Origin of the sequence: Streptomyces flaveolus, from assembly GCF_044765825.1 — a bacterium.
Classification (GTDB): domain Bacteria; phylum Actinomycetota; class Actinomycetes; order Streptomycetales; family Streptomycetaceae; genus Streptomyces; species Streptomyces flaveolus.
Window position 1 is genome coordinate 537,130 of the sequence record NZ_JBIWKU010000004.1, and the last position, 111,265, is coordinate 648,394.

A 111,265-nucleotide genomic window follows, 5' to 3' on the forward strand; every position below is an offset into this window, starting at 1 on the left:
GAAGCCGGGCAGTACGGCCCGGCCGCGGCAGTCGAGCACGGTGGGGGCCCGCCAGTCGGCCATGTCCCGCTCGGAGCCCACCGCGACGATCCGGTTGCCGGTGACGGCCACGGCGCCGGTCGGGTGGATCGTGTGGTGTTCGTCGACGGTGACGACCGCTCCGCCGGTGAGCAGCAGATCGCAGTGCCGGTCGTTCGCGGGGGATGACGCAGGAGACATGCCGCTCCCTTTCCTGGGCGGCGGGGGCCGCCCCGTGCCGTGGGCGAACGGGGTCCTCTCCGGCCGGGAGGCGGGCTCGCGGCCGGAGACGCCGAACGGTTGCCCTTGACGGGAGGTCACCGGCGGGTGCGGCGGGGGCCCTGGGCCGTCCGCCTGCCCAAAACATGTAACGCAGCACGGATGATCGGTGTCAAGAGCCCCGTCGCCGCTCGCGGCCCGCACCGCCCTTGATTTCCCGGCCTGTTGAACAGCCCGCCCCGATGGCCCTGAACAGGCAAGCAGTGACGATCGCGCGGCTGCGGCAGCAAGCGGCCGCCGTGCGCGACGTATTGACAGCCCCCGGAGCGAGCCTAGGTTGCATGCAATATTCATCGTGCGGGCGCAGGGATTCCGTCGCGGCTGCGGCGGAGGAGGGAGAACGCACATGTTCCGTTTCCGCGCAGGCGGTCAGGACCGGCCACGGCCGGTGCCGGGGGACCCGCGGGATCCCGTGGACGAAGTGCCGCGCGTGTGGCGGCTGGCCGTCTACGGCTTCCAGCACGTACTCGCGTTCTACGCCGGAGCCGTGGTCATGCCGCTGCTGGTGGCGGAGGGCATCGGACTGGAGGGCGAGGAGGTCGGCACGCTGATCAACGCCTCGCTGATCGCCTGCGGGATCTCCACGATCCTCCAGGCGGTGGGGCTGCCGGGCATCGGGATCCGGCTGCCGATCGTGCAGGGCACGTCGACCACCGCGGTGCCGTCGCTGGTCTCGGTCGGGCTGGCGGCCGGCGGCGCGCGGGCCGGGCTGCCCACCGTCTTCGGGGCCGTGATCGCGGCGGGCCTGGCGCTGTTCCTGATAGCACCCCTGTTCAGCAGGCTGGTGCGGTTCTTCCCTCCCGTGGTCACCGGCACCATCCTGGCGGTGGTCGGCATCACGCTGCTGGCCGTCGCGGCCCGGCAGGTGGGCGGAGGGGACACGGGCGCCGCCGACTTCGGCAGCCCGGGGCACCTGGGGCTGGCCGCCGTGACACTGGCCGTCATCGTGCTGCTGCACAAGTTCTCGCGCGGCTTCCTGGCGACGGTCGCGGTCCTCGCGGGGCTGGGGGTGGGGACCGTGGTCGCGGCGTTCGCGGGCCGGACCGACTTCTCGAAGATCTCCGACGCGGACTGGGTGGGCGTGGCCGCGCCGCTGCACTACGGGACGCCCCGCTGGGACTCGATGGCGGTACTGTCCCTCCTGCTCGTCATGATCATCATCACGGTCGAGAGCATCGGGCAGTTCTTCGCCGTCGGGCGGATCGTCGACCGGAAGGTGGACGGCGGGGACGTCGTCCGGGCGCTGCGCGCGGACGGCCTGGCCACGGCCGTCGCGGGCGTGCTCAATTCCTTTCCCACCACGGTCTATTCGCAGAACATCGGCCTGATCCGGCTCACCCGGGTCAAGAGCCGCTGGGTGGTCGCCGCGTCCGGCGTCATCATGCTGCTCCTCGGGCTGGTGCCCAAGGTCGGGGCGGCGATCGCCGCGATGCCCGCCTCGGTGCTGGGCGGCGCGACCGTCGTACTGTTCAGCACGATCGCGGTGGTGGGTGTGCAGATCCTCCTCCAGGCGGACCTGACCGACCAGCGGAACACCCTCCTGGTCGCCGCCAGCGTGGGCATCGGCTTCCTGCCCACCGCGTATCCGCAGTTCGCCGAGCAGATGCCCGGACGGCAACTGCATGCACTCTTCGAGAGCGGGATCATCCTCGGCACGCTCTCCGCCGTGCTCCTCAACCTGTTCTTCCATCATCTGCGGCTCCCTCGGCGAAAAGCCAGGACACCAGGGCCCGTTGACGATCCCCCGGATTACATGCAACATGAAGCACACGTCGCGGAGACACCATGACAAGGGGGATGGCGATCATGCCGACCGAACGGGCCGTCAATCCCGTCGCAGGGGGAAACCTGCTGGCGGACCAGGCGTACGAGGAGTTGAAGGGCGCCGTGCTGGCGAACCGCCTGCAGCCCGGGGACTCCCTGTCCGTGCCGGCCCTGGCGGCCCAGATGGGCATCAGCCGCAGCCCCGTGCGGGAGGCCGTGCAGCGCCTCATCCACGACGGCCTGGCCACCCACGTGGCGCACCGCGGCGCCGTGGTCGCCACGGTCGACGTGGAGGACGTCCGGCAGCTGTACGTCGTCCGTGAGGTGATGGAGGGGCTGGCGGCCCGGCTCGCGACCGAGCGGCTCGACGCCACCAAGGTGGCCGAGCTGCGGGCGCTGCTGGAGGACCACGAGCGGGTCGTCGCCTCGGGTGAGAACGAGAAGCTGCACATCGAGATGGACATGGCGTACCACCGCCTGATCCGCGAGGTCGCGGGCAACGTCCATCTCACGGCCGCTCTCGACACCATCCAGGGCAAGGCGCACCTGGCACTGCACTCCCTGTGGCGCAGCCCGGACGCACCGCGGCTCGCGCTGGAGGAGCACCGCCGGATCTTCGAGGCGATGACCGCGGGCGACACGGACGCGGCCGAGCGGGCGGCCCGCGAGCACGTACGCCGTCTGCGGATCCGTCTGTCGCAGGCCATCGCGTCGGGCCCGGAGCCCGGCAGCGGATCCGCGCCGGTCCGGGCCGTCCCCTAGGGCCCGTCCCGCTTCGCCGAGTGGTTTCGGTCCCGGCCCCGAGGGGCCGCGGCCGAAGCCCCCGGCTCGCGGCGCACCGTCCCGCACCACTGTCAGTGAGAAGGGAAGTGATCGTCCGTGAGCACCGCCACCGGCACCCGGCAGCGGCGCGACGCCGGCCACGGGGTGGGCACCGACGCCCTCCGCCCGGACGGCACGCTGAAGGTGCGGGGTGCCTTCGCCTACGCCTCCGACCTGCGCTGGGACGGCATGGTGTGGGGAGCCACGCTGCGCAGCCCCCACCCCTCGGCACGGATCGTGCGCCTCGGCACCGCCCGTGCCCTCGCGCTGCCCGGCGTGGTGGCGGTCCTCACCCACCGGGACGTGCCCGGCAGCCCGCGCTACGGCATGAAGGTCGCCGACCAGCCCGTCCTCGCGGCGGACCGGGTGCGCTACCAGGGCGAGCCGGTGGCGCTGGTGGCCGCCGACCACCCCGAGACCGCGCGCCGGGCCCTGCGACTCATCGACGTGGAGTACGAGGAGCTGCCCGCCCTCACCGACCCGGAGGACGCCGTCCGGGGGCTGGGTCCGCTGGTCCACGAGGAGCGCGTCGACGGCGGACGCGGCAACGTCGTACGCCATGTCCGCATCCGCCACGGCGACATGGCCGGGGCACGGCGGCTCGCCGACGTGGTCGCCCGCGGCGTCTACGAGGTCGGCATGCAGGACCAGGCCTTCCTGGGCCCCGAGGCCGGGCTGGCGATCCCCGCGGAGGACGGCGGCGTCGACGTCCTCGTCTCCACACAGTGGCTGCACGACGACCGGCACCAGATGTGCGCGGCGCTCGGACTGCCCCCGGAGAAGGTGCGGTTGACGCTCTCGGGCGTCGGCGGGGCGTTCGGCGGCCGGGAGGACGTGTCCGTGCAGATCCACGCGGCGATGCTCGCCCTGCACACCGGCCGGCCCGTGAAGATGAGCTACCACCGCGAGGAGTCCTTCTTCGGCCATGTCCACCGCCACCCGGCGAAGATGTGGTTCGAGCACGGCGCCACCCGCGACGGGAAGATCCTCTACGTCAGGGCGAAGCTGCTCTTCGACGGCGGCGCGTACACCTCCACCTCGCAGGTCGTCATCGCCAACGGCTGCTATTTCGCGGCCGGCGCCTACGAGGTGCCGCACGCGGAGATCGACGGGTTCTCCGTCTTCACCAACAACCCGCCGTGCGGGGCCATGCGGGGCTTCGGCGCCGTGCAGTCCTGCTACGGCGTGGAGTCCAACCTCGACCGGCTCGCCCGCGAGCTCCGCATGGATCCGCTGGAGCTGCGGCTGCGCAACGCCATGACGACGGGCACGGTGCTGCCCACCGGCCAGGCCGTGGACGGGCCCGCGCCCGCCGCGGAGCTGCTGCGCCGGCTGCGCGACCGTCCGCTGCCGCCCGCCCCCGATCAGCGGACGTCCGCGTTCGCCCTGCCGGGCGGCCTGAACAACACCACGCACGGCGAGTCCGTCCGGCGCGGCGTCGGCTACGCGATCGGGGTGAAGGCGATCGGCTTCTCCGGCGGCGTGGACGACCGGTCGGTGGCCCGGGTCCGGCTGTCCCTGGCGGGCGGCGAGCCGGTCGCCGAGATCCACACCGCGGCCGCCGAGTGCGGCCAGGGCATCGTCACCGTGCAGACGCAGATAGCCCGCACCGAACTGGGCGTGGAGCGCGTGGTGGTGCTGCCCGCGGACACCGCGGTCGGTGACGCCGGCTCGTCCTCCGCCTCCCGCATCACATGGATGAGCGGCGGCGCGGTCCAGGGCGCGTGCAGGGCCCTGCGGGAGCGACTGGCCGCCCTGGGCACCGGTCCGCTGACCGAACTCCTCGCCGCGCACGGGCCGTTGGAGGAGGAGTACGAGTACGCCCACCGCCGCACGTACCCCGTCGATCCCGAACGCGGTCAGGGCGACGCGCACATCGCCTTCGCCTTCGCCGCCCACCGCGCCGTGGTCGAGGTCGACACCGAGCTCGGTCTGGTCAAGGTGGTCGAGCTGGCCACCGCGCAGGACGTGGGCAAGGCGATCAACCCGCTGGCGGTGGAGGGGCAGATCGAGGGCGGCAGCGCCCAGGGGCTCGGCCTCGCGGTCATGGAGGAGCTGCAGGTCTCCGGGGGCCGGGTGCGCAATCCCTCCTTCACCGACTACCTCATCCCGACCATCGCCGACATGCCGACGGTCCCCATCGACCTCCTCGAACTGCCGCATCCCGATGCGCCGTACGGGCTGAACGGGGTGGGCGAGCCGCCGACCCTGTCCTCCACGCCGGCCATCGCCAACGCCCTGCGCGACGCGACGGGGCTGGAGCTGGCCAGGGTGCCGGTGCGACCCGACGACATCGCCGGAAGGGGGTGAGGCGGGCCCGACGGGTTCCCTCCAGACGGTTCTGCACGGCTCGACACGGCGGGGAGGCGACTTCGCGCCGCAGCGACAGGCCAGACCCAGGAAGGACAGCACGTGATCATCGACACCCACATGCATCCGACGAACATCGTCGACCAGGCGTGGCGGCACGACGGCGAACCGTTCACCGGTGAGCGCATGCTCGAGATGATGGACCGGCCGTACATGATCAACGGCAAACCGCGTCGCATCGACTACGGCTGCATCATGCCCCCGCCCGGCAACAGCGTCTGGCAGGAGGGGATGCGCACCGGCCGCGAGGGCATCCGCGACTACATGGCGTACATCACCCATCTGGTGACGGCGTACCCCGACCGCTTCATCGGGAACTTCATGTACAACCCGCGCTTCGGGCCGGAGAACGGCGCGAAGGAGCTGGAGTTCCACGTCAAGGAGTACGGCTACAAGATGGTCAAGCTCCACGCCAACATGCACGCCTACCGCCTCGACCGGGCGCTGGACTGGCTGCGGCCGGTGCTGCGCGTCTGCGACGAGCTGGGCGTCGTGGTGCTCATCCACACCGGCGACGGCCCGTACTCCATCCCGACGCAGTTCTACCCGATCATCCGGGAGTTCCGGGACGTCAACTTCATCCTGGCGCACTTCGGCGTGCAGACGGGCGGCGTGTACTGCTTCGAGGCCCTGTACATGATCCTCGACAGCCCGAACGTCTACGGCGAGTCGGGGTGGCTGCTGCAGTCCCGCATCGTGGAGTTCGCGCAGCAGATGGAACGGCACCAGATGGTCTTCGGCACCGACTCCCCGCCCAACGAGCCCGGCATGTGGGCCCGTGAGCTGGAGGTGCTCTGCGGCCCGCCGCCCCAGGGCATGAACCTCTCGGAGGAGGACCTCGAGGGCTACCTCGGCAACAACATGGCCAAGCTCCTCGGCCTGAAGCCGACGCCGCCACCGCGCGACGCCGAGGAGGCGCAGCTGCGGCTGAAGGACACCTACGCCACGCTCGGCTCGGCGGCCGCCGGCCGCGCCTGACGCGCGGGGCGCCGTTCCGTCCGGGGCCCGGCCGGGGCCCCGGACACCCTTCCCGTTCCCGTGGACACGCAGAGGACTGGATGCCGCCATGCAGCCGACCCGCCGGACGAGGACGCAGGACCTGCGGGTCTTCCTCGCCGACTACACGGAACACCACCCGGAGGACGTCCTGACGCTCGACGACAGGATCACCGGGGAGGACGTGGCGGCGCTGGCCGTCGAGCTGGCGGCCCGCGGCCGTGAGGACATGCTGGTGTGCCGGGACGTCGAGGGCCTCGACGGCACGCCGCTCGTCACCAACGTCTTCGCCTCCCGCCACCGCGTCGCCCGTCTGCTCGGCACCGACACGGCCGGGCTGCACCGCGCCTACCAGGCGGCGGCCGCGCGCCGCACCGAGCCGCGGGTCGTCACGGACGGACCCGTGCTGGAGTGCGTCACGCAGGGCGACGCGGTGGACCTGGCCGCCCTGCCGATCGTCCGGCACTTCGCGTCCGACCGCGCCCCGTACGTCACCAGCGGTGTCATCGCCGTGGAGGCGCCGCAGCACGCCGAGGGCCGGGCGGGCAACCTCAGCTACCACCGGTCCATGGTGCACTCCCGCAACCAGCTGGCGACCAGCCTGCACTCGCGCGGACATCTGTGGCAGCTGCTGCGGCTCGCCGCCGACCGCGGCGAGAAGCTGCCCGTGGCGATGGTGATCGGCGGGCACCCGCTGTTCATGCTGGCCGCCTCCGCCCGGGTCGGGCCGGGGACCGACGAGCGGGACATCGCCGGCGGCCTGCTGGGCGAGCCGCTGGAGGTCGTGCGCACGCCCCGGCACGGCATCGGGGTCCCGGCGAGCGCCGAGATCGTGCTGGAGGGCGTCATCGACCCCGAGCTGCGGGCCGACGAGGGACCGTTCGGCGAGTTCTCCGGCTACTCCTCCGACCGCTCCACCCACAACGTCCTCACCGTCGAGACGGTGCTGCGCCGCCGCGACACCCTGCTGCTCGACGTCGTCGGCGGCAACACCGCCGAGCACCTCAACCTCGCCCGCATCCCCCGCGAGTCGGAGATGGCGGAGAAGCTGCGGGAGCGCTTCCCCGAGGTGACCGCCCTGCACTACCCCACCTCCGGCACCCACTTCCACGCGTACGTCGCGCTGCGCCCGAGCCGCCCCGGCCAGGCACGGCAGGTCATGCTGGGCCTGCTGGGCTGGGACCCGTACCTGAAGACGGTCGTGGCCGTCGACGACGACGTGGACGTCACCCGGGACGAACAGGTGCTCTGGGCGCTGGCGACCCACCTGCAACCGCACCGCGACGTGTTCGTCGTGGACGGGCTGCCGGGCAGCCCCCTCGATCCGTCCTCGACGGCCGACGGCACGACCTCCCGCATGGCGCTGGACGCCACCCGGGGGCCCGGGTTCGACGGGGTCCGGATCACCGTGGCCGAGGACAGCCTCCGGACCGCCCGCCGACTGCTGGGCGACGGGGCCGGATGACCGGGGGGGACCCGCCGGGGAACACCGCCGTCCTGGCCGCTGTTGCCTCCCATGGGCGGAAACGGAGGCGGAACGGTGCACGGTGAGTACAAGATCCCCGGCGGCAAGCTGGTCGTCGTGGACGTGGAGGCCGAGGACGGTGTGCTGCGGCAGGTGCGCGTGGCGGGCGACTTCTTCCTCGAGCCGGACGAGGCGCTCGACGCCGTGAACCGTGCGCTGGAGGGCGCCCCAGCCGACACCGACGCCGCGGGACTGGCCGCGCGGATCGACGCGGCCCTGCCCGAGGGCACCGTGATGTACGGGCTGACCTCGGAGGGCGTGGGCGTCGCCGTGCGCCGGGCCCTCGCGCACGCCACGGACTGGACGGACTACGACTGGCAGCTGATCCACGAGGCGCCGCAGTCCCCGGCCCTGCACATGGCCCTGGACGAGGTGCTGACCGCCGAGGTCGCGGCCGGCCGCCGCCCGCCGACGCTGCGGGTGTGGGAGTGGGGCTCCCCCGCGGTGATCATCGGCAGCTTCCAGTCGCTGCGCAACGAGGTCGACGCCGAGGCCGCCGAGCGCCACGGTGTGGAGGTGGTGCGCCGGATCTCCGGCGGCGGCGCCATGTTCGTGGAGCCCGGCAACACGATCACCTACTCGCTGTCCGTGCCGGAGGCGCTGGTGCAGGGCCTGTCCTTCCAGGACAGCTACGCCTACCTCGACGACTGGGTGCTCGGCGCCCTCGGCGACATGGGCATCCGCGCCTGGTACCAGCCGCTGAACGACATCGCCACCGACCAGGGCAAGATCGCGGGCGCCGCGCAGAAGCGGATCGTGGGACACGGCGGCAGCCCCGGCGCGGTGCTGCACCACGTGACCATGTCCTACGACATCGACGCCGACAAGATGCTCGAGGTGCTGCGCATCGGGCGGGAGAAGCTCAGCGACAAGGGCATCAAGAGCGCGAAGAAACGGGTGGACCCGCTGCGCCGCCAGACCGGCCTGCCGCGCGAGACCGTGATCGAGCGGATGATCGCCTCCTTCGGTGCCCGGTACGGACTCAGCCAGGGCAAGGTGACCGACGAGGAACTGGCCCGCGCCGAGGAACTGGCCCGCACGAAGTTCTCCTCACCGCGGTGGACGGCCCGGGTGCCCTGACGGATCCGTCTGCGTCACCGGCCGGGCACGCAGCGAGTTCGCCCTTCCGCCCCACAGGTACTCGTGTGACACTGGCGTCCCCGTCCGCAGTGCGGACCCCCTCCGCACCGTCCCCCACGAGAAGTGCGCCGTGCGTTCTCTTCCCCTGCCGCTCGCCCTGACCGCGCGCCTGGCCCCGGTCGCCGTGCTCGCCACGGCGGGCTGGGTGCTGTCGTCCGGGCCGGACACGACACCGGCCGCCGAGGACGGCACGCCGCCCGACGGCGGGCGCCCGTCCGCCTCGGCCCCGGCGACGCAGGCGGTCACGAAGACGTACGCCGCCGCCCCGGCGCCCTGCGGGAGCCTGGCCCGGAAGACGATCACGTCGCTCGTCCCGGGAGCCGAGGCGGAGGGCAAGGAGATCCCGTCGACGGACACGAAGGTGCGCCGCACCTGCTCGTGGAACGCGCTCAAGGGGTACGACTACCGCTGGCTGGACGTCTCCTACGAGGTGCTGGCCACGGACGAGGCGGCGCGGAAGTCGTACAGGGAGCGGGTCGCCGACCGCAGCGGCGGAGGCGACGTCCCGGGGCTCGGCGACCAGGCGTACTCCGTCGTCAACCTCACGACCGAGGACAAGCAGCAGACCCGGGAGGGCACCGTGCTGGTCCGCGCGGCCAACGCCCTGGTGACGATCACGTTCAACGGCAGTGACTTCGAGACCAAGAAGGCCCCCGGCACGGAAGAGATCAACAAGGGGGCCATCAAGGCGGCCAAGGAGGCGGTGGCCGCCCTGCAGGGCGGCCAGGCCGGCTGACCGCCCCGACGGCGTCTCAGCCGGCGGCCCGGTTCCGGGCGCCGGGCAGCATCAGCAGCAGGTAGAGCAGCATCGAGGTGCCGAGGCCCACCGCCCAGCCGTAGTCGGCCAGCGGTTCGAGGAACGGCACGGGCCGGCCGTCGATCAGGGGGTGGAAGTCGGCGCCGCCGATGGCCAGGACACCGCCGGTGACGAAGGCGGCGACCGCCCGCCAGTTCCAGCCGCCGGTGTACCAGTACCGTCCGCCCGTGCGGTACAGGTCGACGAGGTCGAGGCGGGCGCGGCGCAGGATCCAGTAGTCGGCGATGAGGATGCCGGCGACCGTGCCGAGCAGCCCGCCGACCAGGCCGAGCCAGGTGAAGATGTAGCCCTGCGGGTCGGAGTACAGCTTCCACGGGAAGATCAGCACGGCGAGGACGCAGGTGACGAGCGCGCCGGCCCGGAAACTCACCTTGCGGGGCGCGACGTTGGAGAAGTCGAAGGCCGGTGAGACCAGGTTGGCGGCGATGTTCACGGACAGGGTCGCCACCAGGACGGTGACGAGGGCGAAGAGCAGGCCCACCGCGTTGTCCGTCTTCGCGGCGAGCTGCACCGGGTCCCAGATCGGTTCCCCGTAGACCGCCTGCGAGCCGGAGGTCACCATGACGGACAGGAAGGCGAACAGGGTCATGGTGGTCGGCAGGCCGAGGGCCTGGCCGCGGGTCTGGGCCTTCTGGCTCTTGCCGTAACGGGTGAAGTCGGGGATGTTCAGGGAGAGCGTGGACCAGAAGCCGATCATGCCCATGAGGGAGGGCCAGAACAGCTTCCAGAAGTCGCCGCCCCAGCCCAGTTCCGACGGCTGGTCGAAGAGCGGGCCGAAGCCGCCCGCCTGGTCGGTCATCCACCACAGCATCACGAACGCGCCGACCAGGACGAAGGGCGCCGCCCAGTTCTCGAAGCGGCGGATGGTCTCCATGCCCCGGTAGATGACGGCGACCTGGATCGCCCAGAAGATCGCGAACGACAGCCACATGGTCCAGGCGTAGCCGCCGACCGTACCGGCGTCCGTCCAGCCGTCGCCGATCAGCTTGCCGGCCAGGAAGTAGATGGCCTCGCCGCCGATCCAGGTCTGGATGCCGAACCAGCCGCACGCGACCAGCGCCCGCACGACGGCGGGCAGGTTGGCGCCCCGGATACCGAAGGAGGCGCGGGCGAAGACGGGGAAGGGGATGCCGTACTTGGGTCCCGCGTGCCCGGTGAGCAGCATCGGGACGAGCACGATCAGGTTGGCCAGGGCGATGGTGAACACCGCCTGCTTCCAGTCCATGCCGACGGCGATCAGACCGGACGCGAGCGTCCAGGAGGCCGTGTTGTGGGCCATGCCGACCCACAGCGCGGAGAAGTTGTACGTGGTCCAGGTGCGCTTGCCGACGGGGACCGGCAGCAGGTCGTCGTTGGCGTACGGGCCGCTCGGCGGCGGGGAGCCCGGGGCGAGCTCCACGCGCCCGTCGGGGAGGGTGACTTGGGCGGACGGCGGTATGGCGGTGGGCGCGGTGTCGGTCATGGGCAGGCCAATCATGCGGTGGGTCGGGAGAGGCCGTGCGGGCGGTGCCGAGGGGGGTGCGCGGGTGCGCCCTGGACCCCCTGCCCCCGAGGGGGGAGGGGGCGTACCGGGGAGTCAGCCGTTGACGGCCGGGATGACCTGGGTGCCGTACGCGTCGATGACGGCTTCCTGTGCGTCGTGCATGTCGTACACGGCGAACTGGTCCACGCCGAGGGCGCGCAGGGCGGTCAGCTTCTCGATGTGCTTCTCGACCGGCCCGATCAGGCAGAACCGGTCGACGATCTCGTCCGGCACGAACTGTGTGTCCGGGTTGCCGCTGCGTCCGTGGTGGGCGTAGTCGTAGCCCTGGCGGGCCTTGATGTAGTCGGTGAGTTCGTCGGGGACGGCGGCGGAGTGCTCGCCGTACTTGGCGACCAGGTCGGCGACGTGGTTGCCGACCATGCCGCCGAACCAGCGGCACTGCTCACGGGCGTGGGCGAGTGCCGCGGGCGAGTCGTCGGCGGTGACGTAGGCGGGGGCGGCGACGCAGATCGTCACCTCGGACGGGTCGCGGCCGGCCGCCGTCGCGGCGTCCTTGACGGCCCGGACCATGTACTCGGTGAGGTAGGGGTCGGCGAGCTGGAGGATGAAGCCGTCGGCCTCCTCACCGGTCATCTTCAGGGCCTTGGGTCCGTACGCGGCCATCCACACGGGGAGTTCGGCGTCCGGCTTGATCCAGGGGAACCTGACGACGGTTCCGCCGCCGAGGTCGGCCTCCTCTCCCCTGCCCAGCGCCCGGATGACCTTCATGGCCTCGCTGATGCGGGCCAGGGTGTTGGGCTTGCGGCCGGCGACGCGCATCGCGGAGTCGCCGCGGCCGATGCCGCAGACGGTGCGGTTGCCGTACATGTCGTTGAGGGTGGCGAAGGTGGACGCGGTCACCTCCCAGGTGCGGGTGCCCGGGTTGGTGACCATCGTGCCGACCCTCAGCTTCGTGGTGTGGGCCAGGATCTGGCTGTAGATGACGAACGGCTCCTGCCACAGCACGGCGGAGTCGAAGGTCCAGCCGTGCGTGAACCCGTTGCGTTCGGCCCGTTGCATCAGGCTGACGACACGGGAGGCCGGCGGGTCGGTCTGCAGGACGAGTCCGAAGTCCATGGGCACCGCTCCTAGTTCAGGTACTGGCAGGTGGAGCGCGGGGTGTAGACACCGTGGCCCTTGCGGCCGGTGTACTCCCGCTCGGTGACGACCGGCTCGCCGCGCGAGAGCACGGTCTCCACGCGGCCGGTGATCCGCTTGCCCTCGTAGGCCGAGTAGTCGACGTTCATGTGGTGGGTCTCGGCGGACAGGACCTGCTCGGCGTGCGGGTCGTAGACGACGATGTCGGCGTCGGCGCCGGGGGCGATGGTGCCCTTCTTCGGGTACAGGCCGAACATACGGGCCGGGGTGGCGCAGGCGATCTCGATCCAGCGGCGCCGGCTGATGTGCCCGTCGACGACGGCCTGGTGGAGCAGGTCCATGCGGTTCTCGACGCCCGGCATGCCGTTGGGGATCTTGGAGAAGTCGCCGCGGCCCAGCTCCTTCTGGCCCGTGAAGCAGAAGGGGCAGTGGTCGGTGGAGACCACCTGGAGGTCGTTGGTCCGCAGGCCCTTCCACAGCGCCGCCTGGTGCTCGCGCGGGCGCAGCGGCGTGCTGCACACGTACTTGGCGCCCTCGAAGTCCCGCTCGGCAAGGTTGTCGGTGGACAGGAACAGGTACTGCGGGCAGGTCTCGCCGAAGACGTTCAGGCCGTCGTCGCGGGCCCGGGTCAGCTCGGCGACCGCCTCCTGCGCCGACACGTGCACGACGTAGAGCGGCGCGCCGGCGACCTGGGCGAGCCGGATGGCGCGGTGGGTGGCCTCGGCCTCCAGCAGGGCCTTGCGGACCTCGCCGTGGTAGCGGGGGTCGGTCTCGCCGCGGGCGAGCGCCTGCTCGACGAGGACGTCGATCGCGATGCCGTTCTCGGCGTGCATCATGATCAGTCCGCCGTTGCCGGCGGCGCGCTGCATGGCCCGCAGGATCTGGCCGTCGTCCGAGTAGAAGACGCCGGGGTAGGCCATGAACTGCTTAAAGGAGGTGACGCCCTCCTCCACCAGCAGGTCCATCTCCTTGAGCGTCTTCTCGTTCACGTCGGAGACGATCATGTGGAAGCCGTAGTCGATCGCGCAGTTGCCCTCGGCCTTGGCATGCCAGGCGTCGAGGCCCTCGCGCAGGGAGTGCCCGACGCTCTGGATGGCGAAGTCGACGATGGTGGTCGTACCGCCCCAGGCGGCGGCCCGGGTGCCCGTCTCGAAGGTGTCCGCGGCGTAGGTGCCGCCGAAGGGCATCTCCATGTGGGTGTGGCCGTCGACGCCGCCCGGGATCACGTACTTCCCGGTGGCGTCCAGGGTCCGCTCGGCCGTGAGGCCCTCGGCGGCCGGGGTGCCCGACGCGGCGAGGGCGGCGACGCGGCCGTCCTCGATCAGCACGTCGGCGTGGATCTCGTCGGACGCGGTGATGACGAGACCACCGCGGATGACGGTACGACTGCTGGTCATGCTGGTCCCTCCTGTCGGGAGCGGTCGGTCAGGGCGCGGTCAGCGGCGCGTACGCGCCCGGCGCCCGGTCTCGGTAGAACTGCCAGCGGTCGCGGACCTCGCGCAGCTTGCCCATGTCGAGGTCCCGGACGAGGAGTTCGCTCTCCTTGTCGCTCGCGACCTCGCCGACGAACTGCGCCTCGGGGTCGACGAAGTACGAGGTGCCGTAGAAGTCGTTGTCGCCGTACTCCTCGACGCCGACGCGGTTGATGGCGCCGACGAAGTACTCGTTGGCGACGGCCGCCGCCGGCTGCTCCAGCTGCCACAGGTAGCCGGACAGGCCCCGTGAGGTGGCCGACGGGTTGAAGACGACCTCGGCGCCCTGGAGGCCGAGCGCCCGCCAGCCCTCCGGGAAGTGCCGGTCGTAGCAGATGTAGACGCCGACCTTGCCGACGGCCGTGTCGAAGACGGGCCAGCCGGAGTTGCCGGGCCGGAAGTAGAACTTCTCCCAGAAGCCCTTGACCTGCGGGATGTGGGTCTTGCGGTACTTGCCGAGGTAGGACCCGTCGGCGTCGATGACGGCGGCGGTGTTGTAGAGGACGCCGGGCTGCTCCTCCTCGTACATGGGGAGCACCAGGACGATGCCGTGCTCGCGGGCGAGCCGCCTGAAGCGCTCGACGATCGGGCCGTCGGGGATGCGTTCGGCGTAGGCGTAGAACTCGGGGTCCTGGACCTGGCAGAAGTAGGGCCCGTAGAACAGCTCCTGGAAGCACAGGACCTGGGCTCCCTGGGCGGCGGCGTCGGTGACCGCCTGCTCGTGGACCTGGATCATCGATTCCTTGTCGCCCGTCCACGCGGTCTGGAAGAGCGCGGCACGGATCACTCGGCTCATCTTCGGCCTCCACTCGCTCGGTGTGCTGCGAGCGTAGGGACGGCGGCGGGCCCGTTCGACGGGCACGGTGTCACGTCTGCGGGCATCGGGCATTGCACGGTGTCACCCCTGTTGTGCGTCGTGGGCGAGGAGCGCGATGTGCACGGACGCGGCCTGTTCGAAGTCGTCGAGGTCCACGCCGAGCCTGGCCTGTATGGCCTCCAGGCGGCGGTAGAGGGCGGGACGCGAGACGTGGTGGAGCTGGGCGGTGCGGGACTTGTTGCGGCCGGTGGCGAGGTAGGTGCGCAGGACGGGGAGCAGGTCCTCGTCGGGGCCGCGCAGCAGCCCGTCCAGCTCCCTTTCGGCGAAGGACTGCACGTGCGGGTCGTCGCGCAGCAGCCGTACCAGGCCGCGCAGGTGGATGTCCCGCAGGCGGACGACGGGCGGCAGGTCGAGGGCCGCCGCGGAGTCGGTGACGGCGTCGGCGACGTGCTGCGCCTCGCGCAGGCCGGCCGGTACGTCGTCCCAGAGGGTGCGGGCGTCTGCCGCGGCGACCACGGTGCCGGTGGCGCCGGGCTCCGTGCGCAGCCGGGCCGCGAAGTGGTCGGTCAGTGCCCTGGCGTCCTGGTCCCGGGCGAGGCTGAGCAGTACGGCGGTCGTGTCGTCGGTGAGCCGGGCGGCGAGGCCCGGCAGGCCCAGCAGCCGCAGCACGCGGTCGAGGCGGGCCGGGTCCCCGTCGCGGACGGCCAGCGGGACGAAGACGCGCCGGTTGACCGGCAGTCCGGCCGCCCGTGCCCTCGGCAGCAGTTGCCGCGCGGGCACGGCCCCGCCGGCCAGGTCGGTGAGCAGGCTCCGTGCGGACTGCTCCTCCCAGGAGGGCATCGCGGGGCCGCCGAGCATGCGGTGCAGGACGAGGGCCTCGGCGGCGCGGTCGGCGAGCAGCCGTCCGGCGGCCCGGTCGCCGCGGTGGCCGCACAGCACCAGCCGCCCCCAGCGCTCCCCGCGGCAGGTCAGCTCGGCGCGGATCCAGCCGTCGGCGGCGCCGGCGCCGGCCTGCCGGGCGATGCGCTCCCAGTCGCGCAGCACGTCGTCGACGGCCGCCCGCGCCCCGGCCGTGGCGAGGACGCGGTGCGCGAGGTTGGTGACCACGACCGGGCAGCCGGCGTGCCGGGCCACCTCGTCGAGCAGGCGCTGCACGGGGGCGCCCGCGGTGATCAGGCCGGTCAGTTCGGTGCGGACCGCCTCGGAGAGGCTGACGGCGGCGTACTTGCGTCGCAGCAGCCGGGACTGGACCTCCTCGGTCAGTTCGGCGAAGGGGGAGGGACGGTGCAGGACGACCATGGGCAGCCCGCACCGCTCGGCCGTCCGGCGCATCACGTCCGGCGGGGCGGGGAAGGCGCGGCCGAGCCCGAGGACGACGGCCGCGGCCTCCGCGCGGTGCAGGGAGCGGATGTACTCGGTCTGCCGGTCCTCGTCCCCGGCGAGCAGCACCCCGGTGGTGAGGACCATCTCGCCGCCGCTGAGCATCACCCCGACGTCGGCGGCCTCGGCCACGTGCACCCAGCGCACCGGCCGGTCGAGCAGGCCGGCGCCGGCCACCACCTCGGGCTGCCCGGCGAGCACCCGCTCCAGGGCGAGGACCTGACGGACCGACAGGGCGGGTTCCCAGGATTCCCGGGTGGTGGTCATGGCGGCGGTACCTCCGCTCGGTGCACGGCTCAGCGCACGGCCGTCACAGGCTCCGCAGGGCGCGTTCCAGGATCGCGGCGCCCTCCTCGGCCTCCGCGACGGTGAGGGACATCGGCGGGGCGACGCGCAGGGCGCTGGTGTCGTGGCCGCCGCCCTTGCCGATGAGCAGGCCGCCCGCGCGGGCCTCCTCCAGCACGGCGGAGGCGGCCAGGGGGTCGGCCTCGTCGGTGCCGGGCCGGGTCAGCTCGATGCCGAGCATCAGTCCGCGTCCGCGCACCTCCCGGACGTGCGGCACCTGGGCGGCGACGCCCCGCAGCCGTTCGAGGAGCAGTCCGCCGACGCGCCGGGCGTTTCCCTGGAGGTCGTGTTCCAGGAGGTAGGTGAGGTTGGCGAGGCCGGCCGCCATGGTGACCTGGGTGCCGCCGAAGGTGGAGATGCTGTTGGCGTCCAGGCAGTTCATGATCTCGGCGCGGGCGATGACGCCGCCGATCGACATGCCGTTGCCGATGCCCTTGGCGAAGGTCACGATGTCGGGCGGACCGCTGCGCCCGTGGGCCTGCCAGCCCCAGAAGTGCTCGCCGGTGCGGCCCCAGCCGGTCTGCACCTCGTCGGCGATCCACAGGATGCCGCGCTCGTGCAGCACCTCGCGGAAGGCGGCGTACAGGCCGTCCGGCGGGGAGGTGAAGCCGCCGACGCCCTGCACGGGTTCGGCGATCAGCGCGGCGGGTGGGCGGGTGTGGCCGAGGAGGTCCTTCAGGTCGGCGACGCAGGCGTCGATGAAGTCGCGGTCGTCCAGGTGGGCGTAGGGCCCGCGGGTGCGTACGCCGCCGTGCACGTACAGCGTCTGGAGCGGGGACAGCGAGGTCGGGGACCAGCCGCGGTTGCCGGTGATGCCGACGGCGCTGAAGGAACGGCCGTGGTAGCTGTTGCGCATCGCCAGGATGGTGTTGCTGCGCCGGTACGCGGTGGCGAGGAGCAGGGCGGTGTCGTTGGCCTCGGTGCCGGAGGTGGTGAAGAAGACGCGCGCGTCGGGGATGCCGGACAGCTGGGCGATGCGCTCGGCGAGTTCGACCATCGGCCGGTTGAGGTAGAGCGTCGAGGAGTGGATGATCCGCCCGGCCTGCTCGCTCACCGCCTTGGTCACCTCGGGCAGGGCGTGCGCGGTCATCGTGGTGAGGATGCCGCCGAAGAAGTCGAGGTACTTGTTGCCGGAGGAGTCCCAGACGTGCCGGCCCTCGCCGTGCGTGATCTCCAGCGGGTCCTCGTAGTAGAGCGCGAGCCAGTCGGGCAGCACGGCGCGGTGACGGGCGAACAGGTCCTTGGTCACGGCTGCACCAGCCCTTCGTAGGCGTCGGGGCGGCGGTCGCGGTAGAAGGCCCACTGCTGCCGCACCTGCTCGATGAGGTCGAAGTCCAGGTCGCGGACGACAAGTTCCTCCTTGGTGTCGCTGGCGACGTCGCCGACGAACTGGCCGCGCGGGTCGACGAAGTACGACGTCCCGTAGAAGTCGTTGTCGCCGTACTCCTCCTGCCCGACCCGGTTGATCGCGGCGACGAAGTACTCGTTGGCGACGGCCGCCGCGGGCTGCTCCAGCCGCCACAGGTGGGCGGACAGGCCCCGGTGGGTGGCGGACGGGTTGTAGACCAGCTGGGCGCCGCCGAGGCCGAGCTGCCGCCAGCCCTCCGGGAAGTGCCGGTCGTAGCAGATGTAGACGCCGACCTTGCCGACGGCCGTGTCGAAGACGGGCCAGCCGAGGTTGCCGGGCCGGAAGTAGAACTTCTCCCAGAAGCCCTTGACCTGCGGGATGTGGTGCTTGCGGTAGGTGCCGAGGACGGTGCCGTCGGCGTCGATCACGGCCGCGGTGTTGTAGTAGAAGCCGGACTGCTCGACCTCGAAGACCGGGACGACGATCACCATGCCGGTCTCGCGCGCGAGTGCCTGCATGCGCCGGGTGGTCGGCCCGTCTGGCACGGGCTCGGCCCAGCGGTAGTGCTCGGGGTCCTGGACCTGGCAGAAGTACGGGGCGTTGAAGACTTCCTGGAAGCCGATGACCCGGGCGCCCTGCCGGGCCGCCTCGCGGGCGTGCTCCTCGTGTTTCGCCACCATGGACTCGGTGTCGCCGGTCCAGGTGGCCTGGACCAGAGCGGCACGTACGACGTTGGCCATGAGCTGCTCCTTCGACACGACGTCAGAGCCTCTACGCCCGTAGAGCAGGCCGTAGAGGGACGAACGTAAGCCTCTCGGACGGGCTTGCCAAGACCATCGTCGCCAAGCCGGGGTGTCGATCGCGATTCGCACCCCTGCGGGTGAGTGGTGGGGCTTACGAGGCTGGTGTGGCACGCTCACCCGGCCAGTCCGGCGACGCGCAGGGCGTGGACGAGATCCCAGTGGCGTTCCTCGGAGACCCCTCGTGCCGCGTCCAGCAGCAGCGGTACGAGCACGGCCGGGTCGGGCTCGGCGACGCGGGCGGCCTGCTGCGGGGTGCGGGCGCGGACGCAGGCGTCGAGGAGCGCGCGGGCCTCGCGGTGGCGGCCCTCGGCGGCGAGTCCGAGTACGCCGTGTCCGATCTCCGCGGCGGGCCGTACGACGCCCTGCCGCAGGACCTGCTCCCCGTCGGCCCTCCGCCCGGCGGCGGCCAGCGCGTCGGCGGCGGCGACCAGCCGGGCGGCGGGCAGCGAGGCGGTCTCCCACAGCAGGGTCGTCCAGTCGGCGCCGAGCCCGGCGCGGTCCAGCCGCTCGGCGAGCAGCGGGAAGCGGACGGCGGGCCCGTGCGCGGCCTCGGCCAGCAGCGCGTGCGCCTCCCCGCTGCGCCCCTCGGCCCGCAGCCGCGCCAGCGCCTCGACGACCCGGGCGACCTCGGCCCGGTCGTCGTGAGCCGCCGGCGCGGTCGGCGTCCGCACGGGTTCGGCGGCCACCGCGGCCCCGGCGAAACGGGCGCCGCCCGGGGTGCGTGCGGCGGGGGCGGCGGCCGGGTCCGGCACGGGGGCCGGTGCTACGGCGACGGGGGCCTCGTCCTCGTCCGGGAGGCCGGCGAAACGGGCGCCGCCCCGGCGGCGTCCGGGCTTCCTGGACGCGGGGTGCGCGGGCTCGGCCGGCACGGGCACGGGACTGTCCGTGCCGGCCGCGGATCCGGCCGCCCCGCTGTACGCCGGGGACCCGGCGTCGGCCACACCCCTCCCCCGCCGGTCCTGTGCGGCGGCGCGGTCCAGTTCCGCCGTCCGGGCCCGGATCTCGGCGCACCGGGCGGTGGCCCGGGCGTGGTCGTCGCGGGCCCACGCCAGGTCGAGGCGGAGGGCGTCGGCCGCCTCGGGCGTGACGGCCTCGGCGAGCAGGCGGCCGAGTTCCGCCTGCCGTTCGGCGGCGTACCGCTGCTCGCGGAGCATCACGTCGAGCCGGTCCCCGAGGGCGTCCCGGGCGCCGGGCAGCGCGTCGTACGCGGTGAGCGCGGCCGTGTACAGGGCGCGGGCGGTGTCCGTCTCCGTCTCGGCGGCGGCGGCGCCGTACCGCCCGGCGAGGTCCTGGAGCAGGGCCTCCACCACGTCCCAGGGCGGCACCTCGCGCCCGTCGAGGCAGGCCCGCATGCCGTCGGGGTCGCGCTGCCGGAACACCGCGCACCAGCCGGTGTCCGGGTCGAGGCGGGCCAGCAGTCCCGTCAGGTAGTGCGCGAACTCCCGTACGCGCCCCGGCAGCTGTTCCACGGCCATCGTTCGACTCCCGCCCGCCTGGACTCCGCTCCGGCTGTAGGGAACACCAGCCGTGTTACGGGTCGGCTACGGGGAGTTTTCGGGAGCGGACGTCAGACGCCCACGAGCGCGCACTGTCCCACGAGCTCGTCCATGGACACCCCCAGGGCGGCGGCCAGCGCGGCCACCGTGAAGAACGCCGGTGTCGGCGCCCGCCCGGTCTCGATCTTGCGCAGGGTCTCGGCGGAGATGCCGGCCTGCGCGGCGACCTCCGTCATGGTGCGGTCGCCGCGGGCCGAGCGGAGCAGCCGCCCGAGCCGCTCGCCGCGTTCGCGTTCTTCCGGGGTCAAAGGGGTGCGCACCATGCCGTCATTCTAATACCGGCCTCGCGTGAGTGACCCAATTAAAATACCGGTATAGTTATTGGAATGGTGGAACTGAAGACCCGGGGCCGCCCAGGAATCCTGGCCCCGGGGCAGCCGCCTTCGCAGTGCGGGCGCCCGTGACACCCCGCTCTTCCGGGCTCCGGCCCCCGCCTCGACCTGCCGGGACGGCTCCGCTGTCGTCCGCCCGGCCGGGGTGCCGGACATGCCCGTCGCAACAGAACGTGTCATGTTGGGCATGACCGCGCCCCGGCCGGGTTACCCGGCCCCGGCACGTCGATCAGCGATGCAGCGGAGGTCCGTACACGATGAGCAGCGGCTTCATGGGCCCGGAGGGCGACCCGTTCGCGGAATTCCTGGCGCGCTTCTTCGGCGGGCCCAGGCCGAGGCAGATCGACATCGGGCGGCTGCTCAGCCAGCCCGCCCGGGAGCTGGTGCGCGGCGCCGCGCAGTACGCCGCCGAGCACGGCAGCCGGGATCTGGACACCGAGCACCTGCTGCGGGCCGCGCTCGCCACCGAACCGACCCGCGGCCTGCTCAGCCGGGCCGGCGCCGACCCCGACGCGCTGGCGTCGCAGATCGACGAGCGGACCGGCCCGGTGCAGCACCCGCCGGGCGAGGTCCCGCCACCCACGTCGCTCTCCCTGACCCCGGCCGTCAAGCGCGCCCTGCTGGACGCGCACGAGCTGGCCCGCTCCACCGGCACCGGGTACATCGGCCCGGAGCACGTGCTCAGCGCCCTGGCCGCCAACCCGGACTCGGCGGCCGGGCACATCCTGAACGCGGCCCGCTTCGCTCCCTCGGGCCTGCCCACGGAGACACCGGACGCCGCCAAGGCCCGCGCGGAGGGCCCCCGGTCCACGAACACGCCGACGCTGGACAAGTACGGCCGCGACCTCACCGACCTGGCCCAGCAGGGCCGGATCGACCCGGTGATCGGGCGCGAGCAGGAGATCGAGCAGACCGTCGAGGTGCTCTCCCGCCGCGGCAAGAACAACCCGGTGCTGATCGGTGACGCGGGCGTCGGCAAGACCGCCATCGTGGAGGGGCTCGCGCAGCGCATCACCGACGGTGACGTGCCCGACGTGCTGATCGGGCGCCGGGTGGTCTCACTGGACCTGACGGGCGTGGTCGCGGGCACCCGCTACCGGGGCGACTTCGAGGAGCGGCTGAACAACATCGTGGGCGAGATCCGCGCCCACTCGGAGCAGTTGATCATCTTCATCGACGAGCTGCACACGGTCGTCGGCGCCGGTGGCGGCGGCGAGAGCGGCTCGATGGACGCCGGCAACATCCTCAAGCCGGCCCTGGCCCGCGGCGAACTGCACATCGTGGGCGCCACCACCCTGGAGGAGTACCGCCGGATCGAGAAGGACGCGGCCCTCGCCCGCCGCTTCCAGCCCATCCTGGTCCCCGAGCCCACCACCGCGGACGCCATCGAGATCCTGCGCGGACTGCGCGACCGCTACGAGGCCCACCACCAGGTCCGCTACACCGACGAAGCACTGGTCGCGGCCGTGGAGATGTCCGACCGCTACCTCACCGACCGGCGCCTGCCGGACAAGGCGATCGACCTGATCGACCAGGCCGGTGCCCGGGTGCGGCTGCGGGCGCGCACCAAGGGCACGGACGTACGGACCATGGAGCGCGAGGTCGACCAGCTGGTCCGGGACAAGGACCAGGCCGTCGCGGACGAGCAGTACGAGCAGGCGATGCAGCTGCGCGACCGGATCACCGAGCTGAAGCAGCGGATCACCGAGGCCGACGGCGGCGACGAGGCCGACGAGGGCCTGAACCTGGTGGTCGGCACCGAGTCCATCGCCGAGGTGGTGTCCCGGCAGACCGGCATCCCGGTCAGCAGCCTCACCCAGGAGGAGAAGGACCGCCTGCTGGGCCTGGAGTCGCACCTGCACGAGCGGGTGGTCGGCCAGGACGAGGCCGTACGGGTCGTCTCCGACGCCGTGCTGCGCTCCCGCGCCGGACTCGCCAGCCCCGACCGGCCCATCGGGTCCTTCCTCTTCCTCGGCCCGACCGGCGTCGGCAAGACCGAGCTGGCCCGGGCCCTGGCGGAGGCCCTGTTCGGCAGCGAGGACCGCATGGTGCGCCTCGACATGAGCGAGTACCAGGAACGGCACACCGTCAGCCGCCTGGTCGGCGCCCCGCCCGGCTACGTCGGGCACGAGGAGGCCGGCCAGCTCACCGAGGTGGTGCGCCGGCACCCGTACTCGCTGCTGCTGCTGGACGAGGTGGAGAAGGCGCACCCGGACGTCTTCAACATCCTGCTCCAGGTCCTGGACGACGGCCGCCTGACCGACTCGCAGGGCCGGACGGTGGACTTCACGAACACGGTCGTCGTGATGACCAGCAACCTGGGCTCCGACGTGATCACCCGGCGCGGTGCCGGCATCGGCTTCGGGTCCGGTGGTTCCGAGGCGGACGAGGAGGCTCGGCGCGAGCAGGTGCTGCGTCCGCTGCGCGAGCACTTCCGTCCGGAGTTCCTCAACCGCATCGACGAGATCGTCGTCTTCCGCCAGCTCAGTGGCGAGCAGCTGCGGCAGATCACCAGCCTGCTGCTGGATCAGACCCGGCGCATGGTGCGGGCGCAGGACATCACCGTCGACTTCACCGACGCGGCCGTGGACTGGATCGCCGAGCGCGGCTACCAGCCCGAGTACGGCGCCCGGCCGCTGCGCCGGACCATCCAGCGCGAGGTGGACAACCAGCTCTCCCGGCTGCTGCTGGACGGCCGCATCCGCGAGGGCGGCCGGGTCACGGTCGACGTCGAGGACGGGCGGCTGGCGTTCCGCACGCCGGAGCGGCCCGTCCCCGAACTGTGACGCGGGCTACCGCCGCGCGGGCCTGACCACCATGGCCGAGCCGCCGCCGCGCCGTTCCTTCTCGGCGGCGGCCAGCCACCTGCCGTCCGGGAGCCGCTGCACACCGGTCGCCGCGCCGATCTCCGGGTTGCGCTTGAACGAGTGCCCGAGGGCTTCCAGCTCCGCCCGCAACCCGCTGTCGTACAGGCCGGGTTCGAGCTCGGTCTGGGCGGCGTTGCGCTGGCTGGCGCGCGGCGCGGCGATCGCGTCGACCAGCGGCAGGCCGCGGTCGAGGAAGCCGGTCAGGGTCTGGAGCACGGTGGTGATGATGGTCGCGCCGCCGGGTGAACCGACCGCCACGACCGGCTTGTGGTGCTGGTCCAGCACGATCGTCGGTGCGATCGACGAGCGCGGCCGCTTGCCGGGGCCGGGCAGGTTCGGGTCGTGGACGGCCGGGTTGGCGGGGGCGAAGGAGAAGTCGGTCAGCTCGTTGTTGAGCAGGAAGCCCCGGCCGGGCACGGTGATGCCGCTGCCGCCGGTCTGCTCGATGGTGAGCGTGTAGGCGACGACGTTGCCCCACTTGTCGGCGACCGTGAGGTGGGTGGTGTTCTCGCCCTCGTACGTCGTCGGTGCCGCCGTGCCGCCGCCCGCGCAGGAGGCCGGGTGCCTCGGGTCGCCGGGCGCGAGGGGGCTGGTGAGCACCGCGTCGTCCTTGATCAGGCACTCGCGCGAGTCGGCGTACCGCTGCGACAGCAGCTCCTTCGCCGGTACGTCCTCGAAGGCGGGGTCGCCGACCCAGCGCCCGCGGTCGGCGAAGCCGATGCGGCTCGCCTCGATGAAGCGGTGCAGGTAGCGCGCCTTGCTCGCCTTCGACAGGTCGGTGCGCTCCAGGATGTTGAGTGCCTCGCCGACCGTGGTGCCGCCGGAGGAGGACGGGGCGATGGAGTAGACGTCCAGGCCGCGGTACGTGGTCCTGGTGGGGGCCTGGAGCTTGGCCTCGTAGGCCGCGAGGTCCTTGGCGGACAGGTCGCCCGGGCGGGCGTTCCAGCCGGAGTCCGGGTCGACGGGCGGCTTGTCGACGGTGGCGACGATGTCCTCGCCCAGCTCGCCGTGGTAGATCGCGCCGACGCCCTTGCGGCCCAGCTCCTTGTACGTGCGGGCCAGGTCGGGGTTCTTGAAGGTGGAGCCGACGGCGGGGAGTCGGCCGCCGGGCAGGAACAGCTCGGCGGTGTCCGGGAAGTAGCGGAACCGCTGTTCGTTGGCGGCGGTCTGGGAGCGGAAGGTGTCGTCGACGGTGAAGCCGTCGCGGGCCAGGCGTTCGGCGGGCTCCAGCACGGACGCGAGCTTCCGGCTGCCCCACTTGTCCAGGGCCGTCTGCCAGGTCGCGGGCGTGCCGGGGGTGCCGACGGCGAGGCCGCTGGTGACGGCGTCGGCGAAGGCGAGCGGCTTGCCGTTCTCGGTGAACAGGGTCTCGTCGGCGGTCAGCGGCGCGGTCTCGCGGCCGTCGATGGTGCGCACCGTACGGGACTTGGCGTCGTAGTAGACGAAGTAACCGCCGCCGCCGATGCCGGCGGAGTAGGGCTCGGTGACCCCGAGCGCGGCGGCGGTGGCGACGGCCGCGTCGACGGCGTTCCCGCCCTTGCGCAGCACCTCGATGCCGGCGGCGGAGGCGTCCTGGTCGACGCTGGCGACCGCCCCTCCGTAGCCGACGGCGACCGGGGTCTTCGGGGCGGCGGGTCTGTGCTGCGCGGCGGGTGGCGCCGCCGCCCCCACCGACACCACGGCGGCCGAGACCGCCAGGACCGTCAGATTCCGTGCGACAGGGCGACGCATCCGCACCTCCAGTGAAAGCCGTTCGGGCAGCTTAAGTCATCGTCATGGCCGCGTCAGGGGCCCGTCGGACACCAGTACCCCGACGACCGCCGGCATGCGCGCCCATGACTGACGACGTCCGCAACATCGTCCTGGGGGTGACAGCGGCGGACATCAGCGCCGCGCTGGTCCGGCTCGCCCGTACGTATCTCTGGAAGCGGAAACTCTCGTAACGTCGCGCGCAGGACCATCGAAGGATGGATCTACCGTGACGCGCAGCGATGCCTCAGGCGGGCGATCTACCGCCAGATCTTCAAGATCGTTGGGCGCTCCGACGCACCGACTCGGCAACGTCGAAGAACTGGCTCAGGCAGCTTGACACGACACAGCAGCCTCGGGGCATGTGCACCGCCTCAGCGAGCAGGCGAAGACGCGTCAGCCCTTCAGGTTCCGGTGGTCGCGGCCAGGGCTTGCCTGGCTGCCCGCTCCACCACTGAGATGCCGTCACTCATCGACACGCTGCCGTCCGACAGCACGGCGACGAGGTAGCGGTGTCCGTCCACGGTGACCCGGCCGACGCTGTTGACATCCCAAAGCCCGGAGGCCGTGCGCTGCAGCCAGCCGTTCTTCAACGCGGAATCCGATCCGGAAACCGCCGAGACACCCCACGCCTGGTCGCTCGCCACATGGGTCATGAGAGTCCGGATGTAGGCCCGGGAGTCCTTGTTCAGCGGAGAGTCGGTCTTCAACGTCGCAGCGCCGTCGAACACGGAGAGCAAGAGTCTGATCTGGTCACTTGCTGTTGTCTGTGTCAGCCCCCACTTAGGGCCGGGTCCGCCCTTGGTCGCGGTCAAACCCATGCGCTTGTTGGCCGCCTCCAGGCCCGGCGCGCCGCCGATCTCACGCCACAGGACGTTCGTCGCCGCGTTGTCGCTGTTTCGGATCATCGGTTCGGCCAGTGCGCGTTCTTGGGCAGTAAGGTCCCTGCCCGCGTCCTGAGCCTGCAGCAGCAGTGTTGCGAGAATGTCGACCTTGACGATGCTGGCCGTGTCGTACGGGGCATCCTCACCGTCCAGCAGCGGCTTCCCGCTTCCGCCGTCGAGACGGAGCACCGCCGCTGTCACACGTGTCTTGCTCGGGCGCTGCACCGCGGCGTTTCCGCCCACCGCAGCATGGGCCTGCTCCGACGGCGACGGTGCAGCCATTGCCGGTACCGCGTGCAGCCCGCCCAGGGAACCGAGAGCCGTCACCGAGGCCAGAATCACACCAGCGCAGGCGGCGGCACGGCTGCTACGTCTTGGTGTGCTCTTCACATGCAACATGCGGCGCAGATAAGACATGACCAGCAGACCTCAATAACGGGGTTGCCAAAAGGGATCAGGCGCCGAGAATAGAAGAAATTAATGCCATGAGAGGTGACCCCCGTCACTACAATCCCGCCGCATACCGCTTTGTGAGAAAACCCATAAGTCTTGCCCGGCGCACCCGTCTCGTCATGGGTCAGGCGAATCGCCACTGCCGCAGAACGCGCAACAGCAGCACCGGGTAGACGCCGGAGCCCCAGCCGGTCTCCACGGCACGGACAGCGCCTGAGCCGGCCACATGCAGGGGGAGGGCGGCTTGGACGGGAATCGTGATGCGAGTGTGAACGATGCCGTGCTCGTGGGCGGCCCTTGCTTCTTGGAGAGCACCGGGCACAGGTGGCACGAGGCCCATAGCACTCCGGCTGGACGGGTCGGCAAGGGCCGACACAGCCGACCCCCTTCGCGCTCGGCCCGAACTGATCAGGGCAGCCGCACCAGCTCGAAAGATGCCGGGCGACGTAATGTGCGCTTACATGGTGGAAGGCCCGGTCAGGAACGATGGGCCCGCCGGAGTGGTGCGTATTCCCCAACCGGCGTGCGGAGCCCTCATCGGTGGCTCTCGCAGTAGATCAGTCGAACCCACCCAGGCCCAAGCCCTCCTCCACAGGGAACGAGGAATTGGTATGAAGTCCGTCCGCGTCCGTACCGCCGCAGTCACAGTGGCAGCAGCGCTCAGCCTCCCTCTGTCGCTGGGCGTGCTGGCGTCCCAGGCATCGGCCTCCGGCTTCTCGCCGAGTGCCACCGACACAGCGTCGCCGTCACCGTCCCCGAGCGAGCAGCCCTTCGGTCCAGGCTGCTCCATGCTGCCGCAGAGCGGCAACGGAAGTGCCGCACAGATGGCACGCGAGAACATCACGACCGCAGTGGACAACAACCCGAACCTGTCCATGCTGGCCGATGCCATCAAGAAGACCGACCTGGCGAACACCCTGAACGGTCTCAAGGACAGCACCGTCTTCGTGCCCACCAATGACGCGTTCAACAAACTCGGTGCCGCCAAGAGGGACGCGCTCCTCAACGACAGCGCGCAGCTCAAGAAGGTACTCACCTACCACGTGGTCGAGCACAAGAAGATCACCAAGGCAGAGCTGCCTCACGGCACGTTCACCACGCTCGAGGGAAGCACCGTCACCACCTCTGGCTCGGGTGACTCCTTCAAGGTCAACGGCAGCGTACCGATCGCCTGCGGCAACATCCCCACGAAGAACGCCACGGTATACATCGTCGACGGTGTTCTCGTCCCGCCGACCGCTACGCCGTCGTCACCGTCACCCTCCTAGGAGCTGATGACGCAGAGACAAGGAAGACGCGCCACCGTGGGATTGTGCCGGCGGTGGCGCGACCAATTGGGCGCTTGTTTCCACCTGCCGACGGCGGAGCCGAGGAAGAAACGTCACGCAACTCGCACCGGGCCTGAGCCCCCGCGGGCCCGGGAACCGCGCCGGCGGGGGCCGGCCGCTAACCCGCCACCAGCTTGCGCACGTTCTCCACGCTGCCGCAGTCGGACTCCAGGTACCTCGCGCGGGCTTCGTGGAACGCCTTCCCCAGGTCGGCCCGGCGCTCGTCGGCGACGTTCTCGCGGGCGTCGTTGAGCAGGGTCCGCTCTTCCTCGTCCGCGTGGTGATTGACCGCCGTGACCAGCTCCTCGAGCTTGTCCTCCCACTCCTGCGAAGCGGTGTCCTCCACCTCCAGCAGCGCGAGCAGTGCCTCGTTGCCCTCCTGGTGCTCGTGCACGCTGTGGTCGACGTCGTCGTCGTCCACGTTCTTGTAGCGCCGCAGGGCCGGGTAGACCTTGTCCTCCTCGGCCGAGGCGTGTGCGATCAGGAGGTTCGCGAATTCCGCGAGAGCGGCGGCACGGTCGGCCTCCGCGTTGCGCATCGTGCGGAAGAGGTCTTCCATGCGGCGGTGGTCGCGAAGGATGAGCTCGACGACGTCGTGGGACGGCACGGTGACTCCTCATGTTCATCTGTGAGCGGTGGACGTTCCGGTCTCGCGATTACCCCCGTTCGCGCAGGTGAGACCTTGCTGTTTCCGTCCGCCGTGCGACGGTGCGCCTGTCAGCCTCGTCCGAACGGCAGGCCCCGGGGCTCGTCCAGCGCGATACGCGCGGTCACCCGCTTGCCGGTCTCCTCCTGTTGCACCTCGATGTCCTGGCTCAACGCCGCGACGATCTCCAGACCGTGCTGGCCGACCCGTCGCGGGTCCGCGGGGCGGCGGCTCGGCAGCGTCGTTTCCCCGTCCCGGACGGTGACGGACAACGTGTCCTCGGCCAGGGCCACGGACAGCCCTATGGGCCCGGAACCGTACTTGACCGCGTTGGTGACCAGCTCGCTCACCACCAGCTGCGCCGCTTCCAGCACACGTGCCGACAGCGTCGGTTCACCGGGGGCCTGCGCCTCGGCAAGGAACCGGAGCGCGAAGTTCCGCGCGTCGGCGACGCGGAAGGCATGCCGCTCGAAGGTCACGGACGACATCCGCGGACCGCCGCCGGCAGGTACCTGCCGGAACCGTGAACCGTTCAGCTCGAACTCACCATCCCGCACGACCGTCGCGTGACTCCCCCGTGGAGCGCAGAGCGCCGGCCCATCGCTGTGCCACAGAACCGACGGGACCGTCACTGGGTGCTGAGCATGCCTTCCCGCAGCCGGGCGAGCAGGCGGGAGATCAGCCGGGACACGTGCATCTGGGAGACGCCGAGGCGTTCGCCGATCTCCTTCTGGGTGAGCTCCTCCACGAACCGCCAGTGGATGATCTGCCGGTCGCGGTCGTCGAGCTCGGCGATCATCGGGGCCAGGGCGTGGAAGTCGTCGACGAGCGCGAGCGCGGCGTCGTCGGCGCCGATGAAGTCCGCCAGGACCGACTCGCCGTCCTCGCTGCCGCCGATGGCCGCGTCCAGGGACGACGAGTTGTAGCCGTTGGCCGCCAGACGGGCCTCGACGACCTCGTCCTCCGGCAGGCTCATCAGCTCGGACAGCTCCCTGGTGGTGGGATTGCGGCCCAGCCGGCTGCGCAGCTCCTCGGTGGCGCGGGCCAGCTGCACACGCGCCTCCTGCAAGCGCCGGGGCACGTGCACGGCCCACGACGTGTCACGGAAGAACCGCTTGATCTCCCCCACGATGTACGGCACGGCGAACGAGGTGAACTCCACCTCGCGCGTCAGCTCGAACCGGTCGATGGCCTTGATCAGACCGATCATGCCGACCTGGACGATGTCCTCCATCTCCTCCGGCCCCCGGCTGCGGAACCGGCCGGCCGCGAAGCGGACCAGGGACATGTTCATCTCGATCAGCGTGTTGCGCGCGTACTGGTACTCGGCGGTGCCCTCTTCGAGGACCGTCAGCCGGTCGAAGAAGAGCTTCGACAACTCCCGCGCGTCCCTGGGCGCCACCTTGGACGGGTCCGCAATCTCCGGCACGCCGGTGAGGTGCTGCTCGGTAGCCTGCGCGGTCGTCGTCGCCATGATGTGCCCTCCCTGTCGGTCGGCCCTGTCACTGTCCCTTATCGGCCGACGAGAGGGCGTATACCCCGAACATGGGTGCGCATGCTGTGATCTTCTGGATGAGTTTTCGCCCCCCGCGGGTCCGTGCCTGACGCCGGTTCCAGCCCTCTGCGTCACGGTTCCGAGACCTCGGCGTACAGCTGCGACAGTTCGGGGACACCGTCCGCGGCCCAGGCGCAGCCGGACGCCACCACGTCGAACTCGCGGCCCGAGCCGAGCCGGACGACCGGCTGGCCGTCGGCCCGGATGACCCAGGCGGCACCGGGCACGGTGCGCACGATCACGGTCCCCAGGTACAGACCCGCGTCGTTGCCGAGCCAGACCATGATCTCCTCGTCGGCGCGCCAGCGCGGCAGCATCTGGTCGAGCCGCGCCAACGAAGCCTCGGAGTCGTCGAGTCCGATCCCCTCCCGCGACGCCTGCGAGCGGAGCAGATCACAGTCGGCGAGCAGTTCGGCGATGCCCTCCGGGTCGTGGACCCGGTCGGGCTCGCGCCGCTTGCCCAGGAAGGGGATGTTCATCCCCTCAGACTGACATTCGTACCGCCGTGCGCACCACAGGGCACGCGGAGCCGGCGTCGCCGGGCGTAGGGGACGCGGAGGGGACCTACACGTCCAGGTCGACCACGACCGGCGCGTGGTCCGAGGCGCCCTTGCCCTTGCGCTCCTCGCGGTCGACGTAGGCGTCGGTGACGGCCTTGGCGAACGGCTCGTTGCCGTAGACCAGGTCGATGCGCATGCCGCGGTTCTTGGGGAAGCAGAGCTGGCGGTAGTCCCAGTAGGTGAAGGGTTGGTCGTACTTCAGCGGGCGCGGCACCACGTCGGACAGCCCGGCCTGCTGCAAGGAGGCGAGGGCGGCGCGCTCGGCGGGGGTGACGTGGGTGGAGCCCTCGAAGGCGGCGCGGTCGTAGACGTCGTCGTCGGTCGGTGCCACGTTGTAGTCGCCCATCACGGCGAACGGCCGGCTGCCGGTCGCGTCGCCCTCGACGGCCGCGCGCAGTGCCTCGAACCACTGGAGCTTGTAGGCGTAGTGGGCGTGCTCGACCTCGCGGCCGTTGGGCACGTACACCGACCAGACGCGGACCGGGCCGCAGGTCGCCGAGATGGCCCGGGGCTCCTGCACACCCTCGTAGCCCGGGTCGCCGGGCAGGCCCTTGACGACGTCCGCCAGGCCGACACGGGAGAGCACCGCCACGCCGTTCCACCGGCCGGTGGCGTGCACGGCGGCCTCGTAGCCCTTCTCACGCAGCTCGTCGAACGGGAACTGCTCCTCGGCGACCTTGGCCTCCTGGAGGCACAGCACGTCGGTGCCGCTGCTCTCCAGCCAGGCGAGCAGCCTCGGCAGGCGGGCGGTGATCGAGTTCACGTTCCAGGTGGCGATGCGCATGTCCCCCAACCTACCGGGCGGGTCTGACAACAGGGGTTCCGCCCGGTAAGGGCGCGGGGCGCCCGGCCGCTCACACCCGGACGGACTCCCCCGGGGTCAGCCGCAGGTGCTCGGAGCCGCCCAGCTGCCCGATCTGGCGGTCGTAGATGGGGCGGGCGAGGTCGGTGAGGAGGGCGTCGTGGATGTCGTAGGCGCGCTGCGGCTTCACCTCGCGGACGTAGTCGATGACCTCGGAGATCTTGCTCCACGGGGCCATGACGGGCAGCATCAGCGTCTCGACCGGGTGGTCGGGGACGGTGAGGGCGTCGCCCGGGTGGAAGACCGTGCCGCCGTCGACGAGGAACCCGATGTTGGTGACGCGCGGGATGTCCGGGTGGATCACGGCGTGCAGCTCGCCGTGGACCTGTACGTCGAAGCCGGCGGCGGTGAAGGTGTCGCCGTGGCCGACGGTGTGCACGCGGCCGGGGAACGCCGCCGAGATCTTCTCCGCGACGGACTTCAACGTCCAGATCGCGGCGGCCGGGTTGTTCTCCATCGCGGCGCGCAGCCGCGGCTCGTCGAAGTGGTCGGGGTGCTCGTGGGTGACGAGGATGGCGTCCGCGCCGAGGGCGGCGTCCTCCTCGCTGAATCCGCCGGGGTCGAGGACGAGCGTCCGCCCGTCCTTCTCGAGGCGGACGCAGGAGTGCGACTTCTTGGTGAACCTCATGACCCCATCCTGCCGCCGCACCTCACGGTCGCGCGAACGGCCCCGCGCTCACTCCGGCGGCGTGGTCTCCTCCCGGACGACCCGCTGCGCCACCCGGAAGGCGCTGTTCGCCGCCGGTACGCCGCAGTAGACGGCGGCCTGGAGCAGCACTTCCTTGATCTCGTCCGGGGTGAGGCCGTTGCGCAGGGCGGCCCGGACGTGGAAGGCGAGCTCGTCGAGGTGGCCGCCCGCGACCAGGGCGGTGAGGGTGACACAGCTGCGGGTGCGGCGGTCCAGTCCTGGCCGGTCCCAGATCTCGCCCCAGGCGTAGCGGGTGAGGAGCTCCTGGAAGTCCCCCGAGAACTCGTCCGCCTGCGCCAGTTGCCGGTCGACGTGCGCGTCGCCGAGCACCTCGCGGCGGACCTTGAGTCCCGCGTCGTACGGGTCGGGCCGCACCTGCGCGTGCGCCTGTGGCGGTACGACGGCCGGGGCGATCTCGGCGACGGGCACGGCCCTCGGCGGCGCGGGGACGGCCTGCGGCGGCGCGGGGACGGCCTGCGGTGGCACGGGTGCGGCCGGTGCCGGTACGGGGGACGCCTGTGCGGGTACCGGCGCGGCGGCCAGGGCCGGCTGGACGGGGGCCGCGGATCCGGCGGGAGCGGCGTGGACGGCGGGGTGAGCGGCGGGCGGGACCGGGATCTGGCCCGTGGAGGCGTCGTGGGCGGTCTGCCAGGCGGTGTTGAAGTGCCGGACCAGCAGGTCGGTGACGGCCGCGGGCTGCTCGACCGGGACCAGGTGGGAGGCGCCGGGGACGACGGCGAGGCGGGCGTCGGGGATGCCGGCGACCAGGGTGCGGGCCTCGGCGGGGCCGGTGACCTGGTCGTCGGAGCCGACGAGGACCAGGGTCGGCACGCCGACGTGCCCGAGTTCGCCGCGCACGTCGAACGCGGCGAGCGCCTCGCAGGCGGAGATGTAGCAGCCGGGGTCGGTGGTCCGCACCATCTGCACGGCCCACTCGGTGATCGCGGGCTGCGCCGCGGCGAATCCTCCGGTGAACCATCTCTCGGGCGCGCTGCGGGCGATGGGCTCCAGTCCGTTCGTCCGGACGATGACGCCGCGCTGCCGGAACTCGTCGGCCGTGCCGAAGCGCGGCGACACGGCGATCAGCGCCAGGGAGGCCAGTCGCTCGGGGTGACGCAGGGCCAGCTCGATGCCGACGGCGCCGCCGAACGCACAGCCCGCGTAGCCGAAGCGCTGCACGCCGAGTCCGTCGAGCGTGGCCAGCAGACGCGCGGTGAGGTCGGCGACGGAACCCGCCGCGTGGGCCGGGGCACCCCCGTGTCCGGGCAGGTCGAAGCGGAACACCCGCCACTGCTGCGCCAGCTCGGGGACCTGCCGGTCCCACATGTGCCATGTGGTACCCAGTGAGGGACCGAGGATCAGGACCGGGGCCTCTTCTGGCCCGTCAAAGCGGTATTGCAGGGTGTTCGACGGTGTCTCACTCACGCCCCGCACCCTCTCACGTCTCACGGACGCCCCTATAACGCGGGGGTGCTGGATACCGGTCTGACCAGGTTGAAGACCTCGCGGGCCGCATACCGCTTCAGGCATCGGATGATCTCACGGCGGGTCTTGCCTTCCTGGGTGCGGCGTTCGTAGTACGCCTGGGTGCGCGGGTCGTGGCGCAGCCGGGTGAAGACGATGCGGTGCAGGGCGGCGTTGGCCTGACGGTCGCCGCCGTAGTTGAGCCGGCGGGTGTTCCGCCGACCGGAGGAGTACTCGATGGGGCTGACTCCGCAAAGGGCAGCAAAGGACGCCTCGGTGTTCAGCCGCTCGGGGTTGTCTCCCATGGTGATCAGGAGAGTGACGGCGCTGTCCGGGCCGATGCCCACCGGTTCGAGTAGCTGTGGGGCGTGGTGTTCGACGAGCTGGGTCAGGCGTTGGTTCAGCTCATTGATCTGCCCGGTGAGCTGTTCGATACGCTCCGCGAGCATGCGCAACGTCAGGTAGGTGGCCTGGGTCACCGCGTCCTCGTCTCCCCCACCGCCGGGTGGGCCGAGGCGCGCGCAGGTGCGGAACAGCTCGGCATTGCCCAAGCTCGACAACCGTTCCCGCAGGGCAGGGTCGGCGATGACCAAAACGGCTTTGAGCTGGTTGATCGCCTGGGTGCGGGCCTTGACCGCGGAGTCCTTGGCGAGCTTGTACATCCGGGCGCTTTGCACCGGACCATCGCCGGACTTGGCCCGGGCCCGGGCGCGACCGCTGAGCACGGCTCGCGCGGCGGCCTGCGCATCGAGCGGGTCCGACTTCCCCAGCAGCCGGCGGGCCGACCGGTCGGGCCGGTTCACTTCGAACACCTGAATCTGCTGGGTCAGCAGGTAACGGGACAGGCCCGCGCCGAAGGTGCCGGTACCCTCCACACCGGCCCGGCGTACCCTACCCCGCTTGCGGGCCCACACGAGCAGCCGACGGTAGCCGGCCGCCGTGGCCGGAAAGGACTCGATACCCAGGACCTTCCCCAGCGGGGAAACCACGGCGGCAACATGAACCTCGCCATGCGTGTCCACGCCCAGGACGACCTCGCTCGGAACAGGAGGATCCGTGGTGGAGGAGGTGCTGCGCCGTCTGGTCGTCATGGTGGTTCGCCTTTCCTGCGGGTGACGTGGTGGGTGGACGGCACCGGCCCGCTCGGGCGGTCTGAACCGTGATGGCGCCTGAAACTCGGCAAGGCCCCTATTGGGACACGCCCTGTGGCTCGGTACCTGCAGGTGCTGTCCCGCAACGACAGTCGACACGCCTGTGACTGGACACTTTGGTCATATATCTCATGAGTCAGACCCCCGTCCGGGACGGCACCGCGCAAACGTCCCATCGATCGCGGTACAACGGCATGACCCGACCACAGCCGAAAGGCTTCGCCCGAACCGGTGCTCAACATGGCCAGGGCGAGCTGCCCTGTGTTGCCTCTTCGTCTACTCACGACCGGCATTGACGGACAGCCTTGCCGCCCGCCTTACGAGCTGTCGTTCGTCGACCATGGCACGAACGGCACGAGACACCGTCCACGGGGCGGGCCTCGCGCAGCCCGGCGAAGGGCTGCTCACCGCCGAGGCGTCTCGGGTCGTCCCCGTCGAGCAGCTGCCGGCGTTGCGTTCACCGAGTCGGGCCAGTCGGCCTTCACTTCCTGCCTGAGTTGCCTGCTTGGCCTGGCCAGCCGGCACGAGGTGATACGGGTGTCCTGCAACACCGCCTCTTCACGGTCTTGGTCGTTCTTGCTGTCCTCGGTGAGCCGTGTGCAGGAACGAAATGCTTGCGGTGTCCGAGGCTCCCTGGCGTGTGCCGAGGAAGCGCGGTTCTCTGCGCTGCCTCGGCGCACTGAGCCCGCCAGGCCGGGGGCCGGCCGGGCGCTGTGCGGTCTGTCAGCCCATGTCCGTCAGGAGGGCGTTCAGTTCCTTCTCCTGCTGCGCGGGCGACATCGGCTGGTTCGAGTGGTCGATGCCGAACGTCTTGAGCATCTTGTCCATCTGGGCGTCGATCGAGGTCCAGCCGGTCTGGTCCAGCGGCTGCAGCGACGTCTGGTCGGCGTCCCACAGGTCACGCAGCTTCTGGGCGGCCGCATGGGCTCCGGCCGCGTCCCCCGAGCGTGCGTCCTTGAGCGAGGTGGAGGCGAGGGTCTTCAGCGCGGCGACCTTGGCGGGCGGGAACTTCTTCACCGCCTGGCCGGGGGCCATCTGGACGGCGGAGGTGTTGTCTTCCTCCGGCGCCGGGCCGACGTGCGGCTGGCCGTGGGCCCACACGAGCAGCCCCGCGGTGGCGACGGCGAGCAGTCCGAAGCCGGCCAGCGCGACGCGCTCCTTGCGTGGGTCGCCGGTGGTGTGTGCGGCGTGGGTCGCCTCGTGGCTCTCGGTCACGTCCGAGCGCGTCACCGTCAAGTAGACCACCGTCGCCAGGATCAGGCCGAGGAAGATCAGGCTGGTGGTGAACGTGCCCAGGGCGAGACCGGTGGGCTCGCCCGGGTTCTCGGCGACCTTGGGGGAGGCGAGCCAGTCGCCGATGTTCGCGCCCAGCGGGCGGGTCAGGATGTAGGCGAGCCAGAAGGACAGCACCGGGTTCGCGCCGAACCTCCACAGCAGCGTGATCGCCGCGATGAGGCCGAGCGGCAGCAGGACCGAGGCCCCCGGGCTCCAGCCGGTGAGCTCAAGGGTCCAGTCGCCGGTCGCGGTGCCGAGCGCGAAGGTGACGAGAACGGCGAGCCAGTAGAACGACTCCCGCGGAAGCGTGGTGACCGAGTGGATCGACAGTGTGCGCTCCCGCGCCCACCAGACACCGAAGACCGCCGCGAGCAGCACCGAGAAGACCGCGGAACTGATCCACAGCGGCACGTTGAGCTGGTCGGTCAGGATGTCGGTGTACAGGGTGCCCGTGACGCTGACAACGACCACCGTCAGCCAGTAGGGGAACGGGACGTACCGCTTCCGCCGCAGCTGGACGGCCAGGACCACCACGAACACCGCGGTGAAGATCCAGGCCGTGTTCACCAGGCCGACGCCCAGCTTCATGTTGATCCAGTCGGCGAAGCTCTCTCCCACGGTCGTGCAGAGGATCTTGATCACCCAGAACCAGATGGTGACCTCGGGAACCTTGTTGAGCATGAGACGCCCACTGCGCGTGCGCGCTTCCGTTGTCGTTGTCATACGCCGAGGTTCACGCGGGGAACCTGCAAGCAACCTGACTACGTGGCCGCACACGTGGGGAACCTGCAAGCAACCTGACTACGTGGCCGCACACGTGGCGGGGAAGGTCACCTCGACGTGACCGCGACCGTCCGCGATGGCGCGGACCTCCACACCGGCCGAGGCAGCGATGCGCCGGGCAACCGGCAACCCCAGCCCGTACCCGCCGCCGCCGGTCACCCCTGCTTCGAAGACCCGGTCGACCTCCGCGGGATCGAATCCGGGGCCGTCGTCCAGGACATCGACCACGATGGCCTCGCCCTGGTTGCGCGCGGTGATCCACACACGCGACCGCGCATGCCGCAGACCGTTGTCCAGCAGGGGCGACAGCAGCGACACGGCGACCTCGGGCGCCACGGCGACCTCGACCTTCGCGGGGAAGGCGACCTCGACCGCGCGGCCGGCGATCGCCTGCCGTGCGGCGGAGCGCAGGTCGCACCGGGTCCCCTTGTCCGTCAGCGCGCGGGCGGCGCGCAGAAGCGTCGTGATCGCCGTATCGAGGCGGTCGACCTCGCTCAGCACCGCCTCCGTCGGCACCGGCTCGCCGGACAGCTGCGCCAGCTGCGCCTCGGCCCGCAGCACCGTGAGCGGTGTCCGCAGCTCGTGGGCGATCTCGTCGGTGAGCCGGCGCTCGTCCGCCAGCGCGTTGTCGACGCGCTCCAGGAGGTGGTCCAGGGTCCGCCCCAGCTCCCCGAACTCATCGCGGGGGACGCCGAGGTTGAAGCGGCGCCCGGGTTCGTGCCGGCCCCAGTCGTCGGCGAGGGCCGCCATCTCGTGCACGACCCGCAGCGCGCGGCGCACCACAAGGTGTGCGACCCCGCCGGCGAGAAGGACCGTGAGGCCGCCCAGTATCAGGGACAAGGTCAGGCTGCGCTGCTCAGACGTCTCGTAGGGCGTGAGGTCCACCCGGGCGATCACCATGACGTGGTGGCCGTCCACCGGGACTTCCCGCGTGTACAGGAGGTAGTCGCTGGCCGACGCGGTCTGTGAGCGCCCCGAGTCCGCGAGCTCCTCGACGCGACCGACCAGGCTCGGCGGGACGTTTCCGTCGATCAGGCGGCCGTCGGCGTACACCCAGGCGACCTCGTCCAGCGCCTCGCTGCCGTTTTCCGTGAGTACGACACGGCCGCCTCTGGCGGTGACGTTCGCCGCCACCGCCTCGGCGCGCGTATGTGCCAGGTCGTGCGCGTCGGCGTCCGTCACCCGGCTCAGCAGTACGTGCGAGACCACGACCAGGATCGCGACCACGGCGGTGGCGATCAGCACGGTGAGTGCGACAACCCGCTTACGGAATCCCGTCACTGCCATCGGTAGCCCACGCCGCGGACGGTCGCCAGCCGCTCGGCCACACCCAGCGATCCGAGCTTCGCCCGCAGCCGGCGCACATAGGAGTCGAGGGTGTTGTCGCTGACCTGCGCCCCGTGCGGCCAGCCGGCAGCGACGAGGGCGTGGCGGCGTACCGCGTCGCCCTGCGAGGCGATCAAACGGCCCAGCAGCCGGAACTCCGTCGGGGTCAGGCTCATGCTCGCCGAATCGTAGGTCACCACGTGCTTCGCCGGATCGAGGAGGACCTCGCGCTGTGTGGGCGCCACGGTGGCCCGGCGCAGCAGCGCCCGGACGCGGACCAGCAGTTCCGGGATGTCGAAGGGTTTGGTCATGTAGTCGTCGGCGCCGGCCTCGAAGCCGCCCACCTTGTGGTGCAGGCCGTCCAAGGCGGTGAGCATCAGCACCGGCGCGTCGACGCCACGAGCCCGCAGGGCCAGGCAGACGTCTCGGCCGTCGGCGTCCGGGAGCCCAAGATCCAGGACGACCAGCTGGGGCGCCGGTGCGAGCTGCCGCAGCAGGCTGTCGGCCGTGGCGGCGACGGAGACGGTGTGCCCGTCATGCTCCAGGGCGCGCTTGAGGACGCCGCGGACCGCCGCGTCGTCTTCACACACCATGATGAAAGCCACGGGCTGACCCTAGATACTCCCGTCCCAGTTCACCATCTGCCCTGGTCAGCCGCCTGTCGGTCGGGGAGGCAGTCCGCTGTTGACGGCCTCACGAGCGGGCCGGCCCGCTTCGAGCTACGAGGCTCGTCCGGTGGATGACTGCCCGGGCTCACCTGCCGCAGGCCGCGTTTCCGGATGCGTGCGGTAAGCGCCACGACGGAGCCCAGGAAACATCGAGTCCAGAAAGGGCACGAAGCACAGTCGAGGACGAAGTTGCGGAGGTCGCATGCGATGGCGATCTGCTCGGTGCGGACGATGTTCCGGCGCATGGTCCGTCCCTCTTCGCGGTGGCAGGAAGCGCAAGGCCCCCTGCGACGCGTTGCACGCCTGTCAGCGGGGGTTGTGTGTGCAGATGCCGCCTGCCTCCATCCAAGGCGTTCCCCGGACGATCGCAAGGCGGGTAGGACGTGGGCGCGATGAGGCACGCAGGCCCCGCGACGGCCCCCTGCATCACCCCACGCAGCTGGTGCCCCGGTCCGATGCGGCCTCAAGCCGAAGCGGGCACGCCTTACGTGCGTCCCCCTGCACGGCCCGCATCGGGAACGAGCACGCCGCTGCCGTGGCGTGGATGTCTCCTGGCACCGGGCCGGGCGAAGGCGACGTCGTCCCGCAGACCACAGTGGAACAGCTCCCGGGTTTTGCCCCCGCATTACTGCTCCATGACCTTTTGACTACAGGTCTGTAGTCATGATGGTCCAGCTTTAGTTAGGGTTGCCTAGGCTAATGGGCGCTGCTCGTACGGAGGCCGCCCGGGGAGGGTCGCATGTGGGATGACGCGTTTCCGAGTTTCCTGATCGGGCTGCGGGAGGGGCTCGAAGCGGGACTCGTCGTCTCCATCCTCGTCGCGACCCTTGTGCGGGCGGATGCCCGCTCCCGGCTGCCGCAGGTGTGGACAGGCGTACTCGCGGCGATCACGCTCGCCATGAGTTTCGGCGCGGTCCTCACCTTCACCGCAGCCTCTCTGTCGGCGACCGCGCAGGAAGCCTTCGGCGGCACCCTCAGCGTGATCGCGGTCGTGTTCGTCACCGCCATGGTGTTCTGGATGCGCCGCTCGGCCCGAGCCTGTCCGGTGAGATAAAGGAGAAAGTCACCGGCGCCCTGGCCATGGGCTCGGGTGTGCTGATCCTCACCTCCTTCCTCGCCGTGGGCCGGGAGGGCCTGGAGACCGCGCTGTTCCTGTGGACCACGGCCCAGGCAGCCGGCGAGTCCTCCGGCCCTCTGACCGGCGCCGCCATCGGGCTGATCGTTTCGGCCGCCCTGTGCTGGGGCCTGTACCGGCGGGTCCTGAAGATCAACCTGACGAAGTTCTTCACCGCCACCGGCGCGGTCCTGATCGTGATCGCGGCCGGCGTTCTCGGTTATGGGCTGCGCGACCTGCAAGAGGGTGGAGTGCTGCCCGGCAAGGCGGCGTACGCCGTGGACCTGAGCGGCAGTATCGACGCCGGCTCCTGGTACAGCACGCTGGTGCAGGGCGTGTTCAACCTGACGCCGACGATGACCTGGCTGCAGGTCTTCGGTTACGCCGGCTATCTCGCCGTGGTCATGACGCTGTTCGTGCGCGGCCTGCGCGCCACGGCGCCGAAGCCGGCCTCCGGCGAGGCGGCACCGGCCCCGGACGCCCCGACGCCCGCGCGGCGCCGCCCTGCCTGGGTGGTTCCCGTCGCCGTCGTCACCGTCCCCGCGCTCCTCGCGGGCCTCGCCGTGGCCTTCGGCCGTCCCAAGCCCGGCGCCGCCCAGACCGTCGCCGTCTCGGAGAAGGACTGCGGCGAGGGTTTCACCGCGCCCAGGCCCGGCCGGCAGACATTCCAGATGCACAACACCGGCGACAAGACTGCCGAGGTGTACCTCATCGACCCGGCCACGAACGCTGTCTACGGCGAGATCGAGGGCCTGGCCCCCGGCACCACCCGCGCCCTGGTCGCCACGGTCGCCGGCGGCGCATACGCCTGGCGGTGCGTACCCAGCGGCGGCACCGCGGTCACCTCCGAGGCCGTCCGCGTCACCGGTGGCGGGGCCGCGAAGGCGGTCGTCCCGGTCTCGGAACACGACCTCTCCGGCCCGCTCGCGCAGTACCGGACGTACGTCGACGAGGGCCTGGCCGCTCTCGTGCCCCAGACCCGCAGCCTGGCCGACGACATCAGGCACAACCACCTCGGCAAGGCCCGCACCGACTGGCTCACCGCGCACCGCACCTATGCCGCCCTCGGCGCCGCCTACGGCACCTTCGAGGACTTCGACCAGAAGATCGACGGAAGGGCCGACGGCCTGCCGGACGGCGTACACGACAAGGATTTCACCGGCTTCCACCGCATCGAGTACGGCCTGTGGCACGGCGAGCCCGCCACCTCGCTCACCGCGGCGGCCCAGCAACTGGCCGCCGACGCCGCCGGCCTGCGGAAAGCCTTCCCGCACCAGGACTTCGACCCGTCCGACCTGCCGCTGCGCGCCCACGAGGTCCTCGAGAACACACTGCAGTTCGAGCTGACCTGCGACACGGACGAGGGCAGCGGCACCAACCTCGCCACCGCCGACGCCAGCCTCGCCGGGACCCGCGAGCTGCTCACCGTCCTCAGGCCGCTGCTCACCAGCCGCGCTCCGCACCTGCTGCCGACCGTCGACGCGGACGTCGCACGGCTGCAGAAGCTCCTGGACTCCGCCCACCACGGCAGCTACTGGACCCCCGTCGGACAGCTCGACGCCACCACCCGCGCCCGCGTCAACGGGGCCACCGGCCAACTGCTGGAGGACCTCTCCCCCGTCCCGGACCTGCTGGAGATCCGGAAGTCCGCCTGATGGCCACCGCACACCACCGCATCGACGACCCCGCACGCACCGAAGGGAACGCCCCCATGCCGTCCGCCGAAGCCCCCGCCCGGCAGAGTGGCTGCCCGGCCGGCGCCGACCGCCGCTCCTTCGTGAAGACGGCCCTCGGCGCCGGAGCAGCCGGCGCGGTTCTGGCCGGCGGCGGGCTCGCGCTCGCCGAGAGCGGCGGTGGCACCGCACAGGCGGCCGCGCAGACGGAGAACGCCGCCGAAGTGCCCTTCCACGGCCTCCACCAGGCCGGCATCATCACCCCGGCGCCGGCCGCTGCCACCTTCGTCTCCTTCACCGTCATCGCCGAAGACCGCGCGCAGTTGGTGGAGTTGCTCAAGACGCTCACCAGCCGGGCCCGCTTCCTGACCTCCGGCGGCATCCCCGCCGATCTCGGCGTCGGCGCCCCGCCCTCCGACAACGGCATCCTCGGCCCCACCGTCCCCGCCGACGGCCTCACCATCACCGTCGGCGTCGGCGCGTCCCTCTTCGACGACCGCTACGGCCTCGCCAAAGGGAAACCCCGCCGCCTCACCCCCATGCGGACCTTCCCCAACGACAACCTCAAGCCCGCCGAGTGCCACGGCGACCTGTCCCTGCAGATCTGCGCCAACCGTCGGGACACCGTCCTGCACGCGTTGCGCGACATCGCCCGGCACACCCGCGGGGCCATGCAGATCAAGTGGCGCATCGACGGCTTCCAGAACACGCCCCGCCCCAGCGGCGCCCAGCGCAACCTGCTCGGCTTCAAGGACGGCATCGCCAACCCCGACGTTGCCTCGCCCCGGGAAAGCAACCGCCTCATATGGGTCGGGGGCGGCGCCGACGAGCCCGCATGGGCCAGGGGCGGCAGCTACCAGGTCATACGGATCATCCGCATGCTCGTCGAGTTCTGGGACCGGGTCTCCCTCACCGAGCAGGAGAAGATGTTCGGCCGCCGCAAGGACACCGGCGCCCCGCTCGACGGCGTCAAGGAGTCCGATGTCCCCAACTACGCCAAGGATCCGCACGGCAACGCGATCCCCCTCGACGCCCACATCCGCCTCGCCAACCCACGCACCGCCGCCACGGACGACTCCCGCCTCCTGCGCCGCGGCTACAACTACGACCGCGGAATCGACGATGTCGGCAACCTCGACATGGGCCTGGTCTTCTGCTGCTACCCGCAGGACGTCAAGCGCCAATTCGAGGCCACCCAGACCCGGCTGATCGACGAACCCCTCGTCGACTACATCTCACCCACCGGCGGCGGCTACTTCTTCGCCCTGCCCGGAGTCCGCGACACCAAGGACTGGCTCGGCCGCGGGATGCTCACGAGCTGACCAGGTTCCTCGAGCCCGTCCCCGTGCCGTGGCGGCGGTTACCTGAACGCATCCTGACTGCCGCGCGGCTTTCCCGGCCCGCCGGGTCCGGCCTGATCACGATGGGGCCATGCACACCAGCGCCGCGTTCTGGCTGCGGCACCGGCTCGGCCGCGCCGTCGTCCTGTCCTACGCCCTCGCCCTGATCCTGCCCGCCCCCGGCCTGTGGCTGCGCCGCCCGCATCCCCTGCCGCCGTCGCACCTGACGCTGCACACCGCACCGCTCCTGCTGTCCCTGGTGCTGTTCTCGGCCGGGCTCCAGGTCCCCGTCCGCGCGCTGGGTGCCCTGCTGCGGCATCCGAAGGTCCTGCTCACCGGCCTCGTGCTGCACCTGGCGATCCCGCTGGCGGTCGTGCCGTTCGTCGCCTTCCTTCTGCGGTGCACCCCGGACACCGACGGCGGGAGCGGACTGCTCACCGCGATGATCCTCGTCGTGGCGATGCCCGTCGCCGCCGGGGCGACGGTGTGGACCGACAAGGGCGAGGGGGACCAGCCGACGATGGTGGGTCTCGTCCTGGCCTCCACCCTGCTCAGCCCGCTGACCACCCCCGTGGTGCTGGCGACGCTGTCGCCGCTGCTCAGCGGCGGTTACGCGCACACCCTCGCCGCGACCGGCCGGCTGGCCCAGGGTGGATTCGCCCTCACCGCCGTGGTCCTTCCCTGCGCGGCGGGCCTGCTGGGTGCACTCGTCCTGCCCGCGCGACGGCTGGGCCGCCTGGTCACGACGGTGGCGCCGTCTGCCATGGCCGGTTCGCTGGTCCTGACCTACGTCAACGCCAGCGGCGCCCTCGGATCCGTCCTCACCCGGCCGCGCCCGCTGCTGTTCGCCGCTGCTCTGGCCGTGGCCGCCCTGGTCTGCCTGCTCTCCTTCGTCCTCGGCCGGGTCGCCGCCCGCCTCCTGCGGCTGGAGGCGGCCACCGCCTCGTCGCTGACGCTCGCCTGCGGCATGAACAACAGCAGCGCGAGCGCGGTACTGATCACCGCGTCCCTGCCCGACAAACCGCACCTGCTGCTGCCGGTCCTCGCCTACGGGCTGCTGCAGAAGACCGCCGCGAACCGGATCGTCACCCGGCTGCGACCGGCTCCCAGCGCAGCAGGCACCTGAACTCTCCTCATCCGTCGCCCTCGGAGCCGGGCTCCTCGCGGTGTACGGGGACGAGCAGGGTGAAGACGGCGGGACGGCGGCCGGTCAGGGAGAGTCTTCCGCCCAGAGAGACGGCCAGGTCTCGGGCGAGGGAGAGGCCGATGCCGGATCCCTCCCCCGCGCCGGTGCGGCCGCGGTCGAACAGCCGGGACGCCTCGCCGTCCACCGCGCCCTCGTCGGTTACATCGAAGGCGACGGCTTCCCCGAGGTCGCGGGCGGTGAGGCGTACGGTGCCGCGCCCGTGGACGCGCGCGTTCTCCAGCAGGACGCCGAGGATCTCGGTGACGGGGGCGCCGAGGACGCGAACGTCGTCCCCCGTCTCGGGGGCCCCTGCCTCCAGGCGTCTGCCGTCGCGGGCGAACAGTCCGTGCCAGCGCTCCTCGGTCTCGCGCAGCAGCTGTGACACGGGCGTGTCCGGGGCGGGCCGACGCGGCAGGCCGTGGAAGCGGGACAGTCGCAGCACCTCCTCCACCGTGCGGTGCAGGCGACGCGTGGTCGCCAGGGCCTCCTCCAGGGCGGGCCGAGTCCGAGCGTCGTCCTGGGCGAGCCCCGCCTCCAGCGTGAGCTGAAGCCCGGTGAGCGGGGTGCGTAGCTGGTGGGAGGCGTTGGCGGTGAAGTCACGCTCGCGGCGCAGGAGTTCGGTCAGGCTGTGCAGCATCTCGTTGTGGGTCCGCGCGACCTGGTCGATCTCGGCGATGCTGCTGGGCGCGGCCCGGGCGCTCAGGTCGCCGGCGGTGACGGCCCGGCAGTGCCGGGAGAGGTCCTCCAGTGGCGCGGCCAGCACCCGCGCTTGCCTGCGGGCGACGAGGACGGCCACGGTCAGCGCGAGGGCGCAGACCGCGGCGAGGACCGTCCAGGCGGTCAGGACACGGTCGCGCACGGCGGCTGCGGGCGAGGAGGCCCGTACGACGCCGATCACCCGCTCGGCGTGCGAGACGGGCACCGCGACGACCAGGTCACCGTCCGGCCGGCCGCGCACCACCTCCGCGGCCAGCGCCCGTCGCACGGCCGTGTCGCCGGTGCGGGGGCCGGTACCAGCCCGCAGGCGCAGCGAGGGGTCGTACAGACCGAGACGGCCGTCGGCCGGTGGCGCGGGCAGTTCCACGGGGTCGCCGGTCGCGTAGTCCGGGCTGACGCGTACAGCCCCTGACAGAGCCGCCCGTTCCAGGGTGTCGCGCTGGTCGGCGTAGAGGGACGACCTGATCGCCAGGGCCAGCGGGACGGCGAGGAGGATGACGGCGACCAGGGCGGCGGTGAGGGCGACTCGCACCACGCGCTGTCTCATGCTCCCATCCTGCGGGCCCCCGACCGGTCCGCGGGCGGTCCGCCACGCGCTTTTGCCGTCGTCTAACCGTCGGCGTGCGGGGCGTTAACCGAGGGCTCTCTAGCGTCGGTGACATGGCCGGCGAACAGTTCCCGGCAGTTCCTCGGGAGGGCAGTGGCATGTCGTACAAACGTACTTCCGCCGGCCTGGTCGCAGTGACGGTGGTCGCGACGGTGATCGGAGGATGCTCCGGATCATCGTCCGGGACGCATTCCGGCTCGGGTTCCGCGGCCCCGGCACAGGCGACCCCGGCCCCCACCGAGTCGAACCCGCCCGGTGACATCCCCGACAACCAGGTGTTCGTGGCCTACCGTCCCACCGGCGGCTTCACCGGGTTCACGGTGAAGGTACCGGAGGGCTGGGCCCGCACCGACAAGGGCGGTACGACGGTCTTCACGGACAAGCTGAACAGCGTCACCATCGCCACGGCCAACGCCTCCACCGCCCCGACCGTCACCTCCGTCAAGGACACGGTCGTACCTCGACTGCGCGGTCAGGTGTCGAAGTTCGCATCGCCGAAGGTGTCGCAGGTCACCCGTAAGGCGGGCCCCGTCGTCCTTCTCACCTACCAGGGCGACTCGGCCAAGGACCCGGTCACCGGCAAGGTGGTACGCGACGCGTTCGAGCGTTACGCCTTCTACCAGAAGGGCCACGAGGTGGACCTGACGCTGTCCGGCCCGGTCAACGCCGACAACGTCGACCCGTGGCGGATCGTCAGCGACTCGTTCGCGTGGCGGTGAGTGCGATGCCCTCTGGACCGTCCGACGACGACGTGGTGCTGGCCGCCCGGGAGCTCTACCGCTTCTACCGGGCCGGTGAGGAGGAGACGCTCGCGTTGCGCGGAGTGTCACTACGGGTGCGGCGGGGGGAGACGGTCGCCGTCATCGGCCCGTCGGGGGCGGGCAAGTCGACCCTGCTGGCGTGCCTGGCCGGGCTCGACGAGCCGTCGGGCGGCGAGGTCCGGGTGGCGGGCGTGCGCATCAGCCATCGGCCCGAGACCGAACGCGCCCGGCTGCGCGCGCGCCATGTGGGAGTGCTTCTGCAGTCCCGCAACCTGCTGCCGCATCTGACCGTGCGCGACAACATCCGACTCGCCCAGCATGCGGTGCGCGGCCGTCCTGCCGTGCGGGCCGGGGCGATGCTGGAGCAGGTGGGGCTCGGGCGGCGGTCGGGCGCGCTGCCGCGGCAGTTGTCCGGCGGTGAGCTGGCCCGGGCCGGGCTCGCCGTCGCGCTGGCCAACTCCCCGGCCGTACTGCTGGCCGACGAGCCGACCGGCGAACTCGACCGTGTGACCGAGGAGCTGGTGCTGCGGATGCTTCGGGACCGGGCGGCCGACGGCTGCGCGGTGCTGATCGTGACGCACAGCGCGGAAGCGGTGCGGGGCGCCGACCGAGTGATCACCCTGGACGACGGGCGGGCGCACGAGGGACACGAGGGAGCCGCTCAGGCGAAGGAGAGCAGCCATGTCCTCCCCTGACCTACTCGTCTCCTGCCGGGGCGTCGCTCTCACCTTCGGCCGGGGCCCCACTGCCGTGGTGGCGGTGCACGGCGCCGATCTGGACGTCCGCTCCAGCGAGCGGCTGGCGATCGTGGGACCGTCCGGGTCGGGGAAGTCGTCCCTGCTCCATCTGCTGGCCGGACTCGAACGCCCCACCAGCGGCACGATCACCCGGCCCGGACTCCACGGGCCGCGGGACATCGGACTGGTCTTCCAGGCCGACAGCCTCATCCCCGCCCTCGACATCACGGAGAACACCGCGCTGCCGCTCGTCCTCGCGGGACGACCGCAGGAGGAGACCCGCCGTCCGGTCGCCGAGGCGCTCGACGTGGTCGGCGCGGCCGGGCTGGCCGACCGGCTGCCCGACGAGATCTCCGGCGGCCAGGCCCAGCGGGTGGCCGTGGCCCGGGTGCTGGCGCAGGCGCCGCGGCTGATCCTCGCCGACGAGCCCACCGGCCGCCTCGACCACGCCACCGGCGCCCGCGTCCTGGACGCCCTGCTCGCGGCGGCCGACCGGACGGGGGCGGCCCTCGTCGTCACCACCCACGACCCCGCCGTCGCCGCCCGGCTCACCCTTCGGCGGGGCATGCGCGACGGCCGGCTGCTCGCAGCCGAAGCGGCGCAAGACCCGGACCCACGAGGGAGCCTGTCATGATCACCGCATGGGCGGGCGGACTCGCCCGCCACCGCATCGGACGGCTCCTGGCCGCCGTCGCCGGGATCGCCCTCGCCGTCGCACTGGTCGCCGCGCTCGGCTCCTTCCTCACCGCGTCCAAGGCCACCATGACCCAACGGGCGGTCCGCTCGGTCGCCGTGGACTGGCAGGTCGAGGTACAGCCGGGCGCCGACCCGAACGCCGTCCGGTCACTGGTGCAGGCCGCCGGCGGCACCCGGGCCGCACTGCCCGTCGGCTTCGCCCGCACCACCGGCTTCACCGCCACCGTGGGAGGCAGCACCCAGACGACCGGCCCCGGCGTCGCGCTCGGCCTGCCGGCCGACTACCGCAGCCACTTCCCCGACGAACTGCGCACGCTCTCCGGCTCCGGTACCGGCGTCCTGCTCGCCCAGCAGACCGCCGCCAACCTGCACGCGGCCCCCGGCGACACCATCGGCGTACGGCTGCCGGGCGCCGGACTGCGGCAGGTGCGGGTGGACGGCGTGGTCGACCTGCCCCAGGCCGACTCGCTGTTCCAGAAGGTCGGCGCGCCCACACAGTCCCAGCCGACCGCTCCCCCGGACAACATCGTCCTCCTGCCCGCCGCCCGGTTCGCCTCCCTCACCCGCGGAGCCACCGACGTCACCACCCAGATCCACGTGGCCCGCGACGCGAAACTGCCGGCCGACCCGGCCGCCGCCTTCACCTCGGTCACCGGCGCCGCACACCACCTGGAGGCCAAGTCGGCCGGCTCCGCGCTCGTCGGCAACAACCTCGGTGCCGCCCTCGACTCCGCCCGCCAGGACGGCCTCTACGCCCAGATCCTCTTCCTCTTCCTCGGCGTCCCCGGCGCCGTCCTGGCCGCCGCTCTGACCGTGGCGGTCGCCTCGGCCGGCGGCGAACGGCGCCGCCGGGAACAGGGCCTGCTGCGGCTGCGCGGGCTACGTCCCCGCCAGATCACCGCGCTCGCGGGCCTGGAGGCCGCGCTGGTCGGGGCCGTCGGCGGCCTCGCGGGTCTCGGGCTCGCCGCGCTGACGGGCCGCCTCGCCTTCAGCGCCGCCTCCTTCGGGGCGGGCGCGGGCACCTGGGCCCTTTGGTACGCCGTCGCCTTCGTCCTCGGTGTGGCCGTGGCCGCCGCTGCCGTGCTCGTGCCCGCCGTGCGGGATCTGCGCACGGTGACCGTCGCGGACACCAGGCGGGAGCCGCGCGGGTCGCGTTCGCCCTGGTGGCTGCGGTACGGCCTGGACTTCGCGCTGCTGATCGGCTCCTGGCTGGTCTTCCGCGCCTCCTCCGGCAACCAGTACGCCCTCGTCCTCGCCCCGGAGGGCGTGCCCAGCGTCTCCGTCTCCTACTGGGCGTTCCTCGGCCCGGCCCTGCTGTGGCTGGGCGCGGCCCTGCTCCTGTGGCGGCTGACCCTGCTGGTCCTCGCCCACGGCCGTCCGGTGCTGGCCCGGCTCGCCCGGCCGTTGACCGCGACCCTCTCCGGAACCACGGCGGCCGTGCTGTCCCGCCGCCGGCGTCCCTTTGCCCGCTCGGTGGTGCTGCTCGCCCTCGCCGTGTCGTTCGCGATCTCCACGGCCGTCTTCAACTCCACCTACCGGCAGCAGTCCGAGGTCGACGCCCGCCTCACCAACGGCGCGGACGTCACCGTCACCGAACCGCCCGGCGCCCAGGTCCGGGCGAGCGCGGCAGACACGTTGAAGGTCTCGGGCGTCCGGCACGTCGAGCCCCTCCAGCACCGTTACGCCTACGTAGGCTCCGACCTACAGGACCTGTACGGCGTCCGGCCCGCCACCGTCGCGAAGGCGACCTCGCTCCAGGACGCCTACTTCTCGGGCGGTACGGCAGGTCAGCTGATGCGTCGACTCGCCCAGCGCCCCGACAACCTGCTGGTCAGCGCGGAGACCGTGCACGACTTCCAGCTCTCCCCGGGTGACACCGTCAACCTCCGGATCCAGAACGCCCGTACGAAAGCGCTGCGCACCGTGCCCTTCCACTACGCCGGGATCGTCAAGGAGTTCCCGACCGCGCCGAAGGACAGCTTTTTCGTCGCCAACGCCGACTACGTGGCGAGGGCGACCGGCAGCGACGCGGTCGGCGCCTTCCTTCTCGACACGGGCGGCAGTCACCAGCAGCAGATCGCCGCGCATCTGCGCCGGCAGCTGGGCACCGGCGCCACGGTCACCGACCTGACGCAGACGCGCGGCACGGTGGGCACCAGTCTGACCTCCGTCGACCTGGCCGGACTCACCCGGATCGAGCTGGCCTTCGCGGTGCTGCTGGCCGCCGGGGCGGGAGGGCTCGTCCTCGCCCTGGGCCTCGCCGAGCGCCGCCGTACCTTCGCCGTGGCCACCGTCCTCGGCGCGAAGAGCGGCCAACTGCGCGGCATGGTCCTCACCGAGGCCCTGCTGCTGGCCGCCGGCGGCCTGGCGGGCGGCGCCCTCATCGGCTGGGCCCTGTCCGAGATGCTCGTGAAGGTCCTGACGGGCGTCTTCGATCCGCCGCCCGCGAGCCTGTCGGTGCCGGGCGGCTACCTGGCCCTGACCGCGGGCGCGGCCGTCGTCGCCGTACTGGCGGCCGCGCTGAACGGCATCCGCAGCGCCGGCCGGCCCGCCGTGGAGGAGCTGCGTGACCTGTGAGCGGACGGGAGCGGGCAGGCCGCGCGCGTCGCCCGCTCCTACGCTGTCCAGCATGCGCACGCACGCGATCGCCGACCCCAGCCGTCACCGCGTCCTCGTCGTCGAGGACGACGAGACCATCGGCCGCCACCTGGAAACCGGCCTGCGCGGCAACGGCTACGCACCGACCTGGAGCCGGACGGGCTCCGCAGCGCTGACCGAGGCCGCGCGGACCCCGTACGACGTGCTGCTGCTCGACCTGGGACTGCCCGACATGGACGGTCTGGACGTCGCGCGCGCCGTGCGCGCCCGGCATCCGCACCTGTTGATCGTCATCCTGACGGCCCGTACGGACGACATCGACGTCATCGCGGGGCTGGACGCGGGGGCCGACGACTACCTCGTCAAGCCGTTCAGCCTGACCGTGCTGCTCGCCCGGCTCCGCGCCCATCTGCGCCGCCGGGTCGTCGCCACGCCGCCGCAGGAACCAGTCCGGTTGGCCGACCTGGTCCTCGACGTCGTGGCCCGACGCTGCACGCTGCACGACGCGGACGTCGACCTGCGTCCCAAGGAGTTCGACCTGCTCGCAGTCCTGGCCCGGCACGCAGGGGAGGCCGTCTCCCGGGAGACCCTGATGGCCGAGGTCTGGGACGAGAACTGGTTCGGCTCCACCAAGACCCTCGATGTGACCATGGCCGGCCTGCGCCGCCGCCTCGCGCAGGCCGCCGACGCCTCGGTCCGCCCCGGCAGCCTGCCCCGCATCACCACCCTGCGCGGGCACGGCTACCGCCTGGAACTCTGACGGGTCCCGCGGCGCGGCAGCAGCGAGCAGGCCGCCGGTCTTCCCGGCCGCCGCTCATCGGGTTCAGTCCGCGCCCGGCCGGGCGAGGCCGTGGTCGTAGGCGAAGATCACGGCCTGGATCCGGTCGCGGGCGCCGATCTTGGCCAGGACGCGCCCGACGTGGGTCTTCACGGTCGACTCGGAGAGCACGAACCGGGAGGCGATCTCGCCATTCGTCCAGCCCTTGCCGACGGCGACGAGGATCTCCCGCTCGCGGTCGGTGAGGGAGACGAGCCTCGGGTCCTCGGCGGCGTCACCCCGGTGGGCGGGGACGTACCGGGCGAACTCGTCCAGGAGGCGGCGGGTGAGGGCGGGCGCGATCACGGCGTCGCCGGAGGCGACGGCGCGGATCCCCGCGAGGAGCTCCTCGGGGCGCGCGTCCTTGAGGAGGAAACCGCTGGCCCCGGCCCGGATCGCGGCGTGGACGTACTCGTCGAGGTCGAACGTCGTGAGCACGAGGACGCGTGAGCGGCCGCCTGCGGCGACGATGCGGCGGGTGGCCTCGATGCCGTCCATGCCGGGCATGCGGACGTCCATCAGGACGACGTCCGGGCGCAGTTCGGCGGCCTTGCGGACGGCCTCCGCGCCGTGGGCGGCCTCCGCCACGACGTCGGTCTCGGGGACGGAGTCCAGGAGCAGGTGGAAGCCGTAGCGTTGCAGCGGCTGGTCGTCCACGATGAGGACGGTGGTCATCCCTCACCGCCCCGGGATGTGAGGTCGAGGACGGCCTCGACGCTCCATCCTCCGCCGGCCGTCGGTCCCGCGCTGACGATGCCTCCGTACAGAGCGGCTCTTTCCCGCATGCCCACCAGGCCGTGCCCTTCCTCGTTCGGCGGTCCCGGCTGTGCGGCCGGGCCGGTGTCCTGGACCCGGATGCTCAGCCGGGCGCCCGTCACGGCGACCGCCAGGTGCACCCGGGCTCCGTCGGCGGCGTGCTTCATGGTGTTGGTGAGGGCCTCCTGGACGATGCGGTACACCGTCAGCTGCACCCCGTCGTCCAGGGCTTCGACGTCGCCGGAGGTCCGGTAGACGACCTCCAGTCCTGCGGCGCGGACCGTGGCGCACAGGGCGCCGATGTCCGCGATGCCGGGCTGCGGGCTGAGCTCGGGCCCACCGGCCGGACCGTCCCCGGCCTCGCGCAGTACGCCGAGCACGCGCCGCAGCTCGCCGAGGGCCTGCCGGCCGGTGTCGCCGATGAGCCGCAGGGCCTCCTTGCCCCGTTCGGGGGCGGCGTCCGTGGCGTAGGCACCGGCGTCGGCGAGGGTGATGATGACGGACAGGTTGTGACCGACGATGTCGTGCATCTCGCGCGCGACACGGGCGCGTTCGGTGGCCGTGGCCAGCCTGCTGCGCTGGTCGCGCTCGACCTCCAGCCGGGCGGCCCGCTCCCGTAGTCCGGCGAGCTGGGCCCGGCGGATCCGCACCACGAGGCCGAGCGCGAGGGCCGCCGTCGCCGTGCTCAGCAGGAAGAACAGGGCGTCCCCGACGGACACGGCCGGGGACGCGCGGACCGCGACCAGCAGCATGGCCCCGGCCGTGACCGCGCCGGCCCAGGGCAGCTGCCGCAGCCGCCCGTGCAGGGCCAGGCTGTACAGGGCGACGAAGAGCGCGACGTCCGCGCGCAGCGCCGCGCCCAGAGACCACTGGAGGACGAAGACCGCCGCGATGGCACCGAAGGCCGCCATGGGCCTGCGGCGCCGCCAGAGCAGGGGCAGGAGCAGGCCCGCCTGGAGGGCCAGCACTCCCGCGACGGGCAGCGCGGTGAAGGCGAGGCGGAAGCGGCGCGGGCCGTCGCCGTCGTCCACCCCGCCGCGCAGCAGGTCGGGCAGGCAGAACATCAGGAAGACCACGACCACGACCGCGGTGTCCAGCACCCACGGACGGGCCCGGTCGGCCTGCCGCAACCGCTGGCCGCCCCGGGACAGCCGGGCGACCATCGGACCCATCCCGCTGATGTCATCGGTGGTCACGGACGTCACCTGTCCATGGTGCGGGCTTCAGACGTCGGTGCGCGCGAGCCGGTACGCCGCGCCGCCCAGCGCCAGCACCGTCCAGCAGACGAAGACCATCAGCCCGGCGCCTGGCGACAGGGCCGTCGAGTCGTGGGTCAGCGCGAACATCGACTCACCCGCGTTGGACGGCAGGTAGGGGCTGATGTCGTCCTGCCAGGAACTCGGCAGCAGGGAGATCAGGCCGGGGATCAGCATCAGGGCGGCGACCAGCACCGAGATGCCGCCGGCCACCGACCGCAGCAGCGCGCCCAGGGCAGTTCCGATCACCCCGACCAGGCCGAGGTAGAGCCCTGCGCCCAGCAGACTCCGCAGCACACCGGCGTGCGAGAAGCTCATGGCCGCGGGCGTGCCTGACACGATTCCGCTGCCGAACAGGAAGGCGACGAACCCACCCACCGTCCCCACGACCAGTGCGACCAGTCCGAAGACAGCAGCCTTGGACCACAGCACGGGCAGTCGGCGGGGCACCGCCGCAAGCGTGGAGCGGATCATGCCGGTCGAGTACTCGCCCGCCGTGACCAGCACGCCGAGCACGCCGAGGGCGAGCTGGGCGAAGTTCGTGCCGAAGAGGGACAGGCCGACGGCCGTCGAATCGGCGAAGTCCCGGTCCATGTGGCCGGAGTCGATCCCCGACTTGTAGCGACTCGCGGAGATCAGGCCGAAGGCCACCAGGAACAGCAGGCCGAGGCCGAGGGTGATCCAGGCCGAGCGCAGGGACCACAGCTTGGCCCACTCGGAGGCGAGCACGCGCCGTCCCGTCACCCGGTAGGCCGGGCGGGCGGGGGTGGTCCTGGGTTCCTCTGCGGTTGCGGTGAGGGTGCTCATGCGGGCCTCCCGAGGGTGTCGATGCCGGTCGTGGTGCCGTGGTACTCCACGGCGTCCCTGGTCAGATCCATGAATGCCTCCTCCAGCGACACGCTCCGCGCGCTCAGCTCGAACAGCGCGATGCCGTGCTCGGCGGCCCTCAGCCCGATCTCGCGGGCGGTCAGCCCGGTCACCTGCAGCTCCTCGGAGCCGATCCGGCCGGTGACGTCGACGTCCGGCCCGGCGAGTACGTCCCTCAGCCGTGCCGGGTCCTGGGTGACGACCTTCACCGTGTCCCCGCCGGCCTCGCGGATCAGGTCTGCCACGGTCGTGTCGGCCAGCAGCCGTCCGCGTCCCACAATGATCAGGTGGTCCGCGACCAGGGCCATCTCGCTCATCAGGTGGGAGGACACGAACACCGTCCGACCCTCGTCGGCGAGCCCTTTCAGGAGGTTGCGGATCCAGAGCACTCCTTCCGGGTCCAGCCCGTTGACCGGCTCATCGAGCATCACCGTCTGCGGATCGCCCAGCAGCGCCGCCGCGATGCCCAGCCGCTGGCCCATCCCGAGGGAGAAGGCGCCGGCCCGCTTCTTCGCCACGCTGTCGAGTCCGGCGAGGCCGATGACCTCGTCGACCCGGCGGTCGGGAATGCCGTGGGTGAGCGCAAGCGCCTTGAGGTGGTTGTACGCCGAGCGGCCCGGGTGGATCGACTTCGCCTCCAGCAGGGCGCCGACCTCCTGGAGCGGCGCCCGGTGGTGGGCGTAGTGGTGGCCGTTCACGGTGACGGAGCCGCTGGTCGGGGCGTCGAGGCCGACGATCATGCGCATGGTCGTGGACTTGCCCGCGCCGTTGGGCCCCAGGAAGCCGGTCACGGTGTCGGGCTTCACCACGAAGTCCAGCCCGTCGACGGCTGTCTTCTCGCCGTATCGCTTGGTCAACCGCCGTGCGTCGATCATCCGCGCTCTCCCTGTGGGGGTCGGGCGCCCGTCACTTCGGACGCCTCACCGGCCACGCTAAGCGCCGTATCACCCGAATCCGGTGGTACCGGGGGGCCGAAGCGCGGCGGGCGCGTAGTACCGCGGTACTACGCGGCCACCTGCGCTGCGTTCCGTGTTCGTCAGCCCCACGGCCGTCACAGCAGGCGCCCGCACCGGGCCCGCTCTCGACCAGGCTCTCGCCGTCCGACGGGGCCTCGGCCAGTACCCGCGTGTCACAGGGGCCCCATGAAGGCGTTCGTCATGACATGCGGTGTGCGGCGCGGGGAGGCGAGACCAGCGGGGCCCCGCGCTCGCGCTGGGGCACCGCTCGCCAGGCGCCGCCAGTACGGCAAGGGGCGCCGGGAGGGGCGACGTCGAGTCCGATTCCTTTGGCATCAGCCAGCATCACAGGACGGAGCGGAGGACCGGCAGCCCCAGCACCAGCAGGCCGGGGAACAGCGGCAGCCAGGCCGTCAGCAGCCGGCAGCCGAAGACCGCCGACAGGGCCGCGGCTCCCGGCACCCCGGCCGCGGTGAGCATCAGCACGAGCGCCGCGTCCAGCCAGCCCAGACCACCCGGGGTGGGCAGCAGTACGGCGGCGCCGCTGGCAAGGAGGTACGCCAGGCGGCCGCGGAGGTCGGGGACCGCGCGTCCACCGCCCGCGCCCTCGCTCGGGCAGCGCTCGCGGCCGGCCGCCGGAAACCGCTGCACGGACTCGGCTTCGCCGACCGCGCGGTCTCCCGCCGTATCGCCGCCCTCCAGACCGCCCCACCCCCGCGCCCGTGGCCGCTGGCGGTGACCGTTCTGGCGCTTGGCGCCCTCACCGCGCTGGGCGCCGCCGACACAACCGGCGACCTGCTCCGGCTGCTGGAGCCGGTCCTCGCCTGAGGATGATCACACGGCGGGCCGGTTGCGCATCCGGCGGTGAGCCGCCGGGGCCGAAGCGGTCAGGGAGCCTCCTCGCTCTGGGCGACCTCGACCTCGTGGTGGAAGTCGACGACGCCCGCCGCTCCGGCGGCGACGGACAGGACCGTGCAAGCCACGAGGAGGAACGCGGTACGGCGGGTGGTGCGCGGGGGCCTCCGGGTGGGTGCGAGAAGCGCCGCTACGCGTTGCGGCACCGGTCCGGTCGCCGCCGCGGGTGCGAAGTCCGGTCGGGTGGAGGGGATGGCGTTTCCGGCGAGGGCGGCGCGGGCGATGGCCGTGGCGATCAGGCGGCGGTCGCCGACGACGTCCGCGGCGGCCTCGTCGGCGGCCCGCTCGGCGGCGAACCGGATGGTGGCTCGAGTGGCACGCAGGGCGGGGTGGCCGTGGGCGGCGAGCTCTGCCGCGGCCAGGAAGTAGTGGTGACCGGCCCGGTTGTGGGCGCGTTCATGGGCGAAGAGGGCCTCACGCTCGGCAGGTCCCAGACTGCGCAGCATGCCGGTGGTGACGACGATGCGGTGGGGCCGGCCGGGCAGGGCGTACGCGTCCGGATCGGGCGATTCGATCACGCACAGGTCACCTGCGGCGGGGCGGCGGTCGGCCTGCGTGCGGGCGGTGCGGAAGGCGCGGGTCTGCCGCAGGGCCGAGCGCGCGAGCGTCCACGCGCTGAGCATGAGCACCCCGGTGGCCGCCATGGCCGCGGGGAGGACGACGTAGTCCGCGGGGGTGCGCAGGGGGTGGACGAGCTCGCCGAGGGCGGCGAACGCGGGAAACGTGAGCAGCCCGGCCAGGATCAGCGCCCCGAGGGCGGCGACACAGGCTCCCGCCAGCGCCAGGGCCGAGGCGGTGAGGACCCACAGCGCGGTGGTGGGGGCCAGGCGGTCCACAGTGCGGCGGGCCAGGGCCGGAGCGAGGAAGGGCAGCAGCAGCGGGACGAGCAGCAGGGCGATCACCCTTCGTCACCTTCCAGGAGGCGGCGCAGGTGTTGCTCGTCGCCCGGGCTGAGCTGGGCGACGAAGCGGGCCAGGACCGTCTCCCGGTCCGTGTCGCGGTCGAGTTCGGTGTGCATGCGCCGGGCGGTCAGGCCGGGAGCGTCCTGCACCGGGAGGTAGGCGTAGCCGCGGCCCTGCCGCTCACGGCTGACGACGCCTTTCTCGTGCAGGCGGGTCAATATCGTCGCCACCGTGGTCCTGGCCAGGCCGGATCCGAGCTCGGTCTGCACCCGTCCGGGCGTGAGCGGGGCTCCAGCCGCCCACAGCGCCGCCATGACGGCGGCTTCGAGCTCGCCGGCCGGCCGCCTCTCGTCCCTCGCGTCGGCATCGGTCATGGAAACGTTCCTCATTCCGCCATCGTCTACAGTGCAGTAGACCGTCTACACGATTGTAGTCAGCCGTCGGATGCCGCCGTTGCGCCGCGTCCGACGGTCCGCAGAAGGATGAAGGGGCTCCCGACGATGACCACAGCCATGCACCTATCGTCGCAGCTCGCCGTCAACGTGCTCGATGCCCGGTCGCTGCTGTCCGCCTTCGGCGTGCTGGGCGTGGGCCTGGTGCTGTTCGCCGAGACCGGACTGCTGATCGGCTTCTTCCTCCCGGGCGACTCGCTGCTGTTCACGGCCGGTCTGCTGTGCACGGGCGCCGAGAGCGGCCTGAAGCTGTCGCTCGCCCCGCTCCTGGTCGCCGCGGCGGTGGGAGCGCTGACCGGCTCACAGTGCGGATATCTTCTGGGCCGTCGAGCGGGCGGCGCCCTGCTCGCCCGAAGCCGCTCGGCCCGCCTGCACGAGGGGGCGAGACGCGCGGAGGAGTTGCTGGAACGCTACGGGTACGCGAAGGCGATCGTCCTGGCCCGCTTCGTTCCGGTGGTGCGCACGGTCCTGAACCCGATGGCGGGCGCCCTGCGGGTGCCGGTGCGGACGTTCACCGTCTGGCAGGTGGCCGGCGGGCTGGTGTGGAGCCTGGGTCTCACCCTGGCGGGCTACGCGCTGGGCTCCTCCGTGCCGAACGTGGACCACTATCTGCTGCCGATCGTCGCGGTGATCGTGGGCCTGTCGCTGATTCCGGTCGCCTCCGAGGTGTACCGCTCGCGCCGGGACGCGAAGACGAAGGAGGCACGCGGATGATCATCGCCCTTGACGGCTCGTCGGTCGACGGTTCGGCCTACGCCGCCGTGGTGAACCTCGCCCGGCGCTGCCCCGTCTGGCTGGACGACACGGTGTCGGCCTGGTCGACGTACGGGCTCGTCCTGTTCGCGGTGCTCATGGCCGTCGGCTGGTGGCACGCCCGGCGTGTGGGCGCCACCGCGTCCGTGACGGCGCTCGCCGTGCCGTTCGTCGTGGTCGTGGCCTTCGGCGTGGACGCGGTGCTGAAGCTGCTGGTGCGCGAGGACCGGCCCTGCCAGAGCCTGCGGGTGACCACGCTGGAGGCGTGTCCGGCGCCCGGCGACTGGTCCTTCCCCAGCAACCACGCGGCCATCGCCGCCGCGGCGGCCGTCGCCCTGCTGTTCGTCTCCCGACGACTCGGCGCGGTCGCCGTGGTAGCCGCCTGCGCGATGGCCGTCTCGCGTGTCTGGGTGGGCGCGCACTACCCCCACGACGTGCTGGCCGGGGTCGTGGTGGGCGCCGTGGCCGCCCTGCTCGCCATGTCGGCGCTGCGCAGGCGTGCGGAGGCCGCAGCCCTGCGGCTCACGGCCACCCGTCTGCGTCCGCTGCTGGTGGTGTCGTGAAGCGCGACGAGGTCGCCGAGCTGGCCGGCAGCTGCGGACTCGGAGCGTGGACGGCGTTCGGCGTGCTGACCATGGTCGTGGTGGGCCACGACGGCATACCGCTGTTCGCGGACGCCGACTTCCTCTCGTGGTCCGTCGGACACCGGCCCGACGTGGCGGTGGCGCTCGCCCGCGGGCTGACCGATACCGGGACCGGTGTCGTCCCGTACGCGCTGGCGGTGCTGGCCGCGCTCATCGCGGGGCGCACCCCACGGCAGCGCGCGCTCGCCGTCGCGCTCTGTCTGGGCTGCCTCGGTGCGGGCCAGGCGCTGCGGTACGCGGTGATGGCACTCGTCGCCCGGCCGCGACCACCCCTGACGGACTGGGCGACGCATGCCTCGGGATGGGCGTTCCCGTCCGGTCACACCACCACGGCGGCCCTCACCGCGGGACTGCTGATCATCGCCCTCCGCATACGCGGCCCGCGTGGCAGGGCTGTGCTCACCCTGGTCATCGGCGGCTGGGGCGCGCTGGTCGGGCTGACCCGCGTCTACCTCGGAGTGCACTGGTTCACCGACGTCGTCGGCGGCTGGCTGTTCGCCCTCGGGTGGGTTGGCCTTTATCTGAGCGCCGTGGCCCGCTGGCTTCCCGACCGATGGACCCCCGGCACGATGGACACGGACACGGACTCGGCGCGCGGGACGGCAGAACCGACGGGCAGCACAGCAGGGGGCCGAACGCACACGGCACCGGCACAGACGAACGCGGCACGAGAGCAGAGGGAGGACCATGCGCCGGACGATCCTGGTCGTCGAGGACGATCACGCCCTGCGTGACGTGCTGATGCGCGGACTGCGCGACGAGGACTTCGACCCCGTCTCCGCACCGGACGGCGCCACCGCCCTCCGACTTGCCACCCCCGGCATCTCCGCCGCCGTGCTCGACATCGGGCTGCCCGACGCCGACGGGAGGGACGTGTGCCAGGCGATGCGCGCGAACGGATTCCTCTCCCCCGTCATCTTCCTGACCGCCCACCACCGGCTGAGCGACCGGCTGTCCGGGTTCTCGGCCGGAGGCGACGACTACCTGCCCAAGCCGTTCCACCTCACCGAACTCGCTGCCCGCCTGCGGGCAGCCCTCAAACGGGCCGCGTTGCCGCCTGCCGCCACACTGGGAGACATGGCACTGGACGCCGTCCGGCACGTGGTCAGCGTCCGAGGCACCCCGGTCGACCTGACACCGACCGAGTTCCGTCTCCTGGCCGCTCTCATGGCGGCTTCCGGCGGTATCGTGCGCCGCCGCGAGCTCGTCCGGGCGGGCTGGCCCGAGGGCGCCCAAGTCCACGACAACACCCTCGACCAGTACCTGACCCGCCTGCGCCGAAAGCTGCGCGAGGCGGGCAGCGACCGGACGATCGGCACGGCCCGCGGGATCGGCCACCGCCTGTCATGAGCGGAATCCGCCACCGGCTGCGGGCCGCCGTGACCGCCTTCCTCCACCGTCTGGCGCCCCGCACGCTGCGCGGCCGGCTCTCCCTCGTGGCCCTCACCACGGCCGCGCTGCTGATGCTGGTCCTCACCGTCGCCTTCAACGCCGTGGCCCAGCACCGCCTCCAGCACCAGGCGGACGACGAGCTGCACACCCGCGCCGCCGCCGTCGCGACGACCATCGACACCACCGCCACGACCGTACGTGTCCTGGAGACCTCCAACGACACTCTCCTCGACACGAACGTGTGGATCTACGCCGACGGACGCCTGCTGGAAGAGCCCCCGAACGCCGGCCCCCTCACCCACGTCGCCGACGCCCTCGCCGGGCGCGGCGGGCGGCGGTGCGTCACCGCCGACGTGGACGGCCCTCTCCGGCTGTGCTCGCAGCCGGTGTCCGCGGACAAGAGCGGAGCTCTGGTGGTCACCGCGCTCGACCTCTCCCCCTACCGCAGTTCGGCCGACACCCTGCTCCTGGGATCGCTCGCACTGGACGTCATGATGCTCGCCTGCACCTACGCCCTGACCCGGCTGGCGGTAGGCCGCGCGCTGCGCCCGGTCCGCACGATGACCGACCAGGCCACCCAGTGGAGCGCCGTCGCCTCCGAAGAACGCTTCGGCCATACGCGGCACCCGGCCGAACTCGCGCGCCTCGGCACCTCGCTGGACGCCATACTCGACCGCATCCGCACCCTCCTGCGCCACGAGCGCCAGCTCACCGGGGAACTCTCGCACGAGCTGCGCACACCCCTCAGCCGGATCATCGCCGAACTCGACTGGTGGCGGACCCACCCGCGCACCGCCGACCAGACCCACGCCACCCACAAGGTCATCGCGGAAGCCGCCCAGTCCATGCGCACCATCTGCGACACCCTCCTCGACGACGCCCGCGGGGCACTCACCGCTCCCGGCACCGCCGAGGTCCTCCCCACGCTGCGACACCTCACCGAAGTCCTCGACGTGTCGAGTCACTTGACGGTCGCCGTCGACGGCCCACCTCTGGAGGCCGGAGTCCCACCCGCCCTCCTCGAACGCATCGTCAGCCCGCTTCTGACCAACGCCTGCCGATACGCCCGCTCCAACATCGCCGTCCACGCCTACCGCACACCCGACGGCGTACGCATCGACGTCATCGACGACGGCCCCGGCGTACCGCCCCCGTTCGCCGGACAGCTCTTCGAGCCCGGCCGGCGCGCGGATCCCGGCGACGGACACGGCGGAGCGGGCCTGGGACTGCCGCTGGCGCGACGTCTGGCCCGCTCCGCCGGCGGCGAGGTGGCCTACGACCCCGGACACGCTCCCGGGGCACGGTTCGTGGTCAGCCTGCCTGCCGGGTGACCACGCCGCACTCGACGCCACCGGAGCATCACGGCGTGATGCCGCGCTGGACGTCCTTACGGGAGACGGCCAGGTAGCCGACGAAGCCGAGGATCGCCACCGTCCAGGACAGCGTGACCGGCCCCAGGCCCAGGTCGAGTCCGCCCCTGCCGTGGCCGACGGCCATCCAGTCGGCGACGGAGGCGCCGAGCGGGCGGGTGATGACGTACGCGGCCCAGAACGCGGCCACCGCGTTCAAGCTCCCCCACCGGTGAGCGACGGCCGGGACAGCGATAGCGGCGGCGTACAGCACGGCGGAGCCCAGGTAGCCGAGACCGATCGTGGCGGTGAGGTCGCCGGCGGCGGTGCCCAGCGCGAACGTGGCCAGCACGGCGGCCCAGTAGAAGGTCTCGCGGCGCCGGGTGTGGATGCTGTGGATGGATAGGGTGCCCTCGCTGCGGTGCCAGAGGGCGAAGACGGCGGCCAGCGCGGCCATGAAGAACGGAGTCGAGAGCGTGTACGGCACGCCGAGGCCGACGTGCAGGACGTCGGCGGCCATCGTGCCGAACACGCTGACCATGACGATCGCCGTCCAGTAGATTTAGGCCACGTACCGGCGGACGGCGAACTGCACCGCCACAGCGGCCACCAGGGCGATGCCGGCAAGGCCGACAGCGGGGATCGGGCCGAGGAGGTGGGCCAGGAAGTCGGATGCCGTCTCGCCCATCCCGGTGGTCAGCACCTTGATGATCCAGAAGTAGACGGTCACCTCCGGCACCTTGCTTGCCGCGTGACGAATGTGGCCCGCAGGCCGGTTCTGAGTGAGGTGATCAGTCGACATGGCAGGCACCATGACATGGTGCTCGGCTCTCGCTCCAGACCCCTTTGCCAGAGTTTTGGCGGTTCCGGTACAGGGAGTTGCCCGAGGCTCGGCCGAACCTGAACGCGACCTGAACACAGAGGCCGATGCGCTGGTCAGCAGCGTGCGGCCGGTGGTATCGACTGTCTCCCGGCATCGGCCGGGCGACTGAGAATCAGGGCGCGACAGTTGGCCGGCCCCCGGGACGCACTCCCGGCTCACGCTCCAATCGACATCCGCACGCGAGGTTTTGGCGGCTTGTCACCAATTAACCATCCACTGGTGTGCGCTGCTTGAGATGTCATGGGCATTCTGTATGGGTGTGATCGGCGGCGTGGGTGCAGCCTTGGGGGGCCGATGGCAAGAGGGAACGCCTGGGCGGGAAAAGGTACGACAGCTGCAAGGTCCCGCAGGGGCGGTCAGCAGTAAGGAGGACAGCCTGGCCGCGCCTGTGGAGCATCTGCTGCGCGGCATGGCCCCGCGGCAACGCCTCGAGCTCATCGCCCACGGTCAGAGTCGTATCAAGGAACTCGGGATCCGGCCCGACTTCGCCATCGCCTGCGGCGGCAGGACCATGGGACACGTCGAACTGAAGCAGCCGGGTTCGGGGGCCGATCCGGAGAAGTGGTCGGTGAAGAGCCACGACCGCAAGCAGTGGGAGAAGATCAAGGCACTCCACAATGTGCTGTACACCGACGGATACCAGTGGGCGGTCTACCGTTTCGGCGTACAGGTCGGGCCGACCGGAATCCTGGTCGGAGACCTTGATTCCGGTAGTCGGCAACTTGTCGTCGCGGACACCGGGTTCGAGCGTGCCCTCACGCACTTCTTCCTGCCGGCGCCCATCGTCCACGACAGCATCAACGAACTGATCAAGCGCATCGCGGGAATCTGTGCCCTGCTGCGTGACGAGGTCACCGAACGCCTCATCCGCGAGGAGCACGGGGAGGCTGACGCTGCGCTCTCGATCCTGGCCGAAAACTGGAAGGACCTGCTCTTTCCGATGCTCGCCCGGAGGAGTTCGCGTCCAATACAGTCAGACGCTGACGTTTTGGTCCCCGTCTACGCAGCCCCCCGCGCAGCGATCCGATGGGAATCCCTGTCATGAGCGATCACACGCCCCTCTAACGCGGGGGGTGCGGGAAACCGGTCTGACCAGGTTGAACATCTCGTGGGCGGCATATCGCTTGAGGCATCGGATGACGTCGCGTCGGGTCTTGCCTTACTGGCTGCGGCGTTCGTAGTACGCCTGGGTGCGCAGTCGTGGCGCAGGCGGGTGAAGACGATGCGGTGCAGGGCCGCGTTCGCCTGGCGGTCGCCGCCGTGGTTGAGCCGGTTCCGTCGGCCGGATGAGTACTCCATGGGGGGCTGACTCCGCAAAGGGCAGCCAAGGACGCCTCGGTGTTCAGCCGATCGGGGTTGTCTCCCATGGTGATCAGGAGCGTGACAGCGCTGTCCGGACCGATGCCCACCCGCTCGAGCAGCTGTGGGGCGTGGCGTACGACGACCCGGGTCAGGCGCTGGTTCAGCTCATCGATCTGCCCGGTGAGCTGCTCGACGCGCTCGGCCAGCACGCGCAACGTCAGGTAGGTGGCCTGAGCCACCGCGTCCTCGTCTCCCCCACCGTCGTGCGGGGCGAGGCGCGCGCACGTGCGGAACAGCTCGGGTGGTGGGGGAAGTTGGAGGAAGCATCAACAGCGAGCGAGGCAATACTCGTCGCCGCGCCCTCAGTAGGTGGCCAGGGAGATGGCGATGTAGTGCGCGGTGAAGGCTGCCACGGTCAGGGCGTGGAAGACCTCGTGGTAGCCGAACCAGCGGGGTGAGGGGTCGGGCCGCTGGAGGGCGTAGACGACCGCGCCCGCGCTGTAGAGGAGACCGCCGACAATGATCAGGACGACTACGGCTGCTCCGCCAGTATGCAGGAAGTCGGGCAGGTAGCGTACCGGTGCCCACCCCAGGGCCAGGTAACACGGGGTGTACAGCCAGCGCGGAGCTCCGACCCACAGGACCCGGAACACGATGCCGGCCACTGCTCCCGTCCACACGATCCACAGCAGCATCGACCGCTCCTCAGGCCGGAGGAGCAGCACGGCCAGGGGGGTGCACGTGCCCGCGATGATCAGGAAGATGTTGGCGTGGTCGAGCCGTCGTAGAAGAGCCTCGCCCAGTGGTCCCCAGGTGCCGCGGTGGTAGACGGCGCTCGTTGCGAACAGCAGCCAGGCGGTGACCGAGTACACGGCGCAGGCCAGGACTGCTTGCGGAGTACGGGCCAGGCAGATGAGTACGACGCCCGCGATCAGTGCGGCGGGGACCATTCCGGCATGGAGCCAGCCACGCAATTTCGGCTTGATCGGTTCGGCCAGGTCGGCCGCCCGCTCCACCAGGGCGGAAACCGAGTGACCCTTCTCCCCTGCGTGTCCGCCTCGCGATCCGTCGGGTAGCCCGTCTCCACGGCGCTCTCCACGCGCTGAGGCGGCGTGACCGTATTCGACGTCAGCGGCATCACGGGACACAGCTTCTCGTTCTCCCTCGGGCGACTGGGCGTTACTGACAGCAATGCGGTCATGCTAAAAGACCTCACTCCGGCAGCATCCACGGGAGGTCGGTCCAGAGCCACGCCGCCGACAGCCGGGCCCGGGCCGGCTCGCCGCCGCGTGAACTCCAGCCCTGTCGACCCTCCCGCCAATTGGGCCTGCCGAAGCCGAGTAGAACGACCGGCCATGGGAAAGATCAGGACTTCCGAACGGGCATCTCCGCTCACCTAAGCGCAAGGATCGCCGATGCTTCCTGAGGTCCGCCCGCACGTATCCACCGCCCTCGCAGACCAGTTGGAACACCAACTGGACCTGGCTCCGCATCTCGAGGCCGGCCAGCTCGATGTGGAGGGCGTCGCCGGCATCGCAGTCGTCGCGGCCGCCCACTCCGACGGCTATGCGGCCACCGGCCATCTCCTCGGGCTGCTGGCCGCGCTGCCTGCCCCCACCAAGGCGGGAGAACGCTTCTGGTCGGACCTGTGGAGGTCGTCGGGCACCGCGTACCTGCTACCCGTCAACATGAAGGCTCAGGTGCTGCGTTCTCTGGAAGGAGAGGGAACCGCCCTGGCCAGGCAGATCCTCTCGGCCATCGATGAGATGACTCCGCCCCAGCGCGTAGCGGCCGGGGAGGTGATCGGTCAAGCCCTCGCCGAGTCCGACCATTTGCCTGACCTCAAGACACAGGTCATCGGCGAGTTGTGGCTCCGAGATCTCGAGCTCACCGCCTGGCGCGTTCTGCATGCGGACCGCAGATGGGACGATCCGGATGGACGGCAAGCCTTCCTCGCCGCCTGGACGGGCACCTGACCCTCTACTGCTCCAGACTGCGCGAACCGAGGCGCAGGGCATACGGCACCCGAACCGTACGACGCTCGAAGCAACTGCGATCAAGAAGTTCGGCCGAGGTCGCACTCGCCTCAACACATCAGGGCCGCGCAGCAATGGCTGCGCGGCCCCTGATCCTGTGCACGCCCGGCACGAGAGCAGGCGCTTCGCCCGGTGGGCGGCAAAGCCCACACGGGTGGCGCTCCCCGGACGCAGTGTGCGCGATCCCTCGGGCAGGTCTGCGAGGTCAGACCAGGTTGATGTTCTCGGCCTGCGGACCCTTCTGGCCCTGGGTGACGTCGAACGTCACGGCCTGGCCCTCCTGGAGCTCACGAAAGCCCGAGGAGTTGATCGCGGAGTAGTGCGCGAAGACGTCCGGGCCGCCGCCGTCCTGGGCGATGAAGCCGAAGCCCTTCTCCGCGTTGAACCACTTCACAGTTCCCGTAGCCATGTCTCATGCCTTCCAGTCGATGAACGCCTCCCACTCCATGTGGCAGGCGGAGGTGATCGCCCTGGTCCCTGCGGCACAGCACAGCAAAACGCCCACACCAAAGGCGCGGGCAGGGGGAAATTCCGAACCACGACAGCTGACACACAACGCTACACGCCCACACGCCGCGTCACCACAGGAACGATCACGCCGCACGGCAGACCATGCGTGCGGTGCCCGCCGACGTGCACGGGCACGCTCGTCTCACGCTGCTGCGGTCGGGTTCGCCGTCTCCGCGGCGCGGCGGTATTCGGCGTTGAGGCGCTGGGCTTCTTCGAGCTGGTCCTCGAGGATGATGATGCGACAGGCGGCCTCGATGGGGGTGCCCTGGTCGACGAGTTCCCGGGCGCGGGCGGCGATGCGCAGCTGGTAGCGGGAGTAACGGCGGTGTCCGCCCGCGGAGCGCAGCGGGGTGATGAGGCGGGCTTCGCCGAGGGCGCGCAGGAAGCCCTGTGTGGTGCCGAGCATCTCGGCGGCCCGGCCCATGGTGTAGGCGGGGTAGTCGTCGTCATCGAGACGGCCGAACGTGTCGTCCGCTGTCATTGCACCTCTCTGTGGAACGCGCCGAGGGGCCCTGGCGCCGTACTGGCACCAGGGCCCGAAGGAACTACTACACCATCTGCCGGCCCTGATACTGCACCGGCCCTCTGTTTCCGCAGACCCGACCGAAACGCTGCCGGGAGTGCGGGGATCGCGGTTGCTCGACCGGAGACCACCTCACTATCGATGTCCTGCGGTACCCGGGTCCAAGACTTCCGCCCGGGCGATCCTGATGGCGCTCGGCTCCTCCGTTCTTCCCTCTTGATCAACTACTCACTAACCGAAACTGCGAACTGCTGGTGGCCTCGAACAGCGCCACTCTTCGGCAGCCGGCCCCGTCGCCCGTCCTGCGTCTGCTCTGGCTTGGAACTCCACTGCCGAACCTCCCGGTGCGCGCGCCCGCAGCCGACGCCTTCACCGAGGTACTGCCACCGACTTCACTGCTGGGTACTGCGAACTTCACTTACTGGCACTGCCACTGCGGTGCTGCTGATGGCGGCCCCTGATCACTGCGGGCCACCCGGTCCGGTCGTCAGTCCCGTCGCCGTCCTACGACCACTCTGGCTTCGGAACTCCACCACCGCACCGTCATGCCAACTGCAACTGCGTGATACTGCCCGGCAGTTCATGTCTGCCGGGCCTTGCTCGATCTCGACTACGAGAGAAACCATAACTACACCGCCGCCCAATGTCTACTCCGGCTGGGATAGATTTCCGCGTGCTCGAAGATGAGGTAGCTCGCCTCGACCGGTCTGCCTCGACCGGCCCCCAGATGGTTCAAGCAGCTCCGAGGCTCGGTCCGGCGCACTAAGAACTCCTAACAGAATGATCTTCGAGGTGGTTGGATCACTCCGGGACCGATGATCCGGAGGTGTGGGGTGGCGCGGCCGAAGCCGTGGGAAGTCGATGACGAGCTGTGGGCGGTGATCGAGCCGCTGCTGCCGCAGGTGGAGCGTCGGGCCCGGCATCCCGGGCGCAAGCGGCACCCGGACCAGCTGGTGTTCCAGGGCATCCTGTTCGTTCTGCACACCGGGATCGCCTGGGAACACCTGCCGCAGGAACTCGGCTTCGGTTCCGGCATGACCTGCTGGCGCCGCCTGGCCGAGTGGACCGAGGCCGGGGTGTGGCCCCGGCTGCACGAGGTCCTTCTCGCCAAGCTCCGCAGCGCGAATCTCCTGGACTTCTCCCGGGCAGCGGTCGACGGCTCCCACATCCGCGCGTTAAAGGGGGAGCCAAGACCGGACGAAGCCCCGTCGACCGGGGCAGGACGGGCAGCAAACACCACTTGATCACCGATGCCACCGGCATCCCGCTCGCCGCCACCCTCACGGGCGGCCACCGCAACGACGTCACCCAGCTGATCCCGCTCTTGCAGGCCGTGCCGCCGGTGCGGGGCAAGCGCGGCCGGCCACGGCGCCGCCCGGACGTGGTGCTGGCCGACCGCGGCTACGACCACGACAAGTACCGCCGCCTGGTCTGGGATCTCGGCGTGAAGCCGCGGATCGCCCGCAGGGGCACCGAGCATGGCTCCGGGCTCGGCACCCAACGCTGGGTCGTGGAGCGCGCGTTCGCCCACCTGCACGGGTTCCGCCGCCTGCGGATCCGCTGGGAGATCCGCGACGACATCCACGAAGCCTTCCTCACCCTGGCCTGCGCGCTCATCTGCTGGCGACGCCTGAAGTCATTTCGATAGGAGTTCTTAGAACTCCTAACAGAATGATCTTCGAGGTGGTTGGATCACTCCGGGACCGATGATCCGGAGGTGTGGGGTGGCGCGGCCGAAGCCGTGGGAAGTCGATGACGAGCTGTGGGCGGTGATCGAGCCGCTGCTGCCGCAGGTGGAGCGTCGGGCCCGGCATCCCGGGCGCAAGCGGCACCCGGACCAGCTGGTGTTCCAGGGCATCCTGTTCGTTCTGCACACCGGGATCGCCTGGGAACACCTGCCGCAGGAACTCGGCTTCGGTTCCGGCATGACCTGCTGGCGCCGCCTGGCCGAGTGGACCGAGGCCGGGGTGTGGCCCCGGCTGCACGAGGTCCTTCTCGCCAAGCTCCGCAGCGCGAATCTCCTGGACTTCTCCCGGGCAGCGGTCGACGGCTCCCACATCCGCGCGTTAAAGGGGGAGCCAAGACCGGACGAAGCCCCGTCGACCGGGGCAGGACGGGCAGCAAACACCACTTGATCACCGATGCCACCGGCATCCCGCTCGCCGCCACCCTCACGGGCGGCCACCGCAACGACGTCACCCAGCTGATCCCGCTCTTGCAGGCCGTGCCGCCGGTGCGGGGCAAGCGCGGCCGGCCACGGCGCCGCCCGGACGTGGTGCTGGCCGACCGCGGCTACGACCACGACAAGTACCGCCGCCTGGTCTGGGATCTCGGCGTGAAGCCGCGGATCGCCCGCAGGGGCACCGAGCATGGCTCCGGGCTCGGCACCCAACGCTGGGTCGTGGAGCGCGCGTTCGCCCACCTGCACGGGTTCCGCCGCCTGCGGATCCGCTGGGAGATCCGCGACGACATCCACGAAGCCTTCCTCACCCTGGCCTGCGCGCTCATCTGCTGGCGACGCCTGAAGTCATTTCGATAGGAGTTCTTAGTGGCCCCCGCCGCGCAGCACGGCCGGCTGAGCGTACGGTCGCCGACCGGGACTGATGTTTCCGGCTGTGACGTCCCGCAGGTCGGCCGTTGTCGAGTCCGGCACGAGGCCCTGCGCCGCCCTCGACGATCCCGGGGTGGCGAACCCGCACGGCCCCTGACTTGAGCAGTCCGCGGGCTGCGGAGACACGGGCTCACGGCAGCAGGTGCCGTCATGCGTCGGCCGTGGTCCTCTGCCCCCTTCAGGCAAGCACTGGGGCTCTGCGGGGTTGGCAGGTGGAGGGTGGGGCACAGGGGGCGGGTAGCCAGGGCGGGGGCATGGACGATTCACAGATCAGGGTGACCCTGATGATCACGGTGATTGCTGGCGCCGCAGTCGACCGTGGCTCCTGTCGCGTCGGACACGGTGGTCTTGGTCGTGTCCGAGCTCGTCACCGATGCCTGGCGCCACGGTGGGGGCCGCTGGACACTGGAACTGACTGCGACCCCGACGCCATCGAGGTCGCCGTTCACGATCCCAGTCGGCATGTGCCGCGCATGCTCACCCCTGACCCGAACGGCGGTACCGGGGGCTTCGGCCGGCCCATGGTCACCGGCCTCGCCCACGCCACGGCGGTCACCAGCCGGGCCTCCGGCGGCAAGACCGTGAGCGCCTTACTTGCCCGGTAACGTCACCGCTCAAGCAGCCGGATGGCCGGCCAACACGGGCCGCCCCATGCCGCGCCTGACGAGTTGCTGGTTGACGTTGCCGCCCTGGTGGAGTCCGGCCAGAGCAACCACCCTGGCCGTCGCCACCGGTGGCGCTGCCATCACCGGTCGGCTGGCTGCCGAAGCGGTGTGGAGGCAGAGGGTGTCGGATGTGCTGAGGGGTTCCGCCCGCTTGGGCGAGTTCGCCGCCGTCTTCGACGCCCCCGTGAAGGAGGACGGGCCGCCCGCGCGTCTGCACTTCCCTGTCGCGCGGATCCTGCAGGGCAACGGTGACGGGAACCGGCTGCACGCGGTGTGGGCCCGACCGGCGTACCGGTCGGGCCCACATTGCTGCTCAGGTTTCGGCTCGTGTCTGTTTACCCGGTCAGACCGTGACGGGGGTGCCGAGCATCGCGGAAGCGTGCTGCATCGGGCTGAGAATGCCCAGGGGCGCTGCCTTGGGAACGGCGCGGCAGGTGAAACCGAGCTGAGCCATGGCCCGCAGGACTTCGGCGGCGCTGAAGTCACGTCGGTCCTGGCGCGTGATGACCTGGCCGACCTGCTTGACGGGGTAGTGGCGGCGGCCGATGATCACCGATTCGCCGGTGACCGGTTCGGGCTTGATGCCCTTCATCGATTCCAGCACGCCGCCCTTGGTGAGCTCGAAGGGGAAGCGGGCGATGACGCAGCGCATGTGGCCTCACAGGGATAAGGGGAGAACGGTCCGACCAGGGGCGAGGTGTTTCAGCGGGAGAGGGCGAGGACGCCCACGGCGCTGCCTTGCTCGTCGACCACCGGCAGGACACCGAGCCGGCGGGTGCGCATCGCGTGCTCGGCTTCGGCCATCGTGGTCACGGGTGAGGCGAACGAACCGTGGTCGCCGAGGATGTCGCGCAGGCGGGCACGGTCCGTGTAGTCGGAGCTGTCACGGACGGCGGCGAGCTCGGTCCAGGTGACCAGACCGGTGCACTGGCCGTCCTGGTCGCAGACGACCAGTCGGGCCGTGCGGGCAGCGGCCATGACGGCCAGCGCCACCTCGACGCTCATGTCGTCACAGACCTGCGGTCCGGCCGCGTCCATGACCTCCACCGCTGTCCTGTGCGCGGGGTCGGCGTCCGCCGGGCGGGACTGCGTCTGAATCAGCGTCAAAAGGTGCCTCCTGCAGAGATGGGTCGGCTTCCTGATCACTAAAAGTTCTAGGCCACCGCGCCGACGACAGACCGGCGCACGGGCGTGCGCCGGGCCGCCGAGGCGGGGCTGCGTCGGCCTCGGGAGGTGGCGCTGCGCTTGGGGCGTTCGACCACCGGTGCGGTGATGACGACCGGGATGCCGGACGGGGCCTGGGCGCCGGTGATCCGGTTCAGGGCCTCGTCGCCCGAGCGGATCTGGGTGGTCTGCGGACGGATTCCGGCGTCCGACATCAGACGGACCATGCCGCGGCGCTGGTTCGGCGTGACCAGGGTGACGACGCTGCCGGACTCGCCGGCGCGGGCGGTACGGCCGCCGCGGTGGAGGTAGTCCTTGTGGTCGGTCGGCGGGTCGACGTTGACGACGAGGTCGAGGTTGTCGACGTGGATGCCGCGCGCCGCGACATTGGTCGCCACCAGCACGGTGACGTGCCCCGTCTTGAACTGCGCCAGCGTGCGGGTGCGCTGCGGCTGCGACTTGCCGCCGTGCAGCGCCGCGGCCCGTACCCCGCTGTTGAGCAGGTCCTGGGTGAGCCGGTCGACGGCGTGCTTGGTGTCCAGGAACATGATCACGCGACCGTCGCGGGCGGCGATCTGGGTCGTGGCCGCGTGCTTGTCCGCGCCGTGGACGTGCAGGACGTGGTGCTCCATCGTCGTGACCGCACCGGCCGACGGGTCGACGGAATGCACGACGGGGTCGGTCAGGTAGCGGCGCACCAGCAGGTCGACGTTGCGGTCCAGGGTGGCGGAGAACAGCATCCGCTGCCCCTCCGGGCGCACCTGGTCCAGCAGCGCGGTGACCTGGGGCATGAAGCCCATGTCGGCCATCTGGTCGGCCTCGTCCAGCACCGTGATGCCCACGTGGTTCAGCCGGCATTCGCCGCGGTCGATGAGGTCCTTGAGCCGCCCCGGCGTCGCGACGAGGACCTCGGCTCCGCCGCGCAGCGCACTGGCCTGCCTACCGATCGACATGCCGCCCACCACCGTGGCCAGCCGCAGCCGCACGGAGCGGGCGTACGGGGTCAGCGCGTCGGTCACCTGCTGTGCCAGCTCACGCGTCGGTACCAGGATCAGCCCCAGCGGCTGACGGGGCTCGGCACGCTGTCCGGCGGTGCGGGCGAGCAGAGCGAGGCCGAAGGCGAGGGTCTTGCCGGAACCGGTGCGGCCGCGACCCAGGACGTCACGGCCCGCCAGGGAGTTCGGCAGCGTCGCTCCCTGGATCGGGAACGGCACGGTCACACCCTGCCGGCCGAGTTCAGCCAGCAACTGCTCAGGCATGTCGAGATCGGCGAAACCCTCGACGGCGGGCAGCGCGGGGGTGATCGTCCTGGGCAGCGCGAACTCACCCTGCACTGCGGCGGGCCGACGGCCGTAACCGCCAGAACGGGCAGGCCCGCCGGAACGGCGCGATGTCTGCGAGCCGTAACCGCCGCCCCTTCCGGCGTCGGCACTGCCGTCACGGGAGCGGGCGGGGCGGTCGTTCGTGTACGTGCGGTTCATGCGGAACCTTCCTCGATGTGGCACATATCAAGGAATTCCCGCCGCGATGAACGGCACGGAGAATTACAAGTATGGACCGGTGGCAAAAGAAAGCAGATCTGGCCGGCGGAAACATCCGTGGGCACAGGTGCTGAAATAGGTGACGCGATGGGGACCTTGAGATCCGGGCGCCCGCTGCGATGCAGCGCTTCAGGACGCGCCTGCGCCCTGGGGGACGAACCGCTTGTGGTGGTACTGCGGGTTCCTCCGGGTCGTCCCGCGGGCGAAAGCCGCTGCGGGATACGCGTGCAGCTGGGGCCCGCACCCCGAAGGATGCGGGCCCCAGCTACGGATTGCGCGTGAGCGTCAGGCCGGAACGATGTTCTCGGCCGTCGGGCCCTTCTGGCCCTGCGCGATGTCGAAGTTCACCTTCTGGCCCTCGAGCAGCTCACGAAAGCCCTGCGCGGCGATGTTCGAGTAGTGGGCGAACACATCGGCGCCGCCACCGTCCTGCTCGATGAAGCCGAAGCCCTTTTCCGCGTTGAACCACTTCACGGTACCAGCAGCCATGTCATATCTCCTTTGGGGCAGTGCATCGGCGTCCGCACTGCGCGGACGCCGTGTCGCCGCGATGATTACCCCGCCCGGAAATGACCGGAAATACAAAAGCCCTCCCGCCCGGCAGAAGCCTGGCGGGGGCGCTTGAAGTTTTGGGAACCACAACTGCAACTGAGATGGACAGTAGCACGCCGGAGCCGTCCGTGTGCGTTGGACAATTCCACTCCGCTCTTCGCGGCAAAAACTCCGGCTGCGCGGCCCTCCAAAAACTGATCCCTCAGGAACAGATATTGATTCACTCGGCGTTGAACTTCTCAGATCGGAGACCTCGCAGATCAGACGTTGATCCCGAATCAGCCGCAGGCCCACTGGAGTGCGGCGCCGCCGGAGCGGGCGGCGTTGGTGACCAGCTCGCCGACGATCAGCTCTGCGGGGACCACCGGATGTTCCAGCCCCCAAGGGCTCCTGCAGAAGTTCTTGCAGACTGCGGCCACCGATTTCCGTGACCGGGCGGCCGCCTTCAGCGCCTCCAGCCGTGCCTTCCAGCACCACGGCCGGTCCGCGGGTCTGGAACGGATCTCGCGCCAGTTCGCCGGTGTGGAAGGACTGCACATCACCATGCTCAGTTGCACCTCGGCGGCTTCGAAAGACTCAGCGCCTTCACTCAAGGGCAGCCCCGCACGCACGGACGCCGTGTCGGCTTCGGCTCCGCGCCGTCGTAGGACGGGAGGGTCTCGCTGCTCATGTCCTTGACGGCGTGGTCGATCTCGCCGTGCATGGCGACCACCCGGATGCCGCTGATAGCGGTGTGGCGGATCGACAGTGGCCGGGCCGGGCTGTTCCGCGGATATCTGTCACCGTTCACTCGACTGCGCTCGTTGATGGGACCTCGAGGCCCGGCGTATCAAAGCCCGGCGTAACAGTGCGCCGGTGACGTACCTCGACGCTACGACGAACACGTGTGCGGCCCTTTATGCCGTTCTCACGGGACATGTGAGGCAGAGTGACGGGTACGCGCAGAACGGGTGAAGGGGGAACGAGGGTGGACCCAGCTGAATCAGTCCCCGAGGGTGAGGGCAGCGTGATGCCGGACGCCCCTCCGATACAGGACACCGTCGCGCTGGACGGCGACGGGCACGTGATCGCTGAGGCCCGCCACCGGGCGGTGGACTTCCTCACCCGTGTCCAGGCGGAGCACGGCCTGCCGGTGTCCGCTCGCGCCATGGACCTGACCCAACTGGTGGTCAGCGAGCTCGTCACCAACGCCCGCAAGTACGCCCCTGGCCCCGTGCTGATGGAACTGCGCGTCATTGGCGCCGTCGTGGAAGTGGTCGTGTGGGACAGCGATCCCGTCCTGCCGGTGGCGCGGGCCGCCGAGGCGGACAGAGTCGGGCAGCACGGCCTGGAGATCGTCATGGCCGTGGCCCAGGGGTTCGAGGCTCAGCGGGAGCCGGTCGGCAAACGCGTCACCGCCCGCATCGCCCTACCTGACGACCCCGGCGGAGACATCACCGGACGCCGCCCCCAGTAACGGCCTGCGCTGCTGTCGGCCTGACCGCCTTCCCCGGCGGCTGCCGTGAAGCGAGGCGGCAGGGGCGAATCAGGCGGGAGCGGCCGGGGCAGGCACGGTTGCGGCGCGCGGAGGGCGGCCGGCTGACAGCGTCGCGAGCGATGCCGACTTCGCGCGCACACGCACACCGCCGACACCCAGTACGTCGGGCGGGCCGGCGCCTAGCTGCCCGTGTCGCCTCGTGGCAGGGCCGCTTCGGCGAGCACCACCACGCCACCGCCATCAGGCGTGTCGGTGACGGTGTGTCCAAGCTGGGCCAGCAGTCCTACTACCGCGGTCTGCACGACCACTCTCCTGCTGTCGTTGCTCGCTGCACGGCCTGCCTGGTCACGGGCGAGCGCGGTGAACCCGTCCGAGGCCGTCCAGCTGACCAAAGCGCCCGCAGACACCTCGGTCACCCGCAGCCCCGGAACCCCGCTGTCCGCATCGCCCAGCACCTGAAAGCCGGCCTGGACCAGGCAAGAGCTCACCCGGGAAACGAGATCAGCCGGGGCGCAGGACACGCCGATCGCCTGCCCACCAGAAGCACGATCATGCCACCGTCCTCACAGGCGCCTGTGAGGACGGTGGGAGGACGCGGGTGGACCCCGGACGACGGCAACCGGCGGGTGGGCCACGGCCGGCCCGGCCGGACACACCCGCGGTCCCCGTCTATGCAAGACCCCGCCGGAGCCAGCCGACGGAGGTCCTCACGTGTCACAGACGGTCCCTATGACGGGGGGTTGGTAGACGCCGTCCGGACCAGGTTGAAGACCTCGCGGGCGGCATATCGCTTGAGGCAACGGATGATCTCACGACGGGTTTTGCCCTCCTGGGTGCGGCGTTCGTAGTACGTCCGAGTACGCGGGTCGTGGCGCAGCCGGGTGAACACGATGCGGTGCAAGCGGCATTCGTCTGCCGGTCGCCGCCCCGGTTGAGGCGACGCGAGTTCTGCCGGCCCGAGGAGTACTCGACGGGACTGACCCCGCACAGGGCGGCGAAGGACGCCCCAGTGCTCAGCCGCTCAGGGTTGTCGCCCATAGTGATCAGGAGCGTGGCAGCGGACCGTACGGTCAGCCCGGTTCACTTCGTACGGTGCGCCGGGCCGGTGTGGAGGACACCGGCACCTTCGGAGCGGGCCTGTCCCGCTGCCTTCTCGCTCAGCACGTCCAGGTTGACCACGGCGTACGCCGCCCCCTGGCAAGGCCCGAGTGGCCAAGCCGGTCAACGCTCTGTCGAAGTCTGAGGCGGCCCGAGGAGGAAGGGCCGGCCGTGCCTCCGCCCTGCCCCCGCCGGGCCCATGCCCGTGGCACCGGCAAGGGAGGCCGTCATGCACTACGGCCCCCGGCTCATGCCCCGATCATCAATGCGTCGGCCGGGCTGAGCCCGTCATCGCGGGCACGGGCCCCGGGCCCTCTGGCAGGAACAGGGCGCGGCTGGACCGGCCCTCACGTCATTCGGGTCCGCGGCCACCATGCGGCCTCCCCTGGCAGCGCCCGCGGTCACGGATGCTTCGTACGGGCGGCTGAGGCTTGCCGGGTGTCCGCGCCGGAGCTGACGTGTCGCTGGGTGTGCTGGGGGCCGTGCCAGTCCAGGCACATCACGGTGGCGTCGTCCTCGAGGCGGCCGCCGGCCGCGTCGAGGACTGCGGAGGTCAAGATCAGCGCGGCCTCCCGCGGGTGCAGATCCCGGGTCCTCTCCAGCAGGTCGGCAAGGTCGACCTTGTCTCCGTGATGTTCGAGCATGCCGTCGGTCAGCATGAGCAGACGGTCACCGGAGCGCAGATCGATGTCCTGAACACGGTAGGGGTGGGGTAGGCGCACGGACAGCCCGAAGGGATGGTCCACCTCGCAGGTGATCGTCTCCGTGATCCCGTCGCGCATGCGCAGGGGCCAGGGGTGGCCGGCGTTGACGAGCTGGGCCCGCCCCGTGTGGAGGTTGATGCGCAGCAGCTGCCCGGTGGCGTGGCCGCGGTTGTGGTCGGCCAGGGCCTGGTCGGCCAGGTGAGCCTGCTCCGCGAGACCGGCTCCTGCCCGGCGGGCGCCGCGCAGGGCGCCCACCAGGACCGTGGCGGCCAGGGCCGCGTCGATGTCGTGGCCCATGGGATCGGTCACCGAAATGTGCAGGGTGTCACGGTCCAGGGCGTAGTCGAAGGTGTCGCCGCTGAGGGCTGCGGAGGGCTCCAGACTCCCGCACAGAGTGAACTGGGCAGCCTCGCACGACAGCGACTGGGGCAGCAGCTGGTACTGGATTTCCGCCGCCAGGGTGGGTGGCCGGGAGCGTTTGCCCCAGGTGTACAGATCGGTGAAGCGCCCGTTGGCGATCACGACGTATGCCAGCATGTGGGCGGCTTCCCCTACCGCTTCCAGGACGTCCGGGTCGGGGGTGGCCGGCAGGAGCAGTTCCAGCAGTCCGATGGCGTCTCCGCGGTTGGTGACCGGCACGACCACCCGCTGCCCTTGGTCTGTCGCCTTTTGATAGGGCCGCTGGGTTCGGATCACGACCTCGTAGACGCTGCCGAAGAGAGGGATCCGCTCCGCCTCCTGCCCGTCCTCCACCGCCCCGGCTGTGGAGAGCCGCGCCACTGCCTTCCCCGTCAGATCGACGATGAGGAATGAGACCTTCGTGGCGCCGAAGCGCCGCAGCAGCTCCTCCGCGAACACGTCGACGGCCTCCACCGGCGCCGCCATCTCCGCAGCCGTCAGCAGCTCGGGATACCCACTGCGCCCACCACTCACGACCGCGGTCCTTTCATCCCCCCTAACAGGGTGGAAGCTGCCACGCCGAGCGTCAACCGCGGCCGATCACGGAACATGCTTCGACTGCACCGCCGCGATCAGGCGACGGCCTCGTTCGCTGGACCGGGGAACGCCTTCCTGCGGCGGGTCGGCTGCTCCCGCAGGCGCTCCTGCACCGCTCCCGGGGAAAGGCGAGGGCGTCGACCTCGGCAGGCCGGGTGACCGGCGTCCGCGTAGACCGACAAGTCACCGGCGGCCATCACGAACCCCGCAAAAGCCCCGTCGGGATGGTTCGCGACGGGGCTCCGCCGTATCACCCGCTATCACCGACGCCCCTATAACGCAGGGGTGCGGGAAACCGGTCTGACCAGGTTGAAGACCTCGCGGGCCGCATATCGCTTGAGGCATCGGATGATCTCACGTCGGGTCTTGCCCTCCTGCGTGCGGCGTTCGTAGTACGCCTGGGTGCGCGGATCGTGGCGCAGCCGGGTGAAGACGATGCGGTGCAGGGCGGCGTTGGCCTGACGGTCGCCGCCGTAGTTGAGTCGGTGCGTGCTCCGACGCCCGGAGGAGTACTCGATGGGGCTGACTCCGCAAAGGGCAGCAAAGGACGCCTCAGTGTTCAGCCGCTCGGGGTTGTCCCCCATGGTGATCAGGAGAGTGACGGCGCTGTCCGGACCGATGCCCACCGGTACGAGCAGTTGCGGCGCGTGACGTTCGACGAGCCGGGTCAGGCGTTGGTTCAGCTCATTGATCTGTCCGCTGAGCTGTTCGATGCGTTCGGCGAGCATGCGCAACGTCATGTGAGTGGCCTGGGCCACCGCGTCCTCGTCTCCCCCACCATCGGGCAGGCTGAGGGTCGCGCAGGTGCGGAACAGCTCGGCATTGCCCGAGCTCGACAACCGTTCCCGCAGGGCGGGGTCGGCGATGACCAGGACGGCCTTGAGCTGGTTGATCGCCTGGGTGCGGGCCTTGACCGCGGAGTCCTTGGCGAGTTTGTAGATCCGGGCGCTGTGCACGGGTCCGTCGCCGGACTTGGCCTGGGCCCGGGTGCGACCGCTGAGCACGGCTCGCGCTGCGGCCTGCGCGTCGAGCGGGTCCGACTTGCCGAGCAACCGGCGGGCCGTGCGGTCGGGCCGGTTCACTTCGAACACCTGGATCTGCTGGGTCAGCAGGTAGCGGGACAGGCCCGCGCCGAAGGTGCCGGTGCCCTCCACACCGGCCCGGCGCACCGTCCCCCGCCTGCGGGCCCATACGAGCAGTTGTCGGTAACCGACCGCCGTCGCCGGAAAGGACTCGGTGCCAAGGACCTTCCCCAGCGGGGAGACCACGGCGGCGACGTGAACCTCGCCGTGCGTGTCCACGCCCAGGACGACCTCGCGCCGAACGGGCGGATCCGTGCTGGAAGAGGTATTGCGCTCTCTGGTCGTCATGGTGGTTCGCCTCCCGCGTGGTGACGTGCTGGGTGGATGGCACCGGCCCGCTCGGGCGGTCTGAACCGTGATGGCGCCTGAACTCGGCAAGGCCCCTATGGGGACACGCCCTGTGGCTCGGTGGCAGGCAGCATCCCGCAACGGCAGTCGGCAGGTCCGTGACTGGACACTTCGGTCATAGATCTCACGAGTCAGACCCCGCCGCAGGACAGCGCCCACCTACTGTTCTCCGTCCAATCAGCTTGCAGCCACGTCACCCCGCTCGTTCGGACGAATTAGCTCGAAGCACCGGTCGCCTACCAATTCAGCTGGCAACATGCCGCCGTTGTACGTCAACTTCATGGCGAAGGCGGACCATTGGAACGGCGGGTCAATGAGCGGCAGCTCTCGGTGTTGCAGTGGGTGGGAGACGGGTGCCCTGCCGGCCAATGGGAGACCAGCTCCTACAAGACCACCTGTCAGGCGCTGCACAACCGGGGCCTGGTCACGATCTCCCGGCAGAGCGGGCAGTGGAGCGTCGCCGTGACGAGCGCCGGACGGCACTACCTGGCACACGGCACGTACCCTCCCCGCGGGTCAAGCCCGCGGAAGACCCAGGTCGCCGCTCCACGTCCCCAGTCTCCCCGAGCGCAGGTAACTCAGGCCGTCCTGCGGAAGCCAAGCCCTCCCTCGCAGCCTCGTGTGACGCTCACAGAGCAACTGTTACAGGAGCTCGCGGAGGCCGGCGGCAGGATCGTCAAGAGCGGCAGCGGTCCCGACTTGGAGAAGTGGCCGTCCCGCGTCGCCGCCGCACGCAGATCCGGAAGGATTCCCGAGGCGAAGGAACTGTACGGAAACTGGTGCCGCGACGGGTACGAGATCAAGCTCGTCGACATTCCCGCCTGGCGTCTTGCCGTCCTCGACCCCGTCCCTGTGCCCTCGCGGCTCACTCGGCCGCACGCCGTGGTCCGGGCCATGCAGAACGAACGCCAGCCGCTCGGCCTGACCAAGCCCGTCCAAGGACGCGCTCTCCGACTCATCCAAGCACTGATCACCGCTGCCGAGGCCGAAGGACACACCTGCTCAGCCGGTCAAACCGGCTACGCACCCCCGTCTTATCGCCGCCGCAGGGCAAATCCTCACTTCACCATCACCGCACAGGGCCAGACCGTGGGGTTTCTTGTCCTCCAGGAGCAGGACCGAGCCGAACACGTCGCCACCGAGAAGGAACTCGCCGACGCCAAGAAGCACTCGTGGGTCAGGATCCCCCGCTTCGACTACACCCCGTCCGAACGCCTCCGCTTCATCATCAGCGGCGGCCAGCCACACCGAGCGGGCGAATGGGCCGACACCCCCGGCCGTCCCCTCGAAGAGCAGCTCGCCGAGATCGCACAGGAGGTCACGCTGCGCGGCGAAGCCGCCGAACGCAGACGCCAGGACGAGGCCGAAGCGGCACGCCAGAAGCGCATCCGCTGGGAAGCCGCCATGGAACAAGCCCGCATCCGGTACGCCGAGGCGTACCGCGTCAGGCACCTGGAATCCCAGGAAGCGGCATGGCGCCACGCCACCCGACTGATCGAGTACGTGAACGCGGTACGCACACGCGTCGAGGCCATGCCACCGGGGCAGACCAGAACCGAAGCCGAAGCATGGATCAGCTGGGCAGCATCCACCGTCGAGCGCCTCGACCCATTGCACACACCGTCCCGACTGCCCGACATCCCCGAACCACGAGCCGACGACCTGAAACCCTTCCTCGGGCACTGGAGCCCCTACGGCCCCTGAGCCGCGATAGCGGGCACGCACCGACTGGGTGGCAACTCAGATGATCATCCGTGATCTCAGACAGAACGGCACGGCCTCGTCGCACCCAATGTCGGATGTCGTCGACCGCGCTGAGCGCCGCCGCACGGCCCAGCTCGCGCGTGGCGACGTGGTCGATCTCCGAGAGCAGCAGCGGGGACATACCAGGAGCCCCGCAGCCATGATGGCTGCGTTTGACGCACGCATGCTGCCCCCGCGATCGCCCCAGCGTTCCTGCAAGATCGCCCTACCGTCCACCGATTGCCCTCCGCACGTTGACGCACTCCCTGCTCACGCTCCAACCCATCTCCGTACGCGCAGCTTTGGCGGCTTGTCACCAATCCACCTACATCCACCGGTGTTTGCTGCTTGAGATGTCATGGGCATTCTGTATGGGTCTGATCGTCGGCGTGGGTGCAGCCTTGGGGGGCCGATGGCAAGAGGGGACGTCTGGGCGGGAAAGGGCACGACCGGATCGGTCGCGGACCTCGTCGCCCAGTTCGGCGAGGAGGTCAGGGCTAAGCTGCAGGGTCCCGCAGGGGCGGTCAGTAGTAAGGAGGACAGTCTGACCGCGCCGGTGGAGCATCTGCTGCGCGGCATGGCCTCGCGGCAACGCCTCAAGCTCATCGTCCACGGTCAGAGCCGCATCAAGGAACTCGGGATCCGGCCCGACTTCGCCATCGCCTGCGGCGGCAGGACCATAGGGCATGTTGAGCTGAAGCAGCCGGGCTCGGGGGCCGATCCGGAGAAGTGGTCGGTGAAGAGCCACGACCGCAAGCAGTGGGAGAAGATCAAGGCACTCCACAATGTGCTGTACACCGACGGATACCAGTGGGCGGTCTACCGTTTCGGCGTACAGGTCGGCCCGACCGGAATCCTGGTCGGAGACCTTGATTCCGGTAGCCGGCAACTCGTCGTCGCGGACACCGGGTTCGAGCGCGCCCTCACGCACTTCTTCCTGCCGGCACCCATCGTCCACGACAGCGTCAACGAACTGGTCAAGCGCATCGCGGGAATCTGTGCCCTGCTGCGTGACGAGGTCACCGAACGTCTCACCCGCGAGGAGCACGGGGAGGCTGACGCTGCGTTCTCGATCCTGGCCGACAACTGGAAGGACCTGCTCTTTCCCGATGCTCGCCCGGAGGAGTTCGCGGACCAATACAGTCAGACGCTGACGTTTGCCATGCTGCTGGCTCGTCTTGAGCACATTGATCTGGGCAGGCTCACGCTTCCCGAGGTCGCGATCCGACTGGGCAAGCGGCATTCCTTGATGGGCAAGGCGCTGGCGGTGCTGACGGACGACGCCCTCGACGATCTGCGGGGCATCATCGACCCGCTGATCGACGTCTTATCGGCCGTCGACCCCGAGATGTTCAAGGACGAGACCGGAGACGCCTACCTCCACCTGTACGAGGGCTTCCTGGGCGCCTACGACCCGGAACTGCGACGGCGGACGGGTACTTACTACACGGCCGGCGAGGTCGTCCGCTTCATGGTCGGCTTCACCGACGAGGTGCTGCGTGACCGGCTAGGCCAGGAGGACGGGTACGGAAGCGAAGACGTCACCGTCGTCGATCCGGCCATGGGTACCGGGACCTTCCTCATCAACATCATCGACCATGTCGCCAAGTCCCTGTCACTGAAGTACGGCAGGGCGCTCAAGTCCGGGCTTCTCCGGGAACTCTCAGGCCGACTGGTCGGGCTGGAGAAACAGACCGGCCCGTACGCCGTCGCCGAACTCCGTGTGCACCACGCCTTCCGGTCCCACGACGCCGACATCACGCGCCGCCCGCCGAGGCTTCTGGTGGCCGACACACTCGACGACCCTGCCGTCGAGCACCACCTGGGCTTCATGTACGAGGCGATCGCCCGCCACCGCCGAATGGCGAACAAGATCAAGGCGGACGAGAAGGTCATGGTGGTCATCGGTAATCCGCCCTACCTGCGGGGTGCGAGACAGTCGGGCGTCGGACGCTGGGTCACCGAGGGCAACCCGAACGGCCAGGGCCCGATCCTCGCCCGCTTCCACCCAGAGGACAACGGACGCGTCGGATACGCCCTCGACAACCTTTACGTCTACTTCTGGGCGTGGTCCACCTGGAAGGTCTTCGACCAGTTGACCGCCTCGGGAGCGCCGAAGGCCCCCAGCGGGATCGTTGCCCTCATCACCAACTCCGGATACCTGGACAGCGAGGGCTCGGCCGGCATGCGCCACTACCTGCGCGAGGCCGCCGACGAGGGCTGGGTCATCGGTCTCTCCCCCGAGGGTGCCTACTCCGACACGCGCACCCGTGTCTTCCAGGATGTCAAGCGGGAGATCTGCATCGCCGTCTTCGTCCGCCATGGCGCCCCGGACCCGGGTACACCGGCGCGGGTCTGGCGACTCGACGTCCCCGCGGGCACACGCGAGGAGAAGTTCAACTGGCTGGAAGGGCTTGGCCTCGACGGTCATCGCGACGGGACCTCCTGGCAACTATGCCCCACACAGTGGACCGCGCCTTTTCACGTCATGTCCGACTCCGAGTGGTCGGCAATGCCACCGGTGGACGCCCTGCTGCCCTGGACTAGCTCCGGCAACAAGAACAACCGCAGCTGGCCCGTCTCACCCAGCCGGGACGTCCTGGAGAGCCGGTGGCGCAGGCTCGTCCAAGCCCCAACGGAGGACAAGGCCGCACTGCTGAAAACCACCAGAGACCGCCGTCCGGATAAGCCGGAACCGCCACTGCCCGGGCAGCAGGAAAGGGACAGCCTTGCCGCGGAGAAGGAGACGTTGCCGATCATTGTTCCCTACGGCCGGATGACCTTCGACAGGCAGTACATCATCGCGGACAGGCGAGTGATCGACTTTCCGCGACCGGCCTTGTGGTTCGCCCACAACGACCAGCGTCAGATCTACCTGTCCGAACTCCACACGGAATCAGGCCGTCCAGGCCCGGCGGTGAGTTTCACCGCCCTTCTGCCCGACATGCACCACTTCAAAGGCACCGAAGGCGGCCGCGTCGCCCCTCTCTACCGCCACCCCCACCAGGCTGAACCGAACGTCACCCCTGGCCTGCTGCGGCTGCTCACCAAGACGCACGGCGTGACGGTCACCGCCGAGGACCTCTTCGCGTACATCGCGGGAACAGCCGGCCACAGCGGCTACACCCGCCGCTTCGCCGCGAACCTCGCAGAGCGCGGCGCCCGTATCCCTATGACACGCGACCCGGCTCTATGGGCGGAGCTCGTGGAAGTGGGCAGGCGCACGGTGTGGATCCACACATACGGCCAGCGCTTCGCCTCCCACCACGACAGTTCACCTGGCTCGCCCCCGAGGCTTCCCCCGGAGGAGCAACCGGAATGCGTCGTCGTGATCGGAGAGGACGACGGGTTACCTGAGGACATCTCCTACGACGCGTCCACGCGAACCCTCACGGTGGGCACGGGCTGCATACGTCCGGTGGCGCCCGAAGTCTGGGACTATCGAATCGGCGGGGTGCAGGTGATCCGCAAGTGGTTCAGCTTCCGCAAGCGCAAGCCAGACGTGGAACGACAGACCCCGTTGAACGACATCCTGCCCCCGACCTGGCCTGTCCGGTGGACCGTTGACCTGCTTGACCTCATCAACGCGCTCGGGCTCCTCGTGGCCCTCGAACCCCGACAGGCCCGGCTGCTGGACGCCGTGAGCAGCGGCCCGCTCATCACCACCGACGACCTACGGAGCGAGGGCATCCTGCCCGTACCTGCCTACGCAACCAAGGAACCGAAACCGCCACGGAAGTCTCGACGCACCCCCGGCCCTGGTCAGGCGAGCCTCGACTTCTCGGCCTGACACCCACCCGGCCTGAGTGCCCGACGCCCGCAACAAACGGAACATCTGCACGACGACGCCCCGCCGCAGCAAGCCAGCGGGGCGTCGTTGTATCAGGTCCCCTTCTACGCGGGTCCCCCGCCGGAGCGATCCGACGGGAAGCGGTCGCTGCCATGGTCGAGCCAGCGCGTGCTCCGCCGGCCGGATGAGTACTCGATGGGGCTGACTCCGCAAAGGGCAGCCAAGGACGCCTCGGTGTTCAGCCGATCGGGGTTGTCTCATATTTCGATCAGGAGCGTGACGGCGCTGTCCGGACCGATGCCCACCCGCTCGAGCAGCTGATGTGCACGGCGTACGACGAGCCGGGTCAGGCGCCGGTTCAGCTCATCGATCTGCCCGATGAGGCTGCCGCCGGAGAGGATTCGTTGCCCACGACCTTCCCCAGTCGGGGGACCGGGCGGCGATGTGAACCTCGCCGTGCGTGTCCACACCCAGGTCGACCGCACCCCGATTGGGCAGATCCGTGCTCGATGAGGTGCTGCGCTCTCTGACGGAACCGGCTCTCTGGACGCATGTGCGAGTGCAACCGCAAAGTAGGCGCACCCCGAAAACGTCACAGGGACACGGGACGCATGAGGCGCCGACCGCATCGTGCCCGACAGCGCAGCCGATCTCATGACGAAGCCGCGCCGGAGCTCTCCGGTGCGGCCTCGTCGTCTCACGGCTCCACGCAAAGCCCCCAGACGGGGCCTCGCCGTATCACTCGTCTATCACACAGCCATCACCAACTGGGCGGACCCTCCCAGACCAGCAGGCCCTGACCTGCGATTTCATGCCCGCGCTGGACTGGCGTAGACGTCCCTGGACGGTCTCTACAACCTGTGCCATGTGGTACCCAGTGAGGGACCGAGGATCAGGACCGGGGCCTCTTCTGGCCCGTCAAAGCGGTATTGCAGGGTGTTCGACGGTGTCTCACTCACGCCCCGCACCCTCTCACGTCTCACGGACGCCCCGATAACGCGGGGGTGCGGGGAACCTGTCTGACCAGGTTGAAGACCTCGCGTGCTGCGTATCGCTTGAGGCATCGGATGATTTCCCGGCGGGTCTTGCCCTCCTGGGTGCGGCGTTCGTAGTACGCCTGGGTGCGGGGATCGACGCGTAGCCGGGTGAAGACGTTGCGGTGCAGGGCGGCGTTCGCCTGCCGGTCGCCGCCGTGGTTGAGCCGGCGCGTGCACCGCCGGCCGGAGGAGTACTCGATGGGGCTGACTCCGCAAAGGGCGGCAAAGGACGCCTCGGTGTTCAGTCGCTCGGGGTTGTCTCCCATGGCGATCAGGAGAGGGACGGCGCTGTCCGGGCCGATGCCCACCGGCACGAGCAGCTGTGGGGCGTGGTGTTCGACGAGCCGGGTCAGGCGTTGGTTGAGCTCATTGATCTGTCCGGTGAGCTGTTCGATGCGCTCGGCGAGCATGCGCAGCGTCATATGGGTGGCCTGGGTTACCGCGTCCCCGTATTCCCCGCCATCTGGAGGGCCGAGGGTCGCGCAGGTGCGGAACAGCTCGGCATTGCCCAGGCTGGACAGCCGTTCCCGCAAGGCGGGCTCGGCGATGACCAGGACGGCCTTGAGCTGGTTGATCGCCTGGGTGCGGGCCTTGACCGCGGAGTCCTTGGCGAGCTTGTAGATCCGGGCGTGGGCGACGATCCGCGAGGGGCCGGTGGTGCCGCGCAGCGCGAGGGCGATCAGGGGAAGCAGGGTGAGCGCGGCGAAGACGGCGCCGACCAGGGCCGGTCCGGTCAGGCCGAGCGAGGAGTCCAGGGCCTGGCCCGCGACGAGGGAACCTGCGGTGATGCCGGTGTGGTGGCCGGAGGTGGTCAGCGCTGAGGTGAGGGTGGAGGCGTCGCCGGCGAAGCGGACGGCAAGGGATGTGACGACCGATTGACGGTGAACCCGGCCAGCGCCATGCCGAAGACCAGGACGACTGTGGCCACTGGACTGCTGGAGGCCGGGATCAGGGCCAGCAGTATGAAGGAGGTGGCCGCGGCCGCGGTGATCGTCGTGGTCATCGGGCGGCGGTCCCCGATGGCGGTGCCGCCCCGGGCACCGATACTGAAGGCGATCAGCACCAGCGGCACGGCGCCGGCCGGGATGCCCGCCCGGTCGGTCAGTAGCGGCGTGATGTAGGTGTACGTCGCCATGACTCCGCCATGATCAGCACGGCCCCGCCGAGCGCCGGCCACAGCCGCCCTTGGCCGAGGGCCCGGACCTCGGCCCGCACCGCACCTCCGCCCGCTGTCCGGTATGGGGAATGAACCGGCCGACGAAAGCGGCGGCCAAGGCGGCGAGGACGGCCAGGGCCCAGAACGGGCCGCGCCAGCCGGTGTAGTGGCCGACGAACGAGCCGATCGGCACGCCGACGACGTTGGCCAAACGTGAGGCCGCCCATCATGACGGCAACCGCCCGCGTGGCGCTCGCGGGCCCGGCGGCAGTGGCGACCACGAAGCCGACGGCCCAGAACGCTCCGGTGGCCAGGGCGTCGAAGAGATCCTCGATGAAGTCGCCGCCTGCTGCCGACGAATCTCTGACTCAGGTCACTAGGACCCCATACCGAGATGCGCTCCACCGGCGACATCGAGAGAGACGCCGGTGATGTACCGGTTGGCCCGGTCCGTGAGGAAGCCGATCGCGTTGGCGACCTCGGTCGGTTCGGCGAAGCGTCGCATGGGGAGTTGTGCGGCGCGTGCGGCGCGTGCTGCCTGCGCGGAGCCGGACTGGTCGGCGAGCTGTGACCACATCGGTGTGTTCACCGGTCCGGGGTTGACGGCGTTGACCGAGATCCCATCCGGTCCGAGGATCTTCGCCATCGACCACATGATGTGGAGCACGGCGATCTTGCTGGCGTTGTACGGCAGGTAGTCGACCCGTGCTTCCTTGGCCGCGACCGACGACAGCAGCAGAATGGTGCCCTTCGTGCCGCTGTCCCGCATGAGGTTCGCGACCTCGCGCGTGATGGTGAACGTGCCCGTGGCGTTGATGCGCATGGTGCGCTCGAACTCCTCGGTCGTGGTCGCCAGCGGATCGGGGGTGCCGCCGAGCACCCCCGCGGCGTGGACGAGAACGTCGATGCGGCCGTGTTCGGCGACGACCTGGCGCACCACTGCGGAGGTCTGCTGCTCGTCGGTGACGTCGAGCTCGGCGAAGCCGGCGAGGTCCTGGCCTTCGAGCGGTGCGAGGTCGGCCCCGACGACGATGTCCCCGCGCGCCCGCAGCGCGTCGACGACGGCCGCGCCGATGCCGCCGCTGGAGCCGGTGACCAGGGCTACCTGGGGCTGCGGCGCTACTTCACTGCTTTGCTGGACCATGTGCGTCCCTCCTGCTCCTCGGTGGGCAGGCCCGCCACCGCGAGGATCTTGTCGAGTAGCTGCTGGGTCTTGACCGCTTCCCATCCGGAGGTCAGCGGCTGCTGCCGGTCCTTGACGCGGTCGAGGAAGTGGCGGACCGCGTCGGCGAAGCCGAAGGTCTCGGTCGCGGTCGCCCAGCCGAACGCCTCCGGGCTCATCGACCGGACGGTGCGGGCGCCGTCCGCCGTCACCGCGACGGTGTCGGGGGCGATGACCTCCGCCGAGCGCATCTGCCCGTACGCGTCGAGCTTTTCGCCCCATGCGCCGGCAGTTCGGGCCGCGACCAGCAGGCCCGTGTTCCCGGTCGAGAACCGGATGAGGGCGGCTGTGCCGTCCTCTTCCCAGGGGTCGGTTCCGGCGGCCGCGCTGGTGACCTCGACGACGTCTCCGCCGCAGAACCAGCGGAGAAGGTCCACCATGTGGATCGCGTTCTCGAACGTGGCCCGGTACTCGGAGCCGGCGCGGTTCTTCTGCGCGACGCAGAACGACGCTCCGGCCGCACCGAACGCTTCCCGCGCGGCGACGTACACGGGCGCGAACCGCCGGTTCAGGCCGACCATCAGGATGCGGCCGTGCTCGTCGGCGAGTTCCGCGAGGCGGACCGCGTCGGAGGTCGAGGTGGCGAGGGGCTTCTCGCAGAACACGTCGATGCCGGCACGGAGGGCCGTCTCGACGGCCGCGACGTGCTCGGAGCGGGGAGTGAGCACGAAGACGGCGTCGAGCTCTTCGGCGTCGAGCATCGCGTCGACCGTGCGGTACACGTGGGCGAACCCCCACCGACGCTGCAGCCGGCTCGGGTCCTCGCGCCGTGACACCAGGGCGCGCAGCTCGACGTCGTCGCGCTGAACGAGGGTGGGCAGCTGCGCGATGCTGGCGATGTTGCCGGCGCCCACGACGCCGACTCGGAGCGCGGTCACGAGCGGACCTCGGTCTTCTGGCCGGCCGCCTCGACATCGAGCTGCCGCAGCAGCGTACGGAGGTGCTCGGCGCCGCGCCGGAATCCGATCTCCGGGGCTTCCAGATCCTGCGGATGCCACCGGTACTCGTATTCGAGCGAGAGCACGTCGTCGTAGCCGACTTCGCGCAGGCGCCGGAGGATGCTCGACCAGGCGAGGATGCCGTCGCCGACGACGCGCGACATGACGGCGCGCTCCTCGGCGTGCACGCGCGCCGTCTCGGACGCGACGAACGGGGCGTTCGGGTCCTTGAAGACGAGGTCCTTGACATGCACGTGGCCGATGAGATCGCCCTGGACGGCGAAGGCCTCCTCGAAGTCCTCGTCGTGGGTGAAGGTGAGGTTCGCCTGGTCGTAGAGGACGCGGACGTCGGGCGAGTCGACCGCGCGGACGAGCTCGGCGGTGTCGCGCGCGGTCTGCGTCATGGTGCCGAAGTGGTTCTCGGCGCAGAGCACGACGCCTGCGTCCGCCGCCGGGGCGGAGAGCTCCTGGAACGAGCGGACGAGCTGTGCCCAGTGCGCGGCGTGGTCCTTCCGGCCCGGCTGCCATGCGCCGGAGTAGACGCGGATGCGGTTCGCGCCGATCGTGTGGGCGATGTCGATGGCCGATCGCAGTTCGTCGACGGCTGCCGCGCGTATGCGTTCGTCGGTCGCGTTGATCGCGGTCGTGTATGGGGTGAGCCCGATGATGGGGATGCCTTCGCCGTCGGCGACGCGTGCCGCTTCCGCCGCTGCCGCGGCATCGCCGACGGGCAGACCGCTCGTGTAGTCGTCCTGGTAGATCACCTCGGCGGCATCCAGGCCGGCTCGGGCGAAGAGTTCGAGCGCTTCGGGAACGGTGTGGTCGGGAGTGCCGAGAGTGTGGCCGGCGATCTTCACGAGGGTGTCTCCGAGGTTTTCGAGATCGAGTGGGTGTGCCAGTCGTGGGGGCCGACGAGACGTGGCGGGTCGACGACGCGCGAGCGGTCGACGAACTCGAGGATGAGCCCCCAGGAGGTGCGGGCGTACACCCAGCGGTTCCCGGCGACAGCGGGGCTGTCGCCGGCGACCTCCTTGCGCGCACCGAGGATCTCGATGCCCCGGAGGTCGGCGATCGCGTCGACGACGTCGTCCACGTCGTCGACGACGAAGCAGAGGTGGTGCCCGCCCGCGTCGCTGGCGCGCGGGAACACGGGTGAGCGGTCCTCGCTCCACCACTGGAACAGCTCGACGTTCAGGTTCGGCGGCAGCCGGAGCATGCGTAGCTCCAGGTGTGCGTCCGCGGGCACGCCGAAGTGCTCCGGCATGACCGCCGCATCGGGTCCGCGGGTGGAGCGATAGAGCTCCTCGGCGCCGAAAAGGACGGTGAACAGGCGGGTGGCGTCGTCGAGGTCGGGGACGGTGAAGGCCACGTGGTCCACGTATTGCAGACCGGGAAGGCGGCCGGGGTTCGGATTCATGAGCGCTGTTCCTGGGTGGAGGAGCGGATGAGAAGTGATGGCTCGAGCACGACGTGTTCGGGCGGGCCGCCGGCGATGAGTGCCTCGCCGAGTTCGATGGCGATCCGTCCGAGGTCGGTGATGGGTTGTCGCACACTGGTCAACCGGGGGTTGAACTGGGCGCCGAGGTCGAGGCCGTCGAAGCCGATCACCGACAGGTCGGCGGGCACGGACAGTCCGCGCGAACCGAGCTCGGAGATCATGGCGAACGCGATGAGGTCGTTGGAGGCGATCACCGCTGTCGGGCGGTTCGGTTCCCGCATCCAGCGGTCCACGAGCTCCGGCCCCGGTTCGGCGCCGGGCGCCGCCTCGAGGACGACGGGCGGGACGGCGTGACGCTCGGCGGCGTGGTGGTAGGCGTCCCAGCGGTCCTGGGCGGTGTACGTGCCGACGATGCCCGGGGCGTAGGCGATGTTCGAGTGCCCGAGACCAAGGAGGTGGTCGAAGGCGAGGTCGATGCCGCGGACGCTGTCGACGGTGACGGTGGGCACGGTCGGGTCGTCCTCGACCCGGTCGATGACGACGACCCGGTTCTGGAACGCGTACCGGCGCAGCGCCTCGAGGTTGACGCGGGTCGAGGGGGCGACGATGCCGAAGGGCGAGTACATGGAGTGCATCGCGCTCACGTAGTCGGCGGTCTGCCCGGCGTCGCCGTTGGTGATGCAGAGCATCAGCTGGTAGCCGCGTGCTTCGGCGGCGGCGGCGGTCGTGCGCGCCAATTCGGCGAAGAACGGGTTCGTCAGGTCCGGAACGATCAGCGGGACGAGGTTGCTCGAGCCGCGGCGGAGAGCCTGGGCGAGGGGGTTCATCGAGTAGCCGAGCTCGGCCGCGACACGCAACACATGTTCCCGGGTCGCCGCACGCACGGCATCCGGCTTCGAGAACGCGCGCGACACGGTCGAACGGTGCACGCCGGCCGCCTTGGCGACGTCGTCGATGCTCACCTCAGCCACGACGCGCCGTCCCTTCCGGGTGCGGCGACCAGATGAACTCCATCGTGGTCACAAGCTCGGCGAGCGTCGGCAGGCCCGCGAACCCGGTCGTGAGCGTGTCGGCGACGCCGGTGACGAACACGTCGTACAGCGGGTCGCTGTCGACTTCCAGGACGGCGCTCTTGGTGACACCGGACTGGTCGGTGAATGTCGCGTCCCCGTTGGTGTCGACGGTGGCGAACCCATGGGACCCGGCCGCGGTGAAGCTGCAGTACCGCTTCAGCGGCGAGTCGGGGAACGCGTAGCCGACCTCGACGATCGCCTCGCGGCCCGTGCCGGTGGTCAGGATCATCGTGGAGTGGTCGTCGACCGCCTCGCGGTGCAGCGTGGTGGAGAGCTTCTGGACGACGTCGACGGGGTGTCCGATGTGACGGATCGCCAGGTCGACGAAGTGCGGGCCGAGGTTCATCAGGCTGCCGCCGCCCGAGAGGTCGGGTTCGAGCATCCACGGGTTGCCGTTGCTCCGGTACCGCGAGGGCGGACCGGCGACGAACGCCATCCGCTCGTAGACGATGTCGCCGGCCTGTCGCAGCCACATGTCGATCGGTGCACCGCGCTGGACGAGCGCCACGGTCGCCGGCACGGCGGCCGAGCGCGCCTCCTCCTCGATCGCCCGAAGGTCGTCGAGGCTCGCACCGGCGGGCTTCTCGATCACGAACGGGATGCCGCGGCCGATGAGCTTTCGGCCGACCTCGAGCATCTCGTGGTGCGGGCAGAACACGAACGCCACGTCGATGCCGTCCCGGTCCAGGGCCTCGTCGACGCTCGCCGCGACGGGTGCGCCCAAGGGCTCGGCGAATGCCCGAGCGACTGCGGCATCGGGGTCCTGCACCGCCGTCACACGGAAGCGTCGGGCAAGCCCGGCACGGTACAGCGGCGCGTGCCAGTGGGACGCACCCAGCACCACGGCCGAGGGCCGGGGGGCCGAAGAGGAATGATCCACCGCCGACGACTCTCCTTCGCATTGATCGTTCGCGTTGATCGAGGATCCCGGCGCCTCAGCCGCTTCGGATGAGAACGATTGCTGAGATCGATTGCAGACCAGGTTGCAACACGTCTCCGCGATTCGTCAACGTCTTCTGGACGGGGCTCGCGAAGCGCGTGCAAGTGGTGTAACCATCAGGGCCATGTTCCAGAAACTCCACGTCATAGAGACGATCCGCGATTCCGGCAACGTCCTCATCGTCCGCCTCGACAGCGCCGAGGAGGCGTTCGAGGTCGCCTCGGCAGCCGTCGCCGGAGGCATCCGCGCCCTCGAGATCACCCTGTCGATCCCCGGGGCCCTCACCGTGATCGAGCGCCTGACCGAGCGCTTCGCCGGCGAGGATGTGGTCTTCGGCGCGGGCACCGTCCTCGACGGACACGCCGCCTGGTCGAGCATTCAGGCCGGCGCGCAGTTCCTCGTCAGCCCGAACCTCAACCCCGAGATGATCCGCGTCGCCAACCGCTACCAGATCGCCACCATCAGTGGCGCCTACACGCCGACCGAGATCCTCGAAACGGCCGAGGCCGGCGCGGACATCGTCAAGCTCTTCCCCACCGAAGCCGGCGGCATCCCGTACGCCAAGGCGGTCCTGGCACCGCTCGCGCACGTCCCGATCCTTCCGGCGGGCGGCGTCACCACCGCCAATGTCGGCGACTGGTTCGCCGCGGGCGTCGCGGCGGTCGGAGTGGGCAGTGCCATCACCAAGGCCGGCCGCCCCGACGGCGACATGAGCAAGGTCACGGCGGCGGCGAAGGAGTTCATGGCCGCGATCGCGCGAGTGAAGCGATGACGTCCGACGCCCAAGCCGTGCCAGACATGCAAGCCCTGCCCGACGCGCACACCCTGCCCGTTGCCTACATCACGCTCGGTGGGGCAGGATCGGGAAAGTCGACCCTGTCGAGACACCTCAGCTCCCTCACGGGCGCGGCCTATCTCGACAAGGACACGATCGCCGGACCCCTCGTGCGAGTGGCCCTTGAGGCGTTCGGACAGGATCCCTCCGATCGGGAATCCAACGAGCTGTACGTCCAGAGGGTCATGCCCGCCGAGTACGAGACGCTCTTCGCGACCGCCGGTCGGAATCTGGAACTCGGCCACTCCGTCGTCCTCGACGCACCGTTCGTGGCGTACCTCGGAGACCCCGATTTCCTGCGTCGCTCGACCGAGCGTGCAAGCTGGCCCGCCGCTCGTATCCGGGTGCTCCACGTGCGCACCTCGCCCGAGGTCGTGCGGCAACGGCTGATCGAGCGCGGCAGCGAGCGGGACCGGGTCAAGCTCGCCGACTGGGACGCCTATTGGGAGCGATTCGGTGTGCTCGATTGCCGCTGGAACACCGGCGAGCACGATGTCGTCGTGAACGACGACGAGTCGGCCTTCACGCGTCTGCGTGAGCTGGTGCAGCGGGCCTGACCGCCGCGTTCGGGGTCCGACGATCAGGATGACGGCAACTCTTGACAGCTGGGGCGATCGCGTGTGACGTTTCGTAACAGCGTTCGTAACAGCGTTACAAATCCCGCGGACTTGGATCCACGATGGCGAGGAGACGAGAACATGGCACTGGCCGATGGCGTCGTGAATGCGATGCGTGTGCTCGAACTGCTGGCGCCGTACCCCGAAGGCCGCCGCATCACGGACATCGCTGAGCGCCTCGGCACCAACAAGGCCATCGTTCATCGTCTCCTCGCCGCCCTGGCCGACGCGGGTTACGTAGATCAGGACCCCCGCACCTCCAGCTACTTCGCCACTCACAGCCTCGGCGCCCTGGGACTTCGCCAGCTGTCCTCGTCAGGAGTGGGGACGTGGGCCCAGCGAAGCCTGGACTCGCTCGCGGCGGAGTGTGAGGAGCTCGTTCGCCTGGCGGTAGTCACCAACGATTCCTTGAAGTGGATCGCCAAGGCCCAAGGAGCGAACTCCTCCCTCCGCATCGACCCCGTCATGGGCCAGGACGCGGTCCCCCACGCCACCGCGTCCGGGAAAGCGTGGCTCTCCACTCTTTCTCCGGACCGAGTCGAGACCGTGCTCGCGCACGAGAGCCATCTCGACGTCACCCCCAGGTCCCCCCTCGACCGGTCCGCGCTCGAAGCCGAGCTCGCCGAGGTCCGTATCCGTGGGTACGCCACGACGGTTGAGGAGATGGACCTCGGCATCAGTGCCGTGGCGGCTCCCATCCGCGGAGCCGGACCGGGCCGGGAGGCCACCGGGACGATCAGCATCGCGGGCCCCTCCGTACGCATGACCCGAGCGCGCATGGCCGAGCTCTCGCCGCCCCTGCTCGCGGCCGCGGCCGACGTCTCCCGTAGCTGGCCGAGCTACACGTACCTCCTCGCAGACGAGGACCTCTCCGCCTAGTCGGCCAGACACCCCTTCTACATACAGGTTCAGCGACCCCCGGCCCAGGCGTGGGGATGCCCACTCGCGCCCAAATTCAAAGGAGAATTCGATGACGGCCTCACGTCGCGCGGCCAGTACATCCACCCTCGACGGCTCAGAGCCTGTCCCGCCCAAGGGACGGGCCAGTAACCTGGTCGCCGGGACCATCGGGCACTTTGTCGAGTGGTACGACTGGTACATATACGGCCTTCTCGCCTCTGTCTTCTCCGCGCAGATCTTCCCGTCGGGCTCCCAGTTCGCGTCCCTCATCGCCTCGTTCCTCACCTACGCCATCGGGTTCGTCGTACGGCCCCTGAGCGGCATCATCATCTCCCCGCTTGCCGACCGGTACGGGCGCCGACGCGTTCTGTCCCTCGGGGTCTCGGGGATGGCTCTCGGCGCGTTGATCATCGGGCTCACCCCCTCGTACGCGACCATCGGCTACTTCGCACCGATCCTGTTCGTCGTCGCCCGCATCCTCCAGGGCGTCTCCGCCGGCACCGAGGGCCAGAGCGCCATCGCGTACATGGTGGAACACGCTCCAGCCAACCGGCGCGGGCTCTTCGGCTCCTTCACCAACATGGCCAGCGGGCTGGCAACCCTCGCCGCGACGGGCGCCGCAGCCGCCGTCACCTCTGCTTTCGACGCCGACACCCTGGCGTCCTACGGATGGAGGATCCCCTTCGTCCTCGGTGGTCTGGTCGGCATCGTCGGACTCATCCTCCGCGCCCGCTCGGACGAGTCCCCGGAGTTCGAAGCCAGCACGCACGGCGAGCAGAAGTCCGCACCCGCGAAGCTCCTCCAGCTGCTCCGCGAACACCCCAAGGCGATCCTGCAGACTGCCGCCCTGTCCGCTCCGGCCGTGGCCTATTACACCTGGGCGACGTTCCTGCCCACCTACGCCAACCTCACCTCGGGCCGAGACCTGTCCTCCAGCCTTGCGGGCAGCACGATCGGCCTTGCCCTGCTGGTTGTCGTCGTTCCTGTCACCGGCTACCTCTCCGACCGTCTCGGTCGCCGGAAGATCTTCCCCATCATCGGCGCCACCGGAATGATCGTCCTGTTCTATCCGCTGCTGCTCCTCCTGCAGGTGCCCGGCTTTGGTGTCTACCTCGTCGTCACCGCCTCGGGATGGCTGGTCCTCGGAATCTGGCAGGCCGTCTACCCCACCATCCAGGCGGAGTTGTTCCCCGCCTCGGTCCGCGTCTCCGGAATCGGATTCGCCCATCAGATCGTCATCGCCGTCTTCGGCGGTACCGCACCCCTCATCGCGTCCGCGTTCGTCGGCGCCGGACGGCCCATGTTCGTGGCGATCTACATGATCGTCGTCGTCGCCCTGTGCCTCATCGTCTACTTCACGATCCCGGAGACCGGCAGCCGAGCCCCGCGGAAGATCGTTTCCGCGACCGACACCATCGCCGTCGTCATGAGCGAGGACTCGTCCACTGCCGCAGGTTCAGCCCGTGAACAGCACAAGGAGCCCCGGCCGTAGCCGTCCCTGCTCCCGAGCACGCGATGGGGACACCTCGAAGATCGAACGGAAATTTCATGATCATCAACACTTTTTCGTACCTTTGGTCGACAACGGCCATCGATGCAATGTCCGAGTTGACCCAGAACGGGTACAACACCTTCGAGGTCCCCATCAGCTCGCCGCATTGCTGGCCGGTAGAGATCTCCGACTCCGAACGTGCGGAATCCCTGGCAGCCCTCAACAAGAACGACGCCAAAATCCGATCCCTGAACGCCGGCGGATACGACATCAATCTGGCCAGTCCCGCCGCCAGCATGCGCCAGAAGAGCATCGAGCACATCGCGTCGGTGGTCGACCTGGCGGTGGCTTGGGATGTCCCGGAAGTCGTCATCTCCCCCGGCACGCGGCGTCCCATGATCTCCCCCTCACTCGAGAGCGTCCACGGATGGATGCACGAGAGCCTGGAAGAGCTGATCCCGCTGGCCAAACGGGCCGGAAAGCGACTCCTCTTCGAGAACACGCCCTACTGCTTTGCTCCCACGATCGAGGAGCTGGCAGACATCGTCGACACGGTCAACGATGACGCGCTGAAGATCGTGTACGACGTCGCGAACGCCGCGTACATCGGGGAGGATCCCGTATCGAGCCTGCGCTCGCACCACGGATCGATTGCGCTCATGCACATCTCCGACACGGGCACAGAAACGTGGGGTCACGCCCCCATCGGCACCGGGGTGATCGATTGGAACGGCCTGGGCAAGGCGGTCCACGACACAATCGGGGTGGAGAACGTCGTGCTCGAAATCATCCGCGAGGAGGACACCCTCGAAGTGTTCGCGAAGGCAATGCGCGACCTCAAGGAAGAGGGCTGGGATATCGGACAATGATTTCAGCGCCTCAAGGTCCAGGGCGACTCCGAGGGCGAATCGAACCGCAATTCCCGCTGGGAATGTACAAGGAGAGAGTGCAATGAGGGTACTGGTCAGTGGCGGAAGCAGCGGCATCGGCGCGGCTGCATGCCTGAGGCTCGCAGAGGCGGCGCTTGCCCGCGGCGAGAAGCCGATGGTCGCGGTCTCCGGCCTTACGTCGAACGATCGGCAGGACGAGGTCGTCCGGTCGATCCAGTCGATGGGCGGCAAAGCCATTGCGTTGACCGGAGACCTGGGCGACCCCGACGTGCCCGGTCAGCTGGTAGCCGCTGCGGTCGAAGAGTTCGGCGGCCTGGACGCGCTGGTGGCGAATGCCGGAATCGCCAATCCCGGCGAACTCAAGGATCTCTCCCTCGAGGACTGGGACGACATGTTCTCCGTCAACCTTCGCGGAGCATGGCTACTTGCCAAGGCAAGCTACCCGCACCTGAAGGACAGCCGAGGGGCCGCCTGTTTCACCTCTTCAATGTCCGGCCAGCTCCCCCATGCCGGATCGGGTGCCTACAGCCCGACCAAGGCTGCGCTCACGATGATGGCTCAGACGCTCGCGCTCGAATGGGCGCCTGACGGGATCCGTGTGAACGTGGTGTCCCCGGGCATGACTCGCACTCAGATGACCGAAAAGATGTATCTCGATCCCGAGGTCAAGAAGGCGCGGGAAGAAATCATCCCATTGTCGAAGATTGGCGACCCGATGGATATCGCGAACGTGATCGAGTTTCTTGTCAGCCCGCTGGCGGGATACGTCACTGGCCAAGATGTCTGCGTCGACGGCGGCTTCTCCAAGTCCATTCTCAGCCACATTCCCGGTCGACCCAGCTCCAAGTCCTGACGGGGTTCTCCACCTGGCCGGCGGAGCCGCTCATGAGCGGCTCCGCCCCTCGCTCTGATGATCCGAACCGGTGCGTGCTCATCCTGCGCTCGGTACCCGGTCGTACTCGCGCGCGGAAAGGCGAACGGCCAGTTCAGAAGCTCTTGTTCCAGGCGCAGGGTCGGCTGTTCCAAGGGCAGGGTCGGCTGGTCACCTCGGGGGATGCGCGGGCAATCGGAGTCCACTAGGGCGGCTATCTGTGCGTGGTGAGCAGCCGCACCGCCGCATGCCCACCGTGGTGACGTTCTCCCTGCCTGTCACATTCCCTACTGCCGGGGTGGGTACGTGCTCGGCGTGCTCGATGCCTCTGCGGCAGGGGTACGTGCGGCATGTCCGCCTTCGGAGTCCCAGACCGCCTCCCGGAGCGAGTCCCGGTCGGTCGCTTCCTCTGCCACGGTCCGGAAGCGCTCGCCCTCATGGATCAGGCCGGTCGCCGTGAGGCTGCGCGACGGGTCGGTGGCCGTGGCCATGAGCCGGGCCGCGGTGGCCGGTTCTGTGTCCGGCGGTATGACCAGCAGGTCCCAGCGGCCGACGGTGTAGGAGAGCAGGAGCAGCTTGTGCGGGTCTTGTTCGGCCTCGAACCAGCCGACGTGCACCACGTGCCCGTCAACGGGCACTTTTCGCGGGATGACGGGCCAGAACGTCGGATTCACCGTTACCCGGGTGATCCGGCCCCACAGTGGGTCGAGGACCGCGATGAGTGCAGGAAGCTCCGCCATCAGGTCGCGGGAGCGGGGCCACCAGGCACCGTCGATCAGTGCCGGAGCGGTTCCGAGGGGTGCCAGGACGAGTCGCAGGGGCGACGAACAAGGAGTCCGGTCCTCGTCCGCGGGCGTCAACAGAACAGTCGCGGTCATGGCACGGACCCAACCCCGGGCCGACCTGGCCGACCCAGTTGTCGTGAATCGCCGAGAACGACGTCAGCGTGGAAGCCGGTGTACGGAATGCTCTCGGTAATCACCAGGGTACTCCTCGTCTGGGGCCGACGGACCGTTGCGGCTATGGGCTGAACGGAGCACGAGGCGCCGGCCGCCCGTCGCCGCAGTCAGCGCAGGAGGCGGCGGAGCGACGGTTCGCGGGGTCCGTGCCCGCGCCTTGCTCATGCCGCGTCTTGTCAGGCGGCGACACCGGTCACCGTGACCGAGACGGTGACCGGCTCCGCTACACCGTGGGTGGCGAGGTGGGCGATGACGGCGGCAGCCGCCCGGTCGTGGACGTTCCGGGCGATGTCCAGCGCCCGCCGTCCCCCGGTCAGGACGCAGCGCACCTCGATGTGCCATCCCGAACCGCCCGGCGCCCGGTCGGCGCGAACGCCGGCCTCGAACGGCGTTCGGTGGGGCCAGGTGCTCGCCCGGGTGGGCGCGGCTGCCGCGAGGCGGTGGGCGAGACGGGGTTGCAGGCCGGCCACGCCAGGGACCGCGAGGGCCGCCTCGGCCGCGACGCCGAGGAGCGCGGTGGTGCCGGTGGCGGTCATCACGTGCCCCGGCCGGTCGTGAGACCGGGGCCGCGGGGCGGCCACGGCTCCAGTACGTCGACCACGGTGATGTCGACGGCCGACACGGCGAGACCCAGGTCCTGTCCGGCGGAGTGGAGGACCGCTTGGCGTACCTGGTGGACCCGGTCGGGCAGCGGACGGTCGAGAGCGGCAGCCAGGGTCATGGTCACCCGTACGTCGGTGCCCTCCCCCTCGGGTGCGAGGCGGCAGCCCGCCGCCCTGGCACCGGGGACCGTGTCCACGGCCCGCCGCAGGGCCTTCGCCGCGGCGCTCTCGGCGATCCGCAGGTCCCGGTCCGGGTCTGCCAGAGGCAGTAGCCGCCCGAGCCGTACCTCTGCCCTGACGATGTTCATGACGCGGTCGGTGAGGGCGTGCAGGCGGGGTGCGTGCTCGGCGCGCAGCGCGCGGGTGGCCGCGTTCACCGTGGCCAGTGCCTCGACTGCCTCGCGGCAGTACGGACAGGAGACGGTGTGCGGGTCCGTGGCCGGCAGCGCGTCATACTCCTGTTCCCAGACCCGGCTGAGCAGGCGGCCGCAAGGGAGTACCTCATCGCCCTCGAACGGGGGCCCGTCGGCTTCGGGCGGGTCTGAGGGCCGCGGGTGCGGGTCGTCTAGCGCCATGGGCCCATCGCCTCCTGCAGGGATCGGCGTGCCCTGAACAGCCTGCCGCGCACGGTCGGCTCAGTGGCCCGTGTCACGTGGGCGATCTCCTTGTACGACAGGCCCTGCACCTCCCGCAGGACCCAGCAGAGCCGCTGCCCGGCGTCCAGATCGCGGAGCGCACGGGACAGGGCGGCAGTGGCCGCGTCCTGTTCGGCGCACCGGGCGGGCTGGCTCCAGGCGTCTCCCGCCGCGGGCTCGACGACGGCGTCCAGCGACAGGGGCGGCGGTCGGCGCCGACGCAGGGTCAGGCATCGGTTGACGGTGATCCGGTACATCCAGGTGCCGAACTCCGCGCTGTGGCGGTATTCCGGCAGTCGCCGCCAGGCGCTGACGAAGGCGTCCTGAACGGCCTCCTCGGCATCCTGCGGATTGACGAGCATGCAGCGGGCCAGAGTGAGGAGGGACGAGCCGTGCCGCCGGACGAGGACGGCGAAGGAGTCCTCGTCCCCCTCGGCCGCCTGTACGGCCAGCAGCGCGTCCGGCAGGTCGCGATCCGGCAGGTCGCGTGCCGGCGATGGAGAAACAGCGTGTTTGCTCATGACGCCCCCGCACGAGGCTTGGACCGCCCGAGTACCCAGAGGACATTTGTGACTCACGTCACACGCCATGCGCGTGAGGATTGCGGCGCTCGATATGTCCAACCCTTTGACGGGTGCCACACGGGTGTCCGACCGACCGATCGAGGCGACCGCCATGACGGAGAACATCACCAGCGTCGGCGGGGGCGGCAGGCCGGATGCGGGCGTGAGCGCGCTGAAGGGCCGTACCGGGGCCGGGGCTCCGGCGGAGACACGGGGGAAGACCACCATCGCGGACGGCGTGGTGGCCAAGATCGCGGGCATGGCCGCCCGCGAGGTACCGGGCATCTACAGCCTGGGCGGGGGGATGGCCCGCGCCTTCGGCGCCATGCGGGAACGCGTTCCCGGTGGAGGAGGCGGAGGCGTCGCGCGAGGAGTGAAGGTCGAGGTCGGCGAGCGTCAGGCCGCCGTGGACCTGGATGTCGTCGTCGAGTACGGCGTCTCCATCGTCGACGTCGCCGGCGCCGTCCGCACCAATGTCATCAGCGCCGTGGAGCGGATGACGGGCCTGGAGGTCGTCGAGGTGAACATCGCCGTCGACGACGTCCACCTGCCCGACGAGGAGGAAGAGGCCGCACCGGACGAGGGCCGCGTGAGGTGATCCACACCGGGCCCGGTGAGGGCGCGGTAGATCGCGCGCACGGTGACGTACGTGCGCGAGACGGGTGAGTGCATGATGAACGCAGCAACGACGGGCCTCGCGGCGGGCATGGCCCTGGGCTTCGCCGGTTATTTCGGCGGCTTCTGGGCCTTTCTGCTGGTGCTGGTCCTGGGTACGGCGGGGCTGATCGTCGGCCTCGTCGTGCAGGGCGACCTCGACGTCCGGGAGCGGAGGCGGCGATGAAGACCCGGCCCGGTGCCCCCGGTGAGGCGTCGGGCCCACCGGCGCCGGCCGCGGGCCTGCCGCCCCCGGCCGAGCGGGGTGCCACCGTCATCCCGGACAGGGTGGTCGCCCGTATCGCCACGCAGGCGGCCCGCACGGCCCAGTCGCGGCGTGCAGCCGTACCACCGGACCGGGGCGGGCCGGCGGCGCCGAGCGCGTCCGCCGCCGTCCGTACTGGGTCGGTGCGCCTGCACCTGGCCCTGGACCTGCCCTATCCCACCGACATCCCCCAAGTCTGTGAGGGGATCCAGCAGGACGTCGCCGAACGGGTGGCCCAGCTGACCGGCTTGCGTGTCGGGGAGGTCACCCTCACCGTCCGACGGCTGGTGACCGCCGCCGGGGCGAGCCGGGGGCGGGTCCGGTGAGCGGCCCCGGGGCACGGGGCGCCGGGCACGCCGAGCAGGAAGGAGGAGCGCGATGACAGCCGACCCCGGTCCTCCTGCGCGCGGCTCGGCGCCGTCCGCGCACCGCGCCACGGTGCCGCTGACGAAGGAGCCCGATCCACCCGAACGCGACGTATCCGGCCCTGATCGCACGGCCGGTGAGCGCGAGAGCGGGCACCGAACCCACCGGCCGTGGTCCGCGCGCCGCATCCCGGCCGCGCTGGTCGCCTCGGTGATCCTCGTGGCGGCGGTCGCAGCGCTGGTCGACGTCATCGCCGTACGAGTGGGACGCCCGGCGGCGGCCTGGCGACGGCATCTGGCCGACGAACTGGCCACCCGCCCCGTGGACGACGTGTGGATGCTCACGGGAGCCGCCGTGGCCGCCGCCGTCGGTGTCTGGCTGATCGTCCTGGCCCTCACCCCCGGCCTGCGGCACTGGCTGCCCCTGCGCTCACCCGTGGGCTGCCCCCGGCTGCGGGCCTCCCTGGACCGTGACGGGGCCGCCGACCTGCTGCGTGACGCCGCGATGCGGGTCCCCGGAGTCGGCTGGGCGCACGTCCTGGTAGGCCGCCACCGCATCAAAGCCCGCGCGGGCGTCCGCTTCCGCGATCCCCAGCGGGTGAAGGACGACCTCACCGCCGCCCTCGACGAGGAACTCGACCGGCTGGCCCTCGCCCGTCCTCCCCGCATCGTCGTACGCCTGCGGCGACGCACCGACTGACCGAAACCCGTAGCACCGGAGCTCACACCATGACGCCGCGATCCGCGCTCAACCGCAGCCTGCTGGCCTGCGCCGGACTGGTCCTGCTCGGCGGCGGACTGCTGATTCTCTTCGCCGGGTTCGACCTCTACCGGGGACATGATCTGGTCCCGCCCGCCGGCTGGCCCCTGACCGTCCCGGCCGACGTCCTGCTCGGCTCGGCCGACCGGGCCCACTGGAGCAGCCAAGGGTGGTGGTGGCCCGCGGTCATCGCCGCCCTCGCCCTCACCGCCCTGCTCGCCCTGTGGTGGCTGCTCGCCCAGCTGAGCCGGCGCCGCCCCGGCACACTGCCCGTCGGTGGCACACCTCCACAGGAGGGCGTCGAACTGCGCGACCGCGCACTCAGCGACGCGATCGCGGCCGAAGCCGGCGCCCTGCCGACGGTCGAGCACGCGGCCGTACGCCTCACCGGCCGGCCCGCCCACCACCGCACCCGCGTCAGGCTCACCCTCACCCCCGAGGGCACGCCCGGCGCCACTCTCGGCGCCCTCTGCGCAGGCCCGCTCCGCACCGCACGCCGGTCCACCGGCCGCCCTGACATGCCCACCGAGGTCCGCCTGCACGTCGCCCGCCGCAAGCCCCACCGTGCGGAGTAAAGGAAGAGACCGACCGTTCCCCTGCCCAACGCCCCTGCGGTCTTTCGCAGTCCGCAGGTGACCGGCCCTACTCCCCAAAGGAAATACCATGATCGTCTTGGGCATCATCCTGCTCGTCATCGGCTTCCTCACCGGAATATCCATCCTGTGGACCATCGGAATCATCCTGGCGGTCGTCGGAGCCATCCTGTGGATCCTCGGCGCGATGGGACACGCCGTCGCGGGTCGACGCCACTACTGGTGACCGGGGTCAGGTCCGACGGGCGACGGCTCGGGCCGCACGCGGCTCCCCTTGAGTATCGGAAGCTCCACCTTCAGATCGCGGGAGCCGGGCCACCAGGCATCGGCGATCAGAGCCGGAGCGGTGTCGGCGGAGGCGGCACGAGTCGGGGCGGCAACAAAGAGGGTCCGCTCCTCGCCCGATCAAGGACATCCAGCTGCCCGACACCATGAAGCGTGCCATGGCCCGCCAGGCCGAGGCGGAGCGGGAGAAGCGAGCGAAGATCATCAATGCGGCGGGCGAGTCGCTGGCCGCGGCCGCGCTCGCAGACGTCTCGGACACCATGCGGGCCCACCCGCTGGCGCTTCAACTGCGCAATCTCCAGCGCCTGGTGGAGATCGGCGCCGACCAGAACACCGCCGTCGTCTTCCCGGCCCCCCTCATGAGCACGATCGGCGAACTCAGCTCCCTCCTCGCCCGGGAAACCGCGGCCGCCGCACCCGCCGCGGCAGCACCACTGGCCGGCAACGGCCGCACCGACAAGTCTCTCAGTCCGGCCGGCACCGCTCCCGGCACCACAGCATGACCCGACTCCGGCCCGCACGAACACCGCGTACCGCGGTGGTGCGGGCGAGCGATCCGTGCCACGAGAGCGGACTCGCGGCCGACGCCGGTCGCGCGCGTCCTCCGGGTCTCGGCTGATGATGGGAGTACGGCCGAACACGCGGAGTTGATCATGACGGGCTGGCGGGTCAGGGACTACACCCAGGACGATCTCGAAGCGCTGATCCGCGTCGACATGGAGAGCGGTACGACCGAGGTGCCGCCGCTCTTTCCTCTCTCGGACGCCGTGACGGCTCTCCAGGCCCGCCACCCGGCTGTGGTGGCCACGGCCGACGACGTGCTGATCGGCGCCGCGGTGAGCAGGGTGGAGGGCGAACGGGCATGGATCCTGCGCATCTGCATGGCGCCCGGCTGGCGGCAACGCGGGCTCGGCAGTGCCCTGGTCACCGCCCTTGAGCAACGGCTCTTCGCCGCCGGCGTCCGAGCGGTGCACGCCGCCCTGCCCGAGGGCGAGACCGGTGCCACCGCCCTGCGCAACTGCGACTTCGGCGCCCGCCCCGGGCTGGTCTTCTTCGAAAAGCGCGGGCCGGTGACCCCGCAGTCGGCCGGCACACTGTCCTCGCTCGGAGCGGAGCTGCCACCGGGGGGACTGTGGCAGAAGGTCGCGGGCATGCAACGGGAGAAGCGGCTCATCGAGCGGCGCCTGGTCCTGCCGCTGGCCCATCCCGAACTGGCCGCCCAGCACGGAGTGGAACTGCCACGGGCGGTGATGCTGTTCGGCCCACCCGGGACCGGCAAGAGCACGTTCACGCACGCGATCGCCAGCCGCCTGGGATGGCCCTTCCTCGAACTGTTCCCCGCCCGTCTGGCCGCCGAGTACGGCCTGGCGACCGGGCTCAATCGGCGCTTCGACGAGATCGCCCGGCTCGACCGCGTCCTCGTCTTCATCGACGAGGTCGAGGAGATCGCCGGCGAACGCGGCGGCGCGGACGCGACCGCTGTCAGCGTCGTCAACGAACTGCTCAAAGCGATCGTCCGGTTCCGTAGCCAGGACGGGCGGCTGCTCGTCTGCGCCACGAACAACGTCACCACGCTGGATTCCGCGTTCCTGCGGCACGGCCGCTTCGACTACGTCCTTCCGATCGGCCCTCCCGACCACACCGCCAGGACCGCACTGTGGGAGAGCTACCTGGCCCGAGCGGGGGCGCAGGCCGACAGCGCGGTACTCGCGTCCGCCAGCGAGGGGTTCACCCCCGCTGACATCGCCCATGCGGCGCGAACCGTCTCCCAGGCTCAGTTCGAGCGCACGTTCGACACCGGAACCCGGACCACCCCCACCACCGACGACTACCTGGACACGATCCGCGACACCAGGCCCACGGTCAGCGCCGCCATGGCTCAGGAATTCGCCCAGCAGACCGAGAAGTTCGCCCGCATCTAGGGTCCAGGCCGACGGAGAGTCGATCCGCGACGGACGTGTCAGGCCGGCGTAGGCGGCGAGTCACCGCCCGTATCGATGAGGATCTGTCCGGCCTCCGTGACGTTGTCGGCCCGGACGGCCCTGGCCATCGCGGCGCGTGCCGCGTCGGGCGGCGTGTCCGGAGGGACCAGCAACAGGGAGAAATGGTCCCGGTCGCCCCGGGTGACGAGGACGGTGTCGTCACCGACCGGGAAGGAGTCGAGGTGGACGACTCGGCCGTCGACCATCACCCGGGGCGGCAGTCCGTCCCAGGCGCTCCCGTCCAGACCGACCCGAGTGATGGGCCCGAGATGCTCGGTCAACGCGGAGATCAGCGAGGGGAGTTCGGCACCTATGTCCCGGGACCGCGGCCACCATGCGCCGTCCAGTATTCCCTCGCGCGCGTGCGTCGTCTCCAGCCTCAGCAGGGCCGTCCCCGGTCTCACGGACCGGTGAACGGCGTCCGGCAGGAGCCGGGGGAGGTGATCGGAGGTGTCCGAGTCGGCCATGATGTCCGCCCGTCGTAAAGGTCAGTGCGACCGCAGAGCATGCGACCGCGTACGACCCTGCTCGCTCACCGTACTCCGCACGACGCTCGCGCGAGCACCTCACCGCACGGCGCGGTCACGGAAACGGGCAACGGCTCCGGCGTATACCCGCCGGAGCCGCCCTTCCGGGTCATTGCACGTGAGCGTGCGCCGACCCGCTTTCCACGTTACGCCAAAGGGACTAGTCCGACAGAGAGAATCCTTGTGAAGGTTCGCTTCGGTCCGAGAAAGCGACGCGGCGGCTCAGCCACGCCCTTCCTCCTCCGTCTCCATCTGCCGGATCCCCTGGTGCGTCAACGTGATCATCGCGGGCGTGTTGCCCCTCCCCCAGTCCACGACGACCCAGCCTTCGTCCGCCAGGTACATGCAGGCAGCGGCCATGTCCTGCTCAGGGATGCCGAGGTCGGTGCGGAGCTTCGCCCCATCGACGCCCAGGAGGCGATTGCCCTCGGCAGCCTGGTACAGAGCCTGCATGATCCTCTCGCGGTACGTCTTCCGGTCTCGCAATATCGCCATGACGCGCCTTCCTCTGCCGTCCGTCGGGCCGAAGTCGATGTCATCCGCGGCAGCCGTCGCGGTGGGGCGCATCGGAAGGCTCGCGTCCACCGTCGACCGACGGCGCCTCCGGGGCCGACGCCCGACCCCCGGCAGAACATCGCTGTAGTGGAAGGCAGCGATCCGTTCGTCGTGCTGACCGTTGAGCTGGTGGATCAGAACGACTCCGACGGCGATCAGGACGACCAGCACGGCCACGGCGACGACGAGCACGGGATCTCACCTCCGCCGACCGGCGGGCGAAGGCCCCGCCGAGCCGATGGGCCGGGGCAGGGACGACGGCCGACCTGCTCCGCCGTCGGCCTCCCAGGCTTCCTCCCTGTTTCGTGCATCGATCCTGTCTGCCGCTTGCTCCCGGACCGGGACATCGATGCCGTCGCCGGCCATCAGCTGCGCGGCGGCGTCAGCACCGGTTTCCGGCGGAATCACCAGCACGTCCCGGCGGCCGTCAGCGGAGAAGAGAGTGAGTCTGTGCGGATCCTGCTCCTCGGTGGACCAGTCCACCTGCACGGTGCGCCCGGCGTCGGACACCCAGTGCGGCAGGACGGGCCAGTAGGCCGGGTGCACCGTGACACCCGTGATACGACCCCAGCGATCGCCCAGTGCGGCCGTCAGGGTGGGCAGCTCACGGGTGAGGGCACGGGAGCGAGGCCACCACATGCCGTCCAGCCCGCCCGGCGCGGGTCTCAGGGACAGCCGGGCCGACTGCGGCGGCGTGCGCCTGCTCGATGTCGTACGGTCAATGGCCACGGCCATGGCGCGGACCTGTCCCCGGGCTCGTAGGTGCGGCCCGGCGCTGTCGATCGCCGGAAACGGCACCCGCAGCGGAGCCGGTGCGCGAAAAACTCCCGGTGCCCTCACACTACTCCGCTCACCGGCCCGAAAAGCCCGGGATGACCAGGGAGTTTCCTGCCTTCGGGACCTGGTCGCGGGTGCCGATGCCGGTCAGAGCCAGTCCTTGTGCTTGAACGTCAGATACAGCAATGCGGACAGGAGCACGATGACGGCGGCGGAGGTGATGAATCCCGACTCGTGGCCGAAACCGGGATAGGGGAGGTTCTGGCCGTAGTAGCCGGTGATCGCGGTGGGAACGGCGATGATCGCTGCCCAGCTCGTCACCTTCTTCATGATCAGATTCATGCTGTTGGCCTGGACCGAGAGGTTCGTCTCCATGACCGAGGCCACCAGGTCCCGCAGTGATTCCGTCCACTCGGTCGCACGCAGCACGTGGTCGTAGACGTCCTGGTAGTACGGGACGAGAGGGTCGGTGATCAGGTGCAGGCCGGGGCGCATGAGCCCGTTGACCACCTCGCGCATCGGAAGCACGACGCGGCGCAGGCGGACGAGCGATTTGCGCAGTGCGAAGACCCGGCGCTGCACGGCTTCGATCTCACGGCGCCCGGCCGCGAAGAGCAGGCCCTCCAGCTCCTCGATGCTGTCGTCCAGTTGCTGGACGGCGGCGAAGTGTCCGTCCACGAGATGGTCGAGCAGGCCGTGCAGCAGGAATCCGACGCCGTGGCCGGCCAGGTCCGGGCTCTCGTCCCAGCGGGCGACGACGTCCTCGATGTCGAGGCCGTCGTCCTTGTGGACGGTGATCATGGCCTGGCCGGTGAGGAATACGGCGATCTCGCTGTACGTCGGCTGCACACCGTCCGGGCTGACGGTCACGGCGTAGGCGCTGAGGAACTCGTGGGTGCGATAGCGGTCGAGTTTCGGCCGCTGTCCACGCTGGGCGGCATCCTCCAGAGCCAGTTCGTGGATGCCGAACTCCTGACCGAGCATGGTGAGTTCAGCGGCTCCGGGCCGGTGCAGGTCCAGCCACAGGACCGACGCCGGATCAGCGAGATGCGCAGGGACGTCACCGACGGGAAAGTCCTCCAGGACCAGAGTGCCGTCGTGATACAGCCGGGTACGCGTCACCATGGCCCGAGGCTAGTGTCTTATATCCCTGTCATGCCGCTTCGCCCCGATTGCCAGCGCGGCAGGTTCACCGACAGCGGCCACCCTCCGGGGAGGACCTCACGACGTCACAGCCCGGCGATATCCGCAGGCTCCGGCCGGCGAGCACCAGGGTGCCGGTCCGAAGGCAGGAATGCGGCTACCCGGCTACGGGATCGCATCCGGCGTACACCGCCCGACCGGATGCGGCCCGTCAGCCAAGAAGGACACGCCGACAGCATGACCGCGCACACCCCTCCCCGTCGCCCGCCTCCCCTCGCAGGCGGCAGTGATTTCGCCCGCCTGTCCAAGAAGATCGCCGAGGCCGGCCTGATGAACCGGCGCCCCGGCTACTGCACCGTCCGGTCCATCGCCGTGGCTGTCGCCTGCGCCGGGGGCTGGAGCGCGTTCGTCGTCATTGGCGCCGGCTGGTGGACCCTGGCGGTCGCCGCGTTCCTCGCCATGATGTTCGGCCTGGCGGCTCTGCTCGCCCACGACGTCGCCCACCGCCAGGTCTTCCGTCGGCGCCGGCCCAGAGAGACGGCCGGTCGCATCGCCGGGGCCGCGATCGGGATGGACTACGGATGGTGGCAGGACAAACACACCCGCCACCACGCCAACCCCAACCACGAGGGCCTCGATACCGACATCGCCCCCGACCTGCTGGTGTGGTCCCAGGACCAGGCCCGCACCGCGACCGGGCTGCCGAGGCTCCTCGGCCACTGGCAGGCGTTCCTCTTCTTTCCCCTGCTCCTGCTCGAAGGGGTCAACCTTCATGTCTCCAGCGCGCGAGCACTTGGCAACCGCACCCTGAAGAACCGCGTCCTGGACGGCACGCTGCTCTACGGGCACACCGCCGCCTACCTGACCGCAGTGTTCCTCGTCCTCCCACCCGGCATGGCGATCGCGTTCCTGGCCGTCCACCAGTGCCTGTTCGGCCTCTACCTCGGTTGTCTGTTCGCCCCCAGCCACAAGGGCATGCCGATCCTGACCGGCAACGACCGCCCCGACTTCCTGCGCCGCCAGGTCCTCACCGCACGCAACGTACGCGGCAGCTGGTTCACCGACCTCGCCCTGGGCGGCCTGAACCATCAGATCGAACACCACCTGTTCCCCAGCATGCCCAGCCCGCACCTGCGCAGGGCCCGGCCCCTCGTCCGCCGCTACTGCCAGGACCTGGGAGTCGATTACCCGGAAACCGGACAGATCGCCTCCTACCGGCAAGCACTCGCCAGTCTCCACCGAGCAGGAGCGCCACTGCGGCGAGCCCGTATCGGCAGCGCCCCAGCATGACGCACCGGCGCCGGCGGCGTACTCCGGAGTCCTCTCCCGGTGCCGAGCTGCAGTGATCCGGTGAAACGCAAATGCCGGAACAGCCCCGTCGGCTTCCCGGCGGGGCTGCGCCCGCCGTCCTCATCACAGGACCCGCAGCCTAGCCAGGCGTCAACGGCAGCTCGACGCGTTGGGCCTCATCCGATCCCGCCTCTCCGGTTTCACCCTCGGGCGCAGGTCACACCACAGCACCGCCTGACCAAACGCACAGACACCCCCCTCGGCCTTGCCATGTCTACTGTCGGCGCCTCACCACTCTCCGGATCAGCAGGAAGGCCGCAACGGCGATCAGGGCCATCCCTATGAGGATCACGAGGACCCCGACGACGACCAGGACCGTCCCAAGCAGGATCAGAAGCGCCCCGATGACGAGCAGAAACATCGCGAGAGCGGTCACGGTCACCTCCTGTCCCCCCTTTGACTCTGGCCCTTTCCGACCCTCCATCGCAAACATATCCGGACAAATGCACGAATGTCCTTCCCTCGGCAGTGCCCGCCTACTGCCCCGCGGCGGCGGGTCCGGCTCATTCACGTGCCGGCCTCGGTTCTGCCGTCGAAGCGCGCGGATCGCTCCACAAGACTGGCCTGTCACGGCGTGAGACCTGCCTGACAGGGAACCCGCATCTGGACAATCCGAAGAACGCTTCGGCCGTACGCGGCACCCGGCCGGATTCGCGCGCCCCGGTACGTCGCTGGACGCCATACTGGACCGCATCCGCACCCTCCTGCGCCACGAGCGGCAGCTCACCGGGGAACTCTCGCACGAGCTGCGCACACCCCTGAGCCGGATCATCGCCGAACTCGACTGGTGGCAGACCCACCCCCGCACCGCCGACCAGACCCACGCCACCCACAAGGTCATCGCGGAAGCCGCCCAGTCCATGCGCACCATCTGCGACACCCTCCTCGACGACGCCCGCGGCGGCGCACCCACCGCTCCCGGCACCGCCGAGATCCTCCCCACGCTGCGACGCCTCACCGAAGTCCTCGACACGCCATCCCGTTTGACGGTCGCCGCTGACGGCCCACCTCTGGAGGCCGGAGTCCCACCCGCCCTCCTCGAACGCATCGTCAGCCCGCTCCTGACCAACGCCGGCCGATACGCCCGCTCCAAGATCGCCGTTCGCGCCTACCGCGCTCCCGACGGCGTACGCATCGACGTCATCGACGACGGCCCCGGCGTACCGCCCCCGTTCGCCGGACAGCTCTTCGAGCCCGGCCGGCGCGCGGATCCCGGCGACGGACACGGCGGAGCGGGCCTGGGACTGCCGCTGGCGCGACGTCTGGCCCGCTCCGCCGGCGGCGAGGTGACGTACGACCCCGGACACACTCCCGGGGCGCGGTTCGTGGTCGGCCTGCCTGCCGGGTGACCACGCCGCACTCGACGCCAACGGCGTATCACGGCGTGATGTCGCGCTGGGCGTCCCTGCGGGAGACGCCCAGGGCAGCCGACGAAGCCAGGCCGAGTTCTCGTATTCCGCGCTTTCGCACCCGGGTCGGGTCAGAGGTCGCCGGCGCCGCCCAGTCCCGTCAGGGCGCCGACCGGGTCGAGGTCGGGGGTGCCACGGGGCCACCAGTCGTCACGGCCGGGCTCGGACTCGTAGGCGTACCACAGACCGGTGCGGCCCAGGCGGAGTTGGAGGTGCCCCGAGGGGTGGGTGAGGTGGTTGCGCCAGGGGCGGAAGG

107 protein-coding genes and 7 pseudogenes (2 of these 114 running past the window's edge) are annotated in these 111,265 nt (G+C 70.5%); 48 read left to right on the top strand and 66 right to left on the bottom strand.

Annotation, left to right across the window (positions count from 1 at the left end):
- A protein-coding gene (locus tag ACIRG6_RS15570) for an amidohydrolase family protein (protein WP_403322941.1) crosses the window boundary here: on the bottom strand, positions 1-219 show its beginning. 1,215 nt of this gene lie to the left of the window's left edge; 219 of the gene's 1,434 nt are visible here — the first part of the coding sequence; the start codon lies at positions 217-219; its stop codon lies beyond the left edge, outside the window.
- Between the two features lie 424 nt (positions 220-643).
- On the opposite strand from ACIRG6_RS15570, the gene ACIRG6_RS15575 reads away from it, so the two are divergent.
- The 7 genes from ACIRG6_RS15575 to ACIRG6_RS15605 all read left to right on the top strand — a co-directional run bounded on the left by ACIRG6_RS15575 (position 644) and on the right by ACIRG6_RS15605 (position 9,650).
- Complete coding sequence (locus tag ACIRG6_RS15575) at positions 644-2,086, top strand: nucleobase:cation symporter-2 family protein (protein ID WP_403322943.1); 1,443 nt, start codon at positions 644-646, stop codon at positions 2,084-2,086.
- Entirely contained in the window at positions 2,083-2,823 is a 741-nt protein-coding gene (locus tag ACIRG6_RS15580) for a GntR family transcriptional regulator (RefSeq protein WP_403322945.1), read from the top strand. The genes ACIRG6_RS15575 and ACIRG6_RS15580 overlap by 4 nt, the downstream gene beginning before the upstream one ends.
- 117 nt (positions 2,824-2,940) lie before the next feature.
- Positions 2,941-5,193, top strand: a complete 2,253-nt coding sequence (locus tag ACIRG6_RS15585; protein ID WP_403322946.1) for a molybdopterin cofactor-binding domain-containing protein — start codon at positions 2,941-2,943, stop codon at positions 5,191-5,193.
- Between the two features lie 102 nt (positions 5,194-5,295).
- Positions 5,296-6,231 (top strand): amidohydrolase family protein, encoded by a 936-nt coding sequence (locus ACIRG6_RS15590; protein WP_403322948.1) that lies wholly within the window; start codon positions 5,296-5,298, stop codon positions 6,229-6,231.
- An 88-nt stretch (positions 6,232-6,319) separates the two neighbouring features.
- Complete coding sequence (locus ACIRG6_RS15595; RefSeq protein WP_403322950.1) at positions 6,320-7,714, top strand: UbiD family decarboxylase; 1,395 nt, start codon at positions 6,320-6,322, stop codon at positions 7,712-7,714.
- A 75-nt stretch (positions 7,715-7,789) separates the two neighbouring features.
- Positions 7,790-8,854 carry a lipoate--protein ligase family protein gene (locus tag ACIRG6_RS15600; protein ID WP_403322953.1) on the top strand — a complete coding sequence of 355 codons (1,065 nt, stop codon included), beginning with the start codon at positions 7,790-7,792 and terminating at the stop codon, positions 8,852-8,854.
- 130 nt (positions 8,855-8,984) lie between these two features.
- A complete protein-coding gene (locus ACIRG6_RS15605) occupies positions 8,985-9,650 on the top strand; it encodes a hypothetical protein (RefSeq protein WP_364682878.1) in 666 nt (221 codons plus the stop codon).
- A gap of 16 nt (positions 9,651-9,666) precedes the next feature.
- Here ACIRG6_RS15605 and ACIRG6_RS15610 read toward each other — a convergent pair whose 3' ends face one another.
- The 9 genes from ACIRG6_RS15610 to ACIRG6_RS15650 form a co-directional block, all read right to left on the bottom strand.
- Complete coding sequence (locus ACIRG6_RS15610; protein ID WP_364682880.1) at positions 9,667-11,193, bottom strand: NCS1 family nucleobase:cation symporter-1; 1,527 nt, start codon at positions 11,191-11,193, stop codon at positions 9,667-9,669.
- 114 nt (positions 11,194-11,307) lie between these two features.
- Positions 11,308-12,330 carry a TIGR03842 family LLM class F420-dependent oxidoreductase gene (locus ACIRG6_RS15615; RefSeq protein WP_239764320.1) on the bottom strand — a complete coding sequence of 341 codons (1,023 nt, stop codon included), beginning with the start codon at positions 12,328-12,330 and terminating at the stop codon, positions 11,308-11,310.
- Between the two features lie 11 nt (positions 12,331-12,341).
- Complete coding sequence (hydA, locus tag ACIRG6_RS15620) at positions 12,342-13,748, bottom strand: dihydropyrimidinase (RefSeq protein ID WP_364823552.1); 1,407 nt, start codon at positions 13,746-13,748, stop codon at positions 12,342-12,344.
- A 28-nt stretch (positions 13,749-13,776) separates the two neighbouring features.
- Positions 13,777-14,619: a nitrilase-related carbon-nitrogen hydrolase gene (locus ACIRG6_RS15625; protein WP_364823553.1), complete on the bottom strand. Its 843-nt coding sequence runs from the start codon at positions 14,617-14,619 to the stop codon at positions 13,777-13,779.
- 102 nt (positions 14,620-14,721) lie between these two features.
- Positions 14,722-16,287 carry a PucR family transcriptional regulator gene (locus tag ACIRG6_RS15630; protein WP_364682885.1) on the bottom strand — a complete coding sequence of 522 codons (1,566 nt, stop codon included), beginning with the start codon at positions 16,285-16,287 and terminating at the stop codon, positions 14,722-14,724.
- Between the two features lie 43 nt (positions 16,288-16,330).
- A complete protein-coding gene (locus tag ACIRG6_RS15635; protein WP_364682887.1) occupies positions 16,331-17,614 on the bottom strand; it encodes an aspartate aminotransferase family protein in 1,284 nt (427 codons plus the stop codon).
- A complete protein-coding gene (locus tag ACIRG6_RS15640) occupies positions 17,611-18,453 on the bottom strand; it encodes a nitrilase-related carbon-nitrogen hydrolase (protein WP_189232247.1) in 843 nt (280 codons plus the stop codon). The genes ACIRG6_RS15635 and ACIRG6_RS15640 overlap by 4 nt, the downstream gene beginning before the upstream one ends.
- 176 nt (positions 18,454-18,629) lie before the next feature.
- Positions 18,630-19,991, bottom strand: coding sequence for a hypothetical protein (locus ACIRG6_RS15645; RefSeq protein WP_403322955.1), 1,362 nt, complete (start codon positions 19,989-19,991; stop codon positions 18,630-18,632).
- A gap of 92 nt (positions 19,992-20,083) precedes the next feature.
- Entirely contained in the window at positions 20,084-20,335 is a 252-nt protein-coding gene (locus tag ACIRG6_RS15650) for a helix-turn-helix domain-containing protein (protein ID WP_364682891.1), read from the bottom strand.
- Between the two features lie 326 nt (positions 20,336-20,661).
- Here ACIRG6_RS15650 and ACIRG6_RS15655 point away from each other — a divergent pair, with 326 nt between their 5' ends.
- A complete protein-coding gene (locus ACIRG6_RS15655) occupies positions 20,662-23,190 on the top strand; it encodes an ATP-dependent Clp protease ATP-binding subunit (RefSeq protein WP_365021635.1) in 2,529 nt (842 codons plus the stop codon).
- 6 nt (positions 23,191-23,196) lie between these two features.
- Here ACIRG6_RS15655 and ggt read toward each other — a convergent pair whose 3' ends face one another.
- Both ggt and ACIRG6_RS15665 read right to left on the bottom strand, forming a co-directional pair.
- Positions 23,197-25,002 carry a gamma-glutamyltransferase gene (ggt, locus tag ACIRG6_RS15660; protein WP_364682897.1) on the bottom strand — a complete coding sequence of 602 codons (1,806 nt, stop codon included), beginning with the start codon at positions 25,000-25,002 and terminating at the stop codon, positions 23,197-23,199.
- Between the two features lie 422 nt (positions 25,003-25,424).
- On the bottom strand, positions 25,425-26,321 hold the full coding sequence (locus tag ACIRG6_RS15665; RefSeq protein ID WP_364682899.1) for a serine hydrolase: 897 nt from the start codon (positions 26,319-26,321) through the stop codon (positions 25,425-25,427).
- A gap of 647 nt (positions 26,322-26,968) precedes the next feature.
- Between ACIRG6_RS15665 and ACIRG6_RS15670 the strand changes: the two genes are divergently transcribed.
- Complete coding sequence (locus tag ACIRG6_RS15670) at positions 26,969-27,625, top strand: fasciclin domain-containing protein (protein ID WP_364682901.1); 657 nt, start codon at positions 26,969-26,971, stop codon at positions 27,623-27,625.
- Positions 27,626-27,803: 178 nt separating this feature from the next.
- On the opposite strand, the gene ACIRG6_RS15675 is transcribed toward ACIRG6_RS15670, so the two are convergent.
- The 11 genes from ACIRG6_RS15675 to ACIRG6_RS15725 all read right to left on the bottom strand — a co-directional run bounded on the left by ACIRG6_RS15675 (position 27,804) and on the right by ACIRG6_RS15725 (position 38,600).
- Positions 27,804-28,292 (bottom strand): hemerythrin domain-containing protein, encoded by a 489-nt coding sequence (locus tag ACIRG6_RS15675; protein WP_364682903.1) that lies wholly within the window; start codon positions 28,290-28,292, stop codon positions 27,804-27,806.
- A gap of 110 nt (positions 28,293-28,402) precedes the next feature.
- On the bottom strand, positions 28,403-28,819 hold the full coding sequence (locus ACIRG6_RS15680; protein ID WP_364682905.1) for an ATP-binding protein: 417 nt from the start codon (positions 28,817-28,819) through the stop codon (positions 28,403-28,405).
- A gap of 140 nt (positions 28,820-28,959) precedes the next feature.
- On the bottom strand, positions 28,960-29,805 hold the full coding sequence (locus tag ACIRG6_RS15685) for an RNA polymerase sigma factor SigF (protein ID WP_403322958.1): 846 nt from the start codon (positions 29,803-29,805) through the stop codon (positions 28,960-28,962).
- A 152-nt stretch (positions 29,806-29,957) separates the two neighbouring features.
- Positions 29,958-30,365, bottom strand: a complete 408-nt coding sequence (locus ACIRG6_RS15690; RefSeq protein ID WP_364679106.1) for a DUF6278 family protein — start codon at positions 30,363-30,365, stop codon at positions 29,958-29,960.
- Between the two features lie 85 nt (positions 30,366-30,450).
- Complete coding sequence (locus ACIRG6_RS15695) at positions 30,451-31,230, bottom strand: exodeoxyribonuclease III (RefSeq protein WP_364679103.1); 780 nt, start codon at positions 31,228-31,230, stop codon at positions 30,451-30,453.
- Between the two features lie 70 nt (positions 31,231-31,300).
- A complete protein-coding gene (locus ACIRG6_RS15700) occupies positions 31,301-31,936 on the bottom strand; it encodes an MBL fold metallo-hydrolase (RefSeq protein WP_318215141.1) in 636 nt (211 codons plus the stop codon).
- A gap of 48 nt (positions 31,937-31,984) precedes the next feature.
- Positions 31,985-33,421 (bottom strand): bifunctional 3-oxoadipate enol-lactonase/4-carboxymuconolactone decarboxylase PcaDC, encoded by a 1,437-nt coding sequence (gene pcaDC, locus ACIRG6_RS15705; protein ID WP_364679100.1) that lies wholly within the window; start codon positions 33,419-33,421, stop codon positions 31,985-31,987.
- A 32-nt stretch (positions 33,422-33,453) separates the two neighbouring features.
- Positions 33,454-34,551: an IS110 family RNA-guided transposase gene (locus ACIRG6_RS15710; RefSeq protein WP_403322960.1), complete on the bottom strand. Its 1,098-nt coding sequence runs from the start codon at positions 34,549-34,551 to the stop codon at positions 33,454-33,456.
- A gap of 783 nt (positions 34,552-35,334) precedes the next feature.
- Positions 35,335-36,609, bottom strand: a complete 1,275-nt coding sequence (locus ACIRG6_RS15715) for a COG4705 family protein (protein WP_403322962.1) — start codon at positions 36,607-36,609, stop codon at positions 35,335-35,337.
- 78 nt (positions 36,610-36,687) lie between these two features.
- On the bottom strand, positions 36,688-37,956 hold the full coding sequence (locus ACIRG6_RS15720) for a sensor histidine kinase (RefSeq protein WP_403322965.1): 1,269 nt from the start codon (positions 37,954-37,956) through the stop codon (positions 36,688-36,690).
- Complete coding sequence (locus ACIRG6_RS15725; protein ID WP_403322967.1) at positions 37,947-38,600, bottom strand: response regulator transcription factor; 654 nt, start codon at positions 38,598-38,600, stop codon at positions 37,947-37,949. Before ACIRG6_RS15725 ends, ACIRG6_RS15720 begins: the two co-directional genes overlap by 10 nt.
- 802 nt (positions 38,601-39,402) lie before the next feature.
- Here ACIRG6_RS15725 and efeU point away from each other — a divergent pair.
- The 3 genes and pseudogenes from efeU to ACIRG6_RS15740 all read left to right on the top strand — a co-directional run bounded on the left by efeU (position 39,403) and on the right by ACIRG6_RS15740 (position 43,916).
- Positions 39,403-41,432 (top strand): annotated as a pseudogene (gene efeU, locus ACIRG6_RS15730) (iron uptake transporter permease EfeU).
- Between the two features lie 56 nt (positions 41,433-41,488).
- Positions 41,489-42,772 (top strand): iron uptake transporter deferrochelatase/peroxidase subunit, encoded by a 1,284-nt coding sequence (efeB, locus tag ACIRG6_RS15735; protein WP_403323148.1) that lies wholly within the window; start codon positions 41,489-41,491, stop codon positions 42,770-42,772.
- A gap of 109 nt (positions 42,773-42,881) precedes the next feature.
- On the top strand, positions 42,882-43,916 hold the full coding sequence (locus ACIRG6_RS15740; RefSeq protein WP_403322970.1) for a bile acid:sodium symporter family protein: 1,035 nt from the start codon (positions 42,882-42,884) through the stop codon (positions 43,914-43,916).
- A 7-nt stretch (positions 43,917-43,923) separates the two neighbouring features.
- Here the strand turns inward: ACIRG6_RS15740 and ACIRG6_RS15745 are convergent, their stop codons facing one another.
- Positions 43,924-45,240: a HAMP domain-containing sensor histidine kinase gene (locus ACIRG6_RS15745; protein ID WP_403322972.1), complete on the bottom strand. Its 1,317-nt coding sequence runs from the start codon at positions 45,238-45,240 to the stop codon at positions 43,924-43,926.
- A gap of 158 nt (positions 45,241-45,398) precedes the next feature.
- Between ACIRG6_RS15745 and ACIRG6_RS15750 the strand changes: the two genes are divergently transcribed.
- Genes ACIRG6_RS15750 through ACIRG6_RS15770 form a run of 5 tightly spaced genes read left to right on the top strand, consistent with a single transcriptional unit; the run spans position 45,399 to position 50,852 of the window.
- Positions 45,399-46,019, top strand: a complete 621-nt coding sequence (locus ACIRG6_RS15750; RefSeq protein ID WP_318215055.1) for a hypothetical protein — start codon at positions 45,399-45,401, stop codon at positions 46,017-46,019.
- Positions 46,020-46,024: 5 nt separating this feature from the next.
- Positions 46,025-46,756 carry an ABC transporter ATP-binding protein gene (locus ACIRG6_RS15755; RefSeq protein WP_403322976.1) on the top strand — a complete coding sequence of 244 codons (732 nt, stop codon included), beginning with the start codon at positions 46,025-46,027 and terminating at the stop codon, positions 46,754-46,756.
- Complete coding sequence (locus ACIRG6_RS15760; RefSeq protein ID WP_403322978.1) at positions 46,743-47,432, top strand: ABC transporter ATP-binding protein; 690 nt, start codon at positions 46,743-46,745, stop codon at positions 47,430-47,432. The genes ACIRG6_RS15755 and ACIRG6_RS15760 overlap by 14 nt, the downstream gene beginning before the upstream one ends.
- Positions 47,429-50,071, top strand: coding sequence for an FtsX-like permease family protein (locus ACIRG6_RS15765; RefSeq protein WP_403322981.1), 2,643 nt, complete (start codon positions 47,429-47,431; stop codon positions 50,069-50,071). Before ACIRG6_RS15760 ends, ACIRG6_RS15765 begins: the two co-directional genes overlap by 4 nt.
- Before the next feature lie 52 nt (positions 50,072-50,123).
- The gene (locus ACIRG6_RS15770) at positions 50,124-50,852 is read left to right on the top strand and encodes a response regulator transcription factor (RefSeq protein WP_403322984.1); all 729 of its coding nucleotides are present in this window, start codon (positions 50,124-50,126) and stop codon (positions 50,850-50,852) included.
- Between the two features lie 63 nt (positions 50,853-50,915).
- Here ACIRG6_RS15770 and ACIRG6_RS15775 read toward each other — a convergent pair whose 3' ends face one another.
- The 7 genes and pseudogenes from ACIRG6_RS15775 to ACIRG6_RS15805 form a co-directional block, all read right to left on the bottom strand.
- Complete coding sequence (locus ACIRG6_RS15775; RefSeq protein WP_403322987.1) at positions 50,916-51,584, bottom strand: response regulator; 669 nt, start codon at positions 51,582-51,584, stop codon at positions 50,916-50,918.
- Entirely contained in the window at positions 51,581-52,861 is a 1,281-nt protein-coding gene (locus tag ACIRG6_RS15780; protein WP_403322989.1) for a sensor histidine kinase, read from the bottom strand. Before ACIRG6_RS15780 ends, ACIRG6_RS15775 begins: the two co-directional genes overlap by 4 nt.
- A 27-nt stretch (positions 52,862-52,888) precedes the next feature.
- Positions 52,889-53,728: an ABC transporter permease gene (locus ACIRG6_RS15785; protein WP_403322991.1), complete on the bottom strand. Its 840-nt coding sequence runs from the start codon at positions 53,726-53,728 to the stop codon at positions 52,889-52,891.
- Positions 53,725-54,663, bottom strand: coding sequence for an ABC transporter ATP-binding protein (locus ACIRG6_RS15790; RefSeq protein ID WP_403322994.1), 939 nt, complete (start codon positions 54,661-54,663; stop codon positions 53,725-53,727). Before ACIRG6_RS15790 ends, ACIRG6_RS15785 begins: the two co-directional genes overlap by 4 nt.
- Before the next feature lie 426 nt (positions 54,664-55,089).
- A pseudogene (locus ACIRG6_RS15795) lies at positions 55,090-55,311 on the bottom strand (lysylphosphatidylglycerol synthase domain-containing protein); the annotation flags it as partial.
- A gap of 320 nt (positions 55,312-55,631) precedes the next feature.
- Positions 55,632-56,561, bottom strand: a complete 930-nt coding sequence (locus ACIRG6_RS15800) for a M48 family metalloprotease (RefSeq protein ID WP_403322996.1) — start codon at positions 56,559-56,561, stop codon at positions 55,632-55,634.
- Positions 56,558-56,935 carry a BlaI/MecI/CopY family transcriptional regulator gene (locus ACIRG6_RS15805; protein ID WP_403322999.1) on the bottom strand — a complete coding sequence of 126 codons (378 nt, stop codon included), beginning with the start codon at positions 56,933-56,935 and terminating at the stop codon, positions 56,558-56,560. Before ACIRG6_RS15805 ends, ACIRG6_RS15800 begins: the two co-directional genes overlap by 4 nt.
- A 126-nt stretch (positions 56,936-57,061) precedes the next feature.
- Here ACIRG6_RS15805 and ACIRG6_RS15810 point away from each other — a divergent pair, with 126 nt between their 5' ends.
- From ACIRG6_RS15810 to ACIRG6_RS15830, 5 genes are read left to right on the top strand one after another with little or no spacing between them, the layout of a single operon-like run.
- Entirely contained in the window at positions 57,062-57,727 is a 666-nt protein-coding gene (locus tag ACIRG6_RS15810; RefSeq protein ID WP_403323000.1) for a DedA family protein, read from the top strand.
- Positions 57,724-58,329 (top strand): phosphatase PAP2 family protein, encoded by a 606-nt coding sequence (locus tag ACIRG6_RS15815; RefSeq protein WP_403323002.1) that lies wholly within the window; start codon positions 57,724-57,726, stop codon positions 58,327-58,329. The genes ACIRG6_RS15810 and ACIRG6_RS15815 overlap by 4 nt, the downstream gene beginning before the upstream one ends.
- Positions 58,326-59,144, top strand: a complete 819-nt coding sequence (locus ACIRG6_RS15820; RefSeq protein ID WP_403323004.1) for a phosphatase PAP2 family protein — start codon at positions 58,326-58,328, stop codon at positions 59,142-59,144. The genes ACIRG6_RS15815 and ACIRG6_RS15820 overlap by 4 nt, the downstream gene beginning before the upstream one ends.
- The gene (locus ACIRG6_RS15825; RefSeq protein WP_403323007.1) at positions 59,098-59,760 is read left to right on the top strand and encodes a response regulator transcription factor; all 663 of its coding nucleotides are present in this window, start codon (positions 59,098-59,100) and stop codon (positions 59,758-59,760) included. Before ACIRG6_RS15820 ends, ACIRG6_RS15825 begins: the two co-directional genes overlap by 47 nt.
- Positions 59,757-61,133: a sensor histidine kinase gene (locus tag ACIRG6_RS15830; RefSeq protein ID WP_403323010.1), complete on the top strand. Its 1,377-nt coding sequence runs from the start codon at positions 59,757-59,759 to the stop codon at positions 61,131-61,133. The genes ACIRG6_RS15825 and ACIRG6_RS15830 overlap by 4 nt, the downstream gene beginning before the upstream one ends.
- Positions 61,134-61,161: 28 nt before the next feature.
- Here the strand turns inward: ACIRG6_RS15830 and ACIRG6_RS15835 are convergent.
- Positions 61,162-61,953 (bottom strand): annotated as a pseudogene (locus ACIRG6_RS15835) (COG4705 family protein).
- A gap of 469 nt (positions 61,954-62,422) precedes the next feature.
- On the opposite strand from ACIRG6_RS15835, the gene ACIRG6_RS15840 reads away from it, so the two are divergent.
- A complete protein-coding gene (locus ACIRG6_RS15840) occupies positions 62,423-63,079 on the top strand; it encodes a hypothetical protein (protein WP_403323012.1) in 657 nt (218 codons plus the stop codon).
- A 16-nt stretch (positions 63,080-63,095) separates the two neighbouring features.
- Here ACIRG6_RS15840 and ACIRG6_RS15845 read toward each other — a convergent pair whose 3' ends face one another.
- A complete protein-coding gene (locus ACIRG6_RS15845) occupies positions 63,096-63,401 on the bottom strand; it encodes a hypothetical protein (protein ID WP_403323150.1) in 306 nt (101 codons plus the stop codon).
- A 297-nt stretch (positions 63,402-63,698) separates the two neighbouring features.
- Positions 63,699-64,352, bottom strand: coding sequence for a PAQR family membrane homeostasis protein TrhA (trhA, locus tag ACIRG6_RS15850; protein WP_403323013.1), 654 nt, complete (start codon positions 64,350-64,352; stop codon positions 63,699-63,701).
- Positions 64,353-64,751: 399 nt separating this feature from the next.
- Between trhA and ACIRG6_RS15855 the strand changes: the two genes are divergently transcribed.
- Positions 64,752-65,312, top strand: a complete 561-nt coding sequence (locus tag ACIRG6_RS15855; protein ID WP_403323015.1) for a hypothetical protein — start codon at positions 64,752-64,754, stop codon at positions 65,310-65,312.
- Positions 65,313-65,577: 265 nt separating this feature from the next.
- Here the strand turns inward: ACIRG6_RS15855 and ACIRG6_RS15860 are convergent, their stop codons facing one another.
- On the bottom strand, positions 65,578-65,781 hold the full coding sequence (locus ACIRG6_RS15860) for a cold-shock protein (RefSeq protein WP_006143223.1): 204 nt from the start codon (positions 65,779-65,781) through the stop codon (positions 65,578-65,580).
- A gap of 243 nt (positions 65,782-66,024) precedes the next feature.
- Complete coding sequence (locus tag ACIRG6_RS15865) at positions 66,025-66,363, bottom strand: MerR family transcriptional regulator (protein ID WP_403323016.1); 339 nt, start codon at positions 66,361-66,363, stop codon at positions 66,025-66,027.
- Between the two features lie 857 nt (positions 66,364-67,220).
- On the opposite strand from ACIRG6_RS15865, the gene ACIRG6_RS15870 reads away from it, so the two are divergent.
- The 4 genes and pseudogenes from ACIRG6_RS15870 to ACIRG6_RS15885 all read left to right on the top strand — a co-directional run.
- Positions 67,221-68,053, top strand: a protein-coding gene (locus tag ACIRG6_RS15870) for an IS5 family transposase (protein WP_403323019.1) whose coding sequence is annotated in 2 segments (ribosomal slippage) — positions 67,221-67,581 and positions 67,581-68,053 — 834 coding nt in all. Because the reading frame shifts where the segments join, the coding sequence is not laid out codon by codon here.
- Positions 68,054-68,111: 58 nt separating this feature from the next.
- Positions 68,112-68,944 (top strand): IS5 family transposase gene (locus ACIRG6_RS15875; protein ID WP_403323019.1). Its coding sequence is split into 2 segments (ribosomal slippage): positions 68,112-68,472 and positions 68,472-68,944, totalling 834 coding nucleotides; the frame shifts between segments, so codons are not numbered across the junction.
- 390 nt (positions 68,945-69,334) lie between these two features.
- Positions 69,335-69,621: pseudogene (locus ACIRG6_RS15880) on the top strand (ATP-binding protein); the annotation flags it as partial.
- Between the two features lie 21 nt (positions 69,622-69,642).
- Positions 69,643-69,925 (top strand): annotated as a pseudogene (locus tag ACIRG6_RS15885) (hypothetical protein); the annotation flags it as partial.
- Positions 69,926-70,024: 99 nt separating this feature from the next.
- On the opposite strand, the gene ACIRG6_RS15890 reads toward ACIRG6_RS15885, so the two are convergent.
- The 6 genes from ACIRG6_RS15890 to ACIRG6_RS15915 all read right to left on the bottom strand — a co-directional run bounded on the left by ACIRG6_RS15890 (position 70,025) and on the right by ACIRG6_RS15915 (position 73,728).
- On the bottom strand, positions 70,025-70,333 hold the full coding sequence (locus tag ACIRG6_RS15890; protein WP_234545261.1) for an SCO5918 family protein: 309 nt from the start codon (positions 70,331-70,333) through the stop codon (positions 70,025-70,027).
- A 50-nt stretch (positions 70,334-70,383) separates the two neighbouring features.
- A complete protein-coding gene (locus ACIRG6_RS15895; protein WP_403323021.1) occupies positions 70,384-70,788 on the bottom strand; it encodes a CBS domain-containing protein in 405 nt (134 codons plus the stop codon).
- A 47-nt stretch (positions 70,789-70,835) separates the two neighbouring features.
- Positions 70,836-72,326 carry a DEAD/DEAH box helicase gene (locus ACIRG6_RS15900; protein WP_403323024.1) on the bottom strand — a complete coding sequence of 497 codons (1,491 nt, stop codon included), beginning with the start codon at positions 72,324-72,326 and terminating at the stop codon, positions 70,836-70,838.
- 345 nt (positions 72,327-72,671) lie between these two features.
- Positions 72,672-72,875 (bottom strand): cold-shock protein, encoded by a 204-nt coding sequence (locus ACIRG6_RS15905; RefSeq protein WP_003973099.1) that lies wholly within the window; start codon positions 72,873-72,875, stop codon positions 72,672-72,674.
- 341 nt (positions 72,876-73,216) lie between these two features.
- Entirely contained in the window at positions 73,217-73,483 is a 267-nt protein-coding gene (locus ACIRG6_RS15910) for a hypothetical protein (protein WP_403323027.1), read from the bottom strand.
- A gap of 44 nt (positions 73,484-73,527) precedes the next feature.
- Positions 73,528-73,728 (bottom strand): hypothetical protein, encoded by a 201-nt coding sequence (locus ACIRG6_RS15915; RefSeq protein ID WP_403323029.1) that lies wholly within the window; start codon positions 73,726-73,728, stop codon positions 73,528-73,530.
- Between the two features lie 219 nt (positions 73,729-73,947).
- Here ACIRG6_RS15915 and ACIRG6_RS15920 point away from each other — a divergent pair, with 219 nt between their 5' ends.
- Complete coding sequence (locus tag ACIRG6_RS15920; protein WP_403323032.1) at positions 73,948-74,394, top strand: ATP-binding protein; 447 nt, start codon at positions 73,948-73,950, stop codon at positions 74,392-74,394.
- A gap of 200 nt (positions 74,395-74,594) precedes the next feature.
- Here ACIRG6_RS15920 and ACIRG6_RS15925 read toward each other — a convergent pair whose 3' ends face one another.
- The 4 genes and pseudogenes from ACIRG6_RS15925 to ACIRG6_RS15940 all read right to left on the bottom strand — a co-directional run bounded on the left by ACIRG6_RS15925 (position 74,595) and on the right by ACIRG6_RS15940 (position 78,583).
- A complete protein-coding gene (locus ACIRG6_RS15925; RefSeq protein WP_403323034.1) occupies positions 74,595-74,903 on the bottom strand; it encodes a hypothetical protein in 309 nt (102 codons plus the stop codon).
- Positions 74,904-75,142: 239 nt separating this feature from the next.
- Positions 75,143-75,474 (bottom strand): annotated as a pseudogene (locus tag ACIRG6_RS15930) (transposase); the annotation flags it as partial.
- Positions 75,475-75,914: 440 nt separating this feature from the next.
- A complete protein-coding gene (locus tag ACIRG6_RS15935; protein ID WP_403323153.1) occupies positions 75,915-77,102 on the bottom strand; it encodes a PP2C family protein-serine/threonine phosphatase in 1,188 nt (395 codons plus the stop codon).
- 383 nt (positions 77,103-77,485) lie between these two features.
- Complete coding sequence (locus tag ACIRG6_RS15940; protein ID WP_403323037.1) at positions 77,486-78,583, bottom strand: IS110 family RNA-guided transposase; 1,098 nt, start codon at positions 78,581-78,583, stop codon at positions 77,486-77,488.
- 357 nt (positions 78,584-78,940) lie between these two features.
- Between ACIRG6_RS15940 and ACIRG6_RS15945 the strand changes: the two genes are divergently transcribed.
- On the top strand, positions 78,941-80,347 hold the full coding sequence (locus tag ACIRG6_RS15945) for a hypothetical protein (protein WP_403323039.1): 1,407 nt from the start codon (positions 78,941-78,943) through the stop codon (positions 80,345-80,347).
- A gap of 451 nt (positions 80,348-80,798) precedes the next feature.
- Complete coding sequence (locus ACIRG6_RS15950) at positions 80,799-84,176, top strand: type ISP restriction/modification enzyme (protein WP_403323040.1); 3,378 nt, start codon at positions 80,799-80,801, stop codon at positions 84,174-84,176.
- A 104-nt stretch (positions 84,177-84,280) separates the two neighbouring features.
- Here the strand turns inward: ACIRG6_RS15950 and ACIRG6_RS15955 are convergent, their stop codons facing one another.
- Both ACIRG6_RS15955 and ACIRG6_RS15965 read right to left on the bottom strand, forming a co-directional pair.
- On the bottom strand, positions 84,281-84,418 hold the full coding sequence (locus ACIRG6_RS15955) for a transposase (RefSeq protein ID WP_450152408.1): 138 nt from the start codon (positions 84,416-84,418) through the stop codon (positions 84,281-84,283).
- A gap of 737 nt (positions 84,419-85,155) precedes the next feature.
- Positions 85,156-85,635 carry a transposase gene (locus tag ACIRG6_RS15965; RefSeq protein WP_365023488.1) on the bottom strand — a complete coding sequence of 160 codons (480 nt, stop codon included), beginning with the start codon at positions 85,633-85,635 and terminating at the stop codon, positions 85,156-85,158.
- On the opposite strand from ACIRG6_RS15965, the gene ACIRG6_RS15970 reads away from it, so the two are divergent.
- Positions 85,543-86,034, top strand: a complete 492-nt coding sequence (locus ACIRG6_RS15970; RefSeq protein WP_403323046.1) for a hypothetical protein — start codon at positions 85,543-85,545, stop codon at positions 86,032-86,034. The genes ACIRG6_RS15965 and ACIRG6_RS15970 overlap by 93 nt on opposite strands.
- Here ACIRG6_RS15970 and ACIRG6_RS15975 read toward each other — a convergent pair.
- The 8 genes from ACIRG6_RS15975 to ACIRG6_RS16010 all read right to left on the bottom strand — a co-directional run bounded on the left by ACIRG6_RS15975 (position 86,025) and on the right by ACIRG6_RS16010 (position 91,920).
- Entirely contained in the window at positions 86,025-86,348 is a 324-nt protein-coding gene (locus ACIRG6_RS15975) for an MFS transporter (protein WP_364679093.1), read from the bottom strand. The two genes, ACIRG6_RS15970 and ACIRG6_RS15975, sit on opposite strands and share 10 nt — an antisense overlap.
- A 13-nt stretch (positions 86,349-86,361) precedes the next feature.
- Positions 86,362-86,580, bottom strand: coding sequence for a hypothetical protein (locus ACIRG6_RS15980; protein WP_364820900.1), 219 nt, complete (start codon positions 86,578-86,580; stop codon positions 86,362-86,364).
- A gap of 165 nt (positions 86,581-86,745) precedes the next feature.
- The gene (locus ACIRG6_RS15985; RefSeq protein WP_403323047.1) at positions 86,746-87,513 is read right to left on the bottom strand and encodes an SDR family NAD(P)-dependent oxidoreductase; all 768 of its coding nucleotides are present in this window, start codon (positions 87,511-87,513) and stop codon (positions 86,746-86,748) included.
- Positions 87,489-88,469, bottom strand: coding sequence for a Gfo/Idh/MocA family protein (locus ACIRG6_RS15990; RefSeq protein ID WP_364679084.1), 981 nt, complete (start codon positions 88,467-88,469; stop codon positions 87,489-87,491). Before ACIRG6_RS15990 ends, ACIRG6_RS15985 begins: the two co-directional genes overlap by 25 nt.
- A complete protein-coding gene (locus tag ACIRG6_RS15995) occupies positions 88,466-89,386 on the bottom strand; it encodes a sugar phosphate isomerase/epimerase family protein (RefSeq protein WP_364679081.1) in 921 nt (306 codons plus the stop codon). Before ACIRG6_RS15995 ends, ACIRG6_RS15990 begins: the two co-directional genes overlap by 4 nt.
- A complete protein-coding gene (locus ACIRG6_RS16000; RefSeq protein ID WP_280885553.1) occupies positions 89,383-89,946 on the bottom strand; it encodes a VOC family protein in 564 nt (187 codons plus the stop codon). The genes ACIRG6_RS15995 and ACIRG6_RS16000 overlap by 4 nt, the downstream gene beginning before the upstream one ends.
- Complete coding sequence (locus ACIRG6_RS16005; protein ID WP_364679079.1) at positions 89,943-90,938, bottom strand: LacI family DNA-binding transcriptional regulator; 996 nt, start codon at positions 90,936-90,938, stop codon at positions 89,943-89,945. The genes ACIRG6_RS16000 and ACIRG6_RS16005 overlap by 4 nt, the downstream gene beginning before the upstream one ends.
- Positions 90,931-91,920 (bottom strand): Gfo/Idh/MocA family protein, encoded by a 990-nt coding sequence (locus ACIRG6_RS16010; protein ID WP_403323050.1) that lies wholly within the window; start codon positions 91,918-91,920, stop codon positions 90,931-90,933. Before ACIRG6_RS16010 ends, ACIRG6_RS16005 begins: the two co-directional genes overlap by 8 nt.
- Positions 91,921-92,104: 184 nt before the next feature.
- Between ACIRG6_RS16010 and ACIRG6_RS16015 the strand changes: the two genes are divergently transcribed.
- The 6 genes from ACIRG6_RS16015 to ACIRG6_RS16040 all read left to right on the top strand — a co-directional run bounded on the left by ACIRG6_RS16015 (position 92,105) and on the right by ACIRG6_RS16040 (position 97,567).
- On the top strand, positions 92,105-92,752 hold the full coding sequence (locus ACIRG6_RS16015; RefSeq protein ID WP_318215076.1) for a bifunctional 4-hydroxy-2-oxoglutarate aldolase/2-dehydro-3-deoxy-phosphogluconate aldolase: 648 nt from the start codon (positions 92,105-92,107) through the stop codon (positions 92,750-92,752).
- Positions 92,749-93,372: an AAA family ATPase gene (locus ACIRG6_RS16020; RefSeq protein ID WP_364679075.1), complete on the top strand. Its 624-nt coding sequence runs from the start codon at positions 92,749-92,751 to the stop codon at positions 93,370-93,372. Before ACIRG6_RS16015 ends, ACIRG6_RS16020 begins: the two co-directional genes overlap by 4 nt.
- A 141-nt stretch (positions 93,373-93,513) precedes the next feature.
- The gene (locus ACIRG6_RS16025) at positions 93,514-94,311 is read left to right on the top strand and encodes an IclR family transcriptional regulator (RefSeq protein ID WP_364679072.1); all 798 of its coding nucleotides are present in this window, start codon (positions 93,514-93,516) and stop codon (positions 94,309-94,311) included.
- A gap of 91 nt (positions 94,312-94,402) precedes the next feature.
- Positions 94,403-95,824, top strand: a complete 1,422-nt coding sequence (locus ACIRG6_RS16030; protein ID WP_364679069.1) for an MFS transporter — start codon at positions 94,403-94,405, stop codon at positions 95,822-95,824.
- Positions 95,825-95,880: 56 nt separating this feature from the next.
- Entirely contained in the window at positions 95,881-96,693 is an 813-nt protein-coding gene (locus ACIRG6_RS16035) for a sugar phosphate isomerase/epimerase family protein (RefSeq protein ID WP_403323054.1), read from the top strand.
- Positions 96,694-96,775: 82 nt separating this feature from the next.
- Positions 96,776-97,567, top strand: a complete 792-nt coding sequence (locus tag ACIRG6_RS16040; RefSeq protein ID WP_364679063.1) for an SDR family NAD(P)-dependent oxidoreductase — start codon at positions 96,776-96,778, stop codon at positions 97,565-97,567.
- Between the two features lie 305 nt (positions 97,568-97,872).
- On the opposite strand, the gene ACIRG6_RS16045 is transcribed toward ACIRG6_RS16040, so the two are convergent.
- The 4 genes from ACIRG6_RS16045 to ACIRG6_RS16060 form a co-directional block, all read right to left on the bottom strand.
- Complete coding sequence (locus tag ACIRG6_RS16045; protein WP_364679060.1) at positions 97,873-98,463, bottom strand: DUF5994 family protein; 591 nt, start codon at positions 98,461-98,463, stop codon at positions 97,873-97,875.
- 257 nt (positions 98,464-98,720) lie between these two features.
- Positions 98,721-99,080, bottom strand: a complete 360-nt coding sequence (locus ACIRG6_RS16050; RefSeq protein ID WP_364679057.1) for a hypothetical protein — start codon at positions 99,078-99,080, stop codon at positions 98,721-98,723.
- Positions 99,080-99,721 (bottom strand): hypothetical protein, encoded by a 642-nt coding sequence (locus ACIRG6_RS16055; protein ID WP_364679055.1) that lies wholly within the window; start codon positions 99,719-99,721, stop codon positions 99,080-99,082. The genes ACIRG6_RS16050 and ACIRG6_RS16055 overlap by 1 nt, the downstream gene beginning before the upstream one ends.
- Entirely contained in the window at positions 99,712-100,302 is a 591-nt protein-coding gene (locus ACIRG6_RS16060) for an RNA polymerase sigma factor (RefSeq protein WP_364679053.1), read from the bottom strand. The genes ACIRG6_RS16055 and ACIRG6_RS16060 overlap by 10 nt, the downstream gene beginning before the upstream one ends.
- 154 nt (positions 100,303-100,456) lie before the next feature.
- Here ACIRG6_RS16060 and ACIRG6_RS16065 point away from each other — a divergent pair, with 154 nt between their 5' ends.
- The 8 genes from ACIRG6_RS16065 to ACIRG6_RS16100 all read left to right on the top strand — a co-directional run bounded on the left by ACIRG6_RS16065 (position 100,457) and on the right by ACIRG6_RS16100 (position 105,188).
- Positions 100,457-100,942: an Asp23/Gls24 family envelope stress response protein gene (locus ACIRG6_RS16065; RefSeq protein ID WP_364679120.1), complete on the top strand. Its 486-nt coding sequence runs from the start codon at positions 100,457-100,459 to the stop codon at positions 100,940-100,942.
- A gap of 72 nt (positions 100,943-101,014) precedes the next feature.
- Positions 101,015-101,185: a hypothetical protein gene (locus tag ACIRG6_RS16070; RefSeq protein WP_364679125.1), complete on the top strand. Its 171-nt coding sequence runs from the start codon at positions 101,015-101,017 to the stop codon at positions 101,183-101,185.
- Positions 101,182-101,589 carry an Asp23/Gls24 family envelope stress response protein gene (locus tag ACIRG6_RS16075; RefSeq protein ID WP_364679050.1) on the top strand — a complete coding sequence of 136 codons (408 nt, stop codon included), beginning with the start codon at positions 101,182-101,184 and terminating at the stop codon, positions 101,587-101,589. Before ACIRG6_RS16070 ends, ACIRG6_RS16075 begins: the two co-directional genes overlap by 4 nt.
- A 52-nt stretch (positions 101,590-101,641) precedes the next feature.
- On the top strand, positions 101,642-102,328 hold the full coding sequence (locus tag ACIRG6_RS16080) for a DUF6286 domain-containing protein (RefSeq protein WP_403323057.1): 687 nt from the start codon (positions 101,642-101,644) through the stop codon (positions 102,326-102,328).
- 29 nt (positions 102,329-102,357) lie between these two features.
- On the top strand, positions 102,358-102,963 hold the full coding sequence (locus tag ACIRG6_RS16085) for an alkaline shock response membrane anchor protein AmaP (protein WP_403323060.1): 606 nt from the start codon (positions 102,358-102,360) through the stop codon (positions 102,961-102,963).
- Between the two features lie 88 nt (positions 102,964-103,051).
- On the top strand, positions 103,052-103,207 hold the full coding sequence (locus tag ACIRG6_RS16090) for a DUF6131 family protein (protein WP_165951485.1): 156 nt from the start codon (positions 103,052-103,054) through the stop codon (positions 103,205-103,207).
- A 217-nt stretch (positions 103,208-103,424) separates the two neighbouring features.
- Positions 103,425-103,769, top strand: a complete 345-nt coding sequence (locus ACIRG6_RS16095; protein WP_364679039.1) for an SPFH domain-containing protein — start codon at positions 103,425-103,427, stop codon at positions 103,767-103,769.
- Between the two features lie 150 nt (positions 103,770-103,919).
- Positions 103,920-105,188 (top strand): ATP-binding protein, encoded by a 1,269-nt coding sequence (locus ACIRG6_RS16100; protein WP_364679036.1) that lies wholly within the window; start codon positions 103,920-103,922, stop codon positions 105,186-105,188.
- Positions 105,189-105,226: 38 nt separating this feature from the next.
- On the opposite strand, the gene ACIRG6_RS16105 is transcribed toward ACIRG6_RS16100, so the two are convergent.
- From ACIRG6_RS16105 to ACIRG6_RS16120, 4 genes are all read right to left on the bottom strand, one after another.
- A complete protein-coding gene (locus tag ACIRG6_RS16105) occupies positions 105,227-105,715 on the bottom strand; it encodes a DUF5994 family protein (protein ID WP_364679034.1) in 489 nt (162 codons plus the stop codon).
- Between the two features lie 282 nt (positions 105,716-105,997).
- The gene (locus ACIRG6_RS16110; RefSeq protein ID WP_360663174.1) at positions 105,998-106,270 is read right to left on the bottom strand and encodes a hypothetical protein; all 273 of its coding nucleotides are present in this window, start codon (positions 106,268-106,270) and stop codon (positions 105,998-106,000) included.
- Positions 106,271-106,528: 258 nt separating this feature from the next.
- A complete protein-coding gene (locus ACIRG6_RS16115; RefSeq protein ID WP_364679031.1) occupies positions 106,529-107,065 on the bottom strand; it encodes a DUF5994 family protein in 537 nt (178 codons plus the stop codon).
- 189 nt (positions 107,066-107,254) lie between these two features.
- Positions 107,255-108,232 carry a magnesium transporter CorA family protein gene (locus tag ACIRG6_RS16120; protein ID WP_403323065.1) on the bottom strand — a complete coding sequence of 326 codons (978 nt, stop codon included), beginning with the start codon at positions 108,230-108,232 and terminating at the stop codon, positions 107,255-107,257.
- A 255-nt stretch (positions 108,233-108,487) separates the two neighbouring features.
- Between ACIRG6_RS16120 and ACIRG6_RS16125 the strand changes: the two genes are divergently transcribed.
- Complete coding sequence (locus tag ACIRG6_RS16125; RefSeq protein WP_364820921.1) at positions 108,488-109,540, top strand: fatty acid desaturase family protein; 1,053 nt, start codon at positions 108,488-108,490, stop codon at positions 109,538-109,540.
- 274 nt (positions 109,541-109,814) lie between these two features.
- On the opposite strand, the gene ACIRG6_RS16130 is transcribed toward ACIRG6_RS16125, so the two are convergent.
- Complete coding sequence (locus ACIRG6_RS16130; RefSeq protein ID WP_364679023.1) at positions 109,815-109,976, bottom strand: hypothetical protein; 162 nt, start codon at positions 109,974-109,976, stop codon at positions 109,815-109,817.
- Positions 109,977-110,211: 235 nt separating this feature from the next.
- Between ACIRG6_RS16130 and ACIRG6_RS16135 the strand changes: the two are divergent.
- Positions 110,212-110,949, top strand: a pseudogene (locus ACIRG6_RS16135) (sensor histidine kinase); the annotation flags it as partial.
- Positions 110,950-111,080: 131 nt separating this feature from the next.
- On the opposite strand, the gene ACIRG6_RS16140 reads toward ACIRG6_RS16135, so the two are convergent.
- Positions 111,081-111,265, bottom strand: the final stretch of a protein-coding gene (locus ACIRG6_RS16140; RefSeq protein ID WP_403323157.1) for an SWIM zinc finger family protein. It continues 1,936 nt past the right edge of the window; the window shows 185 of its 2,121 coding nt (coding positions 1,937-2,121); its start codon lies beyond the right edge, outside the window; the stop codon is at positions 111,081-111,083.

What these genes read in the sequence shown, in the direction of transcription:
- ACIRG6_RS15575 (WP_403322943.1), top strand. Translation starts at nt 644, where the DNA reads ATGTTCCGTTTCCGCGCAGGCGGTCAGGACCGGCCACGGCCGGTGCCG.
- ACIRG6_RS15580 (WP_403322945.1), top strand. Translation starts at nt 2,083, where the DNA reads ATGACAAGGGGGATGGCGATCATGCCGACCGAACGGGCCGTCAATCCC.
- ACIRG6_RS15595 (WP_403322950.1), top strand. Translation starts at nt 6,320, where the DNA reads ATGCAGCCGACCCGCCGGACGAGGACGCAGGACCTGCGGGTCTTCCTC.
- ACIRG6_RS15610 (WP_364682880.1), bottom strand. Translation starts at nt 11,193, where the DNA reads ATGACCGACACCGCGCCCACCGCCATACCGCCGTCCGCCCAAGTCACC.
- ACIRG6_RS15615 (WP_239764320.1), bottom strand. Translation starts at nt 12,330, where the DNA reads ATGGACTTCGGACTCGTCCTGCAGACCGACCCGCCGGCCTCCCGTGTC.
- hydA (WP_364823552.1), bottom strand. Translation starts at nt 13,748, where the DNA reads ATGACCAGCAGTCGTACCGTCATCCGCGGTGGTCTCGTCATCACCGCG.
- ACIRG6_RS15625 (WP_364823553.1), bottom strand. Translation starts at nt 14,619, where the DNA reads ATGAGCCGAGTGATCCGTGCCGCGCTCTTCCAGACCGCGTGGACGGGC.
- ACIRG6_RS15630 (WP_364682885.1), bottom strand. Translation starts at nt 16,287, where the DNA reads ATGACCACCACCCGGGAATCCTGGGAACCCGCCCTGTCGGTCCGTCAG.
- ACIRG6_RS15640 (WP_189232247.1), bottom strand. Translation starts at nt 18,453, where the DNA reads ATGGCCAACGTCGTACGTGCCGCTCTGGTCCAGGCCACCTGGACCGGC.
- ACIRG6_RS15645 (WP_403322955.1), bottom strand. Translation starts at nt 19,991, where the DNA reads ATGGCCGTGGAACAGCTGCCGGGGCGCGTACGGGAGTTCGCGCACTAC.
- ACIRG6_RS15650 (WP_364682891.1), bottom strand. Translation starts at nt 20,335, where the DNA reads ATGGTGCGCACCCCTTTGACCCCGGAAGAACGCGAACGCGGCGAGCGG.
- ACIRG6_RS15655 (WP_365021635.1), top strand. Translation starts at nt 20,662, where the DNA reads ATGAGCAGCGGCTTCATGGGCCCGGAGGGCGACCCGTTCGCGGAATTC.
- ggt (WP_364682897.1), bottom strand. Translation starts at nt 25,002, where the DNA reads ATGCGTCGCCCTGTCGCACGGAATCTGACGGTCCTGGCGGTCTCGGCC.
- ACIRG6_RS15665 (WP_364682899.1), bottom strand. Translation starts at nt 26,321, where the DNA reads ATGTCTTATCTGCGCCGCATGTTGCATGTGAAGAGCACACCAAGACGT.
- ACIRG6_RS15670 (WP_364682901.1), top strand. Translation starts at nt 26,969, where the DNA reads ATGAAGTCCGTCCGCGTCCGTACCGCCGCAGTCACAGTGGCAGCAGCG.
- ACIRG6_RS15680 (WP_364682905.1), bottom strand. Translation starts at nt 28,819, where the DNA reads ATGTCGTCCGTGACCTTCGAGCGGCATGCCTTCCGCGTCGCCGACGCG.
- ACIRG6_RS15685 (WP_403322958.1), bottom strand. Translation starts at nt 29,805, where the DNA reads ATGGCGACGACGACCGCGCAGGCTACCGAGCAGCACCTCACCGGCGTG.
- ACIRG6_RS15690 (WP_364679106.1), bottom strand. Translation starts at nt 30,365, where the DNA reads ATGAACATCCCCTTCCTGGGCAAGCGGCGCGAGCCCGACCGGGTCCAC.
- ACIRG6_RS15695 (WP_364679103.1), bottom strand. Translation starts at nt 31,230, where the DNA reads ATGCGCATCGCCACCTGGAACGTGAACTCGATCACCGCCCGCCTGCCG.
- ACIRG6_RS15700 (WP_318215141.1), bottom strand. Translation starts at nt 31,936, where the DNA reads ATGAGGTTCACCAAGAAGTCGCACTCCTGCGTCCGCCTCGAGAAGGAC.
- ACIRG6_RS15710 (WP_403322960.1), bottom strand. Translation starts at nt 34,551, where the DNA reads ATGACGACCAGACGGCGCAGCACCTCCTCCACCACGGATCCTCCTGTT.
- ACIRG6_RS15715 (WP_403322962.1), bottom strand. Translation starts at nt 36,609, where the DNA reads ATGACAACGACAACGGAAGCGCGCACGCGCAGTGGGCGTCTCATGCTC.
- ACIRG6_RS15720 (WP_403322965.1), bottom strand. Translation starts at nt 37,956, where the DNA reads ATGGCAGTGACGGGATTCCGTAAGCGGGTTGTCGCACTCACCGTGCTG.
- efeB (WP_403323148.1), top strand. Translation starts at nt 41,489, where the DNA reads ATGCCGTCCGCCGAAGCCCCCGCCCGGCAGAGTGGCTGCCCGGCCGGC.
- ACIRG6_RS15740 (WP_403322970.1), top strand. Translation starts at nt 42,882, where the DNA reads ATGCACACCAGCGCCGCGTTCTGGCTGCGGCACCGGCTCGGCCGCGCC.
- ACIRG6_RS15745 (WP_403322972.1), bottom strand. Translation starts at nt 45,240, where the DNA reads ATGAGACAGCGCGTGGTGCGAGTCGCCCTCACCGCCGCCCTGGTCGCC.
- ACIRG6_RS15750 (WP_318215055.1), top strand. Translation starts at nt 45,399, where the DNA reads ATGTCGTACAAACGTACTTCCGCCGGCCTGGTCGCAGTGACGGTGGTC.
- ACIRG6_RS15755 (WP_403322976.1), top strand. Translation starts at nt 46,025, where the DNA reads ATGCCCTCTGGACCGTCCGACGACGACGTGGTGCTGGCCGCCCGGGAG.
- ACIRG6_RS15760 (WP_403322978.1), top strand. Translation starts at nt 46,743, where the DNA reads ATGTCCTCCCCTGACCTACTCGTCTCCTGCCGGGGCGTCGCTCTCACC.
- ACIRG6_RS15765 (WP_403322981.1), top strand. Translation starts at nt 47,429, where the DNA reads ATGATCACCGCATGGGCGGGCGGACTCGCCCGCCACCGCATCGGACGG.
- ACIRG6_RS15770 (WP_403322984.1), top strand. Translation starts at nt 50,124, where the DNA reads ATGCGCACGCACGCGATCGCCGACCCCAGCCGTCACCGCGTCCTCGTC.
- ACIRG6_RS15775 (WP_403322987.1), bottom strand. Translation starts at nt 51,584, where the DNA reads ATGACCACCGTCCTCATCGTGGACGACCAGCCGCTGCAACGCTACGGC.
- ACIRG6_RS15785 (WP_403322991.1), bottom strand. Translation starts at nt 53,728, where the DNA reads ATGAGCACCCTCACCGCAACCGCAGAGGAACCCAGGACCACCCCCGCC.
- ACIRG6_RS15790 (WP_403322994.1), bottom strand. Translation starts at nt 54,663, where the DNA reads ATGATCGACGCACGGCGGTTGACCAAGCGATACGGCGAGAAGACAGCC.
- ACIRG6_RS15805 (WP_403322999.1), bottom strand. Translation starts at nt 56,935, where the DNA reads ATGACCGATGCCGACGCGAGGGACGAGAGGCGGCCGGCCGGCGAGCTC.
- ACIRG6_RS15810 (WP_403323000.1), top strand. Translation starts at nt 57,062, where the DNA reads ATGACCACAGCCATGCACCTATCGTCGCAGCTCGCCGTCAACGTGCTC.
- ACIRG6_RS15815 (WP_403323002.1), top strand. Translation starts at nt 57,724, where the DNA reads ATGATCATCGCCCTTGACGGCTCGTCGGTCGACGGTTCGGCCTACGCC.
- ACIRG6_RS15825 (WP_403323007.1), top strand. Translation starts at nt 59,098, where the DNA reads ATGCGCCGGACGATCCTGGTCGTCGAGGACGATCACGCCCTGCGTGAC.
- ACIRG6_RS15830 (WP_403323010.1), top strand. Translation starts at nt 59,757, where the DNA reads ATGAGCGGAATCCGCCACCGGCTGCGGGCCGCCGTGACCGCCTTCCTC.
- ACIRG6_RS15845 (WP_403323150.1), bottom strand. Translation starts at nt 63,401, where the DNA reads ATGGGAGACAACCCCGATCGGCTGAACACCGAGGCGTCCTTGGCTGCC.
- ACIRG6_RS15855 (WP_403323015.1), top strand. Translation starts at nt 64,752, where the DNA reads ATGCTTCCTGAGGTCCGCCCGCACGTATCCACCGCCCTCGCAGACCAG.
- ACIRG6_RS15860 (WP_006143223.1), bottom strand. Translation starts at nt 65,781, where the DNA reads ATGGCTACGGGAACTGTGAAGTGGTTCAACGCGGAGAAGGGCTTCGGC.
- ACIRG6_RS15865 (WP_403323016.1), bottom strand. Translation starts at nt 66,363, where the DNA reads ATGACAGCGGACGACACGTTCGGCCGTCTCGATGACGACGACTACCCC.
- ACIRG6_RS15890 (WP_234545261.1), bottom strand. Translation starts at nt 70,333, where the DNA reads ATGCGCTGCGTCATCGCCCGCTTCCCCTTCGAGCTCACCAAGGGCGGC.
- ACIRG6_RS15900 (WP_403323024.1), bottom strand. Translation starts at nt 72,326, where the DNA reads ATGAACCGCACGTACACGAACGACCGCCCCGCCCGCTCCCGTGACGGC.
- ACIRG6_RS15905 (WP_003973099.1), bottom strand. Translation starts at nt 72,875, where the DNA reads ATGGCTGCTGGTACCGTGAAGTGGTTCAACGCGGAAAAGGGCTTCGGC.
- ACIRG6_RS15910 (WP_403323027.1), bottom strand. Translation starts at nt 73,483, where the DNA reads ATGGTGATGTGCAGTCCTTCCACACCGGCGAACTGGCGCGAGATCCGT.
- ACIRG6_RS15920 (WP_403323032.1), top strand. Translation starts at nt 73,948, where the DNA reads ATGCCGGACGCCCCTCCGATACAGGACACCGTCGCGCTGGACGGCGAC.
- ACIRG6_RS15935 (WP_403323153.1), bottom strand. Translation starts at nt 77,102, where the DNA reads ATGGCGGCGCCGGTGGAGGCCGTCGACGTGTTCGCGGAGGAGCTGCTG.
- ACIRG6_RS15940 (WP_403323037.1), bottom strand. Translation starts at nt 78,583, where the DNA reads ATGACGACCAGAGAGCGCAATACCTCTTCCAGCACGGATCCGCCCGTT.
- ACIRG6_RS15950 (WP_403323040.1), top strand. Translation starts at nt 80,799, where the DNA reads ATGGCAAGAGGGGACGTCTGGGCGGGAAAGGGCACGACCGGATCGGTC.
- ACIRG6_RS15965 (WP_365023488.1), bottom strand. Translation starts at nt 85,635, where the DNA reads ATGACGCTGCGCATGCTCGCCGAGCGCATCGAACAGCTCACCGGACAG.
- ACIRG6_RS15975 (WP_364679093.1), bottom strand. Translation starts at nt 86,348, where the DNA reads ATGGCGACGTACACCTACATCACGCCGCTACTGACCGACCGGGCGGGC.
- ACIRG6_RS15985 (WP_403323047.1), bottom strand. Translation starts at nt 87,513, where the DNA reads ATGGTCCAGCAAAGCAGTGAAGTAGCGCCGCAGCCCCAGGTAGCCCTG.
- ACIRG6_RS16000 (WP_280885553.1), bottom strand. Translation starts at nt 89,946, where the DNA reads ATGAATCCGAACCCCGGCCGCCTTCCCGGTCTGCAATACGTGGACCAC.
- ACIRG6_RS16015 (WP_318215076.1), top strand. Translation starts at nt 92,105, where the DNA reads ATGTTCCAGAAACTCCACGTCATAGAGACGATCCGCGATTCCGGCAAC.
- ACIRG6_RS16020 (WP_364679075.1), top strand. Translation starts at nt 92,749, where the DNA reads ATGACGTCCGACGCCCAAGCCGTGCCAGACATGCAAGCCCTGCCCGAC.
- ACIRG6_RS16025 (WP_364679072.1), top strand. Translation starts at nt 93,514, where the DNA reads ATGGCACTGGCCGATGGCGTCGTGAATGCGATGCGTGTGCTCGAACTG.
- ACIRG6_RS16030 (WP_364679069.1), top strand. Translation starts at nt 94,403, where the DNA reads ATGACGGCCTCACGTCGCGCGGCCAGTACATCCACCCTCGACGGCTCA.
- ACIRG6_RS16035 (WP_403323054.1), top strand. Translation starts at nt 95,881, where the DNA reads ATGATCATCAACACTTTTTCGTACCTTTGGTCGACAACGGCCATCGAT.
- ACIRG6_RS16040 (WP_364679063.1), top strand. Translation starts at nt 96,776, where the DNA reads ATGAGGGTACTGGTCAGTGGCGGAAGCAGCGGCATCGGCGCGGCTGCA.
- ACIRG6_RS16045 (WP_364679060.1), bottom strand. Translation starts at nt 98,463, where the DNA reads ATGACCGCGACTGTTCTGTTGACGCCCGCGGACGAGGACCGGACTCCT.
- ACIRG6_RS16050 (WP_364679057.1), bottom strand. Translation starts at nt 99,080, where the DNA reads ATGACCGCCACCGGCACCACCGCGCTCCTCGGCGTCGCGGCCGAGGCG.
- ACIRG6_RS16055 (WP_364679055.1), bottom strand. Translation starts at nt 99,721, where the DNA reads ATGGCGCTAGACGACCCGCACCCGCGGCCCTCAGACCCGCCCGAAGCC.
- ACIRG6_RS16060 (WP_364679053.1), bottom strand. Translation starts at nt 100,302, where the DNA reads ATGAGCAAACACGCTGTTTCTCCATCGCCGGCACGCGACCTGCCGGAT.
- ACIRG6_RS16065 (WP_364679120.1), top strand. Translation starts at nt 100,457, where the DNA reads ATGACGGAGAACATCACCAGCGTCGGCGGGGGCGGCAGGCCGGATGCG.
- ACIRG6_RS16070 (WP_364679125.1), top strand. Translation starts at nt 101,015, where the DNA reads ATGATGAACGCAGCAACGACGGGCCTCGCGGCGGGCATGGCCCTGGGC.
- ACIRG6_RS16075 (WP_364679050.1), top strand. Translation starts at nt 101,182, where the DNA reads ATGAAGACCCGGCCCGGTGCCCCCGGTGAGGCGTCGGGCCCACCGGCG.
- ACIRG6_RS16080 (WP_403323057.1), top strand. Translation starts at nt 101,642, where the DNA reads ATGACAGCCGACCCCGGTCCTCCTGCGCGCGGCTCGGCGCCGTCCGCG.
- ACIRG6_RS16085 (WP_403323060.1), top strand. Translation starts at nt 102,358, where the DNA reads ATGACGCCGCGATCCGCGCTCAACCGCAGCCTGCTGGCCTGCGCCGGA.
- ACIRG6_RS16090 (WP_165951485.1), top strand. Translation starts at nt 103,052, where the DNA reads ATGATCGTCTTGGGCATCATCCTGCTCGTCATCGGCTTCCTCACCGGA.
- ACIRG6_RS16095 (WP_364679039.1), top strand. Translation starts at nt 103,425, where the DNA reads ATGGCCCGCCAGGCCGAGGCGGAGCGGGAGAAGCGAGCGAAGATCATC.
- ACIRG6_RS16100 (WP_364679036.1), top strand. Translation starts at nt 103,920, where the DNA reads ATGACGGGCTGGCGGGTCAGGGACTACACCCAGGACGATCTCGAAGCG.
- ACIRG6_RS16105 (WP_364679034.1), bottom strand. Translation starts at nt 105,715, where the DNA reads ATGGCCGACTCGGACACCTCCGATCACCTCCCCCGGCTCCTGCCGGAC.
- ACIRG6_RS16110 (WP_360663174.1), bottom strand. Translation starts at nt 106,270, where the DNA reads ATGGCGATATTGCGAGACCGGAAGACGTACCGCGAGAGGATCATGCAG.
- ACIRG6_RS16115 (WP_364679031.1), bottom strand. Translation starts at nt 107,065, where the DNA reads ATGGCCGTGGCCATTGACCGTACGACATCGAGCAGGCGCACGCCGCCG.
- ACIRG6_RS16120 (WP_403323065.1), bottom strand. Translation starts at nt 108,232, where the DNA reads ATGGTGACGCGTACCCGGCTGTATCACGACGGCACTCTGGTCCTGGAG.
- ACIRG6_RS16125 (WP_364820921.1), top strand. Translation starts at nt 108,488, where the DNA reads ATGACCGCGCACACCCCTCCCCGTCGCCCGCCTCCCCTCGCAGGCGGC.